This is a genomic window from Pantoea sp. SYBGC1, assembly GCF_057197005.1.
Genome location: NZ_JBXUNM010000012.1, coordinates 19662 through 125197, shown reverse-complemented (window position 1 = coordinate 125197; position 105536 = coordinate 19662). Strand labels below are relative to the sequence as shown.

The 105536-nt window shown below is 57.6% G+C and carries 85 protein-coding genes and 5 tRNA genes; 71 read left to right on the top strand and 19 right to left on the bottom strand.

What is annotated here, in order from left to right; all coding sequences use genetic code 11:
• Positions 1 to 223: 223 nt before the first annotated feature.
• Positions 224 to 1225: an HTH-type transcriptional regulator GalR gene (gene galR, locus AC2CF9_RS16670; protein WP_039379986.1), complete on the bottom strand. Its 1002-nt coding sequence runs from the start codon at positions 1223 to 1225 to the stop codon at positions 224 to 226.
• A 194-nt stretch (positions 1226 to 1419) separates the two neighbouring features.
• On the opposite strand from galR, the gene AC2CF9_RS16665 reads away from it, so the two are divergent.
• The 4 genes from AC2CF9_RS16665 to lplT all read left to right on the top strand — a co-directional run bounded on the left by AC2CF9_RS16665 (position 1420) and on the right by lplT (position 9391).
• Positions 1420 to 3693, top strand: coding sequence for a molybdopterin guanine dinucleotide-containing S/N-oxide reductase (locus AC2CF9_RS16665; protein WP_484557503.1), 2274 nt, complete (start codon positions 1420 to 1422; stop codon positions 3691 to 3693).
• 274 nt (positions 3694 to 3967) lie between these two features.
• Complete coding sequence (locus AC2CF9_RS16660) at positions 3968 to 5698, top strand: penicillin-binding transpeptidase domain-containing protein (RefSeq protein WP_484557502.1); 1731 nt, start codon at positions 3968 to 3970, stop codon at positions 5696 to 5698.
• A gap of 346 nt (positions 5699 to 6044) precedes the next feature.
• Positions 6045 to 8195, top strand: a complete 2151-nt coding sequence (gene aas, locus AC2CF9_RS16655) for a bifunctional acyl-ACP--phospholipid O-acyltransferase/long-chain-fatty-acid--ACP ligase (RefSeq protein ID WP_484557501.1) — start codon at positions 6045 to 6047, stop codon at positions 8193 to 8195.
• Positions 8192 to 9391 carry a lysophospholipid transporter LplT gene (gene lplT, locus AC2CF9_RS16650; RefSeq protein WP_484557500.1) on the top strand — a complete coding sequence of 400 codons (1200 nt, stop codon included), beginning with the start codon at positions 8192 to 8194 and terminating at the stop codon, positions 9389 to 9391. Before aas ends, lplT begins: the two co-directional genes overlap by 4 nt.
• Before the next feature lie 737 nt (positions 9392 to 10128).
• Here lplT and AC2CF9_RS16645 read toward each other — a convergent pair.
• The 3 genes from AC2CF9_RS16645 to mutH all read right to left on the bottom strand — a co-directional run bounded on the left by AC2CF9_RS16645 (position 10129) and on the right by mutH (position 12444).
• Complete coding sequence (locus AC2CF9_RS16645) at positions 10129 to 11169, bottom strand: NADP(H)-dependent aldo-keto reductase (RefSeq protein WP_039379975.1); 1041 nt, start codon at positions 11167 to 11169, stop codon at positions 10129 to 10131.
• 143 nt (positions 11170 to 11312) lie between these two features.
• Positions 11313 to 11531 (bottom strand): YgdI/YgdR family lipoprotein, encoded by a 219-nt coding sequence (locus AC2CF9_RS16640; protein ID WP_039379973.1) that lies wholly within the window; start codon positions 11529 to 11531, stop codon positions 11313 to 11315.
• Between the two features lie 226 nt (positions 11532 to 11757).
• Positions 11758 to 12444, bottom strand: coding sequence for a DNA mismatch repair endonuclease MutH (mutH, locus tag AC2CF9_RS16635; RefSeq protein WP_484557499.1), 687 nt, complete (start codon positions 12442 to 12444; stop codon positions 11758 to 11760).
• A gap of 684 nt (positions 12445 to 13128) precedes the next feature.
• Between mutH and rppH the strand changes: the two genes are divergently transcribed.
• The 12 genes from rppH to recD all read left to right on the top strand — a co-directional run bounded on the left by rppH (position 13129) and on the right by recD (position 31419).
• The gene (gene rppH / locus AC2CF9_RS16630; RefSeq protein WP_039379969.1) at positions 13129 to 13659 is read left to right on the top strand and encodes an RNA pyrophosphohydrolase; all 531 of its coding nucleotides are present in this window, start codon (positions 13129 to 13131) and stop codon (positions 13657 to 13659) included.
• Between the two features lie 12 nt (positions 13660 to 13671).
• A complete protein-coding gene (ptsP, locus tag AC2CF9_RS16625) occupies positions 13672 to 15918 on the top strand; it encodes a phosphoenolpyruvate--protein phosphotransferase (RefSeq protein WP_484557498.1) in 2247 nt (748 codons plus the stop codon).
• Between the two features lie 112 nt (positions 15919 to 16030).
• The gene (lgt, locus tag AC2CF9_RS16620) at positions 16031 to 16909 is read left to right on the top strand and encodes a prolipoprotein diacylglyceryl transferase (RefSeq protein WP_484557497.1); all 879 of its coding nucleotides are present in this window, start codon (positions 16031 to 16033) and stop codon (positions 16907 to 16909) included.
• Entirely contained in the window at positions 16906 to 17700 is a 795-nt protein-coding gene (gene thyA, locus AC2CF9_RS16615; RefSeq protein ID WP_484557496.1) for a thymidylate synthase, read from the top strand. Before lgt ends, thyA begins: the two co-directional genes overlap by 4 nt.
• Positions 17701 to 17889: 189 nt before the next feature.
• A complete protein-coding gene (locus AC2CF9_RS16610) occupies positions 17890 to 18360 on the top strand; it encodes a prepilin-type N-terminal cleavage/methylation domain-containing protein (RefSeq protein WP_484557495.1) in 471 nt (156 codons plus the stop codon).
• Entirely contained in the window at positions 18351 to 18890 is a 540-nt protein-coding gene (locus AC2CF9_RS16605; RefSeq protein WP_484557494.1) for a prepilin peptidase-dependent protein, read from the top strand. Before AC2CF9_RS16610 ends, AC2CF9_RS16605 begins: the two co-directional genes overlap by 10 nt.
• Positions 18887 to 19315: a DUF2509 family protein gene (locus tag AC2CF9_RS16600; RefSeq protein ID WP_484557493.1), complete on the top strand. Its 429-nt coding sequence runs from the start codon at positions 18887 to 18889 to the stop codon at positions 19313 to 19315. Before AC2CF9_RS16605 ends, AC2CF9_RS16600 begins: the two co-directional genes overlap by 4 nt.
• A 22-nt stretch (positions 19316 to 19337) precedes the next feature.
• The gene (locus tag AC2CF9_RS16595) at positions 19338 to 19634 is read left to right on the top strand and encodes a prepilin-type N-terminal cleavage/methylation domain-containing protein (RefSeq protein ID WP_484557492.1); all 297 of its coding nucleotides are present in this window, start codon (positions 19338 to 19340) and stop codon (positions 19632 to 19634) included.
• A 36-nt stretch (positions 19635 to 19670) separates the two neighbouring features.
• Positions 19671 to 23051 (top strand): exodeoxyribonuclease V subunit gamma, encoded by a 3381-nt coding sequence (gene recC / locus AC2CF9_RS16590; RefSeq protein ID WP_484557491.1) that lies wholly within the window; start codon positions 19671 to 19673, stop codon positions 23049 to 23051.
• 90 nt (positions 23052 to 23141) lie between these two features.
• A complete protein-coding gene (gene ptrA, locus AC2CF9_RS16585; protein ID WP_484557490.1) occupies positions 23142 to 26036 on the top strand; it encodes a pitrilysin in 2895 nt (964 codons plus the stop codon).
• Complete coding sequence (gene recB / locus AC2CF9_RS16580; RefSeq protein ID WP_484557489.1) at positions 26033 to 29575, top strand: exodeoxyribonuclease V subunit beta; 3543 nt, start codon at positions 26033 to 26035, stop codon at positions 29573 to 29575. The genes ptrA and recB overlap by 4 nt, the downstream gene beginning before the upstream one ends.
• Positions 29572 to 31419, top strand: coding sequence for an exodeoxyribonuclease V subunit alpha (gene recD / locus AC2CF9_RS16575; RefSeq protein WP_484557488.1), 1848 nt, complete (start codon positions 29572 to 29574; stop codon positions 31417 to 31419). The genes recB and recD overlap by 4 nt, the downstream gene beginning before the upstream one ends.
• A gap of 539 nt (positions 31420 to 31958) precedes the next feature.
• Here recD and argA read toward each other — a convergent pair.
• Positions 31959 to 33287: an amino-acid N-acetyltransferase gene (argA, locus tag AC2CF9_RS16570; RefSeq protein ID WP_150018606.1), complete on the bottom strand. Its 1329-nt coding sequence runs from the start codon at positions 33285 to 33287 to the stop codon at positions 31959 to 31961.
• 232 nt (positions 33288 to 33519) lie between these two features.
• On the opposite strand from argA, the gene amiC reads away from it, so the two are divergent.
• Positions 33520 to 34755 (top strand): N-acetylmuramoyl-L-alanine amidase AmiC, encoded by a 1236-nt coding sequence (gene amiC / locus AC2CF9_RS16565; RefSeq protein WP_150018607.1) that lies wholly within the window; start codon positions 33520 to 33522, stop codon positions 34753 to 34755.
• An 87-nt stretch (positions 34756 to 34842) separates the two neighbouring features.
• On the opposite strand, the gene AC2CF9_RS16560 is transcribed toward amiC, so the two are convergent.
• From AC2CF9_RS16560 to AC2CF9_RS16550, 3 genes are all read right to left on the bottom strand, one after another.
• Positions 34843 to 34919 (bottom strand) — tRNA-Met (locus tag AC2CF9_RS16560).
• Between the two features lie 51 nt (positions 34920 to 34970).
• Positions 34971 to 35047, bottom strand: a tRNA-Met gene (locus AC2CF9_RS16555).
• A 51-nt stretch (positions 35048 to 35098) separates the two neighbouring features.
• Positions 35099 to 35175 (bottom strand) — tRNA-Met (locus tag AC2CF9_RS16550).
• A gap of 205 nt (positions 35176 to 35380) precedes the next feature.
• On the opposite strand from AC2CF9_RS16550, the gene mltA reads away from it, so the two are divergent.
• A complete protein-coding gene (mltA, locus tag AC2CF9_RS16545) occupies positions 35381 to 36529 on the top strand; it encodes a murein transglycosylase A (protein ID WP_071668551.1) in 1149 nt (382 codons plus the stop codon).
• Positions 36530 to 36612: 83 nt separating this feature from the next.
• On the top strand, positions 36613 to 37419 hold the full coding sequence (tcdA, locus tag AC2CF9_RS16540; protein ID WP_150018608.1) for a tRNA cyclic N6-threonylcarbamoyladenosine(37) synthase TcdA: 807 nt from the start codon (positions 36613 to 36615) through the stop codon (positions 37417 to 37419).
• Here the strand turns inward: tcdA and csdE are convergent.
• A complete protein-coding gene (gene csdE / locus AC2CF9_RS16535; RefSeq protein ID WP_150018609.1) occupies positions 37407 to 37850 on the bottom strand; it encodes a cysteine desulfurase sulfur acceptor subunit CsdE in 444 nt (147 codons plus the stop codon). The two genes, tcdA and csdE, sit on opposite strands and share 13 nt — an antisense overlap.
• 4 nt (positions 37851 to 37854) lie before the next feature.
• Positions 37855 to 39060 carry a cysteine desulfurase CsdA gene (gene csdA, locus AC2CF9_RS16530; protein ID WP_104085489.1) on the bottom strand — a complete coding sequence of 402 codons (1206 nt, stop codon included), beginning with the start codon at positions 39058 to 39060 and terminating at the stop codon, positions 37855 to 37857.
• Between the two features lie 206 nt (positions 39061 to 39266).
• Between csdA and AC2CF9_RS16525 the strand changes: the two genes are divergently transcribed.
• From AC2CF9_RS16525 to rlmM, 4 genes are all read left to right on the top strand, one after another.
• On the top strand, positions 39267 to 39491 hold the full coding sequence (locus AC2CF9_RS16525; protein ID WP_039379928.1) for a YgdI/YgdR family lipoprotein: 225 nt from the start codon (positions 39267 to 39269) through the stop codon (positions 39489 to 39491).
• 336 nt (positions 39492 to 39827) lie between these two features.
• The gene (locus AC2CF9_RS16520; protein ID WP_039379926.1) at positions 39828 to 40745 is read left to right on the top strand and encodes a transcriptional regulator GcvA; all 918 of its coding nucleotides are present in this window, start codon (positions 39828 to 39830) and stop codon (positions 40743 to 40745) included.
• 50 nt (positions 40746 to 40795) lie between these two features.
• Positions 40796 to 41191, top strand: coding sequence for a DUF423 domain-containing protein (locus tag AC2CF9_RS16515; protein ID WP_039379923.1), 396 nt, complete (start codon positions 40796 to 40798; stop codon positions 41189 to 41191).
• Positions 41184 to 42284, top strand: coding sequence for a 23S rRNA (cytidine(2498)-2'-O)-methyltransferase RlmM (gene rlmM / locus AC2CF9_RS16510; RefSeq protein WP_150018611.1), 1101 nt, complete (start codon positions 41184 to 41186; stop codon positions 42282 to 42284). The genes AC2CF9_RS16515 and rlmM overlap by 8 nt, the downstream gene beginning before the upstream one ends.
• A 527-nt stretch (positions 42285 to 42811) precedes the next feature.
• Here rlmM and xni read toward each other — a convergent pair.
• The 3 genes from xni to queF form a co-directional block, all read right to left on the bottom strand.
• Positions 42812 to 43570 (bottom strand): flap endonuclease Xni, encoded by a 759-nt coding sequence (xni, locus tag AC2CF9_RS16505; RefSeq protein ID WP_150018612.1) that lies wholly within the window; start codon positions 43568 to 43570, stop codon positions 42812 to 42814.
• A 42-nt stretch (positions 43571 to 43612) separates the two neighbouring features.
• A complete protein-coding gene (gene ppnN / locus AC2CF9_RS16500) occupies positions 43613 to 44974 on the bottom strand; it encodes a nucleotide 5'-monophosphate nucleosidase PpnN (RefSeq protein WP_039379917.1) in 1362 nt (453 codons plus the stop codon).
• 186 nt (positions 44975 to 45160) lie between these two features.
• Positions 45161 to 46006, bottom strand: a complete 846-nt coding sequence (gene queF, locus AC2CF9_RS16495; RefSeq protein ID WP_150018613.1) for an NADPH-dependent 7-cyano-7-deazaguanine reductase QueF — start codon at positions 46004 to 46006, stop codon at positions 45161 to 45163.
• Between the two features lie 61 nt (positions 46007 to 46067).
• Here queF and syd point away from each other — a divergent pair, with 61 nt between their 5' ends.
• The 4 genes from syd to AC2CF9_RS16475 all read left to right on the top strand — a co-directional run bounded on the left by syd (position 46068) and on the right by AC2CF9_RS16475 (position 48768).
• Complete coding sequence (gene syd / locus AC2CF9_RS16490; protein ID WP_484557487.1) at positions 46068 to 46625, top strand: SecY-interacting protein; 558 nt, start codon at positions 46068 to 46070, stop codon at positions 46623 to 46625.
• A 578-nt stretch (positions 46626 to 47203) separates the two neighbouring features.
• A complete protein-coding gene (locus tag AC2CF9_RS16485; protein ID WP_150018615.1) occupies positions 47204 to 47530 on the top strand; it encodes a YqcC family protein in 327 nt (108 codons plus the stop codon).
• Entirely contained in the window at positions 47530 to 48309 is a 780-nt protein-coding gene (truC, locus tag AC2CF9_RS16480; RefSeq protein ID WP_039379909.1) for a tRNA pseudouridine(65) synthase TruC, read from the top strand. The genes AC2CF9_RS16485 and truC overlap by 1 nt, the downstream gene beginning before the upstream one ends.
• A 12-nt stretch (positions 48310 to 48321) precedes the next feature.
• On the top strand, positions 48322 to 48768 hold the full coding sequence (locus AC2CF9_RS16475; protein WP_484557486.1) for a flavodoxin: 447 nt from the start codon (positions 48322 to 48324) through the stop codon (positions 48766 to 48768).
• 51 nt (positions 48769 to 48819) lie between these two features.
• On the opposite strand, the gene garD is transcribed toward AC2CF9_RS16475, so the two are convergent.
• On the bottom strand, positions 48820 to 50379 hold the full coding sequence (gene garD, locus AC2CF9_RS16470) for a galactarate dehydratase (protein ID WP_484557485.1): 1560 nt from the start codon (positions 50377 to 50379) through the stop codon (positions 48820 to 48822).
• A gap of 509 nt (positions 50380 to 50888) precedes the next feature.
• Between garD and AC2CF9_RS16465 the strand changes: the two genes are divergently transcribed.
• From AC2CF9_RS16465 to AC2CF9_RS16440, 6 genes are all read left to right on the top strand, one after another.
• Positions 50889 to 52244: an MFS transporter gene (locus AC2CF9_RS16465; protein ID WP_039379902.1), complete on the top strand. Its 1356-nt coding sequence runs from the start codon at positions 50889 to 50891 to the stop codon at positions 52242 to 52244.
• Positions 52241 to 53587: an enolase C-terminal domain-like protein gene (locus tag AC2CF9_RS16460; RefSeq protein ID WP_150018618.1), complete on the top strand. Its 1347-nt coding sequence runs from the start codon at positions 52241 to 52243 to the stop codon at positions 53585 to 53587. Before AC2CF9_RS16465 ends, AC2CF9_RS16460 begins: the two co-directional genes overlap by 4 nt.
• A 10-nt stretch (positions 53588 to 53597) precedes the next feature.
• Complete coding sequence (gene gudD, locus AC2CF9_RS16455; RefSeq protein WP_484557484.1) at positions 53598 to 54929, top strand: glucarate dehydratase; 1332 nt, start codon at positions 53598 to 53600, stop codon at positions 54927 to 54929.
• Between the two features lie 52 nt (positions 54930 to 54981).
• Positions 54982 to 55749: a 2-dehydro-3-deoxyglucarate aldolase gene (gene garL, locus AC2CF9_RS16450; protein WP_039379896.1), complete on the top strand. Its 768-nt coding sequence runs from the start codon at positions 54982 to 54984 to the stop codon at positions 55747 to 55749.
• Positions 55750 to 55767: 18 nt separating this feature from the next.
• Positions 55768 to 56652, top strand: a complete 885-nt coding sequence (garR, locus tag AC2CF9_RS16445) for a 2-hydroxy-3-oxopropionate reductase (protein ID WP_484557483.1) — start codon at positions 55768 to 55770, stop codon at positions 56650 to 56652.
• Between the two features lie 90 nt (positions 56653 to 56742).
• Positions 56743 to 57882, top strand: coding sequence for a glycerate kinase (locus tag AC2CF9_RS16440; protein WP_484557482.1), 1140 nt, complete (start codon positions 56743 to 56745; stop codon positions 57880 to 57882).
• Between the two features lie 70 nt (positions 57883 to 57952).
• On the opposite strand, the gene barA is transcribed toward AC2CF9_RS16440, so the two are convergent.
• Entirely contained in the window at positions 57953 to 60682 is a 2730-nt protein-coding gene (gene barA / locus AC2CF9_RS16435) for a two-component sensor histidine kinase BarA (RefSeq protein ID WP_484557506.1), read from the bottom strand.
• A gap of 82 nt (positions 60683 to 60764) precedes the next feature.
• Between barA and rlmD the strand changes: the two genes are divergently transcribed.
• From rlmD to queE, 6 genes are all read left to right on the top strand, one after another.
• The gene (gene rlmD, locus AC2CF9_RS16430; RefSeq protein ID WP_484557481.1) at positions 60765 to 62081 is read left to right on the top strand and encodes a 23S rRNA (uracil(1939)-C(5))-methyltransferase RlmD; all 1317 of its coding nucleotides are present in this window, start codon (positions 60765 to 60767) and stop codon (positions 62079 to 62081) included.
• A 32-nt stretch (positions 62082 to 62113) separates the two neighbouring features.
• The gene (gene relA / locus AC2CF9_RS16425; RefSeq protein WP_039379884.1) at positions 62114 to 64348 is read left to right on the top strand and encodes a GTP diphosphokinase; all 2235 of its coding nucleotides are present in this window, start codon (positions 62114 to 62116) and stop codon (positions 64346 to 64348) included.
• Positions 64349 to 64429: 81 nt separating this feature from the next.
• Positions 64430 to 65221 carry a nucleoside triphosphate pyrophosphohydrolase gene (gene mazG / locus AC2CF9_RS16420; RefSeq protein WP_150018624.1) on the top strand — a complete coding sequence of 264 codons (792 nt, stop codon included), beginning with the start codon at positions 64430 to 64432 and terminating at the stop codon, positions 65219 to 65221.
• A gap of 251 nt (positions 65222 to 65472) precedes the next feature.
• Entirely contained in the window at positions 65473 to 67110 is a 1638-nt protein-coding gene (gene pyrG, locus AC2CF9_RS16415; RefSeq protein WP_094112205.1) for a glutamine hydrolyzing CTP synthase, read from the top strand.
• A gap of 76 nt (positions 67111 to 67186) precedes the next feature.
• Positions 67187 to 68485, top strand: a complete 1299-nt coding sequence (gene eno, locus AC2CF9_RS16410; RefSeq protein ID WP_065648317.1) for a phosphopyruvate hydratase — start codon at positions 67187 to 67189, stop codon at positions 68483 to 68485.
• A 148-nt stretch (positions 68486 to 68633) separates the two neighbouring features.
• Positions 68634 to 69305 carry a 7-carboxy-7-deazaguanine synthase QueE gene (queE, locus tag AC2CF9_RS16405; protein WP_039379876.1) on the top strand — a complete coding sequence of 224 codons (672 nt, stop codon included), beginning with the start codon at positions 68634 to 68636 and terminating at the stop codon, positions 69303 to 69305.
• Positions 69306 to 69992: 687 nt separating this feature from the next.
• On the opposite strand, the gene AC2CF9_RS16400 is transcribed toward queE, so the two are convergent.
• Positions 69993 to 70592, bottom strand: a complete 600-nt coding sequence (locus AC2CF9_RS16400) for an inorganic diphosphatase (protein ID WP_484557480.1) — start codon at positions 70590 to 70592, stop codon at positions 69993 to 69995.
• Positions 70593 to 70840: 248 nt separating this feature from the next.
• Complete coding sequence (queD, locus tag AC2CF9_RS16395; RefSeq protein ID WP_104085513.1) at positions 70841 to 71203, bottom strand: 6-carboxytetrahydropterin synthase QueD; 363 nt, start codon at positions 71201 to 71203, stop codon at positions 70841 to 70843.
• A gap of 293 nt (positions 71204 to 71496) precedes the next feature.
• Between queD and cysJ the strand changes: the two genes are divergently transcribed.
• The 16 genes from cysJ (at position 71497) to rpoS (ending at position 87462) form a co-directional block, all read left to right on the top strand.
• Positions 71497 to 73302 (top strand): NADPH-dependent assimilatory sulfite reductase flavoprotein subunit, encoded by a 1806-nt coding sequence (gene cysJ, locus AC2CF9_RS16390; protein WP_484557479.1) that lies wholly within the window; start codon positions 71497 to 71499, stop codon positions 73300 to 73302.
• The gene (cysI, locus tag AC2CF9_RS16385; protein ID WP_150018627.1) at positions 73302 to 75026 is read left to right on the top strand and encodes an assimilatory sulfite reductase (NADPH) hemoprotein subunit; all 1725 of its coding nucleotides are present in this window, start codon (positions 73302 to 73304) and stop codon (positions 75024 to 75026) included. Before cysJ ends, cysI begins: the two co-directional genes overlap by 1 nt.
• On the top strand, positions 75023 to 75757 hold the full coding sequence (locus tag AC2CF9_RS16380) for a phosphoadenylyl-sulfate reductase (protein WP_039379866.1): 735 nt from the start codon (positions 75023 to 75025) through the stop codon (positions 75755 to 75757). Before cysI ends, AC2CF9_RS16380 begins: the two co-directional genes overlap by 4 nt.
• 269 nt (positions 75758 to 76026) lie before the next feature.
• The gene (gene cysG / locus AC2CF9_RS16375; protein WP_150018628.1) at positions 76027 to 77442 is read left to right on the top strand and encodes a siroheme synthase CysG; all 1416 of its coding nucleotides are present in this window, start codon (positions 76027 to 76029) and stop codon (positions 77440 to 77442) included.
• Between the two features lie 9 nt (positions 77443 to 77451).
• Positions 77452 to 78360, top strand: coding sequence for a sulfate adenylyltransferase subunit CysD (gene cysD / locus AC2CF9_RS16370; protein ID WP_039379862.1), 909 nt, complete (start codon positions 77452 to 77454; stop codon positions 78358 to 78360).
• Positions 78361 to 78370: 10 nt separating this feature from the next.
• Positions 78371 to 79798: a sulfate adenylyltransferase subunit CysN gene (gene cysN / locus AC2CF9_RS16365; RefSeq protein ID WP_484557478.1), complete on the top strand. Its 1428-nt coding sequence runs from the start codon at positions 78371 to 78373 to the stop codon at positions 79796 to 79798.
• The gene (gene cysC / locus AC2CF9_RS16360) at positions 79798 to 80403 is read left to right on the top strand and encodes an adenylyl-sulfate kinase (protein WP_484557477.1); all 606 of its coding nucleotides are present in this window, start codon (positions 79798 to 79800) and stop codon (positions 80401 to 80403) included. The genes cysN and cysC overlap by 1 nt, the downstream gene beginning before the upstream one ends.
• 58 nt (positions 80404 to 80461) lie before the next feature.
• The gene (locus tag AC2CF9_RS16355; protein ID WP_150018630.1) at positions 80462 to 80782 is read left to right on the top strand and encodes a DUF3561 family protein; all 321 of its coding nucleotides are present in this window, start codon (positions 80462 to 80464) and stop codon (positions 80780 to 80782) included.
• A gap of 169 nt (positions 80783 to 80951) precedes the next feature.
• Positions 80952 to 81269 carry a cell division protein FtsB gene (gene ftsB, locus AC2CF9_RS16350; protein ID WP_039379853.1) on the top strand — a complete coding sequence of 106 codons (318 nt, stop codon included), beginning with the start codon at positions 80952 to 80954 and terminating at the stop codon, positions 81267 to 81269.
• A 4-nt stretch (positions 81270 to 81273) separates the two neighbouring features.
• Positions 81274 to 81990, top strand: a complete 717-nt coding sequence (ispD, locus tag AC2CF9_RS16345) for a 2-C-methyl-D-erythritol 4-phosphate cytidylyltransferase (RefSeq protein ID WP_484557505.1) — start codon at positions 81274 to 81276, stop codon at positions 81988 to 81990.
• The gene (gene ispF, locus AC2CF9_RS16340; RefSeq protein ID WP_065648377.1) at positions 81990 to 82469 is read left to right on the top strand and encodes a 2-C-methyl-D-erythritol 2,4-cyclodiphosphate synthase; all 480 of its coding nucleotides are present in this window, start codon (positions 81990 to 81992) and stop codon (positions 82467 to 82469) included. Before ispD ends, ispF begins: the two co-directional genes overlap by 1 nt.
• Positions 82466 to 83509, top strand: coding sequence for a tRNA pseudouridine(13) synthase TruD (gene truD / locus AC2CF9_RS16335; protein ID WP_484557476.1), 1044 nt, complete (start codon positions 82466 to 82468; stop codon positions 83507 to 83509). Before ispF ends, truD begins: the two co-directional genes overlap by 4 nt.
• Positions 83510 to 83730: 221 nt before the next feature.
• Positions 83731 to 84489: a 5'/3'-nucleotidase SurE gene (surE, locus tag AC2CF9_RS16330; RefSeq protein ID WP_484557504.1), complete on the top strand. Its 759-nt coding sequence runs from the start codon at positions 83731 to 83733 to the stop codon at positions 84487 to 84489.
• Positions 84486 to 85112 (top strand): protein-L-isoaspartate(D-aspartate) O-methyltransferase, encoded by a 627-nt coding sequence (locus tag AC2CF9_RS16325; RefSeq protein WP_484557475.1) that lies wholly within the window; start codon positions 84486 to 84488, stop codon positions 85110 to 85112. The genes surE and AC2CF9_RS16325 overlap by 4 nt, the downstream gene beginning before the upstream one ends.
• Before the next feature lie 166 nt (positions 85113 to 85278).
• Positions 85279 to 86418, top strand: coding sequence for a murein hydrolase activator NlpD (gene nlpD / locus AC2CF9_RS16320; protein ID WP_484557474.1), 1140 nt, complete (start codon positions 85279 to 85281; stop codon positions 86416 to 86418).
• Between the two features lie 51 nt (positions 86419 to 86469).
• Positions 86470 to 87462 (top strand): RNA polymerase sigma factor RpoS, encoded by a 993-nt coding sequence (rpoS, locus tag AC2CF9_RS16315; protein ID WP_484557473.1) that lies wholly within the window; start codon positions 86470 to 86472, stop codon positions 87460 to 87462.
• 57 nt (positions 87463 to 87519) lie between these two features.
• Here the strand turns inward: rpoS and mutS are convergent, their stop codons facing one another.
• On the bottom strand, positions 87520 to 90075 hold the full coding sequence (mutS, locus tag AC2CF9_RS16310) for a DNA mismatch repair protein MutS (RefSeq protein ID WP_484557472.1): 2556 nt from the start codon (positions 90073 to 90075) through the stop codon (positions 87520 to 87522).
• A gap of 166 nt (positions 90076 to 90241) precedes the next feature.
• Between mutS and AC2CF9_RS16305 the strand changes: the two genes are divergently transcribed.
• Together AC2CF9_RS16305 and AC2CF9_RS16300 are read left to right on the top strand one after the other, a co-directional pair.
• Entirely contained in the window at positions 90242 to 90394 is a 153-nt protein-coding gene (locus tag AC2CF9_RS16305) for a hypothetical protein (protein ID WP_484557471.1), read from the top strand.
• A 203-nt stretch (positions 90395 to 90597) separates the two neighbouring features.
• On the top strand, positions 90598 to 90768 hold the full coding sequence (locus tag AC2CF9_RS16300; protein ID WP_190315056.1) for a hypothetical protein: 171 nt from the start codon (positions 90598 to 90600) through the stop codon (positions 90766 to 90768).
• On the opposite strand, the gene AC2CF9_RS16295 is transcribed toward AC2CF9_RS16300, so the two are convergent.
• Complete coding sequence (locus tag AC2CF9_RS16295; RefSeq protein ID WP_484557470.1) at positions 90765 to 91382, bottom strand: Fic/DOC family protein; 618 nt, start codon at positions 91380 to 91382, stop codon at positions 90765 to 90767. The two genes, AC2CF9_RS16300 and AC2CF9_RS16295, sit on opposite strands and share 4 nt — an antisense overlap.
• Positions 91383 to 91747: 365 nt before the next feature.
• Between AC2CF9_RS16295 and AC2CF9_RS16290 the strand changes: the two genes are divergently transcribed.
• The 14 genes from AC2CF9_RS16290 (at position 91748) to AC2CF9_RS16225 (ending at position 105534) form a co-directional block, all read left to right on the top strand.
• The gene (locus AC2CF9_RS16290) at positions 91748 to 92737 is read left to right on the top strand and encodes a LacI family DNA-binding transcriptional regulator (RefSeq protein ID WP_190315058.1); all 990 of its coding nucleotides are present in this window, start codon (positions 91748 to 91750) and stop codon (positions 92735 to 92737) included.
• Positions 92738 to 93094: 357 nt separating this feature from the next.
• The gene (locus AC2CF9_RS16285; RefSeq protein WP_370513350.1) at positions 93095 to 93961 is read left to right on the top strand and encodes an ABC transporter substrate-binding protein; all 867 of its coding nucleotides are present in this window, start codon (positions 93095 to 93097) and stop codon (positions 93959 to 93961) included.
• Positions 93962 to 93982: 21 nt separating this feature from the next.
• A complete protein-coding gene (locus AC2CF9_RS16280) occupies positions 93983 to 95467 on the top strand; it encodes a sugar ABC transporter ATP-binding protein (RefSeq protein ID WP_283341192.1) in 1485 nt (494 codons plus the stop codon).
• The gene (locus AC2CF9_RS16275) at positions 95464 to 96453 is read left to right on the top strand and encodes an ABC transporter permease (protein ID WP_052246438.1); all 990 of its coding nucleotides are present in this window, start codon (positions 95464 to 95466) and stop codon (positions 96451 to 96453) included. Before AC2CF9_RS16280 ends, AC2CF9_RS16275 begins: the two co-directional genes overlap by 4 nt.
• Before the next feature lie 66 nt (positions 96454 to 96519).
• Positions 96520 to 97605 carry an alcohol dehydrogenase catalytic domain-containing protein gene (locus AC2CF9_RS16270; protein WP_039379838.1) on the top strand — a complete coding sequence of 362 codons (1086 nt, stop codon included), beginning with the start codon at positions 96520 to 96522 and terminating at the stop codon, positions 97603 to 97605.
• 129 nt (positions 97606 to 97734) lie between these two features.
• Entirely contained in the window at positions 97735 to 98817 is a 1083-nt protein-coding gene (mltB, locus tag AC2CF9_RS16265) for a lytic murein transglycosylase B (protein WP_484557469.1), read from the top strand.
• A gap of 84 nt (positions 98818 to 98901) precedes the next feature.
• Positions 98902 to 99237 (top strand): zinc ribbon domain-containing protein YjdM, encoded by a 336-nt coding sequence (locus AC2CF9_RS16260; protein WP_150018640.1) that lies wholly within the window; start codon positions 98902 to 98904, stop codon positions 99235 to 99237.
• Positions 99238 to 99589: 352 nt separating this feature from the next.
• Positions 99590 to 100081, top strand: a complete 492-nt coding sequence (pncC, locus tag AC2CF9_RS16255) for a nicotinamide-nucleotide amidase (RefSeq protein WP_484557468.1) — start codon at positions 99590 to 99592, stop codon at positions 100079 to 100081.
• Positions 100082 to 100174: 93 nt separating this feature from the next.
• Positions 100175 to 101245: a recombinase RecA gene (recA, locus tag AC2CF9_RS16250; RefSeq protein ID WP_484557467.1), complete on the top strand. Its 1071-nt coding sequence runs from the start codon at positions 100175 to 100177 to the stop codon at positions 101243 to 101245.
• A 111-nt stretch (positions 101246 to 101356) separates the two neighbouring features.
• Positions 101357 to 101872, top strand: coding sequence for a regulatory protein RecX (locus AC2CF9_RS16245; protein WP_484557466.1), 516 nt, complete (start codon positions 101357 to 101359; stop codon positions 101870 to 101872).
• 135 nt (positions 101873 to 102007) lie between these two features.
• A complete protein-coding gene (gene alaS / locus AC2CF9_RS16240) occupies positions 102008 to 104635 on the top strand; it encodes an alanine--tRNA ligase (RefSeq protein ID WP_484557465.1) in 2628 nt (875 codons plus the stop codon).
• Between the two features lie 246 nt (positions 104636 to 104881).
• Complete coding sequence (gene csrA / locus AC2CF9_RS16235; protein ID WP_039379826.1) at positions 104882 to 105067, top strand: carbon storage regulator CsrA; 186 nt, start codon at positions 104882 to 104884, stop codon at positions 105065 to 105067.
• A gap of 292 nt (positions 105068 to 105359) precedes the next feature.
• Positions 105360 to 105452, top strand: a tRNA-Ser gene (locus AC2CF9_RS16230).
• Between the two features lie 8 nt (positions 105453 to 105460).
• Positions 105461 to 105534: transfer RNA gene (locus AC2CF9_RS16225), tRNA-Arg, on the top strand.
• The last annotated feature ends 2 nt before the right edge of the window (positions 105535 to 105536 follow it).

Below are 105536 nucleotides of genomic sequence, written 5' to 3'. Positions count from 1 at the left end.
CCCACCCGCCCCTTAGCCCGTCCGCGTGCGGGAACGCCGCTGAAACTGCCGGAAGCCTGGCGGGCGGAACCCCTCCGGCGTCACGCGCTGCCGCAACCAGCCCCGCGCTGCTCAGCGCCCAGCCCCGCGCTGCTCAGCGCCCAGCCCCGCGCTGCTTAGCGCCCAGCCCCGCGCTGCTCAGCGCCCAGCCCCGCGCTGCTTAGCGCGCTGCCCGGCGCATCACTTATCCAGGCCCACCCACTGAGTGACGCCGCACCAGCGTCGGACTGAACATATTGGTGACTTCAGGCAGCTCGCTGCCATGCGCCAGCGCCAGCGCCAGCTGTGCCGCCTGCTGCGCCATAGTGACAATAGGGTAGCGCACGGTAGTAAGGCGCGGGCGCACGTAACGTGACACCAGCACATCATCAAACCCGATCAGTGACATCTCCTCTGGTACGCGGATGCCGTTATCACTCAGCACCGCCAGCGCGCCGGCAGCCATCGAATCGTTATAGCAGGCGACGGCCGTCAGGGATTTGCCGCGGCCCAGCAGCTCCGTCATCGCCTGCTCACCGCCTGTTTCATCAGGCTCACCCCAGGCCACCAGACGATCGTTGCAGGGCAGGCCGTGTTCCCGCAGCGCATCGTAATAGCCCTGCAGGCGATCCTCTGCGTCGGAAATAGTGTGCGTAGAGCAGATAAACGCGATGTGCGTATGGCCCTGCTGAATAAGGTGCCGGGTGGCGAGCCAGGCGCCATAGCGATCGTCAAGCGCGATACAGCGTGACTCAAAGCCCGGGATCAGCCGGTTCAGCAGCACCATACCCGGCACCTGACGCATCAGCATCTCCAGATCGTCCGCCGGGATTTTCTTGGCATGCACCACCAGCGCCGCACAGCGATGGCGCATCAGCTGCTCAATCGCCTGCCGCTCTTTTTGTTCATTATGGTAACCGTTACCAATCAGCAGAAAGTTGCCGGTCTCGCCTGCCACTTCATCCACCGCTTTTACCATCGCACCAAAAAAAGGATCAGATACATCACCCACCACCAGCCCCAGCGTTTCAGTGGATTGCTGTGCCAGCGCGCGCGCATTGGCGTTAGGGTGATACTGCAGCTGCTCCATCGCCTGGGTTACCGCGAGGCGCGAACCTTCGCTGGCTTTGGGAGAGTTATTGATAACACGGGAAACGGTCGCAACCGACACCCCGGCCATACGGGCAACATCCTTTATGGTAGCCATGCAATTATCGACATCCAGGGAAAACGTTTACACATCGCATCAGTGTTACGGAAAAGCCCCTGAGCCGCAAGCGATCAGAATGCCAGCGTTGTCGCAAAAGCGCGGAAAATCAGCCGCTCACAGGCAGGCTTCTGGCGGACTGCAGCCTCATGCTATGCTGCCGCGCATTCTCTGTTTATCTGCCGGACACTCTCATGAAAACACGCGTGCCGCACCTGGCGCACTGGGGCGCTTTTACCGCCGTAACGGAAGATGGCCGCCTGACAGGCTGCGAACCTTTCTTTGCCGATACCGATCCCTCACCGATGATCCACACCATCCCGGAGCTGGTTTACTCCGACAGGCGTATCCGCCAGCCAATGGTGCGCCGCTCGTGGCTGAAATCGCGCGAGAACAGCGATCGCACCCTGCGCGGGCGTGAAGACTTTGTGCCGGTCAGCTGGGATACCGCGCTCGATCTGGTCGCAGAAGAGAACCGCCGCGTACGCGAGCGCTACGGGGCAGCCGGCATCTTTACCGGCTCGTACGGCTGGTCCTCGGCCGGGCGGGTGAACCATGCGCGGACACTGGTGCGGCGTTTCTATTTTCAGGGCGGCGGCGGCGTCGATCAGCAGGGCAACTACAGCTGGGGCGCCGCCCAGTTCTTCCTGCCCTATGTGATTGGCACTTACATGCCGCTGACCGGGCGTGTAACCGACTGGCCGCAGGTGGTGGAGCATGCGGAGATTTTTGTCGCCTTTGGTGGCCTGGCGCTGAAAAATGCGCAGGTCGCGTCCGGCGGAGCGGGGCAGCACAGCCTGAAGCCGGCGCTGGAGCAGCTGCGCGCCCGGGGCACCCCGGTAATCAACATCAGCCCGCAGCGCGATGATTGTCCGGCGTGGCTGAACGCCGAGTGGATCCCGATTCGCCCCAATACGGATGTCGCGCTGATGCTGGCGCTGGGCTATGAGATCCTGCGCAACGGCGCCACTGACGACACCTTCCTCGCCACGCACTGCACCGGCTGGCCGCAGCTGCGCGCTTACCTGCTGGGCGAAAGCGACGGCGTGGCAAAAAACGCAGCCTGGGCGAGCGCCATTACCGCTATTCCGGCCGCACGCATCGCACAGCTGGCACAGCAGCTGGCGGGCAGGCGCAGCTTTATGACCAGCGCTTACTCCGTGCAGCGCGCACATCGCGGTGAACAGCCCTACTGGATGATGATTGCGCTCTCCTGCATGCTGGGTCAGCCGGGCCTGCCAGGCGCAGGCTTCTCATTCGGGCATGGCTCAATGAACAGCGTGGGCAATCCGCGGCAGGAGGGACCGGCGCCGATGATGAGCACCGGGCCTAATCCGGCCAATCTGGCGATTCCGGTAGCGCGCATCAGCGACATGCTGCTGCAGCCAGGCGAACCTTACGACTTCTGCGGTGAGACGCTGCACTATCCTGATATTCATCTGGTGCACTGGGCGGGCGGTAATCCGTTTCATCATCACCAGCAGCTTAACCGGCTGGTCGCCGGCTGGCAGCGACCCGATACGGTGATTGTGCAGGATATTGTCTGGACGCCTGCGGCGCAGATGGCGGACATTGTGCTGCCGGTGACCACCACGCTGGAGCGCAACGATATTGGCGGATCGTCGCGCGATCGCTTTGTGCTGGCGATGCACCAGGCCGTCAGGCCGCAGCATCAGGCGCGCAACGACTTCGATATTTTTGCCGATATCGCCGATCGCCTCGGTTATCGCGACCGCTTCACGGAAGGACGCAATGAGATGCAGTGGATTGAGCATCTTTATCAGCAGTGCGCACAGGCACATGCGCGACGCGATATCGCTTTCCCGACCTTCAGTGAGTTCTGGGAGCGCGGGTTTGTGGAGATCCCCGAGGGCGGGAAACCCTATATCTTTATGGAGGCGTTTCGCGCCGATCCGCAGGCGCATCCCATCGCCACCGCCAGCGGCAAAATTGAGCTCTTTTGCCAGACCATTGCGGACTATCAGCTGGATGACTTCGCGGGTCATCCCACCTGGCGTGAGCCGCAGGAGTGGCTGGGTGCGCCGCTGAGCAGCGACTATCCGCTGCATATGATTTCAGTGCAGCCTGCCGACCGGCTGCACAGCCAGCTGGATGCAACCCCTGCCGTTCAGGCCAATAAAACTGCCGGGCATGAGACGCTGTCGATGCATCCGCAGGATGCCGCGCAGCGCGGCATTGCCGACGGGGAGGTGGTTGAGGTAAGCAACGCGCGCGGCCGTATGCTGGCCGGCGTGCGCCTGACCGACGGTGTTGCGCCAGGCGTACTGATTATCGCGACCGGTGCATGGTTCGATCCCGGCTTTGGCGGCACATGGCAGCCGTGGGATCGCGCCGGCAACCCGAACGTACTGACGCTGGATATCGGAACCTCCTCCCTGACGCAGGGACCGAACGCCATGAGCTGCCTGGTGGAAGTCAGAAAACATCACGGTTGCACAAACCACTAACAATCTCACCGCTGGTTACATTTTGCGGGCAACTGTTGCGTTTAAGCAGGTGCAGGGCTGTCAGCTGGCTTGCTACAGTCAGGGTCCCAGAGGTATTGATGGGTGAACATCAAAACGTTTTCTTGATTACACCAACCTGCGCAGATGCGCAGGTTTTTTTTGTCCGTCATCTCTGCAAATAACTGAAACACAGTTTTCCTGTCAACTTGTCAGGCCTTTCTTTATAACAGCCGATAACCAGTCTGGATAACGACTCTCACCGCAGCGGAATGCTATGCCTCCGATTAAAAAATTTCTGGGTAAAGACCAGATCAAAGCCCCGTTTAACCCGTTTCGTTTTCGTCTGATCTGTCTGGGCGTGCTAACCTGTATGGGACTGCTGCTCGCCCGCGTTGGCGATCTGCAGCTGATCAACCACCCGATGCTGGAGCATGAAGCGGATCAGCGCTCACTGCGCACCGTTACGCTGCCCACGAATCGCGGCACGCTGCTGGATCGCGACGGCCAGGCGCTGGCGCTGAGCGTACCGTCGCGCGACATCATCGCCGATCCTAAACGGGTGCTGGAGGCGAATCCCGACTTCAGCAGCGCAAAGTGGGGCTATCTGGCGGCGGCGCTCAGCATGCGGCCGGAAGATCTGCAGGCGCAGATTACGGCTAACCCGAAAAAACGCTTTCTCTATCTGGGCCGCAAAATTGAGCTGGGGATCGCCAAAGATATCGCCGAACTGCACCTGAAAGGGATCAGCTCGGTCTATAACGACAGCCGGTTTTATCCGATGAGTGAAGCGGCTGCGCCGCTGATTGGCATTGTGGGAGCTGACAGCAACGGGCTTAACGGGCTGGAGAAAGGGTTTGATCGGGTGCTGCAGGGCGAGCCGGGCAAAGAGGTCTATCGCCAGGATGGCGAGGGCAATATCATTTCAATGATCGACTATGAGCCGCCGAAGCAGCCGCCCACGGTGCAGCTCAGCATCGACAAATTTGATCAGTTTACCCTCTACAGCAGGCTGCGCGACGGCGTGCTGCTGAACAAAGCGGACTCCGGCGCCGCGGTGCTGGTGAAGATCGATACCGGTGAAATTCTGGCAATGGCATCGTATCCCTCATTCAACCCGAATAATTTCGACAAGGCGACACCCGCCCAGATGCGTAACGTCGCCATCAATGACAGTTTTGAACCGGGCTCAACGGTCAAACCGCTGGTGGTGATGGAGGGCCTGGAGCGCCATCTGGTGAGGCCTGACTCGGTGATTGATACCACCCCCTACAGCGTCAATGGCCATCTTATCCGCGACGTCGGCCACTGGCCGCGTCTCACCATGACCGGCATTTTGCAAAAATCGAGTGATATCGGCGTATCGCACATTGCGCTGGCGATGCCGGCAGAAGCGCTGGTCAACACCTATCAGGCATTTGGGCTCGGCAAGCCTACCGGACTGGGATTAACCGGCGAGAGCGTAGGCTACTTTCCGCTGCATCGCGAGCGCTGGGCGGACATTGAACGTGCAACCTTCTCCTTTGGTTATGGCCTGCGCGTGACGCCGCTGCAGATTGCGCGCGAATATGCCACGCTGGGCTCGTTTGGCGTTTATCGTCCGCTGTCGATAACCAAAGTCACACCACCGGTGCTGGGCAAACAGGTGGCCAATCCGCAGATTGTACAGACCGTGGTGCATATGCTGGAGAGTGACGTGCTGCCGGGCGGCACCGGTATCAAGGCTGCGGTACCGGGTTATCGCCTGGCGACCAAAACCGGTACCGCAGAAAAGATGGGCAGCAGCGGCAAATATGATGGCGGTTACGTGAACTATACCGCCGGAATTGCGCCAGCCAGCCACCCGGAGGTGGCGCTGGTGGTGATGATCAACCATCCGACCGCGGGCGATCACTTCGGCGGCTCGGTGGCCGCGCCCATCTTCGGCAATATCATGGGGCCGGTGCTGAAGCACATGAACATTGCGCCGGATGCGCTTTACAGTAAACCGCAGTCAGATAAATCCTAGCTAAATCAAAATGTAACCAGCAAGAGGCGCTGTTCACACCTGGTTGCATTTCGCTGAATACGGTTGCGTTTAGCCGCTGTTATTTTCCCGGCTGCTGCGCGACGATAGCGATCCCAGAGGTATGATTGGTGTGAAGATCGGCTGCTGCGGCAGCGATACCTGTACTGCGGGTATAACCCTGTTCGGTTGCACCGACCCACGCAGACGCGTGGGTTTTTTTTATCTTTTTTCTGCGGCCCCGCGTCGCAGTTTGTCAGGGGACCCGCTTTAATTCTGCTCTGTACTTGTCGCCGCCCGGCAAATCCTGCAAGGTAATTACCATTTTTGACTTTGCTAAGGAGCTGGCATGCTATTTGCCATTTTGCGCACTCTCTGTCGCCTGCTATGGCGCGTGGAACTGCGCGGCGATCTTACGGCGCTGCATAAAGAGAAAGTGCTGATCGCGCCTAACCATATGTCCTTTCTGGATGGCGTGCTGGTTGCGCTGTTTTTACCGATCAGGCCAGTATTTGCGGTCTATTCTGCTATCAGCACCCGCTGGTATATGCGCCTGCTGAAACCGATTATCGACTTTGTTCCGCTCGATCCCACTAAGCCGATGTCGATCAAACATCTGGTTCGCATGATTAATACCGGCCGCCCGGTGGTGATTTTCCCGGAAGGTCGTATCACCGTGACCGGGTCGCTGATGAAGATCTACAGCGGTGCCGGCTTTGTTGCGGCGAAATCGGGCGCGACGGTGGTGCCGATGCGCATCGAGGGAGCGGAGTACACGCCGTTTGGCCGTCTTGGCGGAGTGTTTAAGCGTCGCCTGTTTCCCCGAATTACGCTGAGCGTGCTGCCAGCGACCCATATTCCGATGCCGGAGGCGAAACGCGCCCGCGACCGGCGCGTGCTGGCAGGTGAACACCTGCACCATATTATGATGGAAGCGCGCATGGCGGTGCGCCCGCGCGAAACGCTGTACGAAGCTTTTCTCAGCGCGCGTACCCGCTACGGGCTGACCAAAGCCTGTATTGAAGATGTGAATTTTCAGCCGGACAGCTATACCGGACTGCTGAAAAAGGCGCTCGGGGTGGGACGTATTCTTGAGCGCTACAGCCGGCAGGGAGAATATATTGGTCTGCTGCTGCCTAATGCTACCGTGACCGCTGCAGCGATCCTCGGTGCATCCATGCGCGGGCGCGTCCCGGCCATGCTGAACTATACGGCTGGCGTCAGCGGCATGCGGGCCGCGCTGACCGCCTCGCAGGTAAAAACCGTGTTCACCTCACGCCAGTTTCTGGAAAAAGGCAACCTGTGGCATCTGCCGCAGGGGCTGACTGAAGTCGAATGGGTTTATCTCGAAGATCTTAAAGAGACGGTAACGCTGCAGGATAAGCTCTGGATCCTCGGCCATCTGCTGCTGCCGCGCCGGGCACAGCTGGCGCAGCAGCCGGAAGAGGCGGCGATGGTGCTGTTTACCTCTGGTTCGGAGGGGCATCCCAAAGGGGTGGTGCATTCCCATAAGAGCCTGCTGGCTAACGTAGAGCAGATCCGCACCGTGGCCGACTTTACGCCGCGCGATCGCTTTATGTCAGCGCTGCCGCTGTTTCACGCCTTTGGTCTGACGGTTGGTCTGTTTACGCCGCTGCTGACCGGCGCGCAGGTTTTCCTCTATCCCAGTCCGCTGCACTATCGCGTTGTGCCGGAGCTGGTGTATGACCGCAACTGCACCGTTCTTTTCGGTACGTCAACGTTTCTGGGTAACTACGCGCGCTTCGCCAGCCCCTATGATTTTGCCCGTTTGCGCTATGTGGTAGCCGGTGCGGAGAAGCTGCAGGAGGGCACGCGCCAGCTCTATATGGAGAAATATGGCATTCGCATTCTGGAGGGCTATGGCGTCACCGAGTGCGCGCCGGTTGTGGCGATCAACGTGCCGATGGCTGCCCGCACGCATACCGTTGGCCGTCTGCTGCCCGGCATGGATTCCCGTCTGATTTCAGTGCCGGGCATTGAGCAGGGTGGCCGGCTGCAGCTGCGCGGCCCGAATATCATGAATGGCTATCTGCGCGTTGACGCGCCCGGCGTGCTGGAACCGCCCGTGGCGGACAACGGCGAAGGTGTGATGGAGGCGGGCTGGTATGATACCGGTGATATTGTCAGCTTCGATGAAGGCGGTTTTTGTCAGATTCAGGGCCGGGCGAAGCGCTTTGCCAAGATAGCGGGTGAGATGGTGTCGCTGGAGAGCGTTGAACAGATTGCGCTGAAAGCCTCCGGCGAAAAACAGCATGCCGCCTCGCTGCGTCCGGAGGGTAATCGTGGCGAAGCGCTGGTGCTGTTTACCACCGACAGCGAGCTGACGCGCGATCAGCTGCTGCAGGCGGCGCGTGAAACCGGTGCGCCAGAGCTGGCGGTGCCGCGCGATATCCGCGTCATGAAACAGCTGCCGCTGCTGGGCAGCGGTAAGCCAGACTACGTCACTCTGAAGCAGCTGGCAGAAGAGGAGAGAGCATGAGCCAGCATGAGGAGGCCCGCGCTCCGCTGCTGTCGCGCGGTATGATTGCCGTGATCGTGGCGCAGTTTTTTTCCGCTTTTGGTGATAACGCGCTGCTGTTTGCCACGCTGGCGGTGCTGAAAAATCAGTTCTACCCCGACTGGAGCCAGCCGATCCTGCAGATGCTGTTTGTCGCCACCTATATTCTGCTGGCACCGTTTGTCGGGCAGATGGCCGACAGCTTCGCCAAAGGACGGGTGATGATGCTGGCGAATAGCCTGAAGCTGCTGGGGGCGCTGACCATCTGCTTCGGCTTCAATCCGTTTCCCGGCTATACGCTGGTGGGCATCGGCGCGGCCGCTTACTCGCCGGCGAAGTATGGCATTCTGACGGAAATCACCAGCGGTGAACGCCTGGTGAAAGCCAACGGGCTGATGGAGGCATCGACCATCGCGGCCATTCTGCTCGGTTCAGTAGCGGGCGGGATACTGGCGGACTGGCATCTGCTGATGGCGCTGGCCGCCTGTGCGCTGACCTACGCGCTGGCAGTCGTCGCCAATCTCTTCATTCCCCGCCTCAGCGCGGCGCGTCCGGGTCAGAGCTGGCATGCGCTCAGGATGCTGCGCAGCTTCAGCGGTGCAGCACGCCAGCTGTGGCATAACGGCGAGACGCGTTTTTCCCTGCTGGGTACCAGTCTGTTCTGGGGAGCAGGGGTCACGCTGCGTTTCCTGCTGGTGCTCTGGGTGCCGGTGGCCTTAGGTATTACCGATAACAAAACGCCCACCACGCTCAACGCCATGGTAGCGATAGGGATTGTACTGGGCGCGGCGGCAGCGGCTAAGCTGGTGACGTTGCAGACGGTGCGGCGCTGCATGCCGGCAGGGGTGCTGATAGGGGTGATGGTGGTGCTGTTTTCGCTGCAAACCACGCTGCTGAACGCTTATCTCCTGCTGATGGCGATCGGCGCCCTGGGCGGTTTTTTTGTGGTGCCGCTCAACGCACTGCTGCAGGAGCGCGGTAAGGCGAGCGTGGGCTCAGGCAACGCGATTGCCGTGCAGAACCTTGGTGAAAATAGCGCTATGCTGCTGATGCTGGGCCTCTATACGCTGGCGATTAAGCTCGGGGCCCCGGCGGTTGCCACCGGCACAGGTTTTGGCATAGCGTTTGCCGCCGCAATCGCGCTGCTGTGGTGGAAATCGCGTCCCGTATCGCCGTAGGGGCCGCATTTATGCGGCCCTAGCGTATGTATCGACGCACCCGCATTTATACGATTTCACCGCAATCAAAAAGGGCGTCATTAATGACGCCCCTACGAATACCCATCGCGTGATTCAACATTCCCGCAGGGGCCGCATTTATGCGGCCCTGGTGCATTCAAAGGGCGTCATTAATGACGCCCCTACGAATTCCCATCGCGTGATTCAACATTTCCGTAGGGGCCGCATTTATGCGGCCCTGGTGCGTTCAAAGGGCGTCATTAATGACGCCCCTACGAATTCATATCGCGTGATTCAAACCCCTGTAGGGGCCGCATTTATGCGACCCGGGTACGTTCAAAGGGCGTCATTAATGACGCCCCTACGAATATCCCATCGCGTGATTCAAACCCCTATAGGGGCCGCATTCATGCGGCCCTGGTGCGTTCAAAGGGCGTCATTAATGACGCCCCTACGAATTCGCACTGCATGATTCAACATTCCCGTAGGGGCCGCATGAATGCGGCCCTGGTGCGTTCAAAGGGAGTCATTAATGACGCCCCTACGAATTCGCACTGCGTGATTCAACATTCCCGTAGGGGCCGCATTTATGCGGCCCTGGTGCATTCAAAGGGCGTCATCAATGACGCCCCTACGGTAATTCCCGTCGCGTTTATACGATTACCGCCGTAAAAAAAAGGGCGTCATTAATGACGCCCTTACGTTAATCTCCGCCGTATTTATGCAACCCTGAAAAATTACGGTGCGGGATAGGTATACTGCCGGTGGATGGTTTCCAGCGCTTCCAGCACATCGGCGTTCAGCGTCAGATTAAAACTCTCCACATTCGTTTTCAGCTGCTCCAGCGTGGTGGCGCCCAGCAGGGTACTGGCAACAAACGGCTGCTGGCGCACATAGGCGAGGGCCATTTGCGATGGATCCAGATTATGCTGCTTTGCCAGGTCGACATAGGCGGCGATCGCCTGTTGCGACTGCTCACTGCTGTAGCGGGTAAAGCGGCTGAACAACGTATTGCGCGCACCAGCAGGCTTCGCGCCATTCAGGTACTTGCCACTCAGGGTACCAAATGCGAGGCTTGAGTAAGCCAGCAGCTCCACGCCTTCATGCTGACTAATCTCAGCCAGCCCAACCTCAAAACTACGGTTCAGCAGGCTGTAAGGGTTCTGAATCGTCACAATCCGCGGCAGCTCATGTTTTTCAGCCAGCTGCAGATAGCGCATTACGCCCCAGGCGGTCTCATTTGAAACGCCGATGTAGCGGATCTTACCGGCGCGCACCTGTTCGGTCAGCGCTTCCAGCGTCTCCAGCAGCGTCACGGTCGCAGTACTTTCGCTGTACTCATAGCCCAGCTTGCCAAAATAGTTAGTCTGACGCTGCGGCCAGTGCAGCTGATAAAGATCGAGGTAGTCGGTATTCAGACGCTTCAGGCTGGCATCCAGCGCCTCGCGAATGTTTTTGCGATCGAGCGCCTGATGCGGGCGGATCAGCGCGTCGCTGCCGCGAACCGGACCGGCGACTTTGCTGGCGAGGATCACTTTATCGCGGCTGCCGCGCTTTTTCAGCCAGCTGCCAATGTATTGTTCAGTTAATCCCTGGGTTTCAGGACGCGGCGGAACCGGGTACATCTCTGCGGTATCGATCAGATTAATGCCCTGGCTCACAGCGTAATCGAGTTGTTCGTGGGCGTCGGCTTCGCTGTTTTGCTCACCAAACGTCATCGTGCCTAACCCCAGTTGACTGACTTCCAGCGTACTATGGGGGATACGGTGATAATGCATTGCCGGCTTCCTTTTTTCATTATGAAACGGAATGTTCTGTCCTTTTGGACTATAGCCTGTCTGGCACAGAGGAAGGAAGAGGGGAAACTCCGGGAAATCGCCTGCACGGAGGAAAACGCCGTACAGGCCGGGTAATCTGGCACTTAACGTTCAATGATGGTGGAAACTTCATCACCGTTGATCTGCATAACGTGACCCTGCCGATCGGTGTACTCCACCAGGCCGGTCTCTTTATCGATCGAGGGCTTGCCCTCGGTCATAATCATCTGGCCATCTTTTGTTGCCATCACGTAGTCACTGCTGCAACCGCTCAGCACTGATGCTGCCAGCAGTAAACCCGCTACACCCGCTAACCCTTTCATTATCCGCTCCCTGAGCTGCTTTAACTGCAAAAGTGTAGTAATAAATGCTTTTACGTGACGAAGTAATCGCATGATTCTTAAAAAAGCGAGAGGTAGCGTGCATTAGCTTGACAAGCAGGCTCGTTTCCTGCTGGTTGCACAGCACCGGAGGAGTGTAACGTTACCAGGCGGACGCTGGCAAAGCCAGACATCGGGAAATGTGCGGTATGAAAGAGCGGGTTGCGAATTACAGTAAAAAATGGCGTGCCAGCAGCGCAGCCGTAAAGTGCTTTTTGAGATAGAAGCCGCGCGGCAGCGTCATAATGCGTTCGCCATGTTCACCTGTTGCTTCCGTCAGCGCCCGGTTGTTTGCGGCTTTGGGACGGATTTGCAGGCAGGCGCCGTGGCGGGCGGTAATACGCTCGACCTGCCCCAGCACAATCATATCCATTAGCTCTTCCCAGTCGGCGCGCAGCTGCTGTTCCTCTTCTGCATCAGGCTGCCAGAGCAGGGGCGTACCTACCCGGCGCTCAGCCAGTGGGATCGTGCGCTCGCCCTCAACCGGGATCCACAATACCCGCGCCAGCTTATGGCGCACATGGCTTGACGCCCAGGTCACGCCGCTATTACCGGTCAGCGGCGCCACACAGACAAAGGTGGTCTCCAGTGGCTTGCCCTGAGCATCAACCGGGATGGTTTTAAGCTCGATACCCAGATGCGCAAAATCCTGCTCCGCTTTACTGCCGGCGCTGGCACCCAGGTGCAGCTCCAGCAGCATACCGACCCAGCCTTTATCGCGTTTAAGATTATCAGGTACCGGCAGGTTAAGCCGGGCTGCCAGGGTTTCCAGCCGCTCTCCGGCCAGCTGATGCGCACGCTGCAGCAGCTCTTCTTCACTTAGCGGGGAACCGGGCAATGGAGTGTGAAATGTCATGATGAATATCTGGTTGGTTAAAAAGTAATCAACTTGCGGGCGGGCAGGTTGTCCACATCGCCTCTTTCTGAACGGGCATCATAATAGCATGATTCATACTACTTTTTTTTATGACTGCAGCAGCAGATACAATTCAGATCGGCAGTTTATCCCGATTTGTCCGCCACAATAAACAGGATATCAGTGTAAGTTATCCACAGATAAATGGGATAAGCCCGCCCTGAGCCGATCCCTGTTTCTATTTACAGGGCCTGCTGAACCGCAATGCGCGATTTTTTTGCATCATCTGACCAGGTTTAGGGCATTCCTTGTGGATAAAAACAACGGCGATTAATTTTTAACCACATAACGTTCTGTAGCTGATCTGCGCTAAAAAAAACATCCTGACCGGACGCCATTTTTTAATTCAAGATACTGATTATAATCATTTTTTAATCATGATAAGAATCCTCTGTTTTGCGCTGACGTTAAACTGTCTGCAGTTAATTACCGCGTTCTGCACAAAGCTATCCACAGAAAAAGTGCATAAGATCGCACAGCAGACGGGTTAACTGTTTATAAGTTAAGTCTTCTCTGTGGGTTAACTCTTTTTTATTCTGCGGAGGTCCGGCTTATCCAGTGGTTTACCGCCTGTAAGGAGTGTGAAACAATCAGACCATTCAAATTAAGCTTTGAGGTAGTCCAGTGATCGATGATGATGGCTACCGCCCGAATGTTGGTATCGTAATCTGCAACAGGCAGGGGCAAGTGTTATGGGCCAGGCGCTTTGGACAGCACTCCTGGCAGTTTCCTCAGGGAGGCATCAATCCGGGTGAAACCGCAGAGCAGGCGATGTATCGCGAACTGTTCGAAGAAGTGGGTTTACACCGCAAAGATGTTCGAATACTTGCTTCAACCCGTAACTGGTTACGTTACAAGTTGCCTAAACGTTTGGTGCGTTGGGATACAAAGCCGGTCTGTATCGGCCAGAAACAGAAGTGGTTTCTTCTGCAGTTGATGTGTAATGACGCGGATATCAATGTGCAACACAGCAGCACCCCCGAGTTTGATGGCTGGCGCTGGGTGAGCTTCTGGTATCCGGTACGTCAGGTGGTCTCCTTCAAGCGCGATGTGTACCGGCGCGTCATGAAAGAGTTTGCTGGCGTGGTAATGTCGATGCAGGAGAGTGTGGGGCAGCGTAATAACCCTGTTGCCCACCGTCGTAAAAGAGGATAGGCCACGCCCCTTATGCTCACTCAGTTGCGCGAAATAGTAGAAAAAGTGGCGGGTGCACCGCGTCTGAATGAAGCACTCGACATTCTGGTTAACGAAATCTGCCTGGCGATGGAGACCGAGGTCTGCTCGGTTTACCTCGCCGATCACGATCGACACTGCTACTACCTGATGGCGACCCGCGGTCTGAAAAAACCGCGCGGCCGTACGATCGCACTGGCGTTTGATGAAGGCATTGTCGGCCTGGTTGGCCGGCTTGCTGAACCCATTAACCTGGCCGATGCGCAGAGTCACCCCAGCTTCAAATATATTCCTGCCGTAAAAGAAGAGCGTTATCGCTCTTTCCTTGGTGTACCTATTATCAGTCGTCGTCAGTTACTGGGCGTGCTGGTGGTGCAGCAGCGCGAACACCGTCAGTTTGATGAGAGCGAAGAGTCATTTCTGGTGACGCTCGCCACGCAAATGGCGGGGCTGCTCTCGCAGTCACAGCTCGGCCAGTTATTTGGCCAGTTCCGGCAAACCCGTGTTAAAGCGATTGCCGCCTCTCCGGGCGTGGCGGTGGCGATCGGCTGGGTGGATGAAACACAGCCGCTGCTGGACCAGGTATCTGCCGCATCAACCCTTGATCCCCAGCGCGAGCGCGAGCGGCTGGTGGTGGCGATGGGGGAAGCGGGCAATGAATTCCGTCGTTTCAGTAAACGCTTTGCGGCCGGCGTGCAGAAAGAGAGCGCGGCAATCTTCGATCTCTACTCGCATCTGCTGACCGATGCGCGGCTGAAAAAAGATCTGTTTGCGGAGATTGAGCGCGGATCGGTGGCTGAGTGGGCGGTGAAAACCGTGATCGAAAAGTTTGCGGCGCAGTTTGCCAGCCTGCAGGATCACTATCTGCGTGAACGGGCCGGCGATCTGCGGGTGCTGGGGCAGCGGCTGCTGTTTCATCTTGATGATACGCTGGTGGGAACCAACGCCTGGCCGGAACGCTTTGTGCTGGTGGCTGATGAGCTGACGGCCACGACGCTGGCTGAGCTGCCACATGAGCGGCTGGCAGGCGTAGTCGTGCGCGATGGCGCCGCCAACTCACATGCGGCGATCCTGACGCGGGCGATGGGGATCCCGACCGTGATGGGTGCCGATATTCTGCCGGTGCAGCTTAATAAGCGGCAGCTGATCGTTGATGGCTATCGCGGGGAAGTGCTGATCGATCCTGAGCCGGTGCTGGTACAGGAGTATCAGCGTTTGATCAGCGAAGAGAACGCGCTGAGCAAAATGGCGGAAGGCGTGGTGGATCAGCCCGGTGAGCTGAAAAGCGGGGAGCGGGTGCAGGTCATGCTCAATGCCGGTCTTAGCCCGGAACATGAGCAGGCGCTGGACAGCTGGGTCGATGGCATCGGCCTTTATCGTACTGAGATCCCGTTTATGCTGCAAAGCGGCTTTCCCTCAGAAGAGGAGCAGGTGGCGCAGTATCAGGGCATGCTGCAGCTGTTTTACGATAAGCCGGTCACGCTGCGCACGCTGGACGTCGGCGCAGACAAACAGCTGCCCTATATGCCAATCAGCGAAGAGAACCCGTGTCTTGGCTGGCGCGGTATTCGTCTGACGCTCGATCAGCCGGAGATCTTTCTGGTCCAGGTTCGGGCCATGCTGCGCGCTAACGTCGCCTCCGGAAACCTCAATATTCTGCTGCCGATGATCAGCCATATTGATGAGATCGATGACGCGTGCCGGCTGATCGATCGCGCCGGACGCGAAGTGGAGGAGGTGCTGGGATACCCCATTCCCCGGCCGCGTATCGGCGTTATGATCGAAGTGCCCTCAATGCTGTTTATGATCCCGCATCTTGCCAGCCGCGTTGATTTTATCTCGGTCGGCACTAACGATCTGACACAGTATCTGCTGGCGGTGGATCGCAATAATACCCGGGTCGCAAACCTCTACGATTCACTGCATCCCGCCATGCTGCGCGCGCTCCATACCATTGCGCGTGAAGCCCGGGAAGCCAAACTTGAGCTCTGCCTGTGTGGTGAAATGGCGGGCGACCCAATGTGTGTCGCGCTGCTGGTCGGGCTTGGCTATCATCATCTCAGCATGAACGGCAAAAATATTCCGCGGGTCAAGTATCTGTTGCGGCATCTGGATTGGGAGGAAGTACAGAAGTTGAGCCAGCAGGGAATTGCGGCGCATACCGCTTCGGAAGTGCGTCATCTGGTTGCGGCATTTATGGAGCGTCGCGGTCTGGGTGGACTGATTCGCGGCGGTCGTTAACGGTTTACATTTCTGCGGAAACTGTGAAAAGCGGCTGTGCTATGATGCGCAGCCTTTTATTGTCTGGCCCTTTAGCCACGCCCGCGTTGGGCAGAAAAATCGATGGTGAATAATGAATAACGGCTACATTTCATTTCCCCAATTCGATCCGGTGATCTTCTCAATCGGACCGATTTCGCTTCACTGGTACGGCCTGATGTATCTGGTGGGCTTTGTTTTTGCCATGTGGCTTGCGGTGCGCCGCGCTAATAAGCCCAGTAGCGGCTGGAAGAAAGATGAAGTGGAAAACCTGCTTTATGCCGGATTCCTCGGCGTCTTTCTCGGTGGTCGTATCGGCTATGTGCTGTTTTACAATCTGCCGCTGTTTCTGGAAAACCCGCTCTACCTGTTCAAGGTCTGGGATGGCGGCATGTCCTTCCACGGTGGCCTGATTGGCGTGATTGTGGTCATGCTGATTTTTGCCCGCCGTACAAAACGCACCTTCTTCCAGGTCTCTGATTTTATTGCACCGCTGATCCCGTTTGGTCTTGGCGCGGGTCGCCTCGGTAACTTTATCAATGGCGAACTGTGGGGCCGCGTGGCGCCCGATTTTAAATTCGCGATGCTGTTTCCGGGTTCGCGCAGTGAAGATCTCGCGCTGGCGGTAAACAACCCGCAGTATCAGCAGCTGCTGAATACCTATGGCGTGCTGCCCCGTCACGCCTCGCAGCTCTATGAGCTGTGTCTGGAAGGCGTGGTGCTGTTTATTATTCTCAACCTGTTTATTCGCAAACCGCGTCCCATGGGCAGCGTCTCCGGCCTGTTCCTGATTGGTTACGGCGCGTTTCGCATTATTGTCGAGTTTTTCCGTCAGCCGGATGCGCAGCTGGGGCTGTTTGAAGGCGGCATCAGCATGGGGCAGATCCTCTCTGTGCCGATGATTCTGGCGGGCATTATCATGATGATCTGGGCGTATCGTCGTCCGCAGCAACAAACCCGAGAGGTAAAATGAAACAGTATCTGGAACTGATGCAGCATGTGCTGAATGAAGGCGCAGAAAAGGCCGACCGTACCGGTACCGGCACGCTTTCCATTTTTGGCCACCAGATGCGTTTCAATCTGCAGGAGGGGTTCCCTCTGGTAACCACTAAAAAGGTGCACCTGCGCTCCATCATTCACGAGCTGCTGTGGTTCCTGAAAGGGGAAACCAACATTCAGTATCTGAAAGAGAACAAGGTCACCATCTGGGATGAGTGGGCGGATGAGAACGGAGATTTAGGTCCGGTCTACGGCAAGCAGTGGCGCAGCTGGGGCAGCGCTTCTGGCGCAGAGATCGATCAGATAAGCAGAGTCATTGAGCAGCTGAAACGCGATCCGGACTCACGCCGCATTATTGTCTCAGCCTGGAACGTGGGCGAGCTGGATCAGATGGCGCTGGCTCCGTGCCACGCCTTTTTCCAGTTCTACGTCGCGAACGGCAAACTCTCCTGCCAGCTCTATCAGCGTTCATGCGATATCTTCCTCGGCCTGCCGTTTAATATTGCCAGCTATGCGCTGCTGGTGCATATGGTCGCGCAGCAGTGCGATCTGGAAGTGGGTGATTTTGTCTGGACCGGTGGCGATACCCACCTTTACAGCAACCATCTGGAGCAGGCTCGCCTGCAGCTGACCCGCGAACCGCGTCCGCTGCCGAAGCTGGTGATTAAGCGTAAGCCCGCCTCAATTTTTGACTACCAGTTTGAGGATTTTGAGGTAGAGGGCTACGATCCCCATCCTGCCATCAAGGCCCCTGTGGCAGTCTGATCTGCTCCCGATCGCGCCTGAGCCCTGCCGCCGTGCAGGGCTTTTTTTTGCCTGCCCGGCCACGCTTTTCTGACGCTGCCGCACAAAAAAATGGTTTTCTCTGTAGCAGCTAAAGCACGCCTGTGAGCCACTCCTGACCGCACAATTGTCACGCTTGTAGTGCTGCTGCGCTGACGGCAGAGTGACGTCATGAACAGAGATAATCATCACGGATTTACCTTGCCGGAACTGCTGATCGTCATGCTCATCGCAGGCGTACTGGGAGGCGGGGCGATACAGGGGTGGCAGCGCTGGCAGCAGCAGCAACAGCTGCGCGAAAGTGTGCTGCAGCTGCAGGCGTTTTTGCTGCAGCTGCGTGCGCATGCGGGCTGGCATAATCGCGAGCTAAAGCTCTGGCTGCAACCGGGTCAGGGTGGCTGTCTCGGTACCGGCCCCGTACCGCCTGCAGGCTGCACGACGCCCTCGCGCTGGTGGTTCACGCCACCGTATGCAGGCATACACCTTAGCGCACTGACGGGCGAACCCGGTTTTTACGGGCGCAGGGACGTGGCGCGCGCCGGTAGTGTGGAAATAACGAGCGCTGCCGGGCGCTGGCGCGCAATCATCTCCGCCCGCGCGCGTATTCGTCTCTGCCAGCCGGAAGCAGCGACGTGCGGGTAGCTCAGGCCGGGTTCAGCCTGCTGGAAACGCTGATTGCGCTGGCGATAAGCGCCATGCTGATGCTCAGCCTGGGGCGTTTTCTGCCGCTGCTGCTGGAACAGAATCTGCGGCTGCAGCAGCGGGTACAGCTGCAGCAGGAGCTGGAGCAGATAGCCGGCATGCTGGAAAAAGCGCTGCGCCGGGCGGGCTACTGCCGGGGAACCTGCCGCGGCGCGCCACTGACGCTGGCAAACAGCGGCAGCTGTGTGCTGCTGCGCTGGGATGAGAACAGCAACGGTCGCTGGGAGGGTGCGGGGCATAGCGACAGTGATTACTACGGCTATCGTCTGCGTAGCGGGCAGCTGGAGATGCAGCGCGGCGTTGAGGCGTGTCACGGCAGCGGCTGGGAGCGCATTACCGATCCCGCGTTTATGCTGCTGGAACGTTTTCAGGTCAGCCGCCAGCAGCGTTACCTGCGGCTGGAGCTGGCTGCACGTGCAGGTCAGCAGCAGGTCATGCTGGTGCGCGTTATCGAAGGCATCAATCTGTGAAACAGCAGGGCAACAGTACGCTCGGCATGGTCATGATGCTGCTGCTGCTGGGAGGCGTCACGCTGCACGCGACCCGCCAGCAGCTGAGCCGCAGCATGGTGCTGGTTGCCGATACGCAGCACTACTTTCAGCATCACAGCCAGGCGCAGGCGGCGCTGCGCTGGGGAGTGCAGCAGCAGTGGTCGCCGGCTGAAGGCTGGCAGTGTCAGCAGTGGACAACCGCGCAGTGGCAGAGCTGTCTGCTGCGCAGGGAGGAGGGGTATGGCTTGTTATCCGCGCGCCAGGCAGGCAGCGCACTCTGGCTCTACCGCTGGGTTGAACTTCGTGGAGCGCGCGTGCTGGCCTTGCCGCACGGCTGGATTGACTTCTGCCCGCTGGCCGCGCCGGAGGCGTGTCCGGGAGAGGCAGTTACAGCGGGGATTTAGCCTCGCCGAGGCGCTGGTGGGCATGCTGCTGCTGGCGCTGAGCATCTCGACGCTGCTGCACTATCAGCGTGCGCTGACGCTGGGGTTCAGCCAGCAGTGGCAGCAGCGACAGGCGTGGCAGGTTGCGCAGCAGGCGTTGCTGGGTCATGACACAGTGGGCTGGCACACGCAGCGCCAGCAGCAGATTCTGCCAGGTAGCTGCACGCTGGAACAGGTGACCGTGACCGGCCCGCATCAGCGCACAGCGATGCTGGCACGGCTGACATGTCACGAAGATGAGCAGATTAATAGGCATCTCCGCCGTTTAAGGGTAGAGTGACCAGGCTGTAGGGTACTGCTTTGTTAAAGGAGAATTATGTTCCGGGTTTACCACTCCAATCAGCTCGATCTGTTGAAAAATCTGGCAGGCATCCTGATTGAAAACCAGCCTCTCGCCGATCCTTTTGCGGCTGAACAGGTGCTGGTACAGAGCCCGGGAATGGCGCAGTGGCTGCAGATGGAGCTGGCAAACAGCTTTGGCATTGCCGCAAATATCGATTTCCCACTGCCAGCTACCTTTATCTGGAGCATGTTTGTGAAAGTGCTGCCGGGGATCCCGGAAGAGAGTGCTTTTACCAAAGCCAACATGAGCTGGAAGCTGATGCAGCGTCTGCCGGTGCTGCTGGAGCAGGAGACGTTTCAGTCGCTGCGGCTCTATCTGCAGGATGACGACGACAAGCGCAAGCTTTACCAGCTCAGCACCCGCGTCGCCGATCTCTTTGACCAGTATCTGGTCTATCGTGCTGACTGGCTCAACAGCTGGGAGCGTGGTGCACTGATTGACGGGCTGGGTGATGCCCAGCAGTGGCAGGCGGCGCTCTGGCGCGATCTGGTCAGCTTCACGGAGAGCCTCGGTCAGCCGATGTGGCACCGTGCCAATCTCTACGCCCGCTTTATTGAGACGCTGGAGCGGGCTGAAAGCACGCCGCCTGGCCTGCCGCCGCGCGTATTTATCTGCGGTATCTCCGCGCTGCCGCCAGTCTACCTGCAGGCGCTTGAAGCGCTGGGCCGCCATATCGATATTCATCTGCTGTTTACTAATCCCTGCCGCCACTACTGGGGGGATATTCAGGATTACGCGTTTCTGGCGAAGCTGCAGAGCCGTCAGCGCCGCCGTCTGCATTCAGAGGAGACGCTGCCGCTGTTTCGCGAACCTGAAGCCGCCTCCACGCTGTTTAACAGCAGTGGTGAACAGCAGCTGACAAACCCGCTGCTCGCCTCCTGGGGAAAGCTGGGACGCGATAACCTGTTTCTGCTCAGCCAGATGGAGTCAGCCGCCAACGATATCGATGCATTTGTCGATCTGCCTGATGACACGCTGCTGCACAGCCTGCAGGCTGATCTGCTGAATCTTGACGATCGCGCGGTGATTGGTCTGAGTGCCGGAGAGCTGATGAACAGCGCAGAGAAGCGCCCTCTCGATCCGGCCGATCGCTCCATCACGCTGCAGATCTGTCACAGCGCACAGCGTGAAGTGGAGGTGCTGCAGGATCACCTGCTGGCGATGATGGAGGCCGATCCTGAGCTTAAGCCGCGCGATATCATCGTCATGGTGGCAGACATCGATAGCTATGCGCCCTTTATTCAGGCGGCATTTGCCAGCGCACCGCCGGATCGCTATCTGCCATTTGCCATTTCTGACCGTCGTGCCAGTCAGGCGCACCCGGCCATTCTGGCGCTGCTGAGCCTGCTGACGCTGCCGGAGAGTCGCTTCGCCTCAGAGGAGATCCTTGCGCTGCTGGAAGTGCCGGCGCTGGCGCAGCGTTTTTCCGTGGATGAGAGCGGGTTGCGCCTGCTGCGCCGCTGGGTCATGGAGTCCGGTATTCGCTGGGGGCTGGACGATGCCAGCATTGAAGCGCTGTCGCTGCCGGTTACCGGCCAGCACACCTGGCGTTTTGGCCTGCAGCGTATGCTGCTGGGCTACGCGCTTGAGAGCCGCAACGGTGACTGGCAGGGGATCCTGCCTTACGATGAGTCAAGCGGTCTGATCGCAGAGCTGGCGGGACATCTGGCCGAGCTGCTGATGCGGCTTGATACCTGGCGCAGCCGGCTGGCCGGTGAGCGCACGCTGGCGGAGTGGCTGCCGCTGTGCCGTGAGCTGATTGACAGCTTTTTCAGCGGCGATGCCGAAAGCGAGGCGGCGCTGCTGCTGGTAGAGACGCAGTGGAAAGAGATTATAGAGCAGGGTATGGGCTCTGCTTATCAGCAGCCGGTGCCGGTGACGCTGCTGCGCGATGAGCTGCGCTCACGCCTCGATCAGCAGCGCATCAGCCAGCGTTTTCTGGCAGGTCCGGTAAACTTCTGTACGCTGATGCCGATGCGCTCAATCCCCTTTAAAGTCGTCTGCCTGCTGGGTATGAATGATGGCGTCTACCCGCGCACGCTGGCACCGGTTGGGTTTGACCTGATGCAGCAGCAGACGCGCAAAGGCGACCGCAGCCGGCGCGATGACGATCGCTATCTGTTCCTTGAAGCCCTGATTTCAGCCCAGCAGCAGCTCTATATCAGCTATATCGGCCGGGCGATTCAGGATAACACCGAGCGCTATCCCTCAGTGCTGGTCACGGAACTGCGTGATTATCTGGGACAGAGTTTCTGCCTGCCGGGCGATGAGCAGTGCGAGCCGGACGTCAGTGAGCAGCATGTGCGTGAGCACTTACAAACGTTGCACAGCCGCATGCCATTTGCTGCAGAGAATTTTGCACCTGACAGTCACCGGCAGAGCTTCGCTGCCGAATGGCTGCCGGCAGCTACCAATCGCGGCGTGGCACAGCCCGACTTCGTGCAGCCGCTGGCGGTGAAAACGCAGGAGATCGTGACGCTGGAGCAGCTGCTGCGCTTCTGGCGTCATCCGGTTCGCGCCTGGTTTCAGCAGCGTCTTGGCGTCTCATTCTGGACAGAAGAGAGCGAGCTGCCCGATAGCGAGCCTTTTGCACCCGATAGCCTTGAGCGCTATCAGTTAAACGCGCAGCTGCTCAATGCGCTGGTGAACGGCGAGGATCCACAGCAGCTCTATGCGCATCATCGCGCAGCAGGTAACCTGCCTTATGGCGCCTTTGGTGAACTTTTCTGGCAGAGCCAGACCGAAGAGATGCAGGAGGTTGCGGCGGAAGTCGCCGGAGAACGCCTGCCGGCAGAGAGTCAGGAGGTGAATCTGCAGCTCGGTGCCGTGCGGCTGACCGGCTGGCTGACGCAGGTACAGGCTGATGGCCTGCTGCGCTGGCGGCCTGGCGTGCTGAACATGAATGACGGACTGCAGCTGTGGCTGGAGCATCTGGTCTACTGTGCGCTGGGCGGCAGCGGCATAAGCCGGATGTATGGCCGTAAACAGAGTTGCTGGCGCTTTCATGCTGTAGCCGCTGACCGGGCGCAGGCGCTGCTGGCAGAGTATGCCGCCGCCTGCGAGCAGGGGCTGGCGCAGCCGCTGCTGCTGTTGAACAAAAGTGGCGGCGCCTGGCTGGAGGCGAGCTTCGATCGCAAAAGCGGCCAGCTGCTGGAAGATGACGCCACGCAGAAAAAGGCGCTGAATAAGCTGCTGCAGGCGTGGCAGGGCGGCTATCAGGTGCAGGGTGAGGGCAGCGATCCTTATCTTCAGCGCCTGAATCGCACGCTGAATGAGGAGATGCTGCAGGCGATTATCGCTGCGGCACGGCAGTGGTATCTGCCGGTACGTCTCGCCCATCAGGATGATAAATAGCTGCTAAGCGTCGCGCTTACGCCAGAATAATATGTTGATAAACCTGCGCGGAAAACCAGCCGCAGGGCAGAGTAAGATTAAGGGGTTTACATGCGGATTTACGCACGCTGTATCGGCGCGCTGCTGTCAGGCGCGCTGGCGCTGAATGTTTTTGCCGATACCGGACAGGGCTGGCAGCCGGTTAATGACATTATCCGCAAAAGCGATCGCGATCCGCGCAGCTATCAGGCGATTACCCTGAACAACGGGATGACGGTGCTGCTGGTTTCAGACGCTGAGGCCCCGAAGTCGCTGGCGGCGCTGACGCTGCCGATTGGCTCGCTGGACGACCCCGACCAGCAGCCGGGGCTGGCGCACTATCTGGAGCATATGGTGCTGATGGGCTCAAAGCGTTACCCGCAGCCCGACAATCTCGCGGAATTTCTCAAAATGCACGGCGGCAGTCACAACGCCAGCACCGCCTCTTACCGCACCGCATTCTATCTGGAAGTGGAGAACGATGCGCTGCAGCCTGCGGCAGACCGCCTGGCGGATGCGATTGCGGAGCCGCTGCTCGATCCGGTTAACGCCGATCGCGAACGTCACGCCGTCAATGCAGAGCTGACGATGGCGCGATCGCGTGACGGACTGCGCATGGCGCAGGTCACCGCCGAGACGCTGAATCCGCAGCATCCGGGGTCGCGTTTCTCCGGCGGCAATCTGGAGACGCTGAGTGATAAACCCGGCAGCAAACTGCAGCAGGCGCTGCGCGATTTCTATCGTACCCACTATTCCGCCAGCCTGATGAAAGCGGTGATCTACAGCAACAAACCGCTCTCTGAGATGGCGCAGATGGCAGCCGCAACCTTTGGGCGCGTCGCGGCGCATCCGGCGAGCGTGCCGGAGATAGATGTACCGGTAGTTACCGACGCGCAGAAAGGCATTATCATTCACTATGTGCCGGCTCAGCCGCGTAAACAGCTGAAGATTGAGTTTCGTATCGCGAACAACAGCGCCGATTTCCGCAGCAAAACCGATACGCTGATTGGCTATCTGCTGGGTAACCGCAGCGCCAATACGCTGAATGACTGGCTGCAGAAGCAGGGACTGGCCGATGGCGTGACCGCAGGGGCCGATCCGGTCACCGAGCGCAGCAGCGGCGTCTTTGCTATTTCTGTGTCGCTGACGGATAAAGGGCTGGCGCAACGCGATGAAGTCGTGGCCGCTATTTTCAGCTACCTCGATATGCTGCGCCGCAACGGCATTGATAAGCGCTATTTTGACGAGGTATCGCACGTGCTGGCGCTTGATTACCGCTACCCGTCAATTACCCGTGATATGGACTACATTCAGTGGCTGGCCGACACCATGCTGCGCGTGCCGGTCGCGCACACGCTGGATGCGCCTTACCTTGCCGATCGCTTCGATTCTGCAGCGGTGGCGGCACGCCTCGGTGAGATGACGCCGCAAAATGCCCGCATCTGGTATATCAGCCCACAGGAGCCGCACAACCAGCAGGCCTACTTTGTTAATGCGCCCTATCAGGTTGATAAAATCAGCGCCGCGCAGTACAGCGACTGGCAGCAGCGTGCAGCGCATATCGCGCTCTCTTTACCTGCGCTCAATCCCTATATTCCCACTGACTTTTCACTGATTGCGCGCGACGGGAAAAACTACACGCATCCGATCGTGCTCAGTAATGATGCGGCAATGCGTATTTTATGGATGCCGAGCCGGTTCTATCCTGACGAGCCAAAAGCGGCGATTACGCTGGCGCTACGCAATAAGGCAGCGATTAGCGACGCGCGTCAGCAGGTGCTGTTTGGTCTGAATGATTATCTCTCCAGCCAGGCGCTGGATGAGCTCAATTCGCAGGCGTCGGTGGGCGGCATCAGTTTCTCTGTGGGAGAAGATGATGGCCTGGTGTTTAACGCCAGCGGATTCACCCAGCGTTTGCCGCAGCTGCTGCAGGAGCTGGTCGCCGGTTACAGCAGCTTCCATCCGGATGAAGCGCAGCTCGCTCAGGCTAAATCCTGGTATCGCGACCGCCTGGATGCGGCTGAAAAAGGCAAAGCGTTTGAACAGGCGATCCAGCCGATGCAGATGCTGTCGCAGCTGCCCTATACCCAGCGCGATGAGCGCCGCCGGTTGCTGCCGGAGATCACGCTGCAGGAGGTGATCGCCTGGCGTGACGCGCTGCTGCATCAGTCAACGCCAGAGATGCTGGCGGTGGGTAATCTCTCAGCACAAGAGACGGAAGCGCTCGGTGCGGCGCTGAAAGCGCAGCTGCAGAGCAGCGGAAAGGCGCCGTGGCGCAGTGACTATGTTGTGGTGGATAAACCGATCAAGGCGAACCTGCAGCAGGCGGGAAGCAGCAGCGATTCCGCGCTGGCGGCGCTCTATGTGCCTGTCGGATATGATGAATATCAGAGCATGGCCGCCAGTACGCTGCTGAGCCAGATTATCCAGCCGTGGTTCTATAACCAGCTGCGCACGGAAGAGCAGCTGGGCTATGCCGTCTTTACCTATCAGATGCCGATAGGCCGCCAGTGGGGCATCGGTTTTCTGCTGCAGAGCAACAGCCGGCAGCCCGCCTTCCTGCTGCAGCGCTTTCAGGCATTCTATCCGCAGGCAGAACAGCGGCTGCGCAGCATGAAGCCAGAGACCTTTGCGCAGTATCAGCAGGCGATGATCAATGAGCTGAAACAGCGCCCTCAGACGCTGGAGGAGGAAGCCAATCGCTACAGCCGCGACTTCAGCCGTCAGAACTATGCGTTCGATACGCGAGAGAAAGTGATTGCGCAGGTGCAGCAGCTGACGCCGGCGCGGCTGGCCACTTTCTTCCGGCAGGCGATCCGGCAGCAGGGAATGGCGATGATTTCCCAGATCAGCGGTACGCAGGAGAGTTCACCGCAGGCAGATTACGCAGCGCTGCCTGGCTTTACCACCTGGCCGGCGCTGGCGCAGCTGCAGCAGTCGCTGCCGGTTAAGAGTGATACGCCATGAATCAGCGTGCTGAATCGCTCAATCCGCTGACGCTGCCGCTGCGCGGCGAGCGCCTGATTGAGGCCTCTGCCGGGACGGGTAAAACCTTTACCATTGGCCTGCTTTATCTGCGTCTGCTGCTGGGTCTGGGTGAAGAGAACGCTTATAGCCGTCCGCTCTCGGTAGAAGAGATTCTGGTGGTGACGTTCACCGAAGCGGCGACGGCGGAGCTGCGCGGTCGTATCCGCGCGAATATTCACGCGCTGCGGCTCGCCTGTATTCGCGGCGTCAGCAGCGATCCGATGCTGACCGCACTGCTGCAGGCGATTCCGCAGCGGGAAGAGGCCGCCTCGCTGCTGCTGGCGGCGGAAAGACAGATGGATGAAGCCGCTATTTTCACCATCCACGGCTTCTGTCAGCGTATGCTCAATCTCAACGCGTTTGAGTCCGGCATGCTGTTTGAACAGCAGCTGATTGAGGATGAGCATCCGCTGCTGCGTCAGGCAACGGCTGATTTCTGGCGGCGTCACTGCTATCCGCTGACGCTGGATATCGCGCGCGTGATTGTCACCGAGTGGCTGGGGCCGGAACAGCTGCTGGCTACCCTGCGCCCGTGGCTGCAGGGAGAGTCGCCCTCGCTGCGGCTGCCGCCGGATGACCAGGAGACGCTTGCGTCGCGGCATGCACGTAATATGGCGCGCATCGCGGAGATCAAAGCGCAGTGGCGAACGCTGGGTGATGACGTGCAGACGCTGGTTGAGCAGTCGGGCGTGGATAAGCGCAGCTACAGCAGCAAACATCTGCCCGCCTGGGTCAGTAAAGTGAGCCAGTGGGCCCATAGCGACAGCAGTGATTACCAGGTTCCGCCCGAGCTGGCACGCTTCGGGCAGCGGATACTGGATGAGAAAACCAAAAAAGGCGACGCCCCGCGGCACGCGCTGTTCAGCGCAATTGACGCATTTCTGGCTGAGCCGCTGTCGCTGCGCGATGTGGTCATTGCGCGGGCGCTGACCGAAGTGCGAGAGGCGGTGCATAAACAGAAGCGGCTGCAGGCGCTGCTGGGCTTTGACGATCTGCTGAGCCGCCTTGATGATGCGCTGCAGCAGGCGGGCGGTGCGCAGCTGGCGCAGCTGATCCGGCAGCGCTACCCGGTGGCGCTGATCGATGAATTTCAGGATACCGATCCGCAGCAGTACCGGATTTTCCGTACGCTCTATATGCATCAGACTGAACATGCGCTACTGCTGATAGGCGATCCCAAACAGGCGATCTACGCCTTCCGCGGGGCGGATATTTTTACCTATATCCGGGCGCGTAATGAAATTGCGGCGCACTATACGCTGGACACTAACTGGCGCTCGTCGCCTGCAATGGTAGAGAGCGTAAACCAGCTTTTCTCGCGCTTGCCGGCTCCCTTTCTGTTCGCTGAAATTCCGTTTTTGCCGGTGCAGTTTGCGCCGCCTAATCAGGCGCTGTCGCTAAAGGCAGAGGGCAGAGAGCAGCCCGCGCTGCGCTTCTGGCTGCAGCCCGGCAGCGGTGCCAGCGTCAGCGAATATCAGCAGCAAATGGCAAAGCAGTGCGCAATGGATATCAGCCGCTGGCTGCAGGCGGGGCAGCAGGGTGAGGCGATGCTGGGAAAAGGGCCGGCGCTGCGGCCCGTACAGGCATCGGATATCACGGTGCTGGTGCGCAGCCGCAACGAAGCGAATCAGATCCGCGAAGCGCTGGCGCAACTCGCGATCCCCTCTGTCTATCTCTCTAACCGCGACAGCGTTTACACAACACCGGAAGCGCGCGAGCTGCTCTGGCTGCTGCGCGCTATTCTGGCTCCGGAACAGGAGCGGATGCTGCGTACGGCGCTGGCGACTTCGCTGTTTGCGCTGGATGCGGCTCAGCTGGATGCGCTCGATCGCGATGCGCGCGGCTGGGACACGCTGGTAGACACCTTTGCGCGCTGGCAGCGCCTCTGGCATCAGCGTGGTGTGCTGCCGATGCTGCGGGAAATTATGCTGGAGCGCCAGCTGGCTGAAAATATGCTGGCGTCGGAAAATGGCGAGCGCCGCCTGACCGATCTGCTGCATCTGGGGGAGCTGCTGCAGGAAGCGGCATCGCAGCTTGACAGCCCGCATGCGCTGGTACGTTATCTGGCACAGCAGATAGCGCGGCCCGACAGTCAGTCGGCCAGCCAGCAGCTGCGGCTGGAGAGCGACCGCCATCTGGTGCAGATCGTCACCATCCATAAATCGAAAGGGCTGCAGTATCCGCTGGTCTGGCTGCCGTTTGCCGCCGGGTTCCGTGAAGCAGATATTGCGCTTTACCACGATCGCGATAACTTCAGCGCGGTGCTGGATTTGCAGGGCGATGAGCAGAGCCTGGCGCTGGCGGAACAGGAGCGACTGGCAGAAGATCTTCGTCTGCTTTATGTTGCGCTGACGCGCTCTGTGTATCACTGCAGCATCGGCGTGGCGCCGCTGTTTCGCGGCGCGCGCAAAAAAGAGGGCGAGAGCGATCTGCATAAAAGTGCGCTGGGCTATCTGCTGCAGCGCGGCGAAGCGGCGACGGCAGAGCAGCTCGGCGCCCTGCTGGAAGCGCTGAACGGCGAAGCGTGCGAGGTGGTGATGGCCGATCGTGCTGAAGCCGCACGCTGGCAGGCGCAGGCTGGGATACGCGACGATCTGCATGCACGCGCGATATCGCGCCAGCTGGCTGAATCGTGGCGCGTGACCAGCTATTCAGGTCTGCAGCAGCACAGCGCGCATCGCCTGCTGGAGGTGGTGCCTCACTTCGATCTGGACGCGGCGGGTGAAGAGCGGCAGGCGGCGACCGAAGAGGTTGTGCTGACGCCGCATCATTTTCCGCGCGGTGCCGCGCCGGGTACGTTTCTGCATGAGCTGTTTGAGTCGATCGACTTTACCCAGCCGCCAGGGACGGAGCTGCTGGAGCAGCATCTGCAGCAGAACGGCTACCCGCTGCACTGGCAGCCGGTGCTGAGCAGCTGGATTGAGCGGGTTGTGACTACGCCGCTTAATGCGCAGCAGATCCGGCTGGCTGACGTGGCCGCACGCGACCGCCTGATTGAGATGGAGTTTTATCTGCCTATCAGCGCTCTGCTTACCGCGCCCGCGCTGGACCGGCTGATGCGCCAGCATGATCCGCTCTCTGCGCAGGCGCCCGCACTTAATTTCAGTCAGGTGCAGGGCATGCTTAAAGGCTTTATCGACCTGGTGTTTCGCCGGGACGGAAAATATTACTTGCTGGATTATAAATCCAACTGGCTGGGGGAGAGTCATGAAGCCTATACCCCGGATGCCATGGCGCAGGCGATGATTGACCATCGCTACGATTTGCAGTATCAGCTCTATACGCTGGCGCTGCACCGGTTTCTGCAGCACCGGCTGCCCGATTACGACTATGAGCAGCATATGGGCGGCGTATTTTATCTGTTTTTGCGCGGTATGGATGGCAGTTCGCCTGATAATGGCGTCTTTTTCACCCGTCCTGCCGCTGAGTTTGTCACACAACTTGATAGCCTGTTTCGCGGGCAGGGAGAGGATGCATGAGCGATATCACTACGCTATTAAAGCAGGCAACAGAGCTGCGGCTGCTGCGCTCGCTGGATGTGCAGTTTGCTCAGCTGATAGCCACCCGCGATGAACCCGCCCGCTTACTGGCCGCTGCCTGTCTCAGCGCTGAAGCCGGAGAAGGACATGTCTGCCTGCCGCTGGCCCAGCTCAACCGCGAGCAGCTGTTTCGCGGCCGTCATCCCGAACTGGCGCAGGCGATCTGGCAGGCAGCAGGCGATCCGCACGACTGGCACAGCCTGCTGGCGGGCTGGGATGCGCTCAGCTCCCATGATCGCGCAGCCCCGGTTGTACTGAGCGACGACCGGCTCTATCTGCACCGCTTATGGCACCATGAGGGTGACGTGGCGCGCTTTTTCCATCCTCAGGCTGCGCCGCAGCCGTTTGCCCCGGAGCAGGTACGCAGCGTGCTGGATGCGCTGTTTGGCACCGCGCCGGATGACTGGCAGAAGATTGCCGCTGCTGTCGCATTAACGCAGAAAACCGCGGTGATTTCCGGCGGGCCGGGCACCGGCAAAACCACCACCGTGGCAAAACTGCTGGCGGCGCTGATCCGCCTGAGCGACGGCGCGCTGCGTATTCAGCTGGCGGCCCCAACCGGCAAAGCGGCGGCGCGCCTGACGGAGTCACTGGGGAAAGCGCTGCAGCAGCTGGCGGTCAGCGATCAGGAGCGCCAGCGCTTTCCGGAGGAGGCCACCACGCTGCATCGCCTGCTGGGCGCACAGCCTGAAACGCAGCGCCTGCGTTACCATGCCGGAAATCCGCTGCATCTCGATGTGCTGGTGGTGGATGAAGCTTCCATGGTGGATCTCGGCATGATGGCCAGCCTGATTGCCGCGCTGCCATCGCAGGCGCGGGTAATTTTTCTCGGCGACCGCGACCAGCTCGCCTCCGTAGAGGCGGGTGCGGTACTGGGCGATATCTGTCGCTGTGCGGAGGCGGGCTACAGTCCGGTGCGCGCCACGCAGCTGACGCTGATGACCGGCTGCGAGATCGGCGGCAGTAATGAAACCGCAGCGCCCGCGGTTCGCGATGCGATCTGCCTGCTGCGTAAAAGTTACCGTTTTGACGCCAGCTCCGGCATCGGCCAGCTGGCAGCAGCCGTTAACGCCGGGGATGCGCAGGCGGTGGAGCGCGCCTTTCAGAGCAATTTCAGCGATATTGCGCGTGCGCCGCTGAACAGCGGTGAAGCGTATCAGCGTATGCTGAATGAGATTGCTGCTGGTTATCGGGACTTTCTGCAGCAGGTAGCTGAAGATGCCGCACCGGCTGAGATCCTCGCCTCTTTCGGCCGCTATCAGCTGCTGTGCGCGCTGCGCGAAGGGCCGTTTGGCGTGGAAGGACTCAATCAGCGTATTGAGCAGAAGCTGATGCAGCTGCAGCTGATCCGGCGCCCCGCAGGCGGCAGCCGCTGGTATCCGGGACGGCCGGTCATGGTCACGCGCAATGACAGCGCGCTGGGCCTGTTTAACGGCGATATCGGTATTACGCTGTCAGATGAGGAGGGCGTGCTGAAGGTCTTCTTCCCGCTGCCGGACGGAACCATCAAAGCGGTCCAGCCGAGCCGGCTGCCGGCACACGATACCGCCTGGGCCATGACGGTGCACAAGTCGCAGGGCTCGGAGTTTGAGCACACCGCGCTGGTGATGCCGGCCCAGTTTTTACCGGTGCTGACGCGGGAGTTAATTTATACCGCCATCACGCGCGCCCGCAGGCAGCTGACGCTCTACAGTGATGAAAACATTTTCCGTCGCGCAGTGCAGCTGCGCACGCAGCGCCGCAGCGGCCTGCTCTCACGGCTTGGTGCGACGTCTGACGCGTAAAGCCTTATACAGGATAATGTGGCCAGGGCAGGGCGCCATAAATGGCGCCCCTACGAAAATATCACCGGCCCGTAGGGGCCGCATTAATGCGGCCCTGGGGAGAATAACGCGGCCCGGAATTTCATGCGCGGCCAGGGCGCCATAAATGGCGCCCCTGCGAAAAAACGCCACCGTCCCGTAGGGGCCGCATTAATGCGGCCCTGGGGAGAATAACGCAGTCCGGAATTTCACACGCGGCCAGGGCGCCATAAATGGCGCCCCTACAGGATCACGTAGGGGCCGCATTAATGCGGCCCTGGGGGGAATAACGCAGCCCGGAAATTCCCGCGCGGCCAGGGCCCCATAAATGGCGCCCCTACAGAATCACGTAGGGGCCCCATAAATGGCGCCCCTACAGAATCACGTAGGGGCCGCATTAATGCGGCCCTGAGGGGGGGAATAACGCGATTCGGAATTTCACACGCGGCCAGGGCGCCATAAATGGCGCCCCCACAGGATCACGTAGGGGCCGCATTAATGCGGCCCGGGAATATCGTGGATTATTTTAAATCTGCCATCAGCACCTTTGAACGACGCTGATAGTTATACATCTGCTGCTTGCTCTCTGGCAGCGACTCAATATCTACTGGCGTAAAACCCCGCTCCTGAAACCAGTGAATGCTGCGGGTGGTGAGCACAAACAGCTTTTTCAGCCCCATCTGCCGCGCCTGTAGCGCTACGCGATCCAGCAGCAGCTCGCCGCGCGATGAGCTGCGATAGTCGGGATGTACTGCCACACACGCCATTTCGCCAATCTGCTCATCCGGGAACGGGTAGAGCGCGGCACAGGCGATAGTCATATTATCGCGCTGGATGATGGTAAACTTATCGATCTCCATCTCCAGCTGTTCACGCGAGCGCCGTACCAGAATACCCTGCTGCTCCAGCGGACGGATCAGCTCCAGAATGCCGCCAATATCGTTGATGTTGGCGCGACGGATCTGCTCGGCAGACTCCATAACAATCTGCGTACCGATACCGTCGCGTGAGAAGAGCTCCTGCAGCAGTGCGCCATCCTCCTGATAGCTGATCAGATGGCTGCGGCGCACGCCGCTGCGACACGCTTTCACCGCGCCGCGCAGAAAACGCACCGTACCGGACAGAAAATCGCCGTCGCTCTCCATCTCATCAATGCGCGCCTGCGCATCGCCGGGAAACAGCTCTGAAATAATTGTGCCGGCGCGATCGGTCACGCCCTGCTCGGAGCAGAAGCCAATCATCTTCTCTGCCTTGAGCTTGATGGCGAGCTGCGTGGCAACCTCTTCTGAGGTGAGATTAAAGCTTTCGCCGGTTACAGAGACGGCGACCGGACCCAGCAGTACAATCGCATTATTATCCAGCTGACGGTGAATCGCCTCTTCATCAATACGGCGAATGCGTCCGCTGTGGCAGTAGTCAACGCCATCATCCACGCCCAGCGGCTGGGCAATGATAAAGTTACCGCTGACGACATTAATATGCGCGCCCTGCAGCGGCGTGTTGTTAAGACTCATCGAAAGGCGGGCGGTGATATCAAGCTGCAGACGACCTGCCGCCTGCTTTACCAGCTCCAGCGATTGCGCATCGGTCACGCGGGTGTGTTTGTGATAGAGAGGCTCCAGCTGCTGCTGCGCCATGCTGGCATCAATCTGCGGACGTGCGCCATAGACCACCACCAGACGGATGCCCAGGCTATGCAGCAGGCCAATATCGTTAACGATACTGGAGAAGTTTTCATGCTCAATGGCTTCGCCGCCCAGCATGATGACAAACGTCTTGTCGCGATGGGCATTAATATAGGGAACGGTATGGCGAAAACCCTGAACCAGCTCGGTACTGCGTTCCTTCACGGTGCACCCTCTGTGAATGGTTATTCGTAATTAGTGTATTTTTATTCTGTTTTTCGCCGTATTGCAAGCGTTGCGCCTGACGTTACTTTACGATTTTTCAGATGCATCCGTTGATAACAGCCTGCATTATCTGGCTTTTCCGACGAGACAAGCGTTGCCAGATTGGATAAAGTTTTCGCTTTCTGAGCGTCAGCTGACGCAGATTTATCTATAAAACAGTAGTTGGAGTAGCATGTCCCAGGCTTTTTCCCGAAGACGGTTATTACAAGGTGCCGGTGCGCTATGGCTACTTAGCGTAACGCGTACCGGGCTGGCAGCGAGTCAGCACATTGTTGCGGTACGCATCTGGCCTTCATCAACGTACTCCCGCGTCACGCTGGAGTCGAATATCCCGCTGCACTACAAGCAGTTTGCGCTGAGCAATCCGGAACGTCTGGTCATTGATATCAAGAACCTGCATATTAATCCGGCACTGAAAGGCATCAATAAGCTGGTGCGCACAGACGATCCCTTTATCAAAACGGCACGGGTCGGGCAGTTTGATCCGCACACGGTGCGGATTGTGCTGGAGCTGAAGCGTAACGTCGCACCAAAAACCTTTACCCTGGCGCCCGTGGCCGGTATCAAAAACCGGCTGGTGGTGGATCTGTATCCCAGTCAGGCATCGCACGCCGACGATCCGCTGCTGGCGCTGCTCAATGATTACAACAAAGGCGATCTGGAGCGCGATCAGCCTGCGCAGGCACCGTTGCCGGGTAAGGCGGGACGCGATCGTCCGATCATTATCATGATCGACCCCGGGCACGGCGGCGAAGATCCCGGTGCGCACGGCAAATACAAAACGCGTGAAAAGGATATTGTGCTGAAGATTGGTCGCTACCTGCGGGCATTGATCGATAAAGAGCACAATATGAAAGCCTACATGACGCGTAATGAAGATGTGTTTATTCCGCTGCGCGTGCGGGTGGCCAAAGCGCGCAAGCAGCGTGCCGATCTGTTTGTTTCTATTCATGCCGATGCGTTTACCAGCCGGGCAGCGCGTGGCTCTTCGGTATTCGCGCTCTCCACGCGCGGTGCGACCTCTGCCGCAGCCCGTTTCCTGGCACAGACGCAGAACGAGGCCGATCTGATTGGCGGCGTCAGCATGAGCGGCGATCGCTATCTCGACCACACGATGTTCGATATGGTTCAGCGTCAGACCATCAGCGACAGCCTGAAGTTTGGCAAAGAGGTGCTGGCGCGCATGGGGCGCATCAATCATCTGCATAAGCGTACGGTTGATCAGGCGGGTTTTGCCGTGCTGAAAGCGCCCGATATCCCGTCAATTCTGGTTGAGACGGCGTTTATCAGTAACGTGGAGGAGGAGCGCAAGCTGCGCACCGCACGCTATCAGCATCAGGTGGCCGAAGCGATTTTTCACGGTATCAAAGCCTATTTTGATAAAGGCGGCGTGCTGGCACGGCGTTAAGGGCAGGGCGGCAGCGATGCCGCTTTTTTTCCGGCGGCAGAAACAAAAAAACACCCGTTAAGGTGTTTTATGTTTCTTCAGAAGAAGTGGTTGCGGGGGCCGGATTCGAACCGACGACCTTCGGGTTATGAGCCCGACGAGCTACCAGGCTGCTCCACCCCGCGTCCGTCTGTCGCACTGAGCGACGTTTCACATTGTATTCTTCTTAAGACAATTGGTTGCGGAGGCCGGATTTGAACCGACGACCTTCGGGTTATGAGCCCGACGAGCTACCAGGCTGCTCCACCCCGCGTCCGTCTGTCGCCTGAGCGACACTTCATATTGTCTCTTCACTAAGAAGAATTGGTTGCGGGGGCCGGATTTGAACCGACGACCTTCGGGTTATGAGCCCGACGAGCTACCAGGCTGCTCCACCCCGCGTCCGTGGATGCGCACTATACACCTGGCGCGTGACGATGCAACCCCTTTTTGCGCTTAACGGGTGAAATCCATAAGCAGTTGCTGAATAATGTCGCATCCGGATGAAAAAATGCACAGATGTGAAGGCGATGGCGGGTGGCAGATTTCATTATGACCAGGGCTTTGCTATCGTCGCCGGGCGAACAACCGACAACAAGAGAGAGTCATGAACGGACACCGGGTAAAGTATGCACTCACTGGCGCATTTCTGGCGCTATTAGCAGGTTGTAGCTCGAAGCCGACCGATCGCGGTCAGCAATATATTGATGGCAAGCTGGAGCAACCGCTCGGGCTGGTTAATGAGCCTAATGCCAAAGGGCGTCCGGTTAACGGGCAGGATTTCGGCCTGCAGGTGCAGCAGATTCAGTCCGCCTCATCGCGTCTGTTCAGCCGTAATAATGACACCTACAGCGCTATCCAGAACTGGCTTCTTTCGGGTGCAGATACGCGTCAGCTGCGTCAGTTTGGCCTGAATGCGTTTCAGATGGAAGGCACCGACAATTATGGCAACGTGCAGTTTACCGGTTACTACACGCCGGTAGTGGAAGCGCGCTACACCCGGCAGGGTGAGTTTCAGTATCCTATTTACCGCATGCCGCCGCGCCCGCGCGGGGCGAAGCTGCCGAGCCGCGCCGGCATTTATAGCGGCGCGCTTGATGAGCGCTACGTCATCGCCTGGAGTAACTCGCTGATCGACAACTTTATGATGGATGTGCAGGGCAGCGGCTACGTCGATTTTGGTGACGGACGTCCGCTGCGCTTCTTTGGCTACGGCGGTAAAAATGGCTGGGCTTATCACAGCATCGGTAAAGAGCTGATCGATCGCGGTGAAGTTAAACGCGAAGATATGTCGATGCAGGCCATCCGGCAGTGGGCTGAGGAGCATTCACCGCAGGAAGTGCGTGATGTGCTGGAGACCAACCAGTCCTTTGTCTTCTTTAAACCTGAAGAGTACGTGCCGGTGCGGGGTGCCAGCGCAGTTCCGCTGATTGCCAAAGCGTCGGTTGCCTCTGACCGCTCACTGATCCCGGCGGGCACGGCGCTGCTGGCGGAAGTGCCGCAGCTGAATGCAAAAGGTAAGTTCAACGGTAAGTATGAAATGCGTCTGATGGTGGCGCTGGACGTCGGTGGCGCAATCAAAGGCCAGCACTTTGATATCTATCAGGGCGTAGGTCCGGACGCCGCGCATCTGGCTGGCTTTTATAACCACTACGGCCGCGTCTGGGTACTGAAGACCGCTCCCGGCGCCGGACAGCCGCTGTTCAGCACTGCGCAAAACGGCAATAACGGTTCACTGCTGACCGGCGCAAATTGATACACTGACAGCCAGCTCTCTGCAGGAGAGTACATTATCGGGTGCGCCACGCGGCGCACCGCATTCCGGAGTAAAGGTCAGATATGAAAGTGGTAAGCGACGCCTGGCGACAGCGCTTTGGCGGAACGGCGCGTCTTTATGGACAGGAGGCGCTGCAGCAGTTTGCAGAGGCGCATTTCTGCGTAATTGGTATTGGCGGCGTAGGCTCCTGGGCCGCTGAAGCGCTGGCGCGTACCGGCATCGGACACATTACGCTGATCGATATGGATGATGTCTGTATCACCAATACCAACCGGCAGATCCATGCGCAGCAGGGCAATGTCGGTCAGGCAAAAACGGAGGTCATGGCCGCCCGTATCCGCGCCATCAATCCGGAGTGCGTTGTCACCTGCATTGACGACTTTATCACGCCGCAAAACACCGCAGAATTGCTCTCTGCCGGGTTTGACTATGTGATCGATGCCATCGACAGCGTGCGGCCGAAAGCGGCACTGATCGCCTGGTGCCGGCGTAATAAAGTTCCGCTTATTACCACGGGCGGGGCAGGCGGACAGATCGATCCCACCCAGATTCAGGTCAGCGATCTGGCGAAAACCATCCAGGATCCGCTGGCGGCCAAATTGCGCGAGCGCCTGAAAAGTGATTTTGGCGTGGTAAAAAACAGTAAGGGCAAACTGGGCATCGACTGCGTGTTTTCCACTGAAGCGCTGGTCTATCCGCAGCCCGACGGCAGCGTATGCGCCTCGCGCAGTACCGCAGAAGGCCCGAAGCGTATGGATTGTGCTGCAGGCTTCGGGGCGGCAACCATGGTGACCGCCACGTTTGGATTTATCGCGGTATCGCACGCGCTGAAGAAGTTTCAGGCGCGCCGCGCGCGTCAGGCAGCCTGACGCGCCGCGCGCGTTACCGCCTCTGCCAGCGCCTGCAGGCCGCTGCTGCGTGACGCGCTCAGCTGCGCGCGCAGTCCCAGCGTATCAAACAGCGCCAGCGGGTCCTGCGCCAGCAGCTGTGCCGGGGTCTTTCCTTCGGTGGCGGTCAGCAGCACGGCCAGCAGGCCACGCACAATTCGTCCCTCGCTGTCGCCATAAAAATGCAGCGTGCCGTCAGGCAGCTGCTGGCTGCTGAGCCAGACGCGGTTTTCACAGCCGCTCAGCTCAATCTCCGCACACTTCAGTTCTTCCGGCAGCGCCGGCAGCTGGCGGCTGAGCTGAATCAGCTGCCGGTAGCGATCCTCCCACTGCTGAAAGCGGGCAAACGTGTCGGTCAGCCCCTGAGCGGTGATCGTATGGCCAAAGGGGTGGGGGGCGAGCAGGGTAGTCATGAGATTATTCACCTAAAAGGTTCACGGCGCAGTGCATGGCGCGCACCAGCGCATCCACATCCTGCAGGTTATTATAAGGCGCGAACGAGACGCGCAGCGTACCGCTGACGCCCAGAGCTGCCATCAGCGGCTGCGCGCAGTGCTGCCCGGCACGCAGCGCAATGCCCTGTTCAGCCAGCAGCGTGACGATATCGCTGTGATGAATGCCTGCAATATCAAAGGCAAGCAGGCTGGAAGAGCCGCAGCGGAAGCTGCGAAAGCCAGGCAGCGCGCTTAGCTGCTCTTCGGCCAGGCAGGCGAGCTGCTGACTCCACATCTCCGCTTTTTCCTGATGATGGTGCGACAGCCAGTTCAGCGCCGCGCTGAGGCCCACCACACCCGCCACATTGGGCGTGCCGGCCTCGAAGCGCCACGGTACCGGCTGCGGGGTGAATCCGCTGAAGTCGACCTGCGTCAGCATTTTGCCGCCGCCCTGCCACGGCTGCATCGACTCCAGCAACTCTGCTTTGCCATACAGTACGCCAATGCCCATCGGACCATAAAGTTTGTGGCCGGAAAACGCATAGAAGTCGATATCCAGCGCCTGCACGTCAGGCGGGCAGTGCACCACGCCCTGCGCGCCATCCACCATGACCTTTGCACCCGCCTCATGCGCCAGCGCGATAGCCTGGGCCAGATCCGGACAGCCGCCGGTGACGTTTGACATCTGGCTCACGGCCAGCAGGCGGGTGCGCGTATTGATCAGCTCCGGCAGCAGGGCAATGTCGGGCCGGCGATCGGCTCCCAGCGGCCATTTCACTACCGTGGCGCCGCTTGCCTGAGCCACCATCAGCCACGGCACGAGGTTAGCGTGATGCTCCGCCTCGCTGACGATGATTTCATCACCTGGCTGCAGACGCGGTGCCAGCCAGCTGTACGCCACCAGATTGATCGCCTCAGTGGTGCCGCGCGTCCAGACAATCTGCCGATCGTCAGCGGCATTCAGCCACTGTGCGACCACGCCTCGTGCCTGTTCATACTGTGCCGTCAGCGCACGCGCCGCAGCAAACTGGCTGCGATGCACGGTGCCGGCGCTGAGCGAATAAAACTGTGCGGTGGCATCAATGACCGCCTGCGGCTTGAGCGCCGTGGCGGCGCTGTCCAGATAGACGCCGGCATCGTTCAGCGCAGGAAACTGCTGACGAAAAGCGCCAGGAGAGAAGATGGTCATATCGGGCCCACTCCGGTGATTTAGGGCCAGCCGTAACAGCAGGCTGCAGGCTGGCAAAGCTGTAAAAGCGCGTTATGCTCATTATGGCAAGGTTTGAACCGAAACCCGCATAACCCGTTCGCCATTTTCAGCCGTGCTTTCAGGCTGATGGCGCAATGTCGTGGCTGCGGGCGGTTTAATGCAATCAATCTGCAAGGAGATAGAAGATGAACAAACTTACCGCAGTGCTGGCTGTCTGCACCATGGCATTTACCCTGGCGGCCTGTTCCAGCAACTATGTTATGCACACGAACGATGGCCGCACGATTGTTGCTGACGGCAAGCCAAAAGTTGATGATGATACCGGTATGATCAGCTATAAAGATGCCAATGGCAATGAGCAGCAGATTAACCGCTCTGATGTGAAAGAGATGGTTGAGATGGGGCAGTAACATTGCGCAAAAAAAAGCACCGCAATTTGCGGTGCTATATAAAATCACTTTGGACAGACAGGGTAAATCTCAGGAATTAAAAGTTTGATCTGCAATTTTCAGATCAAAAAATGCAAACACAACATCACGACCACAAGCCAAAAGCTCTCCAAAAGTCTGCGATCTCTCGCACGTTTTCAGAAAACTTTTCGTTCCGGCTCTGGAAGTGCGGCAACTATAGGTATTTGCTGGAGCTTCCTCAACGGACAAATTATAATGTCTCGGATTAAAAAATCTAATAGCTGACGACGTTGTATAAGTTGCAGTTTTACACTATGAATCCATCTGTGGAAAACCATGTCTAAACGCCTTCCGCCGCTCAATGCTTTACGTGTTTTTGACGCGGCTGCCCGCTATCTGAGCTTCACCAAAGCCGCTGAAGAGCTGTTTGTGACCCAGGCGGCGGTGAGCCATCAGATCAAGTCGCTTGAGGATTTTCTCGGGCTCAAGCTGTTCCGCCGCCGCAATCGCTCGCTGCTGCTGACGGAAGAGGGGCAGAGTTACTATCTCGATATCAAAGAGATTTTTTCAGCGCTTAATGATGCGACCCGCAAGCTGCAGGCGCGCAGCGCTAAAGGTGCGCTTACGGTCAGCCTGCTGCCCAGCTTTGCGATTCAGTGGCTGGTGCCGCGTCTCTCCAGCTTTAATATGGCTTATCCGGGAATCGACGTGCGTATTCAGGCGGTAGACCGTGAAGAGGAGAAGCTGGCAGACGATGTTGACGTCGCTATCTTCTATGGCCGGGGCAACTGGCCGGGCCTGCGGGTGGATAAGCTCTACGCTGAATATCTGCTGCCGGTCTGCTCACCGCTGCTGCTCTCCGGCGATAATCCGCTGAAATCGCCCGCCGATCTGGCGCACTTTACGCTGCTGCATGATGCGTCGCGTCGCGACTGGCAGGCCTACACCCGCCAGCTGGGACTGCAGCATATTAATGTGCAACAGGGACCTATTTTCAGCCACAGCGCCATGGTACTGCAGGCAGCGATCCACGGGCAGGGTGTGGCGCTGGCGAACAACGTGATGGCAGAGAGTGAGATCGAAGCAGGGCGCCTGGTCTGCCCGTTCAATGATGTGCTGGTAAGTAAAAACGCTTTTTATCTGGTTTGTCATGACAGTCAGGCAGAACTGGGTAAAATAGCCGCCTTTCGTCAGTGGATTCTGGAAAAAGCCGCTACCGAACAGGAAAAATTCCGTTTTCGCTACGATCACTAAGTTACCGTTCGCTGCACAGTGATGTGCGGCGGGACCATGAGGATAGATCGATGTCCAGTCGTGCCATGTTTATATTTGCAGCCATCAGCGGCTTCGTGCTGGTGGCGTTTGGTGCGTTTGGCGCGCACGTATTAAGTAAATCGCTGGGGCCATCTGAAATGGCGTGGATCCATACCGGCCTGGAGTATCAGGCTTACCACACGCTGGCGGTAATGGGACTGGGTGCCGCGATGCTGCGACGCGCCAATATCTGGTTTTACTGGAGCAGCGCAGCGATGGCGCTGGGTACCGTTCTTTTCAGCGGCAGTCTCTATTGCCTGGCGCTGTCGCACCTGCAGTTCTGGGTGTTTGTTACGCCGGCAGGGGGATTTTGCTTTCTGATCGGCTGGTTTTTGATGTTGATTGGCGCGCTGCGTCTGAAAACAAAGGCAGAACGCCATGAATAAAGTATTACTCTATTGTCGTCCCGGATTTGAAAAAGAGTGCGCGGCAGAAATCAGTGCTAAAGCAGCAGAGCGGGAAGTTTACGGCTTTCCGCGGGTAAAAGAAGAAGCGGGCTACGTGCTGTTTGAGTGCTATCAGCCAGAAGATGCAGAGAAGCTGCTGCGCTCGCTGCCGTTTGCTGAACTGATTTTTGCCCGTCAGATGCTGGTTGTCGGCGAGCTGCTGCGCGACTTACCTCCCGAAGATCGCATTACTCCCATTACCGGCATGCTGACCGGAGTGGTGGAGAAAGGGGGAGAGCTGCGGGTCGAGGTTCCGGATACCAATGAAGCCAAAGAGCTGACTAAATTCTGCCGCAAGCTGACGGTGCCGCTGCGCGCCAGCCTGCGCGCCAGCAATATCCTGCTCAACTATGAGAGCCCTAAGCGGCCGGTGGTGCACGTGTTTTTTATCGCCCCGGGCACCTGCTATGTAGGTTATTCACTGCCGGAAAACAATTCGCCATTCTATATGGGGATCCCGCGACTGAAGTTTCCTTCCGATGCTCCCAGCCGCTCAACGCTGAAACTGGAAGAGGCGTTTCATGTGTTTGTGCCAGCCGATGAGTGGGACGAACGCCTGGGAAGCGGCATGTATGCGGTCGATCTGGGCGCCTGCCCGGGCGGCTGGACCTATCAGCTGGTGAAGCGCAGCATGTGGGTCTATGCGGTAGATAACGGCCCGATGGCGCCAAGCCTGATGGATACCGGACAGGTTACCCACTGTCGTGAGGATGGTTTTAAGTTTCGCCCGCCGCGCAGCAATATCAGCTGGCTGGTATGCGATATGGTAGAAAAACCGGTGCGCGTGGCCACGTTGATGACCGAGTGGCTGGTAAACGGCTGGTGTCGCGAAGCGATTTTCAACCTCAAGCTGCCGATGAAAAAGCGTTATGAAGAGGTCACGCAAAATCTGGCGATGATAGATGAAGCGTTAAAAGCGCAGGGTATCAACGCCCAGATTCAGGCGCGTCAGCTTTATCACGATCGTGAAGAGGTAACGGTACACGTCCGGCGCATCTGGGCTGCTACCGGCGGCCGCCGCGACGAACGCTGATCTGTCAGCAACGGGCGCCTCTACGGTGATTGTGGGGGACGCATTGATGCGTCCCTGGCGTACGTATGTATTCGGGACAACATAATCGGACGTCATTACGATGATTGTAGGGGACGCATTCATGCGTCCCTGGCGTATGTATGCGTTCGGGGCAATATAATCGGATGCACCATGGGCGCCATCAATGGCGTCATGACGTTCCGCATACGCATCAACACGGGCGCCATTAATGGCGTCATGAGGTTCCGTACGCGCATTAACACGGGCGCCATTAATGGCGTCATGACGTTCCGAACGCGCATTAACACGGGCGCCATTAATGGCGCCCCTACAATAATTGCAGGGGACGCATTCATGCGTCCCTGGCGTACGTATGCATTCGGGACAACATAATCGGACGTCATTACGATGATTGTAGGGGACGCATTCATGCGTCCCTGGCGTACGTATGCGTTCGGGGCAATATCATCGGACGTCATTACGGTCATTGTAGGGGACGCATTTATGCGTCCCTGGCGTACCGTGATTTATCCTGCCTGATAGCGCAGCGTATTAAGATTGCCCTGCAGCACTAAATCGCGCTTCAGCGTGGCAACCTGGCGGCAGATCGCGGCTGTTTCACGCTGGGCGTGTAATTTACTCTGCCACTTTGCCGGCACCTGCTCCCACTGCTGATAAATCGCCTCCAGTGAACCAAACTGCGCCAGCAGCTCGCGTGCGCTTTTCGGGCCGATGCCGGATACGCCCGGAATTTTACTGCTGCTGATGCCGCATAAACCCCAGTAATCCGGCAGCTGTGCCGGGGCAACGCCAAATTCCTGTGCGATAAACGGCACATCAAGCCAGCGCTTTTGAAAATAGTCGCGAATGCGGATAGCGGGCGCCAGCAGCTGACAATATCCCTTATCGGTGGAAACAATGGTGGCCTGATGCCCGGCATCCGCCATTTTCACTGCCAGGGTAGCGGCCAGGTCGTCTGCTTCATCGTCCCCGGCGATCCAGCAGCTGACGCCTGCGGTGCGAAAGGCCTCCTGCAGCAGCGGCAGCTCCTGTTGCAGATCCTCTGGCATTGGCGGTCGCCCCGCTTTGTAATCCGGCAGCAGCGCATGACGCCAGCCGGGGTGGCGCTCCGGACTGTCAAATACCGCCACCGCGTGGGTCGGGCGTGTATGACCAAGCAGCTGATGCAGCGCCGCAACACAGGCGTCGCGGCAGGGAGAGCCCTGAACGGCATGCAGGCGACGAATGAGATTCAGCGCATCGATAATTAATAAATGTAGTGCCATAAAAGCGATAAGCGGCAGCCCGGAGGCTGCCTTCCTGAAGGGTTATTTGATGATTTCGTAGCAGGGGATATAGGCACTGCCCGGTAGTTTCATACGCTGCTGCGCCACAAAGCCCTGCAGCAGCTCATCCATGCGATGCATCAGATCGGCGTCGCCACGCAGTTGATAGGGGCCGCGTTCACGGATCTCCCGGATACCAATTTCTTTCACGTTGCCGGCCACGATCCCGGAGAAGGCACGTCGCAAATCAGCCGCCAGTTTTTCCGCCGGCTGATTCGGAAACAGGTTGAGATTAGCCATGTTTTCGTGGGTCGGCAGGAAAGGCACCTGCAGATCCGGCGCAATACGAATAGACCAGTTAAAGCTGTAAGCGTCACCGGTTTCGCGACGATGCTCTTTTACCTGCGGCATCGCTTTTTTCATCTGGCGCGCCACTTCAGCGGCATCATCAATAATGATCGTATAGTGTTTGCGCGCCTGCTCGCCCAAAGTATTGACGATGAAATCATCGAGCACGCGGAAATAGTCAGCGCTCTCTTTAGGGCCGGTGAGGATCAGCGGCAGCACCTGCTCGCTGTTTTGCGGATTCATCAGAATACCAAGCAGGTAGAGAAACTCTTCGGCGGTGCCGACGCCACCCGGGAAGATCACGATGCCATGCGCAATACGGACAAAGGCCTCAAGGCGTTTTTCGATATCGGGCATAATGATGAGTTCGTTAACCAGCGGGTTAGGCGGTTCAGCGGCAATAATGGAAGGCTCAGTCAGGCCGATAAAGCGGCTGTCATGATAGCGCTGCTGCGCGTGACCTACCGCCGCGCCTTTCATAGGCGCTTCCATTACGCCTGGGCCGCAGCCGGTGCAGATATTCAGCTCGCGCAGCCCCATCTGGGTGCCAACATTACGGCAATACTGGTACTCCACCGCGTTGATAGAGTGTCCTCCCCAGCAAACCACGGTATTAGGATACTCCCCGACGTGCAGCGCGCGCGCGTTACGCAGTATCGAGAAAACCTGATTGGTGATATGCGCGGAGTCGTCAGCCTGACCCGCGAGGCGCTCTGGCAGAGCAAGCTGGCCGTTAACAAACAGAATATCGCGCAGCACGGCAAACAGGTTGGCCTGCAGTGAGCGGATGATACGCCCATCCACAAAGGCCTCTTCCGGCGGATTGATCAGCTCCAGCTTAACGCCGCGCTCGCGGCGCAGAACGTTGATAGCGAAATTTTCAAAACGTGAGAGCAGCTCATGACTGCTGTCTGTCTGGCTGCCGGAGTTAAGCACTGCAAGGGAACAGTTACGGAAAAGCTGGTAGAGATCGCTGCTGGCGGTCTGCTTCAGCATGTCAACTTCCAGCTGGGAGAGCAGATCCATTGAGCCAAGCGGGCTGATATGTGTAATCAAAAGAACTCCTTTACACGCCATAGCGTGACTGATGACACTGCGCTTAACCGGCTGAGCACAGTGACGAAAATCCCTGGTCGCATACGCATTACGCTTAACGCCGCAGACAGATTAACGCTCCCGGCTGGGATTGCTCAAGAGGAACCGCGCATCCCTGCTACGGCCTGCGAGGTGCCTCGTACTCTGTTACTGGCGTGCCAGACGCGAAAAGCCGGGCGTGAAGGGAACATTGCTGCGCCACGGGTTGATATCCAGACCGCCGCGGCGGGTGTAGCGCGCATAAACGGTTAACGCCTCTGGCTGGCAGAAACGCTGCACGTCATTAAAAATGCGCTCCACGCACTGCTCATGAAACTCGTTGTGCTGGCGGAAAGAGATCAGATAGCGCAGCAGCGCCTCGCGGTCGATACGCGGGCCTTTATAACGAATCATCACCGATCCCCAGTCGGGCTGGTTGGTGATCAGACAGTTAGATTTCAGCAGGTGGCTTATCAGCGTCTCGTCTACGATTTCATTGCCCGCGGCGTGCGCAAGATGCCCGGCATCAAAACCGTAATCGCTGATGCTGATATCCTGTTCATCAATAACGCTGCCGCTGAACTGTCCGATAGGCTGGCTTTCCAGCTCGCTCAGGCGAAACAGCGCCACGCTGACGTTGCCGCTGGCGCAGGCGCGCAGATCGCGTTCCAGCGTCTGTCGCACGTCGCCCCAGTCCGCGAAACGGGTCTGATTAAAGCTGTTCAGGTAGAGCTTAAAGCTTTTCGACTCAATCAGATTTACGCTGTCAGCCGCCAGCACCACTTCACCAATCGCGACCTGCGGGACACCTTTGCTGTTAAGCCATGAAAGCTCATACAGTGTCCAGATATCTGCGCCGTGAAATGGCAGGTTATCCGGAAAAAGATTGAGCGGTTCCCGGTTGAGACTGCGCGGCACAGATTGCAGCAGCGTGTTATCGTACTCATCTACATAGGCGACAGATTTGCCCAGGGTCAGGCCGCTTAAGGCCGGGTTTGGGTGTTCAGAAGACATAATGGTTACCACAACGTGAATCAAAGTGGCTAAGTGTAACCGATCACCAGCGAGAAGATGAATGATGCAGCCCACCGCCAGCGCACTGCGTGCGTTTACCACCCGTTATATCGATCTCTGGCAGCAGCAGCAGGGACACTATCCTGCCAGTAGCGATCTTGCGGGGATCCCTTCACCCTGTATCATCAATACCGTTGATGACCGCGTTCTCTGGCAGCCGCAGCCTTTTTCGCCATCGTCAGGCCTGGATGCGGTGGAGCGGGCGCTGGATATTCAGATCCAGCCTGATATTACTGCGTTTTACACGACTCAGTTTGCCGGCGATATGCATGCCCGCCTGCAGCAGCGCAGGTTAACGCTGCTGCAGGTATGGAGCGAAGAGGACTTTATCCGGCTGCAGAAGAATCTGATTGGTCATCTGATTATGAAACGGCGTCTGAAACAGAGTCCGACGCTGTTTATTGCCACTACTGATTCAGAGCAGGAGATGGTAGCAATATGTAATCTTACCGGAGAGGTCATTCTGGAAGAGCTGGGGCGTAACAAACGTGAAATTCTTTCACCTTGTATCCGGACATTTCTCGATGATATACAACCTGTTATTGGCCTGATGGGCTGATAACCGAAGCGCTATGTAAGAGATCTCTTACAAACCCTGTGCGAGATCGACATTTTATGAATGAACCTTTCAGAAACGCTAAATGTAAAGATATTGTGAATCATAGAGTTATGGTATCAGTCTGAAAATTGAGACAATACTTGATCGATTAATGGTTCATGCTTACTTGTTATTGTGGCGATTTTTGAGAGAATACCCACCGTTAGCAGGACGCTATGGACAGAGCGACGTTCAGGAGAATGTCAGCCAGGAGGCGGGAACGTAACGGAGTTTACGTCACAGGGAAGGCTTCAGGACGAAGCAGGACACTCAGGAGTGAGTAAGGGACACCTCCAGGATGGAGAATGTGAGCCATGCGGAGCAGGGCGAGCCAGGATGCTAAGGATGCTGTCATGAAGACAGGCAATGGAAAGCGCAGGAAGAGTTGTCATGGATGAGCAGGGAGCACTGCGGTGGCGGGAATGCTGCACAACGAACCGGGAGCACTGTTATTAACAGTGCTCCCTTTTTTTATGCGCTTTTTACGCCATCGGTGACGAGTGATATGCTTGCCGCCCATTATTTCACAGAGGCAACCTATGTCGACGCACACTATTACGCAGCGACTGCAGCAGGTCGAAGCAGTCATGCGCGAACACGATTACTGGCAGCAGAACGCCCCTGACGCGGCCGCGTTTAACAGCGACCAGCCTTTCTGCCTTGATACCATGGCACCGCTGGAGTGGCTGCAGTGGGTATTGATCCCGCGTATGTCAGCCCTGATCGCCTCCGGCGCGCCAATGCCTGCCGGTTTCGCCGTCGCACCCTATTATGAAGTTGCTCTGACTCCGGTCACCCCTGGCTATACCGCTCTGCTGATCGCGCTGCGTGAGCTTGACGCGCTGTTTGCGGAGCCAGCGCGCTGATGCTGGAGATTATCTATCAGGATGAGTGGCTGGTAGCAGTGAACAAGCCTGCCGGCTGGCTGGTGCACCGCAGCTGGCTCGATCGCAAAGAGAAAGTGGTGGTGATGCAGACGGTGCGCGATCAGATTGGTCAGCACGTCTTTACCGCACACCGGCTCGATCGCCCGACCTCTGGCGTGCTGCTGATGGGCTTATCGAGCGAGGCGGGCCGTTTACTGGCGCAGCAGTTTGAGCAGCATCAGATACAAAAAACCTACCATGCCGTACTGCGCGGCTGGCTGGATGGCGCGGCTACGCTCGATTATCCGCTGCTGGAAGAGCTGGACAAAATTGCGGATAAATTCTCTGCTGAACCGCGCGCACCGCAGCCTGCCGTCACGGATTATCAGGCGCTGGCGCAGACAGAAATGCCGGTGGCAATCGGTAAATACAGCAGTGCCCGGTATACCCTTGTGGAGATGTCACCGCGCACCGGGCGCAAGCATCAGCTGCGCCGTCATATGGCACACCTGCGCCATCCGATTATTGGCGACAGCGCTCACGGCGATCTGCGCCAGAATCGTGGCGCAGCGGCGCATTTCGGACTCGATCGTTTAATGCTGCACGCCAGCGCACTCTCGCTGACGCATCCTTTTACCGGAGAGCCGCTGGTGATCCGCGCCGGACTGGATCCGATATGGCAGCAGATGCTGCAGCAGTTCGGCTGGCAGGATCGGTTACCGGACGTTCCCAGGGTTGAGTTTGACGCTGAGGCAGTTCAGGATAAGCCAACAGCGTAAAGGAGCAGCAAGATGGCAAAAATTGGCATTTTTACAGGCACGGTTTACGGCAACGCACTGCTGGTGGCCGAAGAGGCGCAGCCGGTGCTGCAGGCGCAGGGACATGAGGTAGAAGTATTTGAGGATCCGACGCTGGCGGAGTGGCAGGCGTACAGCAGCGACGTCGTGCTGATTGTGACCTCAACCACCGGGCAGGGCGATCTGCCGGATAATATTGCCCGTCTCCATGCACAAATCCATGATGAGCTCGGCTATCAGCCGGCGCTGCGCTATGGCGTGATTGCGCTGGGTGACAGCAGCTATCAGCACTTCTGCGGGGCAGGAAAAACCTTTGATGCCACGCTCCAGGCGCAGCAGGCGCAGCGTATCGGTGACGTGCTGATGGTGGATGCCGTTGACCATCCGGAGCCTGAAAGCGTGACGACGCCGTGGGTGGAGAGCTGGGGTAAGCAGCTGTAGTGATCAGGGCCGCCCTGTATGGCGGCCCGATATTAACGGCTCTGTCCGGTATCAGGTTACCGGTGCCGGATTAAATACCGCCAGCTGGTTGCGGATCCCCCAGCGATCGGACCAGGTCTGCTGACGACCGCTGGCGATCTCCAGAATCAGCTCAAACAGACGCCAGCCTACCTGCTCAATACTCTCTTCACCGGTGGCGATAGTGCCAGCGTTGATATCCATCAGATCATGCCAGCGCCGGGCCAGCGCGCTGCGCGTCGCCATCTTTATCACCGGAATGGCCGCGAGGCCATAGGGCGTGCCGCGGCCGGTGGTAAACACCTGCAGCGTAATGCCGGAGGCCATCTGTTGCGTACCGCAGACAAAGTCGCTGGCAGGCGTAGCGGCGTAAATCAGCCCGCGCTGCGTAGGGCGCTGTCCCGGCGACAGCACTTCAGCAATCGGGCTGCGGCCCGATTTTGCGATCGATCCCAGCGCTTTTTCCACCACGTTTGCCAGCCCGCCTTTTTTATTGCCGGGTGAGGGGTTAGCGCTGCGATCGGTCTGCCCCTGATGCAGATAGTCGTCATACCACGCCATCTCTTCCAGCAGCCGTTTGCCCACCGCTTCATTAACCACGCGCGGCGTCAGCAGATGAATAGCGTCGCGTACCTCCGTCACTTCAGAAAACATGACCGTGGCGCCGCAGCGCACCAGCAGATCGGAGGCGAAGCCCACCGCCGGGTTAGCCGTTACGCCGGAAAAGGCGTCACTGCCGCCGCACTGGGTGCCGACTACCAGTTCAGACGCCGGACAGGGTTCCCGGCGGCGCAGATTGAGCTTTTTCAGATGACGTTCAGCGACCTGCAGGATCTCATCCACCATGGCACCAAAGCCGACGTGACGCTCATCCTGCAGACGCACAATATCGTTATCATCCAGCGAGATCGCCTGTACATCAGGCGTACCGGTCAGCAGCCGCTCCGGCTGGAGCTTTTCACAGCCGAGGCTGACAATCATCACCTCGCCGCCGAAATTGGGATTCAGCGCAAGATTATGAATGGTGCGGATCGGCACGACGGCAGCCGGGGCGTTGATCGCCACGCCGCAGCCATACAGGTGATTCAGCGCGACCACCCCATCCACGTTGGGATAGCGCGGCAGCAGATCGCGTTCAATAAGCTGCACAACATAGTCCACGACGCCCGCCACACAGTGGACGCTGGTGGTAATGCCAAGCAGGTTGCGGGTTCCCACGCTGCCGTCTGCATTGCGATAACCATCAAAGGTATAGCCTTCCAGCGGCGGCAGTTCGGGCGGGACGTTGGTTGCCAGCGGCAGGCTGCTGAGCGGTGGCGCCTCGGGCAGGGCTACCAGCGACTCATCTATCCAGCTGCCGCGCGCGATAGCGCGCAGCGCCGTGCCGATTATTTCGCCATAGCGCAGAATCGGTGCATCCTGAGCGATATCCTCCAGCGCGACTTTATGCCCCTGGGGCACATGCTCAGTCAGCTGCAGCCCGTCGGCAAAGCGTGTGCCCGCGGGCAGGCCCTGGTCGTTGACGACAATCGCAACGTTATCCGCTTCATGAACTTTTATATAGAGTGGTTTTTCTGTAACGGGTCGGTTCATTGCTCACCTTCCGGATAGCCGCACTGTGCATAGCAGTGCGATAAATAGTGGTTCTGGTCACGTCATCAAAGTCAGCCGACTCCAGTATAAGCAGCACGCGCCCGCCAGCGCATTGTGCAACTGTCCGGCTTTTAGTCCGTTTCTCTCCCGCACTTTGGTGGTTTTAACCAAAAGCAAGTGAAGGTGCTCACAAAGCGCTCTTTGACTGTCTGTTTTTTGTGCATTTATGGCGCTGCGATTGGCGTTTCGTGAGCCATCACGCAGCAGGATGTGCATATGCCACAAAATCTTTTTTGTTTTGACTGAATTGTCGTGCTTTCTTCCAGTGTTTCAGCCGCGGGCTGTTTTTATACTGATATCCGTTCTTAGAGGTTTGGTTACCTGTCACGACGCATCAACGTTCGCCATAACAACAATCGCCGTGTTTAACCCGACATCATTCTGATACCCAACGCGATGTGTATGCAGTCAGAGTGAATGTAGCGTTCGCTATATTTCAGGAGTGCATCATGAATAGTTACAGCCAGACGGCAGAGGCGGTGCAGAAACGTACCAACGCCCGCTACTGGATCGTGGTGATGTTATTTATCGTCACCTCATTCAACTACGGCGACCGCGCCACCATTTCCATTGCCGGATCGGCGATGTCCAAAGATATCGGTCTCGACTCTGTCGGGCTGGGCTATATCTTTTCCGCTTTCTCATGGGCCTATGTGATCGGACAGATCCCGGGCGGATGGCTGCTGGATCGCTTTGGATCCAAGCGCGTCTACTTCTGGAGTATTTTCCTCTGGTCGCTGTTTACTCTGCTGCAGGGCTTTGTCGATCTCTTCAGCGGCTTTGGCATTGTGATTTCACTGTTCCTGCTGCGCTTTTTGGTCGGTCTGGCTGAAGCGCCTTCCTTCCCCGGTAACAGCCGTATTGTCGCGGCCTGGTTCCCGGCCCAGGAGCGCGGAACGGCGGTCGCCATCTTTAACTCTGCACAATACTTCGCCACGGTGATCTTTGCGCCCATCATGGGCTGGCTGGTCTCTGAAGTTGGCTGGGCACACGTATTCTGGTTTATGGGCGGTCTCGGCATCATCCTGAGCTTTATCTGGCTCAAAGTGATGCACGATCCCAACAACCACCCCGGCGTGAATAAGGCGGAGCTGGAGTACATGGAGCAGGGCGGCGCGCTGATCAATATGGATGCGAAAAAAGCCGATCGCAAAGTCAGCCGCGGTGAAAAGTGGGATCAGATCAAACAGCTGCTCTCTACCCGCATGATGTGGGGCATCTATCTCGGCCAGTATTGCGTCAACGCGCTGACCTACTTCTTTATTACCTGGTTTCCGGTCTATCTGGTGCAGGCACGCGGTATGTCGATTCTGAAAGCGGGCTTTATCGCTTCCGTGCCGGCGATTTGCGGCTTCCTCGGCGGCGTGCTGGGCGGCGTGATTTCCGACTACCTGATGCGCAAAACCGGCTCACTCAATATTGCCCGTAAAACGCCAATTGTTATCGGCATGCTGCTCTCTATCAGCATGGTGATGTGTAACTACACCGAAACCGAATGGGTTGTGGTGCTGTTCATGGCGCTGGCGTTCTTCGGAAAAGGCATTGGTGCGCTGGGCTGGGCGGTGATGGCCGACACGGCACCGAAAGAGATCAGTGGCCTGAGCGGTGGCCTGTTCAATATGTTCGGCAACTTCTCCGGTATCGTCACGCCTATCGCGATTGGTTACATCATCGCCACCAGCGGATCGTTTGAGGGCGCGCTGGTGTATGTCGGGATCCACGCTTTTGTCGCCGCCTTTAGCTTCCTGTTTATTACCGGTGACATTAAACGCGTTGAACTGAAACCGTATAAGGAGCCGAAATGAGTACGCAAAGTACACCTGTCATCACTGACATGCAGGTGATCCCGGTTGCCGGTTACGACAGTATGCTGCTTAACATTGGCGGCGCGCATAACGCCTGCTTCACGCGCAATATTGTGGTGCTGACCGACAGCGCCGGCCATACCGGACTGGGCGAGGCGCCGGGCGGCGATACGATTTATCAGACGCTGCTGGCGGCAGTACCCCAGGTTAAAGGGCAGCAGATTGCACGTATGAACCGGCTGGTGCAGCAGGTGCATAAGGGCAATCAGTCCGCGGATTTTGACACCTTTGGCAATGGTGCCTGGACCTTCGAACTGCGCGTAAACGCGGTAGCCGCGCTGGAGGCGGCGCTGCTGGATCTGCTGGGGCAGCATCTGGGCGTACCGGTAGCAGAGCTGCTCGGACCGGGCCAGCAGCGCGATGAGGTCACCGTGCTCGGCTATCTGTTTTATATCGGCGATCGTCACAAAACCGATCTGCCGTATCGCAGCGGTGATGCCGCCAGCCACGACTGGTACCGGCTGCGGCATGAGGAGGCGCTGACGCCGGAGGCGGTAGTGCGTCTGGCAGAGGCGGCGCAGGATAAATATGGCTTCAAAGATTTCAAACTCAAAGGCGGCGTGCTGCCGGGTGAAGAGGAGATCGCCTCGGCGGTGGCGCTGAAGCAGCGCTTCCCGGAGGCGCGCATTACCGTCGATCCCAACGGCGCCTGGCATCTGGATGAGGCGATCGGGCTCTGCAAAGGCCTGCAGGATGTGCTGAGCTATGCAGAAGATCCCTGCGGCGCGGAGCAGGGCTACTCCGGTCGTGAAGTGATGGCGGAGTTTCGCCGCGCCACCGGGCTGCCGGTTGCCACCAACATGATCGCGACCAACTGGCGTGAAATGAACCACGCCGTGATGCTCAACGCGGTCGATATTCCGCTGGCCGATCCTCACTTCTGGACCCTGAGCGGCGCAGTGCGCGTGGCGCAGCTCTGCGACGAATGGGGACTCACCTGGGGCTGCCACTCCAATAACCATTTTGATATCTCGCTGGCGATGTTCACCCACGTGGGCGCGGCCGCCCCCGGCAAGCCAACCGCGATTGACACGCACTGGATCTGGCAGGAAGGCGATCAGCGCCTGACGCGCGAGCCGCTGCAGATCCGCAACGGCAAAATTGCCGTGCCGGATAAACCGGGGCTGGGTATTGAGTTGGATCGGGACCGCCTGCAGCAGGCGCACGAACTCTATAAGTCACTGCCGGCCGGCGCGCGCAACGACGCCACCGCGATGCAGTATCTGGTACCCGGCTGGGCATTTGATCGCAAGCGTCCGGCATTTGGGCGCCGTCCTACATAAGGAGCAGGAAATGAGTCAGACCCCTAAAATCATCGCTATGCAGGTTATTCCGGTTGCCGGACACGACAGCATGCTACTCAACCTGAGTGGGGCGCATGCGCCATTTTTTACCCGCAATATTGTGATCATTAAAGATAACGCCGGGCATACCGGCGTGGGTGAGATACCGGGCGGAGAAAAGATCCGTCAGACGCTGGAGGATGCCGCCGCGCTGGTGATCGAAAAAACCGTCGGCGAATATAAAAATATCCTCAACCTGGTGCGGAGCACCTTTGCTGACCGCGATGCCGGCGGGCGCGGCAGCCAGACATTTGACCTGCGCACGACTATCCATGTGGTAACCGGTATCGAAGCGGCGCTGCTCGATTTACTCGGGCAGCATCTGGGCGTAAACGTCGCGTCGCTGCTGGGCGATGGCCAGCAGCGCGACCGCGTCGAGATGCTTGGCTACCTCTTCTATATTGGCGATCGTCGCAAGACCTCGCTCGCCTACCAGAGCCAGGAGAGCGATCCGTGCGACTGGTATCGCCTGCGTCATGAAGAGGCGCTGACGCCAGATGCGGTTGTGCGGCTGGCAGAAGCCGCCTATGAGAAATATGGTTTTAACGATTTCAAACTCAAAGGCGGCGTGCTGCGCGGCGGCGAAGAGGCTGAGGCGGTTACCGCACTCGCCAGACGCTTTCCGGAGGCGCGCATCACGCTCGATCCCAACGGCGCCTGGTCGCTGAATGAGGCCATTCTGCTGGGCAAACAGCTGAAGGGCGTGCTCGCCTATGCAGAAGATCCCTGCGGCGCAGAGCAGGGCTACTCCGGCCGCGAGGTGATGGCGGAGTTCCGCCGCGCCACCGGGCTGCCGACCGCAACCAATATGATCGCCACCGACTGGCGGCAGATGGGCCACACGCTATCGCTGCAGTCGGTGGATATTCCGCTGGCCGATCCGCACTTCTGGACCATGCAGGGTTCCGTGCGCGTGGCGCAGATGTGCCACGACTTTGGCCTCACCTGGGGTTCGCACTCCAATAACCATTTTGATATTTCGCTGGCGATGTTTACCCACGTTGCCGCCGCCGCGCCGGGCGCGATTACCGCTATCGACACCCACTGGATCTGGCAGGAGGGTAATCAGCGCCTGACCAAAGAGCCGTTTGTCATTAAAGGCGGCATGGTACAGGTACCGCAGAAGCCGGGGCTTGGCGTGGAGCTGGATATGGACCAGGTGATGCAGGCAAACGCGCTGTATCAGAAACATGGCCTGGGCGCGCGTGACGACGCTCAGGCGATGCAGTTCCTGGTACCGGACTGGACTTTTGATAATAAGCGTCCCTGCCTGGTGCGCTAACGCTTCAGGCTCCCTGAAAGGGGGCCTGCCGTCATATACAGGAGTAAACAGAATGAGTAATGCCTGGCCAAATACATTTCGCCGCCGCCTGCTGGCAGGAGAGACCCTGATTGGCAGCTGGTGCGCCCTTGCCAGTCCGCTGACTACTGAAGTGCTGGGGCTGGCAGGCTTCGACTGGCTGGTGCTGGACGGTGAACATGCGCCCAACGACATCACCACGTTTGTCCCGCAGCTGATGGCGCTGAAAGGCAGCAGCAGCGCTGCGGTGGTACGTCCGCCGTGCAATGAACCGGTGATCATTAAACGCCTGCTTGATATCGGCTTCTATAACTTCCTGATCCCCTTTGTGGAGACAGAAGAGGAGGCGCGCCGCGCCGTTGCTTCAACCCGCTATCCGCCAGCGGGCATCCGCGGCGTGTCAGTTTCACACCGCAGCAATATGTACGGCACGCTGCCGGACTATAACGCCACGATTAACGACAACATTACGCTGATGGTGCAAATCGAAACGCAGCAGGCGGTGGACAACATTGATGCGATTGCCGCCGTTGACGGCGTGGACGGGATTTTTGTCGGTCCGGGCGATCTCTCAGCCGCGCTGGGCTATCTGGGCCAGCCTGCGCATCCTGAGGTGCTGAAAGTTATTCAGTACCTGTTTGAACGCGCCAAAGCCGCAGGCAAGCCGTGCGGCATTCTGGCACCGGTAGAGGCGGACGCGCGGCGCTATCTGGAATGGGGCGCCACCTTTGTTGCCGTCGGCAGCGATCTCGGGGTTTTCCGCAACGCCACGCAGGCGCTGTGCAACAAATTTAAACTGTAACGCAGAAAGGGGAAGGCAATGAAAATTGGATTTATCGGCCTCGGTATTATGGGCAAACCGATGAGTAAAAACCTGGTCAAAGCGGGTTACACGCTGGTGGTGCGCGATCACAATGCAGGCAATGAGGCGGAGCTGGCCGAACTGGGTGCGACGATAGCAAAAACGCCCAAAGAGGTGGCAGAACAGGTGGATGTGGTGATCACCATGGTGCCTAACTCGCCGCAGGTGCAGGAAGTCTGCCTGGGCGCGGACGGCATCATTGAAGGTGCAAAACCTGGCCTGATTGTGATTGATATGAGTTCTATCGCCCCGCTGGCCAGTCGTGAGATCCACGACGCGCTGGCAGAAAAAGGGATCCGTATGCTTGATGCGCCGGTCAGCGGCGGTGAGCCAAAAGCGATCGAGGGCACACTGTCGGTGATGGTGGGTGGCGATAAAGCGATCTTCGACCAATGCTTTGAGATTATGAAAGCGATGGCGGGTTCGGTGGTGCATACCGGTGATATCGGCGCCGGCAACGTGACCAAGCTGGCAAATCAGGTGATTGTGGCGCTGAACATCGCAGCGATGTCTGAAGCGCTCTCTCTGGCAACCAAGGCGGGCGTGAATCCGGAGCTGGTTTATCAGGCGATCCGCGGCGGCCTGGCGGGCAGCACCGTGCTTGATGCCAAAGCACCCATGGTGCTGGATCGCAACTTCAAACCTGGTTTCCGTATCGACCTGCATATCAAAGATTTAGCCAATGCGCTGGATACGTCACACGGCATTGGCGCACATCTGCCGCTGACGGCCGCGGTGATGGAGATGATGCAGGCGCTGAAAACCAGCGGTCAGGGCTCCGCCGACCACAGCGCGCTGGCTTGCTATTATGAGAAGTTAGCGCAGGTTGAGATCGCCCGGTAAAGCCGCTCTCCGGCGTCTGCGGAGGCCGGAGAACAGGCTGCGTGAGCAAAGCAGCATACCGTTACGTTACCCATCGCGCCTGGATTGCCTATGAAAATTGTCATCGCACCCGATTCATATAAAGAGAGTCTGTCTGCCCTGGATGTGGCTGCCGCAATTGAAGCGGGTTTCCGCGAGGTTTTCCCGGCCGCCGAGTATGTCAAAATCCCGGTTGCCGACGGCGGCGAGGGCACCGTTGAGGCTATGGTAGCCGCCACCAGCGGTACGCTTGTCCGGCTGACCGCAACCGGCCCGCTGGGCGAGCCCGTGGCGGCGTTTTATGGTCTATCGGGGGATGAGCGCACCGCGTTTATTGAGATGGCTGCCGCCAGCGGCCTGGAACTTGTGCCGGTGGCGCAGCGCAATGCGCTGATCACCACGTCGTGGGGCACCGGTGAGCTGATTAAAAACGCGCTCGATCGCGGCGTAGAGCACATCATCATTGGCATAGGCGGCAGCGCCACCAACGATGGCGGCGCCGGAATGATACAGGCGCTGGGCGCCCGGCTGCTGGACAGTACCGGCCGCGATCTGGCGCCGGGCGGCGCGGCGCTGGCGCAGCTGGCGCAGATCGATATCAGCGGAGTGGATGCGCGAATCAAAGCGTGCCGCTTTGAGGTCGCCTGCGATGTTACCAATCCGCTGACCGGGGAAAAAGGCGCCTCGGCGGTGTTTGGCCCGCAGAAGGGCGCCACTCCGGCGCAGATCGCGCAGCTGGATCGGGCGCTGGCCCACTACGCTTCGCTTATTCAGCGCGATCTGGATATCGACGTGCTGCATATTGCAGGCGGCGGTGCGGCGGGCGGTATGGGGGCGGCGCTGCACGCATTCTGTCAGGCTGAGCTGCGCAGCGGCATTGAGATTGTGACGGAGGCGCTCGGGCTGGCGGAGCAGGTCAGAGATGCCGATCTGGTGATCACGGGGGAAGGGCGCATCGACAGTCAGTCTGTGAATGGCAAGGTGCCGATCGGCGTGGCGCGGGTTGCCAAACAGTTTAATAAGCCGGTGATTGGTATCGCCGGCAGCCTGACCTCTGACGTGGGGGTTGTACACGCTCACGGCCTTGATGCGGTCTACAGCGTACTGTTCAGTATCTGTTCTCTGGAAGAGGCGCTGGCCAGCGCGGAACAGAATGTGCGCATGACGGCGCGTAACGTTGCGGCAGCCATCAGGATAGGTAAAGGGCTGTAGGCCGGATCGCGATGCGCGGCGGCTGAGGCCGGTATGGGCGCCGCCGTAAAGATCGTTCTGGCACGTTATTTTACGCCAGCGCCAGCCGCTTACGCGCCTCGCGCGCAACGTTGGCCATCTCATCACTCAGCTCCAGCAGTTCCGGCTCCAGCGCGGCAATATCACTCGCCTGGTGCAGGCTGCCTTCCAGCTGCTGGCAGAGCTGTTTCAGGCGGGGGACTCCGCTGTAACTGGCGCTGCCGTGCAGCTTATGAATAATTTCACGCAGCCTGTTTACGTCACCTTCAGCCATACAGTGCGCCACGCGCGCCTCCACCTCAGGCAGGAAATCGAGCAGCATCTGTAGCAGATCGCGCGCCAGCGCCGGTTTGCCGGCCGCCTGACGCAGCGCCAGTGACCAGTCAAGCGAGACGGCAACCCCCGCCGCGGGCGGCTGAGAGGCGGGCGCAACCGGCAGATAGCGCTGCAGCAGCTGAGCCAGACGGGTTTCATCAATGGGTTTTGCCAGATAGTCATTCATGCCGGCGGCAATCAGCTGCTCGCGCTCGCCATCCAGCGCGTGCGCCGTTACCGCAACGATTGGCGTGCTGGCGTGCAGCGGCAGGCGCCGGATAATCTCGCTGGCCTGAATACCGTCGATGTCGGGCATCTGTATATCCATCAGGATCACATCCAGCCGCTGCTGCTGCGCGGCGCGGATAGCCTGCTCTGCGTTGTCACACAGAATGATATTTTCAACCTGCTCCTCCAGCAGCGCGCCGATAAGCCGGAGGTTAGCCGGGTTGTCATCCACCGCCATCACCGTCAGCGGCTGACGCGGCAGCGGGGAGATCAGGCGGTGCTGACGGCTGCCGATATCCAGCAGCAGCGGGATAAAGCGCGTCAGCGAAACCGGTTTTGCGATACAGCCGGCAATGCCCCGCGCACGCAGATCGTCGGCAAACAGCATCATCTCGCTCGGCAGCGCCAGCAGTACGGCATCCGCGCGATCGCACAGCTGCTGGATCTCCGTATCGGTCAGCGTTGCCGGGTGCGGCTTAGCGACCGGCATGCCCAGCAGCAGCAGGGGATAGTGGCGTTCCGGCAGCGCAGCCAGGCTGGGATAATATTCTACCCTGAGCGGCGTGATACTCAGCATCTCCTGCACGACGCGCGCCACCGCCGGATGGGGCTCGACATAGGCCAGCGTTGTGGCGTGCAGGTCATCCAGCACGCGCGGAATGGTGGGGGCGTTCGGGTTAAGATTGAGCCGGACGCGCACCCGGAAAACCGACCCCCGATCGGGCTGGCTGTGAAAAGCGATTTCGCCGCCCATCTCCTGCACCAGCTTCTGGGTGATCACCAGCCCAAGACCCGTGCCGCCGTGCCGGCGGGTAATACTGGCATCCGCCTGGCGAAACGCCTGAAACAGCTGCGGCTGCTGCATTTCCGGAATGCCGATGCCGGTGTCATGCACCTGAATCTCCAGTTCCGCCTGCGTGGCGCTGAGATGCTGCAGCTCAACGCGCAGGTCGATATGCCCCTGCTCGGTAAACTTGATGGCGTTACCAATCAGGTTGATCAGGATCTGCTGCAGCCGCAGCGGATCGCCGATAACGTTGTCAGGCACGCTGTTTTGCAGGCAGACGGTGATCTCCAGCCCTTTCTCATGCGCGGAGGGCGCCAGCAGCACCAGCGTCTCATCCAGCGTGGCGCGCAGCGGAAAAGGAATCGATTCCAGCACCAGCTTGCCCGATTCCAGACGCGAGAAATCCAGCACATCATTGATGATGCTCAGCAGATTATTGGCGGAGCGCTCAATCGTACTCATATAGTCGCGCTGGCTGGTGCTCAGGCTGGTTTTCAGCATCTGGCGGCTGAAGCCGATCACGCCATTGAGCGGCGTGCGCAGCTCGTGAGACATGTTTGCCAGAAACTCGGATTTAATGCGGGCCGCCTCCTGAGCGCGTTTCTTTGCCAGATCCAGCTCGACGTTCTGAATCTCCAGCTGCTCCAGCGTTTCGCGCAGATCCCAGGTGGCCTGGTCGATATTTTGCTGCATCTCTTCATGGTAGGCGGTCAGCGACATCGCCATCGCGTTGATGCCGTTTTTCAACATGCTGAGCTCGCCCAGCATATAGCCCTCCACCCGGCTGTCGAGCTGGCCGCGCCGGATGCGATCCACGGTAGCAACCATATTGCGTATCGGGCCGGTCACATCGCGCATCAGACGATAGGCGAACAGCATGGCGAGGCAGAGGCAGAACAGCAGCAGCAGCGTGGCGACAAATACCTCTTTATACTGCGCCAGCCGGACCGACTGCAGATCCAGCTCAATGGCGACATAGCCCAGGGGATTACCGTCGGGTTTGGTCTGTTCATCCGGCTGCTCATCGGCGGAGTAGCGTTCAGAGATAATCGGCGTGCGCAGCACCAGCAGATTGCCCTGGCGTTCATGCGTTACGCCCTCGCGCAGCTGCGTCATATCCTCTTTTTGCAGCAGCGCCAGGTTCTGCTTGCTGTTGGATGTGGCGTAAACGCGATTCTGGTTGTCGAAAACCGTAATGGCACGGACAATATCGGAATGGCGCCGGTGCAGCAGGCTGACCAGCTCGTGGATCGCATCGCGATCGTGCCAGCTCATCCCATACTCACTGGATACCGCCAGCGGTTCGATAATATTTGCGCCGGCGTCGTAGACCTGGCGCTGCAGTTCGTTGTAGCGGTGGACGACAAAAAAGGTGCTGAGCAGCAGACCAATCAGCAGCGTTGGCGCCAGTATTAAAATCATCATCCGCGCCCGCAGGCTGTATTTGGTCATCACAATGCCCTGGCGATAGCCGTGTCCCTGTGCACGCGTCGTGGCGGGCGGCACAACCTGATTAAAAGAGAATACAATTACTATGGCGCAATTTTACGCCGCAAAACAGCGGCCGACGACAAAGCAGCGGATCGCCGTCACGGTCGATGAGCTCGATCCGTTCGGCCAGGGCGTGGCACGCTATCAGGGGAAAACCCTGTTTATCAGCGGTGCGCTGCCGGGCGAACAGGCAGAGGTTACGCTGCTGGAAGATAAACGGCAGTTTGCCCGCGGTAAAGCGATAAAGATCGCACAGCCCAGTCCGCAGCGGGAAATTCCGCGCTGCCGCCATTTTGGCGTCTGCGGTGGCTGCCAGCAGCAGCACGCCGCCGTTGCACTGCAGGAGAGCAGCAAGGCGCACGCGCTGAGCCGCCTGCTGAGCCGCGACGCCGCTTCTCCGGTGGCCGTTGAGGAGATTATCCGCGGGAATAGCTGGGGCTATCGCCGGCGCGCCCGGCTCGGACTGCAGTGGCAGCCGAAACAGCAGCGGCTGGTGATGGGGTTTCGTCAGGCGGCCAGTCATGCGCTGGTGCCCCTGCAGCAGTGCCCTGTTTTGGTGCCCGAACTTGAAGCATTGCTGCAGCCGCTGCACCACTGCCTGAGCGCGCTGCAGGGGGTAAGGCGGCTGGGGCATGTAGAGCTGGTGCTGGCAGACAACGGCCCGCTGATGGTGCTGCGTCATCTCGACGCGCTTTCTGCGCGCGATCGCGCAGACCTGGAACGCTTTTCGCATCAGCACTCGCTGATGCTGTATCTGGCTGACGGCAGCGATGAGCTGCAGGCGATTAACAGCAGCGAGCCCTACTACCGCTCGCAGGATTTAACGCTAACCTTTAGTCCACAGGACTTTATTCAGGTTAACGATCGCGTTAATCAGCAGATGGTGGCAACAGCGCTGGCGTGGCTCGATCTGCAATCCGATGACAGCCTGCTGGATCTTTTCTGCGGCATGGGGAACTTCACCCTGCCGGCAGGGAAATCTGTACAAAATGTTGTAGGTGTGGAGGGGGTTGCAGCATTAGTTAAGCAGGCAGAGTATAATGCCGCGCTTAACAATCTAAGCAATGTACGCTTTTTCCAGCATAATCTGGAAGAGGATGTTTCGCGTCAGCCCTGGGCGGCGCAGGGATTTAATAAGGTGTTACTGGATCCGGCGCGAGCCGGGGCGGCGGGCGTGATGTCGCATATTGTTAAACTTGCGCCGGAACGTGTGGTCTATGTTTCCTGTAACCCGGTGACACTTGCGCGCGACAGTCAGGTACTGCTGGCCGCGGGCTACCATCTGGAAAGGGTCGCGATGCTGGATATGTTCCCACATACCAGTCATCTCGAATCCATGGTGTTGTTCAGCAAAACATAAGCGACAGTTATGTCGCTGTGGCAGGAGAGGATATGGTTGCGGTCAGAAGTGCGCATTTAAATACGGCAGGGGAGTTTGCCCTCGATCAGTGGATTGCCAGCCTGACGATTAGCAATCCCCAATCCTGTGAGCGACTGGCAGAGACCTGGCGCTACTGTGAAGCCGAAACGCGCGAGCACCCCGATCAGACTCTGCTGCTGTGGCGCGGTATTGAGATGGTGGAAATCCTCACCATGCTCAGTATGGATTGCGATAGCCTGTGCGCGGCGCTGCTGTTTCCGCTGGCCAACGCAGAGGTGGTCAGTGAGGAGAAGCTGGAGCAGGCGTTTGGCAAAGGGATTGTCTCCCTGGTGCACGGCGTACGCGACATGGATGCCATTCGCCAGCTGAAAGCGATTCATAATGACTCTATGGCTTCAGCCCAGGTGGATAATGTCCGCCGTATGCTGCTTGCGATGGTGGAAGATTTCCGCTGCGTGGTCATCAAGCTGGCCGAGCGGATTGCGCATCTGCGTGAGATGAAAGATGCGCCAGAAGATGAACGCGTGCTGGCGGCAAAAGAGAGCACGAACATCTATGCGCCGCTGGCTAACCGGCTCGGTATCGGCCAGCTGAAGTGGGAGCTCGAAGATTACTGCTTCCGCTATCTGCATCCGGATGAATATAAACGCATCGCGAAGCTGCTGCATGAACGGCGCATCGATCGTGAACAATATATCGACAACTTCGTGACCAACCTGCGTCAGGAGATGCAGAAAGAGGGCGTGCGGGCGGAAGTCTACGGGCGGCCGAAACATATCTACAGCATCTGGCGCAAGATGCAGAAAAAGTCGCTGGCGTTTGATGAGCTGTTCGACGTGCGCGCGGTGCGCATCGTGGCAGAGCGTTTGCAGGACTGCTATGGCGCACTCGGTACGGTACACACCCTCTACCGGCATCTGCCGAGCGAATTTGACGATTATGTCGCGAACCCCAAGCCCAACGGCTACCAGTCCATTCATACCGTGGTGCTGGGACCGCAGGGCAAAACCGTTGAGATTCAGATCCGCACCCGCCAGATGCATGAAGATGCCGAACTTGGCGTGGCGGCGCACTGGAAATATAAAGAGGGTCCGGGCGTCAGCAACTCGCGCGGGGCTGCCGGACACGAAGAGCGTATCGCCTGGCTGCGCAAGCTGATTACCTGGCAGGAAGAGATGGCGGATTCCGGTGAAATGCTGGAAGAGGTTCGCAGTCAGGTCTTCGACGATCGCGTTTACGTCTTTACGCCAAAAGGCGATGTGGTGGATCTGCCCGCCGGCTCCACGCCGCTCGACTTTGCCTATCACATTCACAGCGATATTGGTCATCGCTGTATCGGGGCGAAGATCAGCGGGCGCATTGTGCCTTTTACCTATCAGCTGCAGATGGGCGATCAGATCGAGATCATCACCCAGAAGCAGCCTAATCCCAGTCGTGACTGGCTCAACCCGAATCTGGGCTACATCACGACCAGCCGCGGGCGCTCCAAGGTACACGCCTGGTTCCGTAAGCAGGATCGCGATAAAAATATCGTGGCGGGCCGCCAGATCCTCGATAACGAGCTGAGCCAGCTCGATATCAGCATGCGCGAGGCGGAGAAGATCCTGCTGCCGCGCTACAACGTTGGCTCGCAGGATGAGCTGCTGGCGATGATTGGCGGCGGCGATATTCGTCTCAATCAGATGATCAACTTCCTGCAGGCAAAGCTCAATAAGCCGAGCGCTGAAGAGGAAGATCGCGAAGCGCTGCGTCAGCTGACGCAGAAGTCGCATCACGCCTCAAACGCCCGTAAAGAGAGCGGTCGCGTGGTGGTGGAGGGGGTGGGAAACCTGATGCATCACATTGCCCGCTGCTGCCAGCCTATTCCCGGCGACGATATCACCGGCTTTATTACTCAGGGACGCGGCATCTCGATTCACCGCGCCGACTGCGATCAGCTGAGTGAACTGATCTCCCATGCGCCGGAGCGTATCGTTGATGCCGTCTGGGGAGAGAGCTACTCCAGCGGCTATTCGCTGGTGGTGCGCGTTACCGCCAACGACCGCAGCGGACTGCTGCGTGATATCACGACCATACTGGCGAATGAAAAGGTCAATGTACTGGGCGTCTCCAGCCGCAGCGATACCAGAAAACAGCTGGCGACCATTGATATGGATATTGAGATCTACAACCAGCAGGTGCTGGGGCGCGTGCTGGCGCGGCTTAATCAGGTGCCGGATATTATTGACGCGCGTCGTCTGAATTAACGCGCAGCCGGCACTGGCCCGCTGCTCTTCAGGGTCGCCTTTTACGGCGGCCCTTTTTATACCGTTGTTTGAGGATTTTTCATGACTGCCCTGAACCGTCTGCTTAGCCTGATGCAAACCCTGCGCGATCCGGCGCGCGGCTGCCCGTGGGATCGCCAGCAGACCTTTGCCACTATTGCTCCCTATACGCTGGAAGAGACTTACGAAGTGCTTGACGCTATCCAGCGGGAAGACTTTACCGACCTGCGTGATGAGCTGGGCGATCTGCTGTTTCAGATTGTGTTTTATGCCCGTATGGCGGAGGAGGAGGGGCGTTTTAACTTCGACGATATCTGCAACGCAATCAGCGACAAGCTTGAACGCCGTCACCCGCATATCTTTGGCAGCGCTGAGGCTGAGAGCGCCGCAGAGGTGCTGCAGAACTGGGAAGCGATCAAACAGGATGAACGCGCGGCGAAAGCGCAGCACTCGGCGCTGGATGATATTCCGCGCGCGCTGCCGGCGCTGATGCGGGCGCATAAAATCCAGAAGCGCTGCAGCAGCGTGGGCTTTGACTGGGAGAGCCTCGGACCGGTGCTGGATAAGGTGCATGAGGAGATTGATGAAGTCATGCATGAAGCGCAGCAGGCCACTGTCGACAGCGACAAGCTGGAGGAGGAGATTGGCGATCTGCTGTTCGCAACGGTCAATCTGTCACGCCACCTCGGCAGCAAAGCGGAAATCGCGCTGCAGAAAGCCAACGACAAATTTGAACGCCGCTTTCGCCATGTGGAGCAGATTATTACCGCGCAGGGATTAAGTATGCCTGCGGCGACGCTGGAGCAGATGGAAGCGGCGTGGCAGCAGGTAAAACTGAGCGAGAACAATCACTAATCTGTCCGGCGTCATGCTGCTGTTTATTCCAGCAGTGCGCATAATTCAGCCGCTTGCGCTTACTCGATTCAGCCATCCAGCAACTTTGTGACATGCGTCAACATTTTATGTCTGGCTATCCGCTATGTTAGCCGCTGCACGGCGCGGGAGGATGGTGTGATTCATCAATTGTGGCTGGGGACGACTTCGGGTATACTGCTTTCCCGTCCTGGTTATTCCATCGTCTTTAAACCTAAACTCTCAGGTTCAGCATGACAACGAATTATATTTTTGTGACCGGCGGGGTCGTTTCCTCTCTGGGCAAAGGCATTGCCGCAGCCTCCCTCGCAGCTATCCTCGAAGCACGTGGTCTGAATGTGACCATCATGAAACTCGATCCGTATATCAACGTTGATCCGGGTACCATGAGCCCGACACAGCATGGTGAAGTATTTGTCACCGATGACGGGGCCGAAACCGATCTGGATTTAGGTCACTACGAGCGCTTCATTCGTACCAAAATGTCGCGTCGTAACAACTTTACGACCGGTCGTATCTACTCAGAAGTGCTGCGCAAAGAGCGTCGCGGCGACTATCTGGGCGCCACGATTCAGGTGATCCCTCACATTACCAATGCCATCAAAGAGCGCATCATCGAAGGTGGCGAAGGTCATGATGTCGTGCTGGTTGAGATCGGTGGCACCGTGGGCGATATCGAATCCCTGCCGTTCCTGGAAGCGATTCGCCAGATGGCGGTAGACGTGGGCCGTGAACACACCATGTATATGCACCTGACGCTGGTGCCCTATATGGCGGCAGCGGGTGAAGTGAAAACCAAGCCTACTCAGCACTCGGTTAAAGAGCTGCTGTCGATTGGTATTCAGCCAGATGTGCTGATCTGCCGCTCCGATCGCGCTGTACCTGCTAACGAGCGAGCGAAAATTGCGCTGTTCTGCAACGTGCCGGAAAAAGCGGTTATCTCGCTGAAAGATGTCGATTCCATCTATAAAATCCCGGGCCTGCTGAAGTCGCAGGGTCTGGATGACTATATCTGTAAACGCTTTAATCTGAACGCGCCGGAAGCTAACCTTGCCGAGTGGGAGCAGGTTATCTATGAAGAAGCGAATCCGGGCGGGGAAGTGACTATCGGTATGGTCGGCAAATATGTTGAGCTGCCGGACGCCTATAAGTCAGTAATTGAAGCCCTTAAGCACGGTGGTCTGAAAAACCGCGTAACCGTTAACATCAAGCTGATCGATTCACAAGATGTCGAGACGCGCGGCGTGGAGATCCTCAAAGATCTCGATGCGATTCTCATCCCCGGCGGTTTCGGCTACCGCGGCGTGGAAGGCAAGCTGATGACGGCGCAGTACGCGCGTGAAAATAACATCCCGTACCTTGGCATCTGCCTCGGCATGCAGATTGCGCTGATGGAGTTCGCACGCAATGTGGCCGGGATGGAAGGCGCCAACTCCACCGAATTTGTGCCAGACTGTAAATACCCGGTTGTCGCGCTGATCACTGAATGGCGCGATGAGCATGGCAACGTTGAGCAGCGTACTGAGCAGAGCGATCTGGGCGGCACCATGCGTCTGGGTAGCCAGCAGTGTCAGCTGACGCCGGAAAGTAAAGTGCGCCAGCTCTACGGTTCTGATGTGATTACCGAGCGCCACCGTCACCGTTATGAAGTCAACAATCTGCTGCTGAAGCCGATTGAAGCGGCGGGTCTGCATATTGCGGGCCGTTCCGGCGACGATCAACTGGTTGAGATTATTGAAATCCCGAACCATCCGTGGTTTGTGGCCTGCCAGTTCCATCCGGAGTTCACGTCGACACCGCGTGATGGTCATCCGCTGTTTGCCGGCTTTGTGAAAGCCGCGCAGGAGCACCAGAAGCGTTTAGCGAAGTAAGAGTTTACGAACAACGCGCGAACTTTTCGCGCGTTGTTTGTCTTAGGATTGACTAACTTGTACTGAGGAAAATCGAATGTCCAAAATCGTTAAAGTCATTGGTCGCGAAATCATCGACTCCCGTGGCAACCCGACTGTAGAAGCAGAAGTGCATCTGGAAGGCGGTTTCGTTGGTCTGGCGGCGGCTCCATCAGGCGCTTCTACCGGTTCACGTGAAGCACTGGAGCTGCGCGACGGTGATAAGTCTCGCTTCCTGGGCAAAGGCGTAACCAAAGCGGTTGCTGCGGTTAACGGCCCAATCGCTGACGCGGTAAAAGGCAAAGATGCCAAAGACCAGGCGAACATCGATAAGATCATGATCGAGCTGGACGGTACTGATAACAAATCCAACTTCGGTGCAAACGCCATTCTGGCTGTTTCTCTGGCCGCAGCGAAAGCTGCTGCAGCATCAAAAGGCCTGCCGCTCTACGCACACATTGCTGAGCTGAACGGCACCCCAGGCAAATACTCTATGCCGCTGCCAATGATGAACATCATCAACGGCGGTGAGCACGCGGATAACAACGTAGATATCCAGGAGTTCATGATTCAGCCTGTGGGCGCGAAAAATATCAAAGAAGCCATCCGTATGGGTTCTGAAGTATTCCACAACCTGGCTAAAGTGCTGAAAGCCAAAGGCATGAGCACGGCAGTCGGTGACGAAGGTGGCTATGCGCCAAATCTCGGCTCTAACGCGGAAGCGCTGGCCGTTATCGCTGAAGCGGTAAAAGCAGCGGGCTATGAGCTGGGTAAAGATATCACCCTGGCGATGGACTGTGCCGCATCTGAATTCTATAAAGATGGCAAATATGTTCTGGCTGGCGAAGGCAATAAAGCGTTCTCTTCCGAAGAGTTCACTCACTTCCTGGAAGATCTGACCAAACAGTACCCAATCGTTTCTATCGAAGATGGTCTCGATGAGTCTGACTGGAACGGCTTCGCTTACCAGACCAAAGTGCTGGGCGACAAAATCCAGCTGGTGGGCGACGATCTGTTTGTCACCAATACCAAAATCCTGAAGGAAGGTATTGATAAAGGCATCGCGAACTCTATCCTGATCAAATTCAACCAGATCGGCTCTCTGACCGAAACGCTGGCTGCGATCAAGATGGCGAAAGATGCGGGCTACACGGCCGTTATTTCTCACCGTTCAGGCGAGACAGAAGATGCAACTATCGCTGACCTGGCGGTAGGTACTGCAGCTGGCCAGATCAAAACCGGTTCCATGAGCCGTTCTGACCGCGTGGCTAAATACAACCAGCTGATTCGTATCGAAGAAGCGCTGGGTGAAAAAGCGCCGTTCAACGGTCTGAAAGAAGTGAAAGGCCAGGCGTAATTGCCCGCCGGTGCTGCTCTGTGCAGCACGTTTTGCCTGAAGCCCCGCCCTGTGCGGGGCTTTTTGTTTTTCAGGGCACAAAGCGGCTGTGAAGCCGCAGTAAAAATCTGCCATAATCTGCGCCCCGAATGAGAGACGTGAGTGAAAAATGTTCTACCCGATTAACGAAATGTTCCAGACGCTGCAGGGCGAAGGGTTTTATACCGGCGTGCCGGCCATCTTTATCCGCTTACAGGGATGTCCGGTGGGATGCAGCTGGTGTGATACCAAACATACCTGGGAGAAGCGCGCGGATCGGGAGACCTCACTGGGTGACATTCTGGTAAAAACCGTGGAGAGCGATGCCTGGGGAAGTGCAGACGCGGCCACGCTGATTGAGACCATCGCCCGGCAGGGCTGGAGCGCGCGCCACGTGGTGATCACCGGCGGCGAACCGGCAATTTTTGACCTGCGTCCGCTGACGGAGGGTCTGGAAGCGCACGGGTTCCAGTGTCAGATCGAGACCAGCGGCACCCATGAGGTGCACTGCTCTGCGGCAACCTGGGTTACGGTTTCACCTAAGGTGAATATGCGCGGAGGCTACGATGTGCTGCTGCAGGCGCTGACGCGCGCGGATGAGATCAAGCATCCGGTGGCGCGCGAGCGTGACGTTGAGGCGCTTGATGAGCTGCTGGCGGAGTTGCATGACGATAAACCGCGTATTGTGGCGCTGCAGCCAATCAGCCGCGGCGATGCCGCAACCCGGCTCTGTATTGAAACCTGCATCGCCCGTAACTGGCGGCTCTCCATGCAGACGCACAAGTACCTGAATATCGCCTGATTAACGGCAGGGCGCGCCATTCATGGCGCCCGTGTTGAAATCGAATATTGCCGTAGGGGCGCCATTGATGGCGCCCGTGTTGAAATTGCATATCGGCCAGGGGCGCATGAATGCGTCCCCTACGCAAATACCGGCAGGTGCGCCATTCATGGCGCCCGGATGTGAAATCGAATATAACCGTAGGGGCGCCATTGATGGCGCCCGTGTTGGAATTGCATATCGGCCAGGGGCGCATGAATGCGCCCCCTACGCAAATACCGGCAGGTGCGCCATTCATGGCGCCCGGATATGAATCGAATATTACCGCAGGGGCGCCATTGATGGCGCCCGGATGGAAATCGAATATTACCGCAGGGGCGCCATTCATGGCGCCCGTGTTGAAATCGAATATTGCCGTAGGGGCGCCATTCATGGCGCCCGTGTTGAAATCGAATATTACCGTAGGGGCGCCATTGATGGCGCCCGTGTTGGAATCGCATATTACCGCAGGGGCGCCATTGATGGCGCCCGTGTTGAAATCGAATATTGCCGTAGGGGCGCCATTTATGGCGCCCGGGTAGGAATCAAATATTACCGTAGGGGCGCCATTCATGGCGCCCGTGTTGAAATTGCATATCGGCCAGGGGCGCATGAATGCGCCCCCTGGGCAAATACCGGCAAGTGCGCCATTCATGGCGCCCGCGTCAGCTACTGCTTCGCTTTATACGCATCGAATGCCTGCTTAATCTCTGCTCTGGCCTTAGCGGCATCTTCAAAACCGTTAAGCTCGACCTTCTTACGGCCATCCGGTAACTGTTTATACACCCGGAAAAAGGCTTCCAGCCGCTGCTGCTCGATTCGCGGCAGATCGCTTATCTCTTTAATATCATCATAGGTTGGATCAATTTTGCTGGCGGGCACGGCGACAATCTTGTCATCCACCTCACCGCCATCAATCATCTTTAGCACGCCAATCGCACGCAGCTTAATCAGAGTACCAGGCTGTAACGGCGCCCGGGCGTAAAAAATTACATCCAGCGGATCGTTATCGCCACCCAGCGACTGCGTCAGCGAACCGTAGTTGGCCGGATAGGCGACCGGCATAGACTGAAAGCGGTCAGCCACGATAAACCCGGTTTTCGCATCGGTTTCATATTTGATCGTTCCGCCTGCCGGAATTTCTGTCACCGCATAAAACTCCGCCGGCATACTCTCCGGCTGGGGAAAATCAAGCACGTTTTGCGCCTGAACGGCAGCAGAGGCAGAGATAAAAAAAGCAAGCAGAGAAAGGTGTTTCACAAGGTTCATTGTTGATTCTCTTGATCTTTAACAGAGGAGACAACAACGTAGAGCGGAATTGTTACAAAGAGATGAATCAGTCGTAACGGGCTATCTGAAGATTCATACAGCTATCACAACGTTGCAGAGAACCGGATCCGTGGTGCCACGCTGCAGGAAGGCGGCAACCGCGTTCATCCCCAAAGACCTACATGAGTAAGCAATTGGGATGGAGAAGGGCAGCCAGCGCGCCTGCAGCGTGGAGGAGGCCGGACTGGTCAGCCGCGGTAGACGCAGCCTGCCGTACAGGTCTCTTTGATCATAACCGCGCTCAGCACCGGCAGTACCGGCTTAAGCTCATCCCAGATCCATTTCGCCAGCACTTCACTGGTGGGATTCTCCAGACCCGGAATATCGTTCAGGTAGTGATGATCCAGTCGCTCATAAAGCGGACTGAAAATCGCTTTCAGTTCAGCAAAATCCATGACCCAGCCGGTATACGCATCCACTTCACCGGTTATTTCCAGTCGCACCAGAAAGGAGTGGCCGTGCAGACGACCGCATTTGTGCCCTTCAGGCACGTGAGGTAAGCGGTGAGCCGCTTCAAACTGGAACTCTTTAAACAGCGTGGTAGACATAATGACTCTCAGACGGAAAAACCGCTGAAGTCTACCTGAAAAGCAGATTTTTCGCACCCGTGAGGGTGCAAAAGCGCATTTAACGCTATCCGCTCCCGCGTCTGGAGATAAAACCCATATTTAACAAAGGGATAATTTACCACTTTTGGCGGTTAGTGATACCCGAAAAACCGCTTAGTCATTTTGGTTATTTAATATGTCGAACCCTTATTTAATCGTTAATATACAGCTCGGTAACCTACCTCCTCTTCCACCGCTTCTCGGTCCGGACTTCTGACACTGGAATTTTTAACGCGATGACGACTCAGGCACCCCCAGGCTCCATGCTGCCGCTCTCTCCGGAGCAACTTGCGCGCTTACAGGCGGCGACCACGGAATTTAATACGACTCAGCTTGCCTGGCTTTCGGGCTACTTCTGGGGCATGGTCAACCAGACCCCTGGCGCGGTGGCGACACCTGCTGCTCCGCCAGCGGAAATCCCGGGCGTCACGCTGATTTCAGCCTCGCAAACCGGCAACGCGCGTCGCCTGGCAGAACAGCTGCGAGATGATCTGCTGGCAGCGAAGCTGAACGTGAATCTGGTTAACGCCGGCGACTATAAGTTCAAGCAGATTGGCCAGGAAAAGCTGCTGGTCATCGTCACCTCAACCCAGGGCGAAGGGGAACCACCGGAAGAGGCGGTTGCGCTGCATAAATTCCTGCTGTCGAAGAAAGCACCGAAAATGGATGGCGCGGCGTTTGCCGTGTTTGGTCTTGGCGACACCTCTTACGAATTTTTCAGCCAGGCGGGCAAAGATTTCGATAGCCGTCTGGCCGAGCTGGGCGCAGAGCGCCTGCTGGATCGCGTCGATGCGGACGTTGAATATAGCGAGCTGGCCAGCGCCTGGCGCCTGCAGCTGACCGATCTGCTGAAAGCGCGCGTGCCGGTCGCCCCTGCGGCGCAGATAGCAGCCAGCAGCGCCGGCAGCGTCAACCTGGTTGACAGCAGCCCTTATACGAAAGAGCTGCCGCTCACCGCCAGCTTTGCGCTGAATCAGAAAATCACCGGCCGCCTCTCTGATAAAGATGTGCGTCACATTGAGATCGATCTCGGTGATTCCGGCCTGCGTTATCAGCCGGGTGACGCGCTGGGCGTCTGGTATGAGAATGATGCAGAGCTGGTAGAGGAGCTGCTGCAGCTGGTGTGGCTGAAAGGCGATGAGCAGGTGACGGTGCAGGGCAAAACGCTGCCGCTGGCTGAAGCGCTGCAGACGCAGTTTGAACTCACGGTCAACACGCCGCAGATAGTGGAGCGCTATGCTGCGCTGTCGCGCAATGAGGCGCTGCTGGCGCTGACGGAAGATAAGCAGAAGCTGCAGAGCTATGCCCAGAGCTTCCCGATTGTGGATATGGTGCGCCAGGCTCCCACCGAACTGAATGCTGAGCAGCTGACAGGATTACTGCGCCCGCTGACGCCGCGCCTTTACTCAATCGCCTCCTCCCAGGCGGAGAGCGAAAGTGAGGTGCATATTACGGTGGGCGCGGTGCGGTATGAAATCGATGGCCGTCAGCGCGGCGGCGGTGCTTCCACCTGGCTTGCCGATCGTCTGGAAGAAGAGGGCGCCATTCGCGTCTTTATCGAACACAATGATAACTTCCGCCTGCCGGCCAATCCGGATACACCGGTAATTATGATTGGTCCGGGCACCGGCATTGCGCCGTTCCGCGCCTTTATGCAGCAGCGTGACAATGACGGCGCTGAAGGTAAAAACTGGCTGTTTTTCGGCAACCCGCACTTCACCGAAGATTTTCTCTATCAGGTAGAGTGGCAGAAGTATGTTAAGCAGGGGCTGCTGACGAATATCGATCTCGCCTGGTCGCGCGATCAGGCTGAGAAAGTCTATGTACAGGATAAGATCCGGGCGAAAGGCGCAGAAGTGTGGCGCTGGATCGAAGAGGGCGCTCACCTTTACGTTTGCGGCGATGCGAATCGCATGGCGAAAGATGTAGAGCAGGCATTACTGGATGTGGTGGTCGAACACGGCGGCATGGATCGTGAAACGGCTGATGAATTTTTAAGTGAGCTGCGCATTGAGCGCCGCTATCAGCGAGACGTTTACTAATGAGCGAAAAACACCCTGGACCGCTGGTGGTTGAAGGTAAACTTTCTGACGCCGAGCGTCTGAAAAAAGAGAGCAACTATCTGCGTGGCACCATCTTAGACGATCTCGACGATGGCCTGACCGGTGGGTTCACCGGCGATAACTTCCTGCTGATCCGCTTTCACGGCATGTATCAGCAGGACGATCGCGATATTCGCGCCGAGCGCGCTGAGCAGAAGCTGGAGCCGCGTCACGCCATGATGCTGCGCTGCCGTCTGCCGGGCGGCATCATTACCCCGACGCAGTGGCTGGCGATTGATAAGTTTGCCGCTGAAAAAACGCTTTATGGCAGCATCCGCCTGACTAACCGGCAGACGTTTCAGTTTCACGGCATTCTGAAAAAGAACGTGAAGCCAACGCATCAGATGCTGCATGAAGTGGGACTCGATGCGCTGGCGACCGCCAATGACGTCAACCGCAACGTACTCTGCACCTCAAACCCGGTGGAGTCTGAGCTGCATCAGGAAGCTTACGAGTGGGCGAAAAAGCTCTCTGAGCACCTGCTGCCGCAGACCCGCGCTTATGCGGAGATCTGGTGGGATAAGGAAAAAGTTGCGACCACAGATAAAGAGCCGATTCTTGGCGAAACCTATCTGCCGCGCAAGTTTAAAACCACCGTGGTGGTGCCGCCGCACAATGATGTCGATCTGCATGCTAACGATCTTAACTTCATTGCGATCGCTGAGCACGGCAAGCTGATAGGTTTCAATGTGCTGGTAGGGGGAGGCCTCTCTATCGAGCATGGTAATAAAGCGACCTACGCCCGTACCGCCAGTGAGTTTGGTTTCCTGCCGGTGGAGAAGATCCTCGATGTGGCGGCCGCGGTAGTGACCACGCAGCGCGACTGGGGTAATCGTACCGATCGCAAAAACGCCAAAACCAAATATACCCTTGAGCGGGTGGGCGTTGAGACGTTTAAAGCGGAAGTGGAAAAGCGTGCCGGTCTGACTTTCGCGCCGGCGCGTCCATATGAGTTCACCACCCGCGGCGATCGTATCGGCTGGGTTAAAGGCATCGACAACAAGTGGCACCTGACGCTGTTTATCGAAAATGGCCGCCTGCTTGATTACCCGGGCCGTCCGCTGAAAAGCGGCATTGCTGAAATCGCCAGAGTACACCAGGGTGATTTCCGCCTCACCGCTAACCAGAACCTGATTGTGGCTGGGGTGCCGGAGGCGCAGAAAGCGCAGATTGAAGCGATCGCCCGCGAGCACGGCCTGATGGAGAGCGTAACGCCGCAGCGTGAAAACTCGATGGCCTGCGTAGCGTTTCCGACCTGTCCGCTGGCGATGGCAGAAGCGGAGCGCTTCCTGCCATCCTTTGTCACCAAAGTCGAAGAGATCATGCATCGACACGGCGTGGGCGAAGAGCATATCGTTCTGCGCGTAACCGGCTGCCCGAACGGCTGCGGTCGTGCGCTGCTGGCGGAGCTGGGGCTGGTTGGCAAAGCGCCGGGTCGCTACAACCTGCATCTCGGCGGGAACCGCGTGGGTACGCGCATTCCGCGTATGTATCGCGAAAATATCACCGAGAGCGAAATTCTGGCCACGATTGATGAACTGGTGGCGCGCTGGGCAAACGAGCGCGAGGCCGGTGAAGGTTTTGGTGACTTCACGATCCGCACCGGTATCGTTAAAGCGGTGCTGGATCCGGCTCGTGACTTCTGGGACGCGGAGGCTGTATGACCCTGCCCGATCTCGCCGTACTCAACAGCGGCAGCAAAGTTGACCGTATTATGGCGCTGGCTGAAAGCAACGTGCAGCTGGAGAAACTCTCTGCTGAAGCGCGCGTCAGCTGGGCGCTGGAACAGCTGCCGGGAGCCTTTGTGCTCTCATCCAGTTTTGGGATCCAGGCGGCGGTGCTGCTGCATATGGTGACGCAGCAGCGGCCGGATATTCCGGTGATCCTCACTGACACCGGCTATCTGTTCCCGGAAACCTATCGCTTTATCGATGAGTTAACGGCAAAGCTCAACCTTAACCTGCAGATTTTCCGCGCGGAAACCTCGCCCGCATGGCAGGAAGCGCGCTACGGCAAACTGTGGGAGCAGGGGGTGGACGGCATTGAGCAGTATAACCAGCTCAATAAAGTGGAACCGATGAACCGGGCGCTGAGCACGCTGGGTGCTCAGACCTGGTTTGCCGGACTGCGGCGCGATCAGTCAGGCAGCCGTGCCAGCCTGCCGGTGCTGGCGGTACAGCGCGGTGTCTTTAAGATCCTGCCCATTATCGACTGGGATAACCGGCAGGTGCATCAGTACCTGAAACAGCACGGTCTGAGCTACCACCCGCTGTGGGATGAGGGCTACCTCTCGGTGGGTGATACCCATACCACGCGAAAATGGGAACCGGGCATGGCAGAAGAAGAGACGCGCTTCTTCGGCCTCAAGCGCGAGTGCGGTTTGCACGAAGGCTGACCACCATCCACAGGGCGAATTTTCGCCCTGTTTTTTTGTTTCTCTCTCACGCACCTCTGTTAATTCCTAAAGTGATGCCCGGCTGGCCGCAGCCGGAATCGTGCTGCCTGAAAAAAGCGTTATAAAATCAGTTCTTAAGCAGAAAAACGCATCAGCTTTGCCAGTGCTATATTCCATTTGGTAACTACTCATGCGAAATCGTAATTTCATCTGGCGGAATAGCGCGACGTATAGTCGCGATAACTTATTGTAAAACTAGCAAGGTTATCGTGGATTATCTGCCCCTCTTTGCCGATCTCAGACAGCGTCCGGTGCTGGTTGTCGGCGGTGGTGAAATCGCTGCCCGTAAAATTGAACTGCTGCGCCGGGCTGGCGCGCGCATCCTGGTGGCCGCCCGCGAGCTGGGGCATGAACTGCAGGCGCTGGAGGCAGAACAGGCCGTAGAGTGGATAGCCCGCAGTTTTGAGCCGGCTCAGCTTGACGGCGTATTTCTGGTCATTGCCGCCACCGACGATAACGCACTTAATTCGCAGGTATTTGACGCCGCCAACGCGCGTCACAAGCTGGTTAACGTGGTGGATGACCAGCCTAAATGCAGCTTTATCTTCCCTTCTATTGTTGACCGCTCACCGCTGGTGGTTGCGATCTCATCCAGCGGCACCGCGCCGGTACTGGCGCGGCTGCTGCGGGAGAAAATCGAAGCGCTGCTGCCGGCAAACCTGGGTCAGATGGCCGCGCTGGCAGGAGAGTGGCGCGACAAAGTCAAACAGCGCTATCGCAAAATGTCCGATCGCCGCCGCTTCTGGGAGCGCGCCTTTAACGGCCTGTTTGCCAGTCAGATGGCGGCAGGCAACGTCAGCGCCGCGCGTCAGACGCTCGATTGCGAACTGGAACATATCAGCGATAACCAGGGTGAAATTGCGCTGGTCGGCGCGGGGCCTGGCGACAGCGGTCTGCTGACGCTGCGCGGTCTGCAGGTGATGCAGCTGGCTGATGTGGTGCTGTATGACCATCTGGTCAGTGATGAGGTGCTGGATCTGGTGCGGCGCGATGCCGATCGTATCTGCGTCGGAAAACGCGCCGGTGCCCACTCGGTGCCGCAGGAAGAGACGAACCAGCTGCTGGTATCCCTGGCGCTGCAGGGTAAGCGCGTGGTGCGTCTGAAAGGCGGCGATCCCTTTATCTTTGGCCGCGGCGGCGAAGAGCTGCAGGCGGCTAAAGCGGCAGGCATTCCGTTCCAGGTGGTGCCGGGTATTACTGCCGCCGCAGGCGCGACCGCCTATGCCGGTATTCCGCTGACGCACCGCGATTATGCGCAGAGCGTGATGTTTATTACCGGCCACTGCCGCGCCGACGGCGATGGCATCGACTGGCCATCCCTCGCGCGTGCGCGCCAGACGCTGGCTATCTATATGGGCACCGTAAAAGCAGCGGAAATTGCCGCCGGTCTGATTGACCACGGCCGCGATCCGCTGACGCCCGTAGCGGTGATTGGCCGCGGCACGCGTCAGGATCAGCAGGTGCTGACCGGAACCCTGAATCAACTTGAGGTGCTGGCAGCCGCCGCGCCGACGCCTGCGCTGTTAGTGATTGGCGAAGTGGTGAACTTGCACGGGCAATTAGCCTGGTTTCAACATTCTGCACAGCAGGGGGCTCGCGAGTCCGCCGTTGTCAATTTGGCTTGAGGAAAAACTATGGACCAAAATCGTCTTACTCATCTGCGTCAGCTGGAAGCAGAGAGTATCCATATCATCCGCGAGGTGGCGGCCGAGTTCAGCAATCCGGTGATGATGTACTCCATCGGCAAAGACTCCTCGGTAATGCTTCATCTGGCGCGTAAAGCATTCTTCCCGGGAACGCTGCCGTTTCCTCTGCTGCACGTTGATACCGGCTGGAAATTCCGCGAAATGTATGAGTTTCGCGACCGTACGGTGAAAAACATGGGCGCCGAGCTGCTGGTGCATCGTAATCCGGAAGGCGTGGCAATGGGGATCAACCCGTTTGTGCATGGCAGCGCCAAACATACCGATATTATGAAGACAGAAGGGCTGAAGCAGGCGCTGAACAAATACGGTTTTGATGCCGCCTTTGGTGGCGCGCGCCGTGATGAAGAGAAATCACGCGCGAAAGAGCGCATCTACTCTTTCCGCGATCGCTTTCATCGCTGGGATCCAAAAAATCAGCGCCCTGAGCTGTGGCACAACTACAACGGCCAGATTAACAAGGGCGAAAGCATTCGCGTCTTTCCGCTCTCTAACTGGACCGAACTCGATATCTGGCAATACATCTTCCTGGAAAACATCGAAATCGTACCGCTCTACCTGGCCGCGCCGCGCCCGGTACTGGAGCGCGACGGCATGCTGATGATGATCGATGACGATCGTATCAACCTGCAGCCAGGTGAAGAGATCACCGAGCGCATGGTGCGTTTCCGTACGCTGGGCTGCTGGCCGCTGACCGGCGCCGTGGAGTCTGAAGCGCAGACGCTGCCGGAGATTATCGAAGAGATGCTGGTCTCCACCACCAGCGAACGCCAGGGACGCATGATTGACCGCGACCAGGCGGGCTCGATGGAACTGAAAAAACGCCAGGGTTATTTCTAAGGAGACGCAGATGAATACCGTTATTGCACAACAGATTGCCGAGCAGGGTGGCGTAGAAGCCTGGCTGACGGCGCAACAACATAAGAGCCTGCTGCGTTTCCTGACCTGCGGCAGCGTAGATGATGGCAAGAGCACCCTGATTGGCCGCCTGCTGCACGATACGCGACAGATTTATGAAGATCAGCTCTCCTCTCTGCATAACGACAGCAAACGTCACGGTACTCAGGGTGAAAAACTCGATCTGGCGCTGCTGGTGGATGGCCTGCAGGCGGAGCGCGAGCAGGGCATCACTATCGATGTCGCCTATCGCTACTTCTCGACGGAAAAACGCAAATTTATTATCGCGGATACCCCGGGACACGAGCAGTACACCCGCAATATGGCCACCGGCGCCTCAACCTGCGATCTGGCTATTCTGCTGATCGACGCGCGCAAAGGCGTACTGGATCAGACGCGGCGCCATAGCTTTATCTCAACGCTGCTGGGCATCAAACATCTGGTGGTGGCGATCAACAAAATGGATCTGGTGGAGTATCGCCAGGAGACATTTGAGCAGATCAAACAGGATTACCTCGACTTCGCGGCTCAGCTGCCGGGCGATCTGGATATTCGTTTTGTACCCATGTCCGCGCTGGAAGGGGACAATGTCGCTACCCCGAGCACGACTATGCCGTGGTATAGCGGTCCGACGCTGCTGGACGTACTGGAAACGGTTGAGCTGAAGCGCGTCGTCGATCACCAGCCCATGCGTTTCCCGGTACAGTATGTTAACCGTCCTAATCTCGACTTTCGCGGCTATGCCGGAACGCTGGCGTCCGGCACAGTACGGCCGGGAGATCGGGTAAAAGTCCTGCCTTCTGGCGTGGAGTCCACTATCGCACGTATCGTGACCTTCGATGGTGATCTGCCGGAAGCCGCGGCGGGGGAGGCGATTACGCTGGTGCTGAACGATGAGATCGATATCAGCCGCGGCGACCTGCTGGTTGCTGCCGATGCCGAACTGCAGGCGGTACAGTCTGCTACGGTTGACGTGGTCTGGATGGCGGAGCAGCCGCTGCAGCCGGGTCAGAGCTATGAAATCAAAATCGCGGGCAAAAAAGCGCGCGGCCGGGTGGAAAAAATCCTGCATCAGGTGGAAATTAACACCCTGGCAACGCACACCGCTGACAGCCTGCCGCTGAACGGTATCGGGCTGGTGGAGATCACTTTTGATGAACCGATGGTGCTGGATCCTTATCAGCAAAACCCGGTGACCGGCGGCATGATTTTCATTGACCGGCTGAGCAACGTCACCGTGGGTGCCGGTATGATTAATCAGCCGCAGAGTGCAGCACCTGCTACCGCAGGTAACTTTAGCGCCTTTGAGCTGGAGCTAAACGCGCTGGTGCGTCGTCACTTCCCGCACTGGAACGCGCGCGATCTGCTGGGCGGTGCGTAATGGCGCAGCATGATGAAAACGTGGTGTGGCACGACCATCCGGTCACCCGGGCGGCGCGTGAGCAGCAGCATGGTCATCAGGGCGTAGTGCTGTGGTTTACCGGGCTCTCCGGCTCGGGTAAATCCACCGTGGCAGGTGCGCTGGAGCAGGCGCTGCATCAGCTTGGCGTCAGCACTTACCTGCTGGACGGTGACAACGTGCGCCACGGTCTGTGCCGCGATCTCGGCTTCAGCGATGACGATCGCCGGGAGAATATCCGGCGCGTGGGTGAAGTGGCCCGACTGATGGTCGATGCCGGACTGGTGGTGCTTACCGCTTTCATCTCGCCGCACCGGGCTGAGCGGCAGACGGTGCGCGATCTGCTGGGCGAGGGGGAGTTTATCGAGGTCTTTGTCGATACACCGCTGGCGGTGTGTGAAGCGCGCGATCCGAAAGGGTTATATAAAAAAGCGCGCGCCGGTGAACTGCGCAATTTTACCGGTATCGACAGCGCGTATGAGGCGCCCGAAGCCGCTGATATCACGCTGGATGGCGAACAATTGGTTACAAAACTCGCGGCCCAATTGTTAGACCTGCTGCGCCACCGCGATATCATCAGATCCTGAACCGACGCGGCAAACGCCTTCTCCGGGTTTGCCGCATTTTAGCGTCAACAGGATCTCTATGCAGAACGTCACTCCCATGCTCGCACGCAAAGACGACAGCTTGCCTGAAGAGCCGCGCTCCTCATTACCGGGCGGCGTCATTGGCTTTTTTGCCTACTGGTGCGCGCTGGCCATCCCCTTTCTGCTCTATGGCTCCAGTACGCTGTTCTTTTTTCTCTATACCTGGCCTTTTTTCCTCGCGCTGCTGCCGGTATCGGTGCTGGCCGGCATCGCGCTGAGCCTGATAATGCGTGGACACCTTTTCTGGTGCGCCCTGGCGACCAGTCTGCTGGTCATCTGCCTGTTCTGGCTGCTGTTCTCCTGTCTGTCCGGATGGTAAGCGCAGAGATGTGCAAACGCATCCGCTGGTTACAAAAGTTTGCCTGCTGTTTTTCGTGCCCGCCTGCTATAAATAATCCGGATAAATCTGCTTACGCGCCATTTTCGCTGCCGCAGTGGAGTCCGGACTCAAGTTATGGGATGATTGGGCCGTTTTTCAGGGGGCGGGGATGGGAAAACTGACGTTACTGCTGCTCGCGCTACTGGGATGGTTGCAATATTCCCTGTGGCTGGGCAAGAACGGTATCCATGATTACACACGCGTCAGCGAAGACGTGGTGTCACAACAGGCGAATAACGCCAAACTCAAAGCGCGAAACGATCAGCTGTTTGCCGAAATTGACGATCTCAATGGCGGTTCAGAGGCGATTGAGGAGCGCGCACGCAGCGAGCTGGGTATGATTAAACCCGGCGAGACTTTCTATCGCCTGGTGGCAGACCAGAACAAACGTAATGCGCAGCAGTCTGCGCAAAATCAGCAACGATAACAACATGACTCACCACTCTCACGCTGCGGATGTGATTGCCGTCGTGCCGGCTGCCGGTGTCGGCAGCCGCATGCAGGCGGCGTTTCCCAAGCAATATCTCACTATTGGTACCATGACGCTGCTTGAACACAGCGTGGCGCGCCTGCTGGCTAACGCCGCGGTGCAGCAAGTGATTGTCGCCGTCAGCGCTGACGACGGCTGGTTCGATTCGCTGCCGCTGGCGCGCGATCCGCGAATAGTGCGGGTCACCGGCGGCGCAACCCGGGCCGAGTCAGTGCTGGCAGGCCTGCAGCACATCAGAGAGAGCGCATGGGTGCTGGTGCATGACGCCGCGCGCCCATGCCTTCATGCTGACGACCTGGCACGGCTGCTAGCCGTGCGGGAGTACAGCAGAACCGGCGCCATTCTGGCAGCACCGGTACGCGATACCATGAAGCGCGCTGAGCCGGGCAAAACGGCGGTGGCACATACGGTAGAGCGTGACGATCTCTGGCACGCGCTGACGCCACAGTTTTTCCCGCATACGCTGCTGACCGCCTGTCTGAGCCGGGCGCTCAGCGAAGGCGCTACGATCACAGATGAGGCGTCAGCGCTGGAGTATTGCGGCTATCATCCGCAGCTGATTAGCGGGCGCAGCGACAACATCAAGGTCACACGGCCGGAAGATCTGGCGCTGGCGGCCTTTTACCTTACTCAGATTCAACGACAGGAGAACGCATAATGCGTATCGGTCACGGCTTCGACGTTCACGCTTTTGGCGGTGAAGGTCCACTGGTGATTGGCGGGGTGCGTATCCCGTTCGAGCACGGTTTTATTGCCCACTCCGACGGCGACGTTGCGCTGCATGCGCTGACCGATGCGCTGCTGGGCGCGGTGGCGATGGGCGATATCGGTAAACTTTTTCCGGATACCGATCCGGCGTTTAAAGGCGCTGACAGCCGCGGCTTGCTGCGCGAAGCGTGGCGCCGTATTCAGGCGAAAGGCTACGTCATTGGCAACGTTGACGTTACGATTATCGCACAGGCGCCTAAAATGCTGCCGCACGTGCCGCAGATGCGCGTCAATATTGCCGAAGATCTGGGCTGCCACATGGATGCGGTTAACGTGAAGGCCACCACCACCGAAAAGCTCGGCTTTACCGGACGCGGTGAAGGTATTGCCTGCGAGGCAGTGGCTCTGCTGGTAAAGGCTGACGCATGAGTGAGCTGCACTATCTGCACGGCGTGCCTGCTGCCACCGGCATAATTAAAGCGCGTCCGGATGATTTTGTGGTGATCGAAGATCTCGGTTATCCCTATGACGGCGACGGCGAGCAGCTGCTGGTACGCATCCGCAAAACGGGCTGCAACACGCGTTTTGTTGCTGAAGCCCTGGCGAAATATCTGGGCGTGCCGGCGCGCGACCTGAGCTATGCCGGCATGAAAGATCGCCACGCCGTGACTGAACAGACGCTCTGTTTCCGCCTGCCGGGTAATGCCATGCCGGTAATGAGCGGCTTCCAGCTTGAAGGGGTTGAGATCCTGCAGGTGATCCGGCACAGGCGTAAGCTGCGTACCGGCGCGCTGGCGGGAAACGCCTTTCGGCTGGTGATCCGCGACGTGTCCGATCGCGCCGACGTTGACGCGCGCCTGCAGCAGATTCAGGCGCAGGGCGTTCCCAACTATTTTGGCGAGCAGCGCTTTGGCCGCGGCGGGAATAACCTGCAGCAGGCGCAGCGCTGGGCAGAAGAGCAGTTTCATCCGCGCGATCGGAATATGAAAGGCCTGCTGCTGTCAGCCGCGCGCAGCCATCTGTTTAATCAGGTGACCAGCGCACGTCTGCAGCGCGACGGCTCACTGCAGCTGGCGCAGGCAGGCGATGCATTGCAGCTCGCCGGACGCGGCAGCTGGTTTGTCGCCGCTGCCGATGAGCTGCCAGCGCTGCAGCAGCGCGTGACCGCGCATGAGCTGCGTATCACGGCACCGCTGGCGGGACGCGGTGAGGCGGGCACGCAGGGGGAGGTTGCCGCATTCGAGCAGCAGCAGCTGGCGCAATCGCCGGCGCTGCTGACGCTGCTGACGCGTGAACGGGTTGATGCCGCCCGCCGCGCAATGCTGGTGGTGCCGGATAATCTGCAGTGGCAGTGGCAGGATGACGCCACGCTGGCCCTGCAGTTCTGGCTGCCCGCCGGCAGCTTCGCCACCAGCCTGGTGCGCGAGCTGCTGAGCAACGGCGCTGCGGCACCGCTCGGCGACGAGTAGCGCTGACGCCTGGCGCGTTAATTCACCCGGCCGCTGGCCGGGTTCTGACCACGGCAGAGACAAACCCTGCCTCTGTCACGATTTACGTCTACCACTTCCCGCGCCTCATCGCTAGAATGCACCTATCCCTGTCTCACCGGCCGCTGGCGTCACTACGCCCGATTTTTTGCAAGCCGGCACCGGCTGGCGGGGACCGGTGAATGAACAAAGGTCAGAAACAGATGCGGATATTGCTGAGTAACGACGATGGAATCCATGCGCCCGGCATTCAGACGCTGGCGCACGCGCTGCGGGAATTTGCTGAGGTACAGGTGGTGGCACCCGACCGCAACCGCAGCGGTGCCTCAAATTCACTGACGCTGGAAACGCCGCTGCGTACCTTCACGCATGCCAGCGGCGATATCGCTGTACAGATGGGGACACCCACCGACTGCGTCTTTCTCGGCGTGAACAAGCTGATGCAACCGCGTCCTGACATTGTGGTCTCAGGCATTAATGCCGGTCCCAATCTGGGCGATGATGTGATCTATTCCGGTACCGTTGCGGCTGCGATGGAGGGGCGTCATCTCGGCCTGCCGGCGCTGGCGGTGTCGCTGAATGGTCATACGCACTATGACAGCGCGGCAGCCGTAACCTGCGTGCTGCTGCGTGCGCTCTCCCGGGCACCGCTGCGTACCGGACGCATCCTCAATATTAATGTGCCCGATTTGCCACTGGCGCAGATTAAAGGCTTTCGCGTCACGCGCTGCGGCAGCCGCCATCCGGCAGAACAGGTGATTTGCACTGAAGATCCACGCGGCCAGCCGCTCTACTGGATAGGCCCGCCAGGTAAACAGCTTGATGCCGGCCCCGACACCGATTTTGCCGCCGTAGACGCCGGCTATGTTTCGCTGACGGCGCTGCATGTCGATCTCACCGCACACGCCGCGCAGAGCGTGCTGCATGACTGGCTGCTGCAGGCAGAGGTCTCACTGGCATGATAAACCGGCGCATCGACACGCTGTTAGCCCAGCTGCGGGCGCAGGGTATTACAGATGAGCGTCTGCTGCAGGCGATTGCGGATGTACCACGTGAACGCTTTGTTGATGAAGCGTTTGAGCACAAGGCGTGGGACAACATGGCACTCCCTATCGGCAGCGGACAGACCATTTCCCAGCCCTATATGGTGGCGCGTATGACCGCGCTGCTGGAGCTGAACCCGCACTCGCGCGTGCTGGAAATCGGCACCGGCTCCGGCTATCAGACCGCGATTCTCGCGCATCTGGTCGATCACGTCTGCTCCGTTGAGCGGATCAAAGGGTTGCAGTGGCAGGCTAAACGCCGCCTGAAGCAGCTCGACCTGCATAATATCTCTACCCGGCACGGTGATGGCTGGCTCGGCTGGCCCGCGCGCGGGCCGTTTGACGCCATCATTGTTACCGCAGCGCCGCCCGAAATTCCGACTGCGCTGATAGCACAGCTGAGTGAAGGTGGCAGAATGGTGCTGCCGGTGGGGGAGGACCACCAGGTGCTTAAGCGTCTGCGCCGCCATAAGGGCGAGCTGACGGAAGAGATTATCGAGCCGGTACGCTTTGTCCCGCTGGTGCAGGGCGACCTGGCGTAAGGGCGATCTTACGTATTTCTTCACAATCACAGCGTGGCATGGCGCAGGTGATATTGTTACTATCCTCTTTTTCGATAGCGATGCGCGTTTGAGCCTATTCGCGTAGAGATTTATGCGGTTCAGACCGCAAGAGAGTTCTGACCAGTATTGCCATCACGGGGGAGCAATGAGCACAGGAAGCACCGCATTTCAATTACGCCGTCTGGCGGCAGTCTCGCTGGTAGGTTTCTGGCTGGCTGGCTGTAGCTCTGGCGATAACACGCAGGCGCCTATCAGTCAGGTTGGCAGCAATAACGGCGGCGGTATGCTGACACCCCAGGGCGGCGGTATGGTCGCTCCACAAGGGGGCGGTATGGTTTCCGGGCAGAGTTCGCCGGTGCCCGCGATGCCACAGGGCGGAATGTTAAGCAGTAATACATCTTCTTCTGCACCCGCAGGCGGAATGATTAGTACCAGTAATAATGTTGCCACTGAAAACGGGCGAATTGTTTACAACCGAAATTACGGGAATATTCCGAAAGGCAGCTACGGCGGTGAAACCTATACCGTCAAACGTGGCGATACCCTGTTTTATATCGCCTGGATCACCGGCAACGACTTCCGCGATCTGGCTCAGCGCAACAACATCCCTGCGCCATATGGCCTGAGCGCCGGGCAAACCCTGCAGGTAGGCAACGGTAACGGTCAGACAATTACCGGTGGAAATGCAATAACGGCGGCCGATGCCAGCCAGAGTGGAGCCGCCGGAACAACGGCGCAAACGCAAATAAAATCCCCTGCTGTTGCACAGCAACCTGTTATTACGTATTCTGATGATTCAGGTTCGACAGGTGGGAAAATGCTACCGTCGAAAGGAGCAACTAATGTGGCAACGACCACAGCTCCGGTTACCGCACCGCCTACAGTCAGCAGCACTTCAAATAGCTCAACCCCGGTGGGGAGCTGGCGCTGGCCGACTGATGGCAAGATCATCGATAACTTCTCTGCTGCGGAAGGCGGAAACAAAGGTATCGATATCGCCGGGTCTCGCGGACAATCTGTTGTCGCTACCGCATCGGGAAGGGTGGTGTACGCAGGTAACGCGTTACGCGGGTACGGTAATTTGATCATCATTAAGCATAACGATGATTATCTGAGCGCCTACGCCCACAACGATACAATGCTGGTCCGGGAACAACAGGAAGTTAAGGCGGGGCAAAAGATAGCTACCATGGGTAGCACCGGTACCAGTTCAGTTAGATTGCATTTTGAAATTCGTTACAAGGGGAAATCCGTAAATCCGTTGCGTTATTTACCGCAGCGATAATCCGGCAGAACCTTTGGTGTTCTGCCCTTGGATCACGGGTAGGAGCCGCTTATGAACCAGAATACGCTGAAAGTTAATGAGTTACATGAAGATGCGGAATTCGAGGAGAACGGAGCTGAAGTTTTCGATGAGAAAGCTCTTGTTGAGAACGAATCTGGTGATAGCGAAGTAGCAGAAGAAGAGCTGTTGTCACAGGGTGCGACGCAACGAGTATTGGATGCGACGCAGCTCTACCTCGGAGAGATCGGTTATTCTCCGTTGCTGACGGCAGAAGAAGAAGTCTTCTTTGCGCGTCGTGCTTTACGAGGCGATATTCCTTCTCGCCGCCGCATGATCGAAAGTAACTTACGCCTGGTAGTGAAGATTGCCCGTCGTTACAGCAATCGTGGTCTGGCCCTGCTGGACCTGATTGAAGAGGGTAACCTTGGCCTGATTCGTGCCGTAGAGAAATTTGACCCGGAGCGCGGGTTCCGTTTCTCAACGTACGCTACCTGGTGGATTCGTCAGACTATTGAACGGGCTATCATGAACCAAACCCGTACAATTCGCCTGCCGATTCATATTGTCAAAGAGCTGAACGTTTATCTGCGTACCGCGCGTGAACTTTCACACAAGCTCGACCACGAGCCGAGTGCGGAAGAGATCGCCGAGCAGCTGGACAAGCCGGTTGATGACGTGAGCCGTATGCTGCGTCTCAATGAACGTATTACCTCGGTTGACACCCCGCTGGGTGGTGATTCCGAAAAAGCGCTGCTGGACATCCTGGCCGATGAGAAAGACAACGGTCCGGAAGACACCACGCAGGACGATGACATGAAACAGAGCATCGTTAAGTGGTTGTTTGAACTTAATGCCAAGCAGCGTGAAGTGCTGGCGCGTCGTTTCGGCCTGTTAGGCTATGAAGCGGCAACCCTGGAAGATGTGGGTCGCGAAATCGGGTTAACCCGCGAGCGCGTTCGTCAGATTCAGGTGGAAGGGCTGCGTCGCCTGCGGGAAATCCTGCAGACACAGGGCCTTAATATTGAAGCACTGTTTCGTGAATAAGCCATAATCAGCAGCATAAACGGTGACCTTTCAGGTCACCGTTTTTTTTGCCTGCGATCAGACCAGGCTTTTCAGCCGGTAGATCCACTCCAGCGCCTGCTTTGGCGTCAGGCTGTCAGGATCCAGCGCTTCCAGCGCATCCACCGCTGGCGAGGTCTCTGCCACCAGCAGAGGCAGCTGCGCGCCTCCATCTGCAGAAACGCTCTGACTGCCGGAAAGCGCCTCCAGCTCTTTCAGTTTCTGCCGCGCGCGCTTGATCACCTCTTTAGGTACGCCCGCCAGCGCCGCAACCGCCAGACCATAACTCTTGCTGGCGGCACCCTCCTGCACGCTGTGCATGAAAGCGATGGTATCGCCATGTTCAACCGCATCCAGATGCACATTCACAACACCCTCCAGTTTTTCCGGCAGCGTGGTCAGCTCGAAATAGTGGGTGGCAAACAGCGTCATCGCTTTGATGCGACTGGCAAGGCTTTCGGCGCATGCCCAGGCGAGTGACAGGCCATCATAGGTTGAAGTGCCGCGACCTATCTCATCCATCAGCACCAGACTATTTTCCGTCGCGTTGTGCAGAATATTGGCGGTTTCTGTCATCTCAACCATAAACGTTGAGCGGCCGGAGGCAAGGTCGTCTGCCGCACCGACGCGGGTAAAGATGCGATCGACAGGACCAATCACGACCTCTTCAGCCGGCACGAAACTGCCTATCCACGCCATCAGCGCAATCAGCGCGGTCTGGCGCATATAGGTGCTTTTACCGCCCATGTTCGGTCCGGTAATAATCAGCATGCGCCGCTGCATCGAGAGCGAGAGCGGATTGGCAATAAAGGGCTCTTTTAGTACCTGTTCCACCACCGGATGCCGGCCTGCGGTAATGCGGATCCCCGCTTTCTCCTGCAGCACCGGCCGGCAGTAGTTCAGCGTCCAGGCGCGCTCTGCCAGGCTGGCAAGCACATCCAGCTCGGCCAGCGCGGCCGCGCTCAGCTGCAGCGCTTCCAGATGTGGCAGCAGGCGATCGAACAGCTCCTCATAGAGGCCTTTTTCCAGCGCCAGCGCTTTGCCTTTGGAGGTAAGAACCTTATCTTCATACTCTTTCAGCTCAGGAATAATATAACGCTCGGCGTTTTTCAGCGTCTGGCGGCGCACATAGTGGATTGGCACCAGATGACTCTGACCGCGGCTGACCTGAATGTAGTAACCATGTACCGCGTTGAAGCCGACTTTCAGCGTATCCAGCCCCAGTTTTTCCCGCTCGCGGATCTCCAGCCGGTCAAGATAGTCACTGGCGCCGTCAGCCAGCGCCCGCCACTCATCGAGTTCAGCGTTGTAACCTGGCGCGATGACGCCGCCGTCACGCACCAGCACCGGCGGTGATTCAATGATCGCCTGCTCCAGCAGCGTACGCAGCTCAGCAAACTCGCCTGTCTGCCTGCGCAGGCTCACCAGCCGTTCCGCCTCTGCTCCGGCCAGCAGCTGATTGATTTCCGGCAGCTGCTGAAACGCATGCCGCATGCGTGCCAGATCGCGCGGGCGAGCGGTGCGCAGCGCCAGGCGTGCCAGGATGCGCTCCAGATCGCCTACCTGACGCAGGACCGGCTGCAGCGCGTCGCTCAGCGACTGCAATTCTGCAATCGCATCCTGACGCCGGACGATCGTTGTAAGGTCACGCAGCGGCATATGCAGCCAGCGCTTCAGCATACGGCTGCCCATCGGCGTGACGGTTTTATCCAGGACCGCTGCCAGCGTGTTATCGATCCCGCCAGCCAGATTCTGAGTAATTTCAAGGTTACGGCGCGTGGCCGCATCCATGATCACGCTATCCTGCTGGCGCTCCATGCTCAGGGAACGAATGTGTGGCAGCGTGGTACGCTGGGTATCTTTGGCATACTGCAGCAGACAGCCCGCAGCACGCAGCCCCAGATGCGCCTGCTCTACGCCAAATCCGCGCAGGTCGCGCGTACCAAACTGCAGATTCAGCTGCTGGCGCGCGGTGTCGATCTCAAATTCCCACAGCGGACGCCGCCGCAACCCGCGGCGCTGGTCAATGAGCGACATCGCCTGCAGATCTTCCGGGTAGAGCAGCTCCGCAGGATTCGTGCGCTGAAGTTCTGCTGCCATCGCTTCAGCGTCGCCCGGTTCGCTCAGGCGGAAACGCCCGGAGCTGATATCCAGCGTGGCGTAGCCAAAGCCGCGCTGGCTCTGGAAGATCGCAGCCAGCAGGTTATCCTGGCGCTCCTGCAACAGCGCTTCATCGCTGATAGTGCCGGGGGTGACAATCCGCACCACCTTGCGTTCAACCGGGCCTTTGCTCAGCGCCGGATCGCCGATCTGTTCGCAAATCGCCACTGACTCACCCAGCTGAACCAGTTTTGCCAGATAGCCTTCTACGGCGTGATAGGGCACCCCGGCCATCGGGATGGGCTCACCGGCTGAAGCACCCCGTTTGGTCAGGGAGATCTCCAGCAGTTGCGAGGCGCGCTTTGCATCATCAAAGAACAGCTCGTAGAAATCGCCCATGCGGTAGAACAGCAGGATGTCAGGGTGATCGGCTTTCAGGCGCAGATACTGCTGCATCATTGGCGTGTGAGCGCTGATATTCTCTAATGTACTCATAGTATTAGGGTGTCCATGTTTAAACATAAGCAGCGCGATACATGATTCTGATTCTCTTTTATCTGCCCCTCTTAAGGCTCAGCGTGGTTGCCAGAGGCTGGCTGAAGGGCGGGCAGTAACCTGAATGTGTTCACGAGTACGTGCTGATTATGATAACGGAGTCTGTATGGCAGGAAAACCGGCGCGCAGGGCTGTTTCTTCGAAGATGCTCGAAACAATGAAATCTGGCGATAGCAATAAAGCTGATGTCGAAGAAAATAGAGGTTTACACGTATTATGCAGGAAAACTGGTGTTAATTTCTTTTCTATCGTTACCTAAGCCTGGTCGGCCTGCTCCCCGTTGATTAACACACCGCGATGTTGGTGATGTCTTCATCAGTCACATGAGGACATCCCCAATAAGAGGCGATTTTCCGACGAACATCTCATCAGTATTCTCCGGGAGACCTGCGTGAATTCGCCTGGAAATTTTGGTATAATATTTGTTCGATGACTGTCCGCCCGGATTCTGCTGGAGCAACTATGAGCAACACCAAAAAAACTCAGACAACCTACGTAAAGCCATCTCGTGCTGACATCGTTCGCTCGGTAGCAACATCTACGGCTGTTGAGACAGGACAGTCCTCTGAGAAGATCGAAGCTTCCCTTGAAGCGGCGCGCAAAAAATTTGCTCATTTGCGTCTTGCGGTTTAATCCCTTCTTAAGGCCTCGCTGACCCAGTGTTTCATCGGTTCGTAGTCCATTGATATGCCAGCATGGATGGCCGATATATACCGGGTTTTGTTTTGCTCCCAGCTTTGATAATCCAGCGGTTTGTATCCTCTCTGCACGGCCATCACGTCGGCTAACAGGCGTGACAAGCATCCGTTTCCTTCTCTGAATGGATGGATAAGTATCAGCTCGACATGAGTTATGGCGATAGCGGTGATGAGCTGTTCATCATCCATGCCGCTACATGGCGTATATTGAGCCAGATACCTGTTGTCAAATTCGTTCAGCAGTTTTGGCAACTGCGCTGAGGGGGCAAACATAAAGCCGCCCTTGCTTATATTGACCGTTCTTTCTTGTCCTGCCCACTCGTAAATATTACCTGGCCAGCGGTGATGCCAGTTTTTTAGCAGGGCTACGCTGAGTTGTCCTTCCGGGAACTGTTCTTCAAAAACGGACCGGTAGAGTTGTTCTAACAGGACAAGTTCCGCTTCATCCATCTCATCGGAAGCAGAGATACCCAGTTTATTAGCCAGAACCTGTTCGCCAGAGTTTTTCTCATACTGGCCTTCACTGCTGGATACATGGTATCGGCTCATGGAGATGCCCTGTGTTATCAAAGGAATGGAAAAAGGAGGGATTATAACGCTGGATGAGGAATGTAAAAAATAAACGCAAAATCAGTCGCTTAAAAATGCAGATTAAAATATAGCTTTTATAATCTGCTGGAAAACAATTGTGATTAATCAGTGTCATCAGGCCAATGCATTATTAGCGTGTGGGCTGATATTCTCTAATGGACTCATAGTATCAGGAACGCAGGACTGTTTCTTCGGCCAGGCTTCAGAATTGCAGAATGAGCCGGTACTGTTTCTGCGCTGAGGGCGCAAAATGTCATCGTCAACATTTCACGAAAGCTGCTACCATCGCGTTACTCCTGCTGACACTGCCGATAGCGAATGTTATGACCCGAAAAAGTACCAAAGCGGCCACCATTAAAGATATTGCGCAGATTGCCGGCGTAACCAATATTACCGTTTCACGCGTGTTTACTGCCCCCGATAAGGTTAAACCCGAAACGCGCGAGCGGATCCTGGCCGCAGCACGCACGCTTAACTATGTGCCTAACGCGTTTGCCCGCAATATCAAGGCCAGCCAGAGTCCTATTATCGGCGTGGTTACCGACGATACATTTAATATCGTCTATTCCCATATCATCAAAGAGGTGTGCCGCCTGTCGGATGCCAAAGGCTATTCGGTCATGTTCTTTACCACGAACGGCAACCGGCAGATTGAGGCGCGCGCGCTGCAGACGCTGGTCAGCTATAAAGCGGCCGGGATTATTCTGTCGGTAGTGGAGGATTCTGACCGCTACGATAAAAGCCATATTGACGTGGTGCGCCACTCTTCAAGCCAGCTTATCCAGCTGGATCGTCAGTTTGATACGTTGCTGCCGGCGGTTTATATCAACAACAGCCGCGCCGGTGAGCTGGTTGCCGAAGCGATAATGAAAAAAGCGTTTCGCAATGTGCTGGTAATTGGCGGCAGCGAACACTCCCACATCACCCGGCAGCGTATTGCCGGGATCCGAAACGGAATCGACGAGCGGGTTACTCTGCACACGCTTTATACCGACTACCGCTACGAACATGCTAAGGCGATGATTCAGTCATGGTTCTCCACCACCCATGAACGCTACGATGCAATTGTCGGATTAAACGGCATGATCACGCTGGCGGCTATTAATCTGGCCAACAAATGGGGGATGCACGACACCGGCTTTATCTCTGTTGATGAAGTCCCCTGCGCCGAAGATTTTAATCAGGTTATTCCTTATGTTGCTCATGATACCGGCCAGTGGGCGCGGGTAGTGTCAGAAAATATCATCTCCGCTATCGAGGGCCGTCCCTACGAAACCCGTGTAATGCTTAACGGCTTCCTGAAAAACCTTTAGTTTCAAATGCCTGCCGGGTTTTTTCTGTAACAACACTGAAAGTGATGTTAACAAGATGTGATATGCCGCAAGGATCTTAAACTTGTCCCTCTGAGAATGTTGACGTTGTCATTTTGGGTGTTTAAATTTTGATCTCATATCTGGGGCGATGAATTTCCTAATCCGCAGATAGCGTATTCCTGGCATACAGGACGTTTTGATATTGATGTTAACGTCAACATTTCAGGTGCTGTTGCGCAGTGTTCCTGTACCGGCTTTATTTCGTAACGACGATAAGCAGTTAACTGAAAAGACCCGGAGAAAATTATGAAAGGCAAACTGAACACCCTGCTGGCGCTCTGTGTAACGGCCCCTTTAATGCTGTCATCCGCACTGGCGATAGCAAAGCCGCTGACTATCGGCATGTCCTTCCAGGAGATGAATAACCCCTATTTTGTCACCATGCAGGAAGCGCTCAAGGCTGCAGCCGGCAGCATGGGGGCCACGGTGATTGAGGCAGATGCCCGTCACGATGTCTCGAAGCAGATCAACGATATTGAAGATATGCTGCAGAAAAAAGTCGACATCCTGCTGATTAATCCGGCGGACACCAACGGTGTTGAAAATGCGGTAAACGAGGCAAAAAAAGCGGGCGTGGTGGTGGTGGCGATTGACGCTCAGGCTAAAGGTCCAATCGACTCTTTTGTCGGCTCCAAAAATTATGATGCCGGCCTGCAGGCCGGAGAGTTTCTGGCGAAAGCGCTGGGCGGTAAAGGTAAGGTCGCCATTCTTGATGGCATTCCGGTGGTGCCGATCATCGAACGCGTTAAAGGGTTTGAAGATGCCATGAAGAAGTATCCCGGCATCAAAATCGTTAACCGTCAGAACGGCAAACAGGAACGCGATACCGCGCTAAGCGTTACCGAAAATATGCTGCAGGCAGCGCCGGATCTGGCCGGCATTTTTAGCGTCAACGATACCGGTGCGCTCGGGGCCCTGGCGGCGATTCAGGCGAACGGCGCAGAGGTGAAACTGGTCAGCGTCGATGGCCAGCCGGAAGCGGTGAAAGAGATTGAGAAAGCGGGATCGCCGTTTATTGCAACCTCTGCGCAGTTCCCGCGTGACATGGTACGGCTGGGGCTGGGCGTGGCGATGGCGAAGCACTGGGGAAGTCAGGTGCCGGCTGCAGTGCCGCTTGACGTGAAACTGATCACGAAAGAGAACGCCAGCGGCTTTAGCTGGTAATGACTCCAGGGAGGCGCTGCCATGCCGTTACTGCAACTCAGCGGGATCAGTAAATCATTTCCGGGCGTACGCGCGTTAAACAACATCAACCTGACGCTGCACGCCGGTGAAATCCATGCGCTGCTCGGTGAAAACGGGGCGGGTAAATCCACGCTGATGAAGATCCTGAGCGGTATTTATCAGCCTGACAGCGGCGAAATCGCTATCGACGATCGGCCGCAGCAGTTTGCTGGCTATCGTCAGGCGATAACAGCTGGCGTGGGAATTGTCTTTCAGGAGTTCTCGCTGATACCGGGTCTTAATGCCGTCGAGAATATTTTTCTGAATCGCGAACAGCGTACCCGCTGGGGATGGCTGGATCGCCAGACGATGCGCAGCCGTACGCTGGCGCTGCTGGCGCGGCTGGGGGTTGAACTCGATCCGGACATTGCGGTAACGCATCTCAGCGTGGCGCAGCAGCAGTTTGTTGAGATTGCCAAAGCGCTGGCGCTAGATGCGCGGATCCTGATCCTTGATGAACCTACGGCAACGCTGACGCCGGGTGAAGCTGAGCATCTTTTCCGGGTGATGCGCGACCTGCGGCAGCAGGGGGTGGGCATGCTGTTTATCTCGCATCATCTGGAGGAGATCTTTGCGGTATGCGACACCATTACGGTACTGCGCGACGGAGGCTATGTTGGCACGCTCCCGGTGAGCGACTGCAGCAGCGAGCAGCTGGTAAAAATGATGGTGGGCCGTCAGGTGGCACAGCATTTCCCCGATAAGCTGCCGCTGCCGGCGGCAACGCTACCGCTGCTGGAGGTCAATCTGCAGCGCCAGCGTCAGGGGCCCGCAGACGCTTTTCAGCTCTGGCCCGGGGAAATCCTCGGCTTTGCCGGGCTGGTGGGATCGGGCCGCACCGAAACCGCCTGCGCGATGCTGGGTGCACAGGCGTGCTGGCAAAAAGAGGTGCGCCTGAATGGCGAGCCGCTGCGGCTGCGTACGCCCGCCGATGCCTTAGAGCAGGGGATCGGACTGCTGCCGGAAAACCGCAAAACCGAAGGGCTGGTACTGCCGTTTAGCGTGGCGCATAACATCACGCTGAACCGGCAGATCACCCACGGCGGATTTCTGCACCATGTGCGCGAGCGTGAAGTGGTCAGCGATCTTATCCGCAGGGTTGGCGTGAAAACGCCGTCAGCGGAGCAGGAGGTGAATACGCTTAGCGGCGGTAATCAGCAAAAGGTGGTCATTGCGCGCTGGCTGAATAATGACTGCAAAGTGCTGATCTTTGACGAACCCACACGCGGTATCGATGTGGGGGCAAAAATGGAAATTTATCAGCTGATGCAGCAGCTGACCCGTAAGGGCATCGCCATCATCGTCATCTCTTCTGAGCTGCCGGAGATTATTGGCCTCTGTCACCGGGTGCTGGTGTTTCGCAACGGACATATTGCGCAGGAGCTTCACGATACGGCAATCAACGCTGAAACCATCATGCTACACGCTACGGGGAACGCATCATGAGTATTCTCTCTAATTCCATGCTGTCACAAACGTCGCGCAGGCGCGGCCGGCTCGACCGCTGTCTGCACCATCCCGCCTTCCTGCCATTTGTCGGTTTTGTGCTGCTGTTTATTGTGATGATTTTTCTCAACGATAGCTTTCTGACCGCGAACAACCTCAGTAACGTGGCGCGTCAGGTCTCTATCAACGCCATTATTGCCGTGGGAATGACCTGTGCCATCTTAACCGGCGGGATCGATCTGTCGGTGGGATCGGTGATGGCGCTCTCCGGTACCGTTGCCGCCGGTCTGATGGTGGCGGGAATTCCGATGCCGCTGGCGGTGCTGGCCGGATTACTGATCGGTATGGGTTTTGGTGCCCTGAACGGCGGCTGTATCGCCTGGCTGCGGATGCCGCCCATCATCGTTACGCTCGCCAGCATGGGGATCGCACGGGGACTGGCGCTGATGTACACCGGGGGATATCCCATCTCCGGCCTGCCGGAAAGCTTCATGATGTTTGGTCGTGCCAGTCTGCTGGGTATTCAGGTGCCTATTTTAATCATGCTGGTGGTCTATTTGCTGGCGTGGATCCTGCTGCATCAGAAGCCCTTTGGTCGTCACGTCTACGCTCTGGGCGGCAATGAAGAGGCCGCGCGCCTGAGCGGTATCCGCGTCTCCCGTACCAAGCTCTGGGTATATATCATCAGCGGCCTCACGGCAGCCGTGGCCGGTATTGTGCTCAGTTCGCGTCTGATGAGCGGACAGCCCAACGCCGGTAACGGATTTGAGCTGGATGCGATCGCTGCTGTCGTGCTGGGCGGGGCGGCAATAGCCGGCGGTAAAGGTGCCATTCTTGGGACGCTGGTGGGCGCGATGATGCTCGGCATTCTTAATAATGGCCTGAATCTGATGGGGGTTTCACCCTATGTGCAGATTGTGATTAAAGGCGGGATCATTCTGGGCGCGATCTGGCTGAGTTCCGTTAAGCGTAAAGCACACCGTTAAGATGGCCTGCGGGTCATCTCTCTGCCACTCAATGTTGACGTTAACATTTATCGAAAAGGATACGCTATGAATATTCTGCCGCAACAGATCAAAAGCCTGGTGAACTATGGCCCGCGCGATTATCGCCTGGAGACATTACCGCTGCCTGAGCCGAAGGCACGCGAGCTACTGGTAAAAGTGGGAGCATGTGGTATCTGCGCGTCTGACGTCCACTGCTGGCACGGGGCGCCAATGTACTGGGGAGATGGCAATCCGGAAAAAGCCTGGGTTAAAACGCCAGTAGTGGTGGGGCATGAGTTTTATGGCACGGTAGTCGGATATGGCGAGGGCGCGCTGGAGCATTTTGGCGTGTCGCCTGGCGACCGCGTCATCGCTGAACAGATTATTCCCTGTAATCAGTGCCGCTTCTGCAAAGATGGCAAATACTGGATGTGCGAAAAGCACGACATCTACGGCTTTCAGACGCAGGACTCTGATGGCGGTATGACCGAATATATGCTGTTCAAAGCCAACAGCCGGGTGCATAAAATTCCTGATACGCTGACGCACGAAGAGTGCGCGCTGATTGAGCCCTTCGCCTGTGCGGTCCACGCGGTGAACCGCGCGGCGATTGAATTCAATGATGTGGTGGTACTTGCGGGGGCTGGCCCGCTCGGCACCGGCATGATTCAGGCTATCCGCCTCAAAAACCCCAAACTGTTTATTGTGCTGGATACCATTCCGGAACGTCTGGCGCTGGCGAAAAAGCTGGGGGCCGATCTGGTTTTCAACCCGCTGGAGCAGGATGTGGATGCGGAGGTGCGTAAACTCACTGACGGCTACGGCTGCGACATCTATATAGAGGCGACCGGCAACCCGCTGGCGGTCAATCAGGGACTGCAGATGATTCGGCGCATGGGCCGCTATGTCGAGTTCAGCGTCTTTGGTAAACCGGCAACGGTAGACTGGTCGATCATTGGCGACCGCAAAGAGCTGGATGTGCGCGGCTCGCATCTTGGCCCGCACTGCTATGAAACGGTTATCAGCTTTTTTGAAAAAAAATGGTTCACCGCAGAAGGCATTGTTACGCACAGTTTTCCGCTGGCGGAGTGGGAGCAGGGTTTTGCAATGGCATCAGGTCGCGAATCGATCAAAGTGCTGCTGGTACCCTGAAGCCGTTACGTGCGCCACCTCATCCAGAGGGGCGCACACACCGCGTAAAGTTACGACATTACTCTGTCCGTTAATGCGCTGAACGACTACCATATGCGTTCAGGTTTTTTGCTCGCTTATGGATATCTAATGCGTATTAAGGTTGCCCTCATTCCGTTGTTTTTCCTGCTTGCTGCCTGCAGCAGCAAGCCTGCGCCTCATCAGCAAGGCGATGTTGTGCCGGCACCTAAAGGCGGCTTCCTGCTGGATTCGTCGCATGCGGTTCAGCCGATGTTTGGTGACTTTGCCGGCAACCCGGCAGCAGAACAATTTATCGATCGGATGGTAGCGAAACATGGTTTTGATCGCGATCAGCTGCATGCGGTTATCGGCCAGGCAAAGAGGCTCGATTACGTGCTGCGTCTGATGGATCAGCAGGCACCGAGCTATACGCCGCCAGCGGGGCCAAACGGCGCCTGGCTGCGCTACCGGAAAAAATTTATCACGCCTGATAACGTACAGAATGGCGTAGCGTTCTGGAATCAGTATGAAGATGCTCTGCAGCGGGCGCAGCAGGTTTATGGCGTACCGCCGGAAATTATCGTCGGCATTATCGGCGTTGAGACGCGCTGGGGCCGGGTGATGGGCAAAACCCGTCTGCTGGATGCGCTGGCGACGCTCTCGTTTAACTATCCGCGCCGCGCCGCCTATTTCAGCAGCGAGCTGGAGACCTTCCTGCTGATGGCGCGCACCGAACAGGACGATCCGCTGGATCTGCGCGGATCCTTTGCCGGGGCAATGGGCTATGGCCAGTTTATGCCCTCATCCTATAAAGAGTACGCGGTGGATTTCAGCGGAGATGGTCATACCAATCTCTGGGATCCGGTTGATGCGATTGGCAGCGTCGCAAACTATTTCAAAGCGCACGGCTGGCGCAGCGGTGAAACAGTCGCCGTACCGGCGAGCGGACAGGCACCCGCGCTGGAGAATGGCTTCAAAACGCGTTATCCGGTTGCCACGCTGGCGGCCAGCGGTCTGACCCCGCAGGGCTCACTGAATGGCAACAGCGAAGCCAGCCTGCTGCGACTCGATCTGGGCACCAGCTATCAGTACTGGTACGGCCTGCCTAACTTCTATGTAATTACGCGTTATAACCACAGCACGCATTACGCAATGGCCGTATGGCAGCTGGGAGAGGCGGTCGCCAAAGCGCGGCAGGGTAATCTGCTTTAATGCTGTCCTTATAAAGTGTGAGGATATAATATGGCACCCTCTTTGCGGTGCCATTTCACCGCATGCAGATTATCAGGAGCATTTATGGAGCATTTACCCGCCTGTCCGCTGTGTCAGGCTGATTACACCTGGCAGGATGGCGATAACCTCAACTGCCCGTCGTGCGGTCATATCTGGTCCGCCAGCGCTGCAGAAGCGAACGATACGCTGCTGGTACGCGATGCCAATGGCAACGCGCTGGCAGATGGCGACAGCGTCACCGTGGTCAAAGATTTAAAGGTAAAGGGCAGCTCTTCGGTGCTGAAAATCGGTACCAGGGTCAAAAGTATTCGTCTGGTTGAAGGCGATCACAATATTGACTGCAAAATCGAGGGCTTTGGCCCGATGAAACTCAAATCTGAGTTTGTGAAAAAGAGCTGACGGCAGGACGGCGCTGGCCGTGCTGCTTTATTTCCTGAATATGTTCACGCCTCCCGCTTTCGGTTCCTGCTGCGCCACCCTCTGTACTGAACGCCGCTAATCTCATTCACTGCTGAACGTCAGCGCCTGCCTGGCACAGATCGGGACTATGCTTGATGAAGCCGTACTGACCCCGGCCGATCCGGCACGCGGCAACGGCACGCTGCTGTGCGCTCTCCCGCATCCGGTCAGGATGACATGAAACCGGACCGGAGGCAGCGGAAGCAGGGCCGCAAATTTCACTGCTGCTGGTTGAAAAGCGCCGTCTGCCGCTCCATTTACTGCTAACGTTGCGCCGCAAAAGGAGAAAGCGATGAATGATGAACAGCTGCAGCAGTTAAGCCGTCAGATTGGCGAAAAGCTTATAGCGCGCCACGCCAGCGTGACGACGGCTGAATCCTGCACCGGCGGCTGGATTGCCAAAGTTTTTACGGATATCAGCGGCAGCTCTGCCTGGTTTGAGCGCGGATTTGTCACCTATAGTAATAGTGCCAAGCAGCAGATGGCAGGCGTGCAGGCGAGCACGCTTGCGCGCTATGGCGCAGTGAGTGAAGAGACGGTGCGTGAGATGGTGGCAGGCGCGTGTCAGGCGGCGCAGGCACCTTATGGGATCGCTGTAAGCGGCATTGCAGGGCCGGGCGGCGGCAGCGCAGATAAACCCGTCGGCACCGTCTGGTTTGCCCTTGCCGGACCGGAGGGTATCTTTACGCAACGCTGTGTTTTTGCAGGCGATCGCGAGGCGGTGCGGCGTCAGTCGGTGGCGTGGGCGCTGCAGACGCTGCTTGATCAATTTCTGATAAATTAGGCTTGATACTGTATGATTATACAGTATAATTATTGGCAACAGAACGAGCGGACACAGCCAGTGTTTGCTCACCCGGCATGATTAGGAGTGTAAATGGCGATCGACGAGAACAAACAGAAGGCTTTAGCTGCCGCACTGGGCCAGATTGAAAAACAATTTGGTAAAGGCTCCATCATGCGTCTGGGTGAAGACCGCTCGATGGATGTAGAAACTATTTCTACCGGCTCCCTGTCGCTGGACATCGCACTGGGTGCGGGTGGTCTGCCGATGGGACGTATCGTAGAGATCTACGGACCGGAAGCTTCTGGTAAAACCACGCTGACGCTGCAGGTTATTGCGGCTGCACAGCGTAAAGGTAAAACCTGCGCCTTTATCGATGCTGAGCATGCGCTGGATCCGGTCTATGCGAAAAAGCTGGGCGTGGATATCGATAATCTGCTCTGTTCACAGCCGGATACCGGTGAGCAGGCGCTGGAAATCTGTGACGCGCTGGCACGTTCAGGTGCCGTTGATGTCATCATCGTTGACTCCGTTGCGGCGCTGACGCCTAAAGCGGAAATCGAAGGTGAGATCGGTGACTCGCACATGGGTCTGGCGGCACGAATGATGAGCCAGGCGATGCGTAAGCTGGCAGGTAACCTGAAACAGTCCAATACGCTGCTGATCTTCATCAACCAGATCCGTATGAAAATTGGTGTGATGTTTGGTAACCCGGAAACCACCACCGGTGGTAACGCGCTGAAGTTCTACGCGTCCGTTCGTCTTGATATCCGCCGTATCGGTGCGATCAAAGAGGGCGACGAAGTGGTAGGTAGCGAAACGCGCGTGAAAGTGGTGAAGAACAAAATCGCTGCACCGTTTAAGCAGGCAGAATTCCAGATCATGTATGGCGAAGGGATCAACACCTTTGGTGAGCTGGTAGACCTGGGCGTGAAACACAAGCTGGTGGAGAAAGCCGGTGCGTGGTACAGCTACAACGGCGACAAGATTGGTCAGGGTAAAGCAAACGCGACCAACTTCCTGAAAGAGAACCCGGCAATTGCGAACGAGATCGACAGCAAACTGCGTGAGGCGCTGCTGACAGGTGCGACAGCAGAGGCAAATACTAAAGAGCCTTCTGACGCTGAGCTTGAAAACGCGGGCGAAACTAACGAAGACTTTTAATATCAGCGGGAGCAGCAATGCTCCCGTTTTCTTTTTTACTCCTCTGCACGCTTTCCGCTCTCTGCCCCCCATGCTTTACCCTGTCCGTTACCAACAGTAAGGCTAATGCGTATGTCATCAACATCATCACAGGCACCGGTGCCTGATTTCTCCCGTTTACTTGACCGCGCTATGCGTCTGCTTTCACAGCGCGATCACAGCCGCAGCGAGCTGAAGCGCAAACTGCAGCTCTCCGGCCAGCGTGCGGCCTATCTGCAGCAGCAGGAAAATATCCCGATTCCGGATGAGCTGCTGGAAAAAGTGCTCGACTGGTGTCAGGAAAATGGCTGGCTGAACGATAATCGATTTACTGAGCGTTTTATCCAGAGCCGGGCGCGCAAAGGATATGGTCCGCAGCGCGTCAGGATGGAGCTGCAGCAAAAAGGCATCGGACGCGACGAGATTAATCAGGCGCTGGCAGAAAGTGACGTGGACTGGACAGCGTGTGCTACAGAGCTTGCCAGACGTAAGTTTGGCGAGCCGCTGCCGCAAACCTGGGCAGAAAAAAGCAAAGTACAGCGTTTTCTGATGACAAAAGGCTTTATGATGGAAGATATTCAGGCGGTTTTCAGAAATAGTGACGACTGAAAGGCAATGTGATTTTACTTCCTATTGCAGAAATTTTATCTTATTCCCACTTTTTGTTCCTGAGTCAGCGACGGACCGGATAGACAGGGTTTGTCAGCGAAAGGGAACGTTCGTTAGCGTGATTCCAGGAATTTTATGAGCAAGAGCACTGCTGAGATCCGTCAAGCGTTTCTCGACTTTTTTCATAGCAAGGGACATCAGGTTGTAGCCAGCAGCTCCCTCGTACCGAATAACGATCCAACGCTGCTGTTTACCAACGCCGGCATGGTGCAGTTCAAAGACGTTTTCCTTGGCCAGGACAAGCGTGATTACACGCGTGCGACCACCTCACAGCGCTGCGTGCGCGCAGGCGGCAAGCATAACGATCTGGAAAATGTGGGGTATACCGCACGCCATCACACCTTCTTTGAAATGCTGGGCAACTTCAGTTTCGGCGACTATTTCAAGCAGGAGGCGATTGCTTATGCCTGGGAACTGCTGACGGGGGAGCAGTGGTTCAGCCTGCCAAAAGAGCGTTTATGGGTAACCGTTTACGAAACCGATGACGAAGCCTTTGACATCTGGGCTGACCAGATCGGTGTGCCGCGCGAACGCATTATTCGTATTGGCGACAACAAGGGCAGCGCATACGCATCTGATAACTTCTGGCAGATGGGCGACACCGGTCCCTGCGGTCCCTGTACTGAAATTTTCTACGATCATGGCGACCATATCTGGGGAGGCCCGCCGGGCAGCCCGGAAGAAGATGGCGATCGCTATATTGAGATCTGGAATATCGTGTTTATGCAGTTCAACCGTCAGGCTGACGGCACCATGCAACCGCTGCCTAAGCCGTCGGTGGATACCGGCATGGGGCTGGAGCGTATCGCGGCAGTCCTGCAGCATGTGAACTCCAACTATGAGATCGATCTCTTTGCGCAGCTGATCAAATCTGTAGCTCAGGTCACGGGCGCAAGCGACCTCAATAACAAATCGCTGCGCGTTATCGCGGATCATATCCGCTCCTGCGCCTTCCTGATTGCCGATGGCGTTATGCCATCGAATGAGAATCGTGGCTATGTGCTGCGCCGCATCATTCGTCGTGCGGTTCGCCACGGCAACATGCTGGGCGCGAAAGAAGCATTCTTCTATAAGCTGGTGGCGCCGCTGATTGAGGTCATGGGCGCTGCGGGTGAAGATCTGAAGCGTCAGCAGAAGCTGGTAGAAAATGCGCTGAAAGCGGAAGAGGAGCAGTTTGCTAAAACGCTGGAGCGTGGTCTGGCGCTGCTGGATGACGAGCTGGCAAAAGTGAGCGGTGACACGCTGGATGGTGAAACCGTCTTCCGTCTCTATGATACCTTTGGCTTCCCGGCGGATTTAACCGCTGACGTCTGTCGCGAGCGCAATCTGAAAATTGATGAGGCGGGCTTTGAAGCTGCCATGGAGCAGCAGCGCCAGCGCGCGCGCGAAGCCAGCGGCTTTGGCGCGGACTACAATAGCGTTATTCGCGTTGATGCCGTAACCGAATTTAAAGGTTATGAAGAGCTGACGCTGAACGCCACGATTGAGGCGCTGTTTGTTGATGGTCAGGCAGTGGAGCAGATTACCGCTGGACAGGATGCCGTCGTGATCCTGAACGCTACGCCATTCTACGGTGAATCAGGCGGGCAGGTGGGGGATACCGGCGTACTCACAGGGCAGAATGCTGAATTTAGCGTGCAGGATACGCAAAAGTATGGCAAAGCACTGGGACATATCGGTAAGCTCGCTCATGGTCAGCTGCGCATCGGTGATGCGCTGCAGGCGCAGGTAAACGAAGCGCGTCGTGCACGTATTCGTCTGAATCACTCGGCAACGCATCTGATGCATGAAGCACTCCGTGAAGTGCTGGGCGATCACGTCGGGCAGAAAGGCTCGCTGAATAACGATAAGTATCTGCGTTTTGACTTCTCACATTCTGAAGCGATGAAGCCGCAGCAGATCCGCGAAGTTGAAGATATCGTCAACGCACAAATTCGCCGCAACCTGCTGATTCAGACCGATATCATGGATCTGGAAGAGGCTAAAGCGCGTGGGGCGATGGCGCTGTTTGGTGAGAAGTACGATCAGCGGGTGCGCGTGGTCAGCATGGGCGAATATTCAGTGGAGCTGTGTGGCGGTACGCACGCTGCGCGCACGGGTGATATCGGCCTGTTCCGCATTCAGTCTGAGTCGGGTACGGCTGCCGGTATTCGTCGTATCGAGGCGCTGACAGGTGAAGCGGCAATTGCTCAGCTGCATGCACAGAGCGATCAGCTGGCTGACATTGCTCAGGTGGTGAAGGCCAACAGCAGCAATCTTAGTGAGAAGGTGCGCGGTCTGGTTGATAATGTACGCGCGCTGGAGAAAGAGCTGCAGCAGCTACGCGACCAGCAGGCAGCACAGGAGAGCGCGTCGCTGAGCAGCAGCGCCATTGAAATCAAGGGCGTTAAACTGCTGGTAAGTGAGCTGAGTAACACTGAACCGAAAATGCTGCGTACGATTATGGATGACCTTAAAAACCAGCTTGGGTCTGCCGTGATCGTACTGGCAACGGTAGCAGAAGGTAAGGTTTCGCTGATTGCAGGCGTAACCAAAGATCTGACCGACTGCGTGAAAGCAGGTGAGCTGATTAGCGAGCTGGCCGTTCAGGTGGGCGGAAAAGGCGGTGGACGTCCTGACATGGCGCAGGCGGGCGGGACCAATCCGCAGGCGCTGGCAGGCGCGCTGGCAGGCGTACAGGAGTGGGTAAGCAGCCGGCTGTAACAATTAAAATTAAGCGTTGTATAGCGCCAGGAACGTCTGTTCCGGCGCTTTTTAGTGCAATGGACACCAGGTAATGACAAAGTCCGGTCGATGTAGTGTATTTCGGCTAAACTAATTATCAGCAGAATGTATTGGCGTGACAAATCACAATGGTGTATTTGTCATAGGCATTGTTCAGCGGTATATGATGGATATGGCCGGGAGCCCGAACAGGCCCGACTCTTTTAATCTTTCAAGGAGCAAAGAATGCTTATTCTAACTCGTCGAGTTGGTGAAACCCTCATGATTGGCGATGAGGTGACTGTAACGGTGCTGGGCGTTAAAGGTAACCAGGTCCGCATTGGCGTTAATGCGCCAAAAGAAGTATCGGTACATCGTGAAGAGATTTATCAGCGTATTCAGGCTGAAAAAACACAAACCACGGGTTACTAACGTTTTCAGCGTCTCGCTCATGGGCGAGACGCTACCTTTCTGCTCCCTCCCTCCGTTTATTTCTGTTTTAGCTCCTTCGCTTTTTTCATTACTGCTCTGCCTTTTGCTGTTGATAAATCACCCTTTTCGCCGTTAAATCAGCCGAATTGTGCGTCATTTGTGCAATCAAACGCGCGAGTGAAAAAAGTCGGGAGAAATTGTTTGACTTATAAGTCCGGGAAAGTAATATGTGCGCCACGCAGTGCCGATGAGCAGAAACAAGTTCAGAAGCACGGTTCGGAAGAACGCGTAAGGTGAGGTGGCCGAGAGGCTGAAGGCGCTCCCCTGCTAAGGGAGTATGCGGTCAAAAGCTGCATCCGGGGTTCGAATCCCCGCCTCACCGCCATTTCCGATGCATCCATAGCTCAGCTGGATAGAGTACTCGGCTACGAACCGAGCGGTCGGAGGTTCGAATCCTCCTGGATGCACC

Excerpts from the sequence above, each read along its gene's own strand:
- galR (WP_039379986.1), bottom strand. The coding sequence starts at position 1,225 with ATGGCTACCATAAAGGATGTTGCCCGTATGGCCGGGGTGTCGGTTGCG.
- AC2CF9_RS16665 (WP_484557503.1), top strand. The coding sequence starts at position 1,420 with ATGAAAACACGCGTGCCGCACCTGGCGCACTGGGGCGCTTTTACCGCC.
- AC2CF9_RS16660 (WP_484557502.1), top strand. The coding sequence starts at position 3,968 with ATGCCTCCGATTAAAAAATTTCTGGGTAAAGACCAGATCAAAGCCCCG.
- aas (WP_484557501.1), top strand. The coding sequence starts at position 6,045 with ATGCTATTTGCCATTTTGCGCACTCTCTGTCGCCTGCTATGGCGCGTG.
- lplT (WP_484557500.1), top strand. The coding sequence starts at position 8,192 with ATGAGCCAGCATGAGGAGGCCCGCGCTCCGCTGCTGTCGCGCGGTATG.
- AC2CF9_RS16645 (WP_039379975.1), bottom strand. The coding sequence starts at position 11,169 with ATGCATTATCACCGTATCCCCCATAGTACGCTGGAAGTCAGTCAACTG.
- AC2CF9_RS16640 (WP_039379973.1), bottom strand. The coding sequence starts at position 11,531 with ATGAAAGGGTTAGCGGGTGTAGCGGGTTTACTGCTGGCAGCATCAGTG.
- mutH (WP_484557499.1), bottom strand. The coding sequence starts at position 12,444 with ATGACATTTCACACTCCATTGCCCGGTTCCCCGCTAAGTGAAGAAGAG.
- ptsP (WP_484557498.1), top strand. The coding sequence starts at position 13,672 with ATGCTCACTCAGTTGCGCGAAATAGTAGAAAAAGTGGCGGGTGCACCG.
- lgt (WP_484557497.1), top strand. The coding sequence starts at position 16,031 with ATGAATAACGGCTACATTTCATTTCCCCAATTCGATCCGGTGATCTTC.
- thyA (WP_484557496.1), top strand. The coding sequence starts at position 16,906 with ATGAAACAGTATCTGGAACTGATGCAGCATGTGCTGAATGAAGGCGCA.
- AC2CF9_RS16610 (WP_484557495.1), top strand. The coding sequence starts at position 17,890 with ATGAACAGAGATAATCATCACGGATTTACCTTGCCGGAACTGCTGATC.
- AC2CF9_RS16595 (WP_484557492.1), top strand. The coding sequence starts at position 19,338 with ATGCTGCTGCTGGCGCTGAGCATCTCGACGCTGCTGCACTATCAGCGT.
- recC (WP_484557491.1), top strand. The coding sequence starts at position 19,671 with ATGTTCCGGGTTTACCACTCCAATCAGCTCGATCTGTTGAAAAATCTG.
- ptrA (WP_484557490.1), top strand. The coding sequence starts at position 23,142 with ATGCGGATTTACGCACGCTGTATCGGCGCGCTGCTGTCAGGCGCGCTG.
- recB (WP_484557489.1), top strand. The coding sequence starts at position 26,033 with ATGAATCAGCGTGCTGAATCGCTCAATCCGCTGACGCTGCCGCTGCGC.
- recD (WP_484557488.1), top strand. The coding sequence starts at position 29,572 with ATGAGCGATATCACTACGCTATTAAAGCAGGCAACAGAGCTGCGGCTG.
- amiC (WP_150018607.1), top strand. The coding sequence starts at position 33,520 with ATGTCCCAGGCTTTTTCCCGAAGACGGTTATTACAAGGTGCCGGTGCG.
- mltA (WP_071668551.1), top strand. The coding sequence starts at position 35,381 with ATGAACGGACACCGGGTAAAGTATGCACTCACTGGCGCATTTCTGGCG.
- tcdA (WP_150018608.1), top strand. The coding sequence starts at position 36,613 with ATGAAAGTGGTAAGCGACGCCTGGCGACAGCGCTTTGGCGGAACGGCG.
- csdE (WP_150018609.1), bottom strand. The coding sequence starts at position 37,850 with ATGACTACCCTGCTCGCCCCCCACCCCTTTGGCCATACGATCACCGCT.
- csdA (WP_104085489.1), bottom strand. The coding sequence starts at position 39,060 with ATGACCATCTTCTCTCCTGGCGCTTTTCGTCAGCAGTTTCCTGCGCTG.
- AC2CF9_RS16525 (WP_039379928.1), top strand. The coding sequence starts at position 39,267 with ATGAACAAACTTACCGCAGTGCTGGCTGTCTGCACCATGGCATTTACC.
- AC2CF9_RS16520 (WP_039379926.1), top strand. The coding sequence starts at position 39,828 with ATGTCTAAACGCCTTCCGCCGCTCAATGCTTTACGTGTTTTTGACGCG.
- AC2CF9_RS16515 (WP_039379923.1), top strand. The coding sequence starts at position 40,796 with ATGTCCAGTCGTGCCATGTTTATATTTGCAGCCATCAGCGGCTTCGTG.
- rlmM (WP_150018611.1), top strand. The coding sequence starts at position 41,184 with ATGAATAAAGTATTACTCTATTGTCGTCCCGGATTTGAAAAAGAGTGC.
- xni (WP_150018612.1), bottom strand. The coding sequence starts at position 43,570 with ATGGCACTACATTTATTAATTATCGATGCGCTGAATCTCATTCGTCGC.
- queF (WP_150018613.1), bottom strand. The coding sequence starts at position 46,006 with ATGTCTTCTGAACACCCAAACCCGGCCTTAAGCGGCCTGACCCTGGGC.
- syd (WP_484557487.1), top strand. The coding sequence starts at position 46,068 with ATGATGCAGCCCACCGCCAGCGCACTGCGTGCGTTTACCACCCGTTAT.
- AC2CF9_RS16485 (WP_150018615.1), top strand. The coding sequence starts at position 47,204 with ATGTCGACGCACACTATTACGCAGCGACTGCAGCAGGTCGAAGCAGTC.
- truC (WP_039379909.1), top strand. The coding sequence starts at position 47,530 with ATGCTGGAGATTATCTATCAGGATGAGTGGCTGGTAGCAGTGAACAAG.
- AC2CF9_RS16475 (WP_484557486.1), top strand. The coding sequence starts at position 48,322 with ATGGCAAAAATTGGCATTTTTACAGGCACGGTTTACGGCAACGCACTG.
- garD (WP_484557485.1), bottom strand. The coding sequence starts at position 50,379 with ATGAACCGACCCGTTACAGAAAAACCACTCTATATAAAAGTTCATGAA.
- AC2CF9_RS16465 (WP_039379902.1), top strand. The coding sequence starts at position 50,889 with ATGAATAGTTACAGCCAGACGGCAGAGGCGGTGCAGAAACGTACCAAC.
- AC2CF9_RS16460 (WP_150018618.1), top strand. The coding sequence starts at position 52,241 with ATGAGTACGCAAAGTACACCTGTCATCACTGACATGCAGGTGATCCCG.
- gudD (WP_484557484.1), top strand. The coding sequence starts at position 53,598 with ATGAGTCAGACCCCTAAAATCATCGCTATGCAGGTTATTCCGGTTGCC.
- garL (WP_039379896.1), top strand. The coding sequence starts at position 54,982 with ATGAGTAATGCCTGGCCAAATACATTTCGCCGCCGCCTGCTGGCAGGA.
- garR (WP_484557483.1), top strand. The coding sequence starts at position 55,768 with ATGAAAATTGGATTTATCGGCCTCGGTATTATGGGCAAACCGATGAGT.
- AC2CF9_RS16440 (WP_484557482.1), top strand. The coding sequence starts at position 56,743 with ATGAAAATTGTCATCGCACCCGATTCATATAAAGAGAGTCTGTCTGCC.
- barA (WP_484557506.1), bottom strand. The coding sequence starts at position 60,682 with ATGACCAAATACAGCCTGCGGGCGCGGATGATGATTTTAATACTGGCG.
- rlmD (WP_484557481.1), top strand. The coding sequence starts at position 60,765 with ATGGCGCAATTTTACGCCGCAAAACAGCGGCCGACGACAAAGCAGCGG.
- relA (WP_039379884.1), top strand. The coding sequence starts at position 62,114 with ATGGTTGCGGTCAGAAGTGCGCATTTAAATACGGCAGGGGAGTTTGCC.
- mazG (WP_150018624.1), top strand. The coding sequence starts at position 64,430 with ATGACTGCCCTGAACCGTCTGCTTAGCCTGATGCAAACCCTGCGCGAT.
- pyrG (WP_094112205.1), top strand. The coding sequence starts at position 65,473 with ATGACAACGAATTATATTTTTGTGACCGGCGGGGTCGTTTCCTCTCTG.
- eno (WP_065648317.1), top strand. The coding sequence starts at position 67,187 with ATGTCCAAAATCGTTAAAGTCATTGGTCGCGAAATCATCGACTCCCGT.
- queE (WP_039379876.1), top strand. The coding sequence starts at position 68,634 with ATGTTCTACCCGATTAACGAAATGTTCCAGACGCTGCAGGGCGAAGGG.
- AC2CF9_RS16400 (WP_484557480.1), bottom strand. The coding sequence starts at position 70,592 with ATGAACCTTGTGAAACACCTTTCTCTGCTTGCTTTTTTTATCTCTGCC.
- cysJ (WP_484557479.1), top strand. The coding sequence starts at position 71,497 with ATGACGACTCAGGCACCCCCAGGCTCCATGCTGCCGCTCTCTCCGGAG.
- cysI (WP_150018627.1), top strand. The coding sequence starts at position 73,302 with ATGAGCGAAAAACACCCTGGACCGCTGGTGGTTGAAGGTAAACTTTCT.
- AC2CF9_RS16380 (WP_039379866.1), top strand. The coding sequence starts at position 75,023 with ATGACCCTGCCCGATCTCGCCGTACTCAACAGCGGCAGCAAAGTTGAC.
- cysD (WP_039379862.1), top strand. The coding sequence starts at position 77,452 with ATGGACCAAAATCGTCTTACTCATCTGCGTCAGCTGGAAGCAGAGAGT.
- cysN (WP_484557478.1), top strand. The coding sequence starts at position 78,371 with ATGAATACCGTTATTGCACAACAGATTGCCGAGCAGGGTGGCGTAGAA.
- cysC (WP_484557477.1), top strand. The coding sequence starts at position 79,798 with ATGGCGCAGCATGATGAAAACGTGGTGTGGCACGACCATCCGGTCACC.
- AC2CF9_RS16355 (WP_150018630.1), top strand. The coding sequence starts at position 80,462 with ATGCAGAACGTCACTCCCATGCTCGCACGCAAAGACGACAGCTTGCCT.
- ftsB (WP_039379853.1), top strand. The coding sequence starts at position 80,952 with ATGGGAAAACTGACGTTACTGCTGCTCGCGCTACTGGGATGGTTGCAA.
- ispD (WP_484557505.1), top strand. The coding sequence starts at position 81,274 with ATGACTCACCACTCTCACGCTGCGGATGTGATTGCCGTCGTGCCGGCT.
- ispF (WP_065648377.1), top strand. The coding sequence starts at position 81,990 with ATGCGTATCGGTCACGGCTTCGACGTTCACGCTTTTGGCGGTGAAGGT.
- truD (WP_484557476.1), top strand. The coding sequence starts at position 82,466 with ATGAGTGAGCTGCACTATCTGCACGGCGTGCCTGCTGCCACCGGCATA.
- surE (WP_484557504.1), top strand. The coding sequence starts at position 83,731 with ATGCGGATATTGCTGAGTAACGACGATGGAATCCATGCGCCCGGCATT.
- AC2CF9_RS16325 (WP_484557475.1), top strand. The coding sequence starts at position 84,486 with ATGATAAACCGGCGCATCGACACGCTGTTAGCCCAGCTGCGGGCGCAG.
- nlpD (WP_484557474.1), top strand. The coding sequence starts at position 85,279 with ATGAGCACAGGAAGCACCGCATTTCAATTACGCCGTCTGGCGGCAGTC.
- rpoS (WP_484557473.1), top strand. The coding sequence starts at position 86,470 with ATGAACCAGAATACGCTGAAAGTTAATGAGTTACATGAAGATGCGGAA.
- mutS (WP_484557472.1), bottom strand. The coding sequence starts at position 90,075 with ATGAGTACATTAGAGAATATCAGCGCTCACACGCCAATGATGCAGCAG.
- AC2CF9_RS16305 (WP_484557471.1), top strand. The coding sequence starts at position 90,242 with ATGGCAGGAAAACCGGCGCGCAGGGCTGTTTCTTCGAAGATGCTCGAA.
- AC2CF9_RS16300 (WP_190315056.1), top strand. The coding sequence starts at position 90,598 with ATGAGCAACACCAAAAAAACTCAGACAACCTACGTAAAGCCATCTCGT.
- AC2CF9_RS16295 (WP_484557470.1), bottom strand. The coding sequence starts at position 91,382 with ATGAGCCGATACCATGTATCCAGCAGTGAAGGCCAGTATGAGAAAAAC.
- AC2CF9_RS16290 (WP_190315058.1), top strand. The coding sequence starts at position 91,748 with ATGACCCGAAAAAGTACCAAAGCGGCCACCATTAAAGATATTGCGCAG.
- AC2CF9_RS16285 (WP_370513350.1), top strand. The coding sequence starts at position 93,095 with ATGCTGTCATCCGCACTGGCGATAGCAAAGCCGCTGACTATCGGCATG.
- AC2CF9_RS16280 (WP_283341192.1), top strand. The coding sequence starts at position 93,983 with ATGCCGTTACTGCAACTCAGCGGGATCAGTAAATCATTTCCGGGCGTA.
- AC2CF9_RS16275 (WP_052246438.1), top strand. The coding sequence starts at position 95,464 with ATGAGTATTCTCTCTAATTCCATGCTGTCACAAACGTCGCGCAGGCGC.
- AC2CF9_RS16270 (WP_039379838.1), top strand. The coding sequence starts at position 96,520 with ATGAATATTCTGCCGCAACAGATCAAAAGCCTGGTGAACTATGGCCCG.
- mltB (WP_484557469.1), top strand. The coding sequence starts at position 97,735 with ATGCGTATTAAGGTTGCCCTCATTCCGTTGTTTTTCCTGCTTGCTGCC.
- AC2CF9_RS16260 (WP_150018640.1), top strand. The coding sequence starts at position 98,902 with ATGGAGCATTTACCCGCCTGTCCGCTGTGTCAGGCTGATTACACCTGG.
- pncC (WP_484557468.1), top strand. The coding sequence starts at position 99,590 with ATGAATGATGAACAGCTGCAGCAGTTAAGCCGTCAGATTGGCGAAAAG.
- recA (WP_484557467.1), top strand. The coding sequence starts at position 100,175 with ATGGCGATCGACGAGAACAAACAGAAGGCTTTAGCTGCCGCACTGGGC.
- AC2CF9_RS16245 (WP_484557466.1), top strand. The coding sequence starts at position 101,357 with ATGTCATCAACATCATCACAGGCACCGGTGCCTGATTTCTCCCGTTTA.
- alaS (WP_484557465.1), top strand. The coding sequence starts at position 102,008 with ATGAGCAAGAGCACTGCTGAGATCCGTCAAGCGTTTCTCGACTTTTTT.
- csrA (WP_039379826.1), top strand. The coding sequence starts at position 104,882 with ATGCTTATTCTAACTCGTCGAGTTGGTGAAACCCTCATGATTGGCGAT.